This is a genomic window from Kitasatospora sp. NPDC023120, assembly GCF_055560835.1.
The window spans coordinates 1-109,905 of sequence record NZ_JBVHHY010000003.1 but is presented as its reverse complement, the minus strand read 5'-3'; the positions used below and the strand labels follow the sequence as shown (position 1 = coordinate 109,905).

Below are 109,905 nucleotides of genomic sequence, written 5' to 3'. Positions count from 1 at the left end.
ACAACGAGCCGATCAAGATGCCGGCCGAGCCCGAGAACGTGGACGTCGAGGGCATCCTCAAGGGTCTGCACAAGTACGCGCCGGGCACCGCCGGCCAGATCCCGGCCCAGATCCTCGCCTCCGGCGTGGCCGTGCCGTGGGCCCTGGAGGCCCAGCGCATCCTCGCCGAGGAGTGGAACGTCAAGGCCGACGTCTGGTCCGCGACCTCCTGGAACGAGCTGCGCCGCGACGCGGTGGAGTCCGAGGAGTTCAACCTGCTGCACCCCGAGGAGCAGCAGCGCGTGCCGTACGTCACCCAGAAGCTCCAGGGCGCCGAGGGCCCGTTCGTCGCGGTGTCCGACTGGATGCGCGCGGTGCCGGACCAGATCGCCCGCTGGGTGCCGGGCCAGTACCAGTCGCTGGGCGCCGACGGCTTCGGCTTCGCCGACACCCGTGGCGCGGCCCGTCGCTTCTTCCACATCGACGCGCAGTCGGTCGTCCTGGCGGTGCTCACCGAGCTCGCCAAGCAGGGCAAGATCGACCGCTCGGCGCTGAAGGACGCGATCGACCGCTACCAGCTGCTGGACGTGGCCGCGGCCGACCCGGGCTCCGCCGGCGGCGAGGCCTGATCACCGGCTAGGCACTACCAGGCGCTGCCGGGCGCTGCCAGGCACTGAAGGGCCGGACTCCCCTCGGGGGTCCGGCCCTTCGGCGTTCCGGTCGCGGGCCGCCCGCACCGAGGCGCGGACCGTCCCGCGGGCCGCCCGCACCCGCGCCCGATCCGCGCCCGATCCGCGCGCGAGACCACGACGGCCCCGGACTCCGCCGAGTCCGGGGCCGTGGCGTGCGGGCGCCGGCCTGGGTCAGATGTGCACGGCCGGGCCCGCGTCGGTGGCGCCGCGACGGGTCAGCAGGCCGAGCACGGCGGCGGCGAAGGCCACCACGGAGGCGACCGCGAAGGCCAGCGACATGCCGCTGACGAAGGACTCGTGGACGGCGCCGGCCATCGCGTCCACCGCCTGCTGCGGGGTGCCGGGCGGGGCCGGCGGGGCGATGCCGAGCTGGGCGGCCTGCTTGAGGCCCTCGGCGTCGGCGCCCTGGACCGGCGGCAGGCCGGCCTTCGCCCAGTTGCCGGGCAGCACGTCGCCGACCTTGGCGGCCATCAGCGCGCCCAGCACCGCGGTGCCGAGGCTGCCGCCGACCTGCATCGCGGACTGCTGCAGGCCGCCGGCCACGCCGGACAGCTCCAGCGGGGCGTTGCCGACGATCACCTCGGTGGCACCGACCATGACCGGGCTGATGCCGAGGCCCATCAGGACGAACCAGAGCGATATCACGCCGGTGCCGGAGCCGGTGTCCAGGGTAGACATGCCGAACATCGCGGTGGTGGTGATCAGCATGCCCGCCACGATCGGGATCCGCGGGCCGAGCTTGCCGATCGCGATGCCGGCGACCGGCGAGCCGACGATCATCATGCCGGTCATCGGCAGCAGGTGGACGCCCGCCTCGACCGGCTTCATCCCGTGCACGTTCTGCAGGTAGAAGGTCACGAAGAAGATCGCGCCGAAGAACGCGAAGGCCATCAGCACCATCAGCAGCACGCCCGCCGACAGCGGCACCGAGCGGAACAGGCTGAGCGGGATCAGCGGCTCGCGCGCCTTGCCCTGCCAGAGCGCGAAGAGCACCATCAGCACCACCGCGCCGCCCAGGAACAGCAGCGTCCGCGGGTCGCCCCAGCCCCACTCGGGGGCCTTGATGATGCCGAAGACCAGCGCGAACATCCCGGCCGACAGCAGCACGATGCCGGGCACGTCGAAGGACTTGGCGGCGTTCTCGGCCCGGACGTCCTTGAGGATCCACAGGCCGAGTGCCAGCGCGATCAGGCCCACCGGGATGTTGATGAAGAACACCGACTCCCAGCTGACGTGCTCGACCAGCAGGCCGCCGACGATCGGGCCGGCCGCGGTGGAGGCGCCGATCACGCCGCCCCAGATGCCGATCGCCATGTTGAGCTTCTCGGCCGGGAAGGCCCCGCGCAGCAGGCCGAGCGCGGCCGGCTGCAGCAGAGCGCCGAACAGGCCCTGCAGCACCCGGAAGGCGATCACGGTCTGGATGTTGCCCGCGAAGCCGATCGCGGCCGAGGTGGCGGCGAAGCCGACCGCGCCGACCAGGAAGGTGCTCTTGTGGCCGAACCGGTCGCCGATCTTGCCGGCGGTGATCAGGAAGACCGCCAGGGCGAGCAGGTAGCCGCTGGTGACCCATTGGATCTCGGAGGGCGCCGCGTTCAGCTTCTCCTGGATCACCGGGTTGGCGATGGCGACGATCGTGCCGTCCAGCGCGACCATCATGACGCCGACCGCGACGGTCAGCAGGGTCAGCCAGGGGTGCCCCTTGAGGCCTCCCCCGGACGGCGGGCCGAGCGGCGGCGGGGCGTCCGCCTCGGAGTTCTTGACGACGGACTGGCTCATCTGGGCCCTCCGGGGGCGTGGTTCGTTCGCAACGTGGCCGTGGCGCCCCGGCCCACCCGTCCCCACAGGTGCCCCGGCCCGACGGGCGCCACTCGCGGCAGATTATGTCAGGTGCTGACATTCGGCAAACAGTGACTTCTGGCCATTACTGACATTTGTCACAACGCTAAGGTTGAGCTCCCACCCGCCACACCCGCACTCCGGAAGGCCCCCGCCATGGCCGCTCACACCCCCCGCCCCGCCGGCACCCCGGAGGACCTCGGACGGACACCCGGGCTGCGTGAGCGCAAGAAGCAGCAGACCCGGTACGCCCTGGTCCAGGCCGCCCACATGCTCTTCCTCAGCCAGGGCTTCGCCCGGACCACCGTCGACGAGATCGCCTCCGCCGTCGACGTCTCCCAGCGCACCTTCTTCCGCTACTTCGCCAACAAGGACGAGGTCGCGCTCGCCGTGATGGCCGAGGCGGAGGACTACTTCATCGAGTGCCTGCGCCACCGCCCGGCCGAGGAGACCCCGCTCCAGGCCCTGCGCGCCTCGATCGTCAAGGCCTGGCGCGACCTCGGGAACGCCGACGCCTCCGGCCCCGGCTCGATCACCAGCGCGCTCGAGCTCATGCGGATGATCGAGGAGGCCCCCACCCTGCTTGCCGCCCACCTGCGCCGGGTCACCGAGCAGGAGCGGATCGTGGTCCGGGTGCTCGCCGAGCGCGAGGGGCTCGATCCGCGCGAGGACCTGCGCCCCACCGTGCTCGCCGCCGTCTTCGGCAGCGTGCTGCGCGCGGCCCACCTCTCCTGGACGGCCGACCGCGAACCCGAGGGACCGGAGGGCATGATCGCCCTGATCGAGCGCCACTTCGACCAGCTCGGCCCGGCCCTGACCGGCCACTGGCGCACCCCGGGCGGAACGGACAGCGCCTGAACGGCCGGGGCCGAACAGCCTGAACGCCCCGGCGTCATACCCGGGTACGACCCCTGATCCCGGCCCCGGGTCGGACGCCGGGCCGCCGCCGCGCCCCTAGTCTGGCCGGATGATCGACTCGTCCGCCCGGCCCGGCCCCCTCGGCACGGTACGCGCCCTGCTCGGCACGCTCGTCCGTCCGTCCGCCGACCACACCCCGCTGCTGGCCCAGTCCTCCCGCCCGTGGCTCCGCCACCTCCCGTACGTCCTCGCGGTGGCCGCGATCGCCTCGCTGCTGCCCAGCGGGATCAACGTGATGGCCGACGACTACGGGATCGGCGGGGGGCTCGCCGCCGCCCTCGCCGTCACGCAGACCGCGCCGCTGCTGCTCGCGGTGAGCCGGCCGCTGGCCGCCTGGTGGATGATCGGCGGCACCGACCTGCTGGCCGCGCTGCTGGCCATGACCACCGGGAGTGGGACCGGCGGCCCCTGGCCGTGGATACCCACCGGGCTGGTCGGCTACCTGTTCCTGATGGTCCCGCTCTCCCTCCGCGAGCCGAGGCGCACCCTGGTCGCGGTCTGGCTGGCCACCGCGGCTTCCGGGACCGCCCTGTCGCTCGCCGGGCTGGGCTCCCACTACACCGGGGACAACGCGATCCTCGCGACCGCCCTGACCGGCGCCGTCCTGGTGCTCGGCGGAGCCCTGCGGGAACGCGCCGAGGCGCGCCGGCTGCTCACCGAGCAGGAGCACATCAGCGAGGTCGAGCGCGAACGGCGCACGCTGCTGGAGGAACGCGCCCGGATCGCACGGGAGTTGCACGACGTGGTGGCCCACCACATGTCGGTGATCGCGGTGCAGGCCGCCAGCGCGCCGTACCGGATCCCCGACGTACCCGCCGACGCCGCCGAGGAGTTCGCCGCGATCGCCGGCACCGCGCGCGAGTCGCTCGCCGAGATGCGCCGGCTGCTGGGCGTGCTGCGCAGCGAGGAGTCCGGCGGGGAGAAGGCCCCGCAGCCCGGGGTCGACCAACTCGCCCAGCTGGTCGAGACGGTGGGGCGCGCCGGGGTGCCGGCCGAGCTGACGGTGGAGTCGGGGCTGGTGGAGGCGGTGCCGCAGGCCGTCGGCCTCTCCGCCTACCGGATCGTCCAGGAGGCGCTCGCCAACGTGGTGCGGCACGCCCCCGGCGCGCGGACCTGGGTCTCGCTCTCCTCGGACGGGCCGGAGCTGCGGGTGACCGTGGTCAACGCGCCCCCGGAGCAGCGCACCGAGTCGCTGGAGGCCTCGGTCGAGGGCACCGGGCAGGGCCTGGTCGGAATGCGCGAACGCGTCCGGCTGGTCGATGGCAGGCTGGACACCGGCCCGCTGCCGGACGGCGGCTTCAAGGTGGCCGCCGTCCTGCCCTTCGACACCCTCGACACCCTTCGGGAGCCCACCGCATGACCATCCGCGTGATCATCGTCGACGACCAGGCCATGGTGCGCGCGGGCTTCGCCGCCCTGCTCAACGCCCAGAGCGACATCGACGTGGTGGGGGACGCGGCGGACGGCGCCCAGGCCCTGGAGGTCGTCGGCCGCACCCACCCGGACGTGGTGCTGATGGACGTCCGGATGCCCGTGATGGACGGGCTGGAGGCGGCCCGGCGGCTGCTCGACCCCGCCGTGCCGGGCGCGCACCGGCCCAAGGTGCTGATGCTGACCACCTTCGACGTGGACGACTACGTGTACGAGGCGCTGCGCGCCGGGGCCAGCGGCTTCCTGCTCAAGGACGCCCCGCCCGCCGACCTGATCGCCGCGGTCCGGGTGGTCGCGGCGGGCGAGGCACTGCTCGCCCCCTCGGTGACCCGTCGGCTGATCGAGGACTTCGCCCGGACCCGCCCGCCCAGGCGCCACGACCCCAAGGTGCGGCTCAACGGCCTGACCCCGCGGGAGACCGAGGTGCTGGTGCTGATCGCCCGCGGCCTGTCCAACCAGGAGATAGCCACGCAGCTGGTGCTCGCCGAACAGACCGTCAAGACCCACATCGGGCGCATCCTCGCCAAGCTCGACCTGCGCGACCGCGCCCAGGCGGTGGTGCTCGCCTACGAGTCGGGTCTGGTGACCCCCGGCCGGTAGGGGGGTTGTCCCCACCCGGCCGGCCCCCGGCCCGGCAGCCGGAAATCCTCCTGATACCCCGGTAGCACAAGGGAGTTGGCCCCGCGGTGTGACGTCCGCGGGGCCGTCCTGTTCCTACCTTCCTCTTCGTCGCAAGCCGAACGGACGAGGAGAGCAGGGACATGCGCAGATTCCGGACCGGGCGGGCGCTCGCCGCCGCCGCGCTGGCACTGGCCGCGGTGCTCGGCGTGGGCGGCTGGGCCGCCGACACCCAGACCCCCGTCACCGGCCCGCCGCCCGGCAGCGCCGCCTGGACGGCCGACACCGCGCTCGGCCTGCGACTGCCCGACCCCGCCACCACCGACCCGGCCCGAGTCGCCGCGTTCTTCGCCGGGTTGACCGCGCCCCAGCAGGACGCGCTGGCCACCCGGCACCCGCTGGTGGTCGGCAACCTGGACGGCGCCCCGGTCGGGCTCCGCTACCGCGCCAACGCCCTGGCCCTCGCCGCCGAGCGCACCCGCGAACTCGCCCTGGTCGCCGACCCCGCCCGCACCCCGCAGGACCACGCGGCCGCCGCCGCCCGCGCCGAGCGCTACCGCACCCTGCTGGACGGCGGACGGCAGGTCCTCGCCTTCGACCCGCGGGGCCGCGGCCAGGTCGCCGAGGTGTACGGCGACCTCGCCGGCGCCGCCCGCACCGCCGTGGTCGTCCCCGGCTCGGACATCGACCTGCTCCGCTTCGACCGCGCGAGCGACCCGTACGGCACCCCCGCCGGCATGGCGCGCGCCCTCCACGAGGCCACCGGCCGGCAGACCGCCGTGATCGCCTGGGCCGGCTACACCACCCCGGTCGGCCTCGGCCTGGACGCCGCCACCGAGGACCTCGCCCGGGCCGGCGCCGCCCGCCTCACCCGGCTGCTCGACGGACTCGCCGCCACCACCCGCCCGCAGGCCCCGGCCACCGTGTTCTGCCACAGCTACGGCTCGGTGGTCTGCGGCCTGGCCCGCCCCACCCCGGCCCGGGCCTCCGGCGTGGTGGTGCTCGGCTCCCCCGGCATGGGCGTCGACTCGGCCGCCGACCTCGACCCGGGCGTCCCGCTCTGGGCCACCGCCCGCAACGGCTCCGACTGGATCGGCGACGTGCCCAACGTCCGGCTGCTCGGCCTCGGCCACGGCGCCGACCCGACCGCCCCCGGCTTCGGCGCCCGCCCGCTGCCCGCCACCGGATCCCACGGCCACACCGGCTACTTCGCCCCCGGCACCGCCTCCCTCGCCGCCTACGCCGCCATCGCCCTCGGCCGGGCCTGACCGCCCACACCGGAAGGAGCACCACCATGGCCCACCCCCTCGCCGCCCTGCGCCGCACCGCCCGGCAGGTCGACGCCAGGACCCCCGCCACCCGCGACCGCGCCCTGGACGGGCTGCGCGCCCTCGCCCTGCTCGCCGTCCCGGTCGGGCACTGGATGCTCGGCGGCTTCACCCGCGACCCCGACGGCTCGCTGCACAACGCCAGCCCGCTGTCCTCCCTCGGCTTCTTCGCCCCGATCAGCTGGGCGCTCCAGATGCTCGGGGTGTTCTTCCTGGTCGGCGGGCACTCCTCGGTCCGCTCGCTGGAACGCGCCCGCGCCCGGGGCGAGTCGGCCGGCGGCTGGCTGCGGGCCCGTACGGTCCGGCTGCTGCGCCCGGTGCTCGGGGTCACGGCCGTCTGGGCGCTGCTGCTGCCGCTGCTGCCCGCGCTCGGCGTCCCGTCGGACACCGTTCGCACCGGCGCGACGCTGGTGGTGCAGCCGCTCTGGTACATCGGGGTCTACCTGGGGCTGACCGCGCTCACCCCGCTCTGCGTGGCCGCCGGGCGCCGACTGGGCGGCTGGTCGGCGGGGCTGGCGGTGGTGTCGGTCGCGGCCGTCGACCTGCTGCGGTACGGGCCGTGGGCGCAGGCGGTGCCGTCCTGGATCGCGCTGCTGAACATCCTGCCGGGCTGGCTGTTCGGCTACCAGCTGGGGGTGCTCTGGGCCCAGGGCCGGCTCGGCCGTCCGACCGCCCGGGTGCTGCTGTCCGGCGGCGGCGCGCTGTTCGCCGTGCTGCTGCTGGTGTTCCACTACCCGGCCAGCATGGTCGGCGTGCCCGGGGCCGAGCGCACCAACTCGCACCCGCCGTCCCTGCTGGTGCTCGCCCTGGCGGCGTTCCAGTGCGGCGCCGCGGTGCTGCTGCGGGAGCGGCTGGGCCGGCTGCTGGCCCGCCGTCCGCTGCTGTGGCTGCCGGTGGTGGTGGTCAACCTGTCGGCGATGACGATCTTCTGCTGGCACCAGAGCGCGATGCTCGCGGTGGCGGTGCCCGGCGCGGCCGGGCTGGGCGCCGTCCCGGGGCTGACCACCGCGCCGGACTCGCTCGGCTGGGTGGCCGCCCGGCTGGCGCTGCTTCCGCTGTTCGGAGCCGCACTGGGGGCGATCGGGTGGTTCACCCGGCGCTTCGACGGGCCGTGGACGGCCTTCTCCCGGGCCGGGAAAGCGGCGGCGGGGGCCGCGGCGGCGCTGTTCGCGGCGTATGCGCTGGGCGTGGTGTGACGCTCCGCCGAGGGGAGCCGAGGGAAATACACCGGCATGCGAACCACCACGTGGCGTGATCTCCTGTCACCGTCGGCGACCACCGCAGGACCGCGCCCGCCCACGGCCCGTCCGTCCGCATTCGCCACCCCCTCCCTTCGCACACCCCGCTCCCGAGGAGACCCATGTCCCTGTCCCCACCACGCCCGCAGCCGCGTCGCCCGGCCCGCCGACGGCTGTCGGGCACCGCCGTGGTCCTCGCGGTGACCGCCGGCAGCCTGCTGGGCACCGCCGCCCCGGCCCTCGCCCACGGCCCCGGTCCGGACGACCTCACCCCGCACGTCGACTCCCCCCGGGTGATGGCCGAACTGCGGGAGGACGAGGTCGCGGCGCTCGGCCAGGAGCACGCCGAGGAGCACGCCCGGATGCGCGCCGCCATCCGCGGCATCGGCGACTACCCGCAGACCACCCGCACCAACCGGTACAACGCGCTGACGGCCTCCCAGGCCGATCACAACAAGGCCTTCGACCCGGCGGTCTTCGGCGCGTTCAAGGAGTACTTCCCCTCCCCCGACTTCGGCGACCACGTCGCGCTGCTGCCGACCGGCAAGGTGCTGCTGTTCTCCTTCGAGCGGATCGAGACCAACCCGGAGAAGGAGCCCGCCCCCACCCAGACCACCGGCAAGGAGAACGCCGGCCGGGCCTTCCTCTGGGATCCGGCCAAGGGCAACGGACCGGACGCGTTCAAGCAGGTCACGCCGCCGGTCGCGGACATGCCGGACGGCCTGGGCGAGCCCCGCCCGGTCCCGTTCTTCTGCTCGGGCCACTCCTTCCTGCCCAACGGCATGCTCGGCGTGTTCGGCGGCAACCTGGGCGGCAACGGCGGCACCGGCGCCAAGCTCTCGCTGATCTTCGACCCGTGGACCGAGACCTGGACCCGCAACCCCGACATGTCGGTCGGCCGCTGGTACCCCTCGGTGGTGACCGGCGCCGACGGCCGCCAGCTGATCATGTCCGGGCAGTCCGAACTCGGTTACGGCACGCCCACCCCGGTGGTCGAGCGTTTCCCCGCCAAGAAGTTCCCGGTGCCGGTGAGGAAGACCGACGTACCCGCCAACACCCCGCTGGAGCGGTTCAGGGCGGACGCCCCGTTCAGCACCGACTACCCGCACCTGTTCTCGCTCAACGACGGCAACGTCTACGGCTTCGGCCGCACGGCCGGCGAGCAGTGGAAGTTCGACCCCGTCGCCGAGACCCGCAGCGACCTCACCGCCCGTCCTGACGGCCGCAAGCGCAACTACGGCTCCGCCGTGATGCTGCCGAGCGGCGTCAACGGCCCGGACTCCGCGCTGATCCTCGGCGGCGACCGGGACAACCCGAGCACCCTGCGCTTCTCCAACGGCAGTTGGACCGCCGAGAAGTCCCGCGCCTTCGGCCGCACCCAGGACGACACCATCCTGCTGCCCGACGGCAAGCTGATGACCGTCAACGGCGCCTACGACATCCGCGACTACGGCAACGGCCCGTACAACCCCAACGCGGACCTCAAGTACCGCCAGATCGAGCTCCGCGACGACCAGGGCAACTGGAAGCTCGGCCCGGTCCAGCGGCTGCCGCGCGGCTACCACTCCAACGCGGTGGTGCTGCCCGACGGACGCGTCATGGTGACCGGCGACGAGCTCCAGCAGATGGCCAACAACACGGACATCAACGGCACGGTGGGCGGCATCCCCGGCACCACCGGCCCGACCACGATGAACGGCACCATCGAGATCTACGAGCCGTCGTACCTGCACCAGGGCGACCGGCCGGCGCTGGCCAACGCGCCCACCACGCCGGTCGGCTACGACAAGACCTTCACCGTCACCAGCACCACCCCGGGCCTGGCCGCCAAGGCCGTCCTGCTGTCCCCGACCACCTCCACCCACTCGGTCAACACCAGCCAGCGGCACATCGAGCTGAGGCTCGTCAGCCGGGCCGGCAACCGGATGCAGCTCCAGGCCCCGCCGGACGCCAAGGCCGCCCCGCCCGGCTGGTACATGCTCTTCCTGCTCAGCGACCAGGGCGTGCCCAGCGTCGCGCAGTGGGTCCAACTCGGTTCCTCGGCCTGATCCCGCAGCACGAAAGGACTTCCCACCCATGACCACGGAACTGAACCTCCGCGAAAGCGAGGAGATCCAGGGCGACATCCTCGCCGGGTTCAAGAAGGACAACGTCAGTGTCCTGTTCCTCAAGTTCGAGGACGCCGCCCGGGCCCGCGACTGGCTCCGCAAGCTGACCCCGCAGATCTCCACCACCCGCGAGGTCGCCGCGTTCAACGAGGCGTTCAGCGAGGCCAGGAAGGCCGCCGGCGGCGACGACCCCAAGTCGCTGACCGCCACCTGGCTCGGCGTCAGCTTCACCTACGAGGGCCTGCGGATGCTCTCCACGACCGACCCGTTCCCGACCGCGCCGCCGGTCGGCGGCGGCCTGGAGGCCTTCAAGGAGGGCTCGGCCAAGCGGGCCGGGGCCCTCGGCGACACCGGCGACAACTCCCCGGAGAACTGGCTGTTCGGCAACGGGAAGAACCAGCCCGTCCACGCCCTGCTGAAGATCTCCGCCGACACCGAGCGGGATCTGCAGTCGGCCGTCGACGCCCAGCGGATCGCCGCCGCCGAGTGCCGGGTCCTGGTGGTCTACCAGCAGAACGCCCAGACCCTGCTGGGCAGCCGCCGCGGCAAGGAGCACTTCGGCTTCAAGGACGGCATCAGCGAGCCCGGCATCAGGGGCTTCGACCGACCCGACCCGGCCAAGCCGGAGGAACAGGAGGGCCACCCGGGCACCCGGCTCATCCCGGCCGGCGAGTTCGTCTGCGGCCTGCCGAACGACCCGTTCAGCGGCCCACCGAGCCAGTACCCCGAGTGGGCCCGCAACGGCTCCTTCCAGGTGGTCCGCCGGCTCGCCCAGGACGTCCCCGGCTGGTGGTCGCAGGTCGCGATCAAGCTCAGGGAGCTCAAGCAGGCCAAGGCCGTCCCGGACACCGCCACCACCGAGTGGCTGGCCGCCCGGATGGTCGGCCGCTGGCGCTCCGGCGCCCCGGTCTGCAAGCACCAGTTCAACGACGTCCCGAACAACCCGGGCGCCGCCTCCGACAACGACTTCGACTTCCGGGACGACCTGGAGGGCCTGGTCACCCCGCTCTGGTCGCACCTGCGCAAGACCAGCCCGCGGGCCGGCCTGCAGGAGAGCCCGGACAAACCGGCGCTCGACGCCGGGGTCCTCGACGGCCGGCGGATCATGCGCCGCGGCACCCCGTACGGCGCCCCGTTCGACCCGGCCTCCGAGGGTCCGGGCGGCCCCGACGACCCGCGCGGCCTGCTGTTCATCTGTTACCAGGCCGACATCCAGCGGCAGTTCGAGTTCATCCAGGCCGACTGGATGGACCAGCCGAACTTCCCGCCGAACCGCGACAGCGGCGGGACCGTCCCGCCGGGGCACGCCAACCCCCGGCCGGTCCCCGGCAAGGACCCGGTCACCCAGGAGGCTCCGGACGTCGACTTCGAGAGCCGCGACGAGGGCGGCCTGATCAGGCACACCCCGGTGAGCTTCCAGCAGTTCGTCCAGACCACCGGCTCGGTGTACGCCTTCATGCCCTCGCTGAGCATCCTGCGGGGGCTCTGCGAGGGCCGGCTCACCCCGGTGGGCGGCACCACCACCCGGCCGGGCGGCGGCGGGCAGGGCACCACCACGGTGCCGGGCGGCGGCGGCACGACGCAGCCCAGGCCGCAGCCGGTGAAGGCGTACCCGTGCGACGAGTTCGTCGGCGTCCCGGACCAGTACCGCAAGGGCGGGCAGAGCCAGTACTGGGCGTTCCACGGCGACCGCTGCCGGCTGATCTCGATCGCCGACGGCTCCGCCCACACCGACCGCAAGGTCGAGGACGACACCTGGCTGACCGGCTGGTCCTGCCTGCAGGGCATCGGCCGGGTCGACTGCTTCCTGCCCGTACCGGACCAGCAGGACCCGGCCGGCAAGAGCTGGTACTGGTGCTTCCACAGCACCGGCGGCCGCCAGCAGTACCGGCTGGTCTCCGTCACCTGCAGCGGCGGCCGGTACACCACGGCCCTCGAACGCTCCGACCGCGACCTCACCTACTGGGGCTCGCTCAGCGGCATCGGCCAGGTGGACTGCTGGCTGCCCGTCCCGGACCAGCAGCGGGTCGGCGGCAAGAGCTGGTACTGGTGCTTCCACACCACCGGCGGCCGCCAGCAGTACCGGCTGATCTCGATCGCCGACGGCTCCTCGCACACCGACATCCGCGAGCGCACCGACCGCGAACTCTCCCAGTGGACCTCCCTGAACGGCCTGGGCCGGGTGGACTGCTTCCTGCCCGTCCCGGACTGCCAGCGGGTCGGCGGGAACAGCGAGTACTGGGTGTTCAGCGGCCAGAACTACCGCCGGATCTCGATCTCCGACGGCAGCGGCCACCCGGACCGGCTGGTCGCCGCCGACCGCTCCTGCGACGCCTGGTCCTCGCTGTCCTGACCGGGACCGCCTGACCGGGCCCCCGGACGGGCCACGCGCCCCCGGTGCGCCATCACGCGCGCCGGGGCCGCGTTGTCAGTGCCCTGCTCTAGCCTGCCGTCATGGCGATGACGTTCGACGAGTTCCGCACGATGGCGCTGGCCCTGCCGGAGGCCGCCCAGGAGCCGACCTGGGAGATCGAGACGCTGCGGGTCCGCGGCCGGATCTTCGCGATGGGCGCGCCCGACGGCGACCGGGTCACCGTCAAGGCCTCCCCCGAGGACCAGGCCGAACTGCTCGCCGCCGAGCCCGAGGTCTTCTCCTCCGCCCCCTACGTCGGGCGGCACGGCTGGGTGAGCGTCCGGCTGGACCTGGTGGACCGGGAGGAACTGCGCGACCTGGTCACCGAGGCCTGGCGGCGGACGGCACCGAAGCGGCTGGTACGGGAGTTCGACGCCTGAGCGAACGGCCGTACGGGCTGCCGCCGCACCTCCGGGAGACGCCGCGAGGACACCCCCCGGTTCATGTGATCCATCCCACAGTTTGGGCGTGTCCGCCATCCCTTCGGGCCCCCTAGGCTTGCGCAGGGAAGTCAGCAGTTCAGATCGCACCCTCCGGGCACCGCCCGAGAAACGGTGACGGGCCCCAAGGGAGTTGGTGCGGTGCGCAACCGTCGACGCTGGAAGCGGGTACTGGTCGGGGCGTTCGCGGGTTGCGCCGTACTCGCCGACGCCGGCGCCTCCGCGGCCGCGGCCGCTGTCTCCTCCGAGCAGCTGGCGATCTCCACGCCCCCGGCCGGCAGCTCCGCCTGGGTCCAGGACCACTCCTTCGGCCGACCGCTGCCCGACCCGGCCACCACCACCCCGGCCGCCGCCGCCGAGTTCTTCGCCTCGCTGGCGCCCACCGAGCTGGACCGGCTGATCCAGGCGTACCCGCTGGTCGTCGGCAACTACGACGGCGCCCCGCTGGACCTGCGCTACCGCGCCAACCGGATCGCCCTCGCCGTCGAGCGCGACAAGGCCAGGGCCCGCGCCGAGGACCGCGAGCTCGACTCCGACACCCGCGCACTGGCCGTCTCCCGCGCCAACGACACCGAGCACCTGCTCGCCCCCGGCCGGCAGGTCCTGGCCTTCGACCCGCGCGGCCGCGGCCTGGTCACCGAGGTGTGGGGCGACCTCGCCGACGCCGAGCGGATCTCCGTCCTGGTGCCCGGCTCGGACGCCGACCTCGGACACTTCGACCAGACCGCCGAGCCGCTGCGCTCCCCGGCCGGCATGGCCCGCGCCCTCTACGCCGAGCAGAAGCGCCAGGCCCCCGGCACCCGTACCGCCGTGGTCTCCTGGACCGGCTACGTCACCCCCTCCGGCCTCGGCCCGGACGCGGCCACCTCCCGGCTCGCCGACGTCGCCGCGCCCCGGCTGGAGCGGCTGCTCGCCGGACTCAAGGAGACCACCCGCCCGGACGCGCCCCCGTCGCTGCTCTGCCACTCGTACGGCTCGGTGGTCTGCGGGACCGCCGCCCCGAAGATCCCGCGCGCGGCCTCCTCGCCGTCCGACACCTCGGGCATCACCGACATGATGGTGTTCGGCAGCCCCGGCATGGGCGTGCAGAGCACCGCCGAACTGGGCGCCGGTGTGCACGTCTGGGCCGCCCGCAACCCCAGCGACTGGATCGGCAACGTCCCGTTCCTGGAGGTCGGCAAGCTCGGCCACGGCGCCGACCCGACCGGCGACGGCTTCGGCGCCGAGCAGATCTCCTCGGCCCGCGCGGTCGGCCACAACGGCTACTTCACCGACGGCACCGACAGCCTGCACAACTTCGCGGCGATCTCGCTCGGCCACTACCAGGGCGTGGTCCGGGCGACGCCCAACTCCTAGTCGCCACACGGCTAGGAAGGCTGGTCCTGGTAGAGCCGGAGGGCGTCCGCCGCCGCCCGGGCCAGCTCGCGCCGGGCGGCCGGCGGGGCCAGCACCTCGACGTCCGCCCCGAAGGCCAGCAGCGACCGGACCGCCGCCGGGGCCGGGAAGGCCATCGCCACCTCCACCCACTCCTCGGCCGGCCCGACGCCCGCCTCCGGCGGCGGCGCGGTGACCCGGCCGCCGTGGATGCGCAGGAACATGTCCAGCCGCCCGCGCCGGACCCGCACCCGTACCGGCAGCTCCACCGGCAGCCGCTCCACCTGCTCGCGCAGCACCGCCCAGACCTCGCCGAGCCCCAGGCCGGGCCTACGGCGCACCGCCTCCTCGGTGGTCCCGGCGGCCAGCACCCGGTCGGCCCGGAACAGCCGCGGCTCGCCGTGCAGATCGGCCACCAGGTACCAGACCGCGGCCTTGCTCACCAGCCCGTACGGGTCGACGGTGTACTCCACCGGCGCGGGCGTACCACTGTGCCGGTAGCGCAGCCGCAGCCGCCGGTCGGCGAAGACCGCGTACTGCAGCTCGCCCAGGTCCGGGCCCGGCGCGGCGGCGGGCGAGCCGCCGTGGTGCATCCAGCGGGCCGGGTCGACCAGGATCCGCTCGCTGATCCGCTCGGCGGCCGGGCGGTGCGGGGCCGGCAGCGCCGCCATCACCTTGCGCAGCGCCGAGCCGAGCGCGCCGTCCAGTCCGAGGTCGCTGTGCGCGCCCTGGGCGGAGAGCACGAACAGCGCCCGGGCCTCGTCCGCGGTCAGACCGGTGACGTCGGTCCGGTAGCCGGGCAGCAGACCGATGCCGCCGTGCCGCCCGCGTTCGGTGAACACCGGCACTCCGGCCGCGGAGAGCGACTCCACGTCGCGGTAGATGGTGCGCACGGACACCTCCAGCCGCTCGGCGAGTTCGGTGGCGGACACCCGGCCGCGGGTCTGGAGCAGCAGGAGGATCGAGAGCAGGCGGTCGGCCTTCATGGTCCAAGAATCCCAGTAATCCTGACGGCACTTGTCAGGTTTTACTGGGAGATTGCGTTCCGAGCCCGAAAGCCCGACCCACCACGGGGAGTTGACCGCACATGAACGCCGTCCAGGACGCCCGCCCGCAGTACCTGCTCGCCCTCGACCAGCTGGAGAAGCTGTTCGCCACGATCACCCCGGCGGACCTCGACCGGCCCACCCCGTGCAGCGAGTTCACGCTGCGGCAGCTGCTGAACCACGTGGTCGGCGGCGTCCACCGTCTGGCGTACATGGGCGAGGGCGGCCGCTTCGAGGACATCGTGGCCGCCATCGAGGACCCGTCGGACGACGGCTGGCCGGCCGCGCTGGGCCGGGCCCGCGCCCGGGCCGCCGCCGCCTGGGCGGACGACGCCAAGCTCGGCCGCCCGACCGTCGCGCCCTGGGGCGAGGTGCCCGGCGGCGCCGTGGTCGGCGGCTACGTGATGGAGGCGGTGACCCACACCTGGGACATCGCCACCAGCCTCGGCAACGGCTTCGCGCTGGACGAGACGCTGGCGCGGACCGCGCTGGGCATCGCCCAGGCCGTCCTGCCGCCCGAGGCCCGCGTCGAGGGTGTCCCGTTCGGCGCCGTCCGGCCGGTCGCCGAGGACGCCGACGTCCACGCCCGGCTGGCCGCCTGGCTGGGCCGCGAGGTCTGACGGAGAGCCCGGGGGGTCGCCGACTCCCCGGGCCCGCCCGGCTGTTCCGCTCCGGGCTACTCCCGTCCGACCGAGGTGAAGCTCATGTCCGCGTAGCGGTCCCCTGACACCCGGCCGGCCACCGGCTCCAGCAGCGCCAGCTCCTCCGCCGTGAGCCGCAGCGTCGCCGCCGCGGTGTTCTCGGCGAGGCGGCTGCGCTTGCGGGTGCCCGGGATCGGCACGACGGTCAGCCCGTGCACCTCGGACCGCTGGTGCACCCAGGCCAGCGCCACCTGGGCGAGCGTCACGCCGTGCGCCTGCGCGATCTCCCGCAGCGGAGCGAGCAGTTCGGCGTTGGCGGTCGCGTTGTCGCCGGTGTAGCGCGGGTGGGTGCGCCGGAAGTCGGTCTCGGAGAGCTTCCCGGCGTCCTGGAAGGCACCGGTCAGGAAGCCGCGCCCGAGCGGCGAGTACGGCACGAAGGCCACGCCCAGCTCGGCAGCGGCCGGCACCGCCGAACGCTCGACGTCGCGGGCGAACACCGACCACTCGGACTGCAGCGCGGCGATCGGATGGACGGCGTGCGCCTCGCGCAGCTCGGCCCCGGTCACCTCGGACAGGCCCAGGTGGCGCACCTTGCCCGCCGCGACCAGCTCGCCCATGGCGCCGACCGACTCGGCCAGCGGCACGGCCGGGTCGCGGCGGTGCATGTAGTAGAGGTCGATCTCGTCCACGCCGAGGCGGCGCAGCGAGGCGTCGACGGCGGCCTTGATGTACGCGGGGTCGTTGCGGATGGCGCGCCGGGTCGGGTCGTCCTCCGAGCGCTCGATGGCGAACTTGGTGGCGATCACCACCTTGTCCCGGTTGGCCCGGACGAAGGGGCCGACGAACTCCTCGTTGCGGCCGAAGCCGTACATGTCGGCGGTGTCGAACAGGGTGACGCCGGCCTCCAGCGCGGCGTCCAGGGTGGCGAGCGCCTCGTCGGTGTCGGTGGGTCCGTAGAACTCGCTCATGCCCATGCAGCCGAGGCCCTGGACACCCACCAGCGGGCCGCCGGTGCCGAGTTCGGCGGTGGGAAGGACGGGGTGGACGGGGTGAGTCATGCGCTCTGCTCTTCCTCTGCGCGGTCGTACTGGCATTGGGCCGGGGCGCCGGCGGTGTCGGCGACCTTCCCGGCGTAGAGATCGATCTTGTAGTCGAGGACGGCGAGGGTGGCCTGGAGGTCGACGATCTTCTGCCGGACCTCCTCGCGCTGGGCCTCCAGCAGCAGGCGCCGCCCCTCGTAGGTCTGCTCGCCCTGGCGGGCCATGTCCACGTACTTGAGCATGTCCGCCACGGACATGCCGGTCAGTCGCAGCCGGCCCAGGAAGGCCAGCCGGTGCAGGTCGGCGTCGCAGTAGCGGCGCTGGCCGCCGGCCGCGCGGTCGACCGGGTCCAGCAGGCCGATCCGCTCGTACCAGCGCAGGGTGTGGGCGGTGAGCCCGCTCGCCACGGCGACCTCGCTGATGGTGTGCCGCGGGGTCCGGTCCGGATCTCCGCCCGGGGCGCGGTTGTACACCTCGGAACAGCTGCGCAGGTCGATCTCGACCCGTGCGGGTGTGGCCATCGAACGTTCCCCCCTGTCCTGTGCGACGGGAAAGACGCTACCGAGTTGGAGTGCACTCCAAGCAAGCCCGCCCGGCCCCACAGCCGGGTGCCCCCGCCACCACGCTCCGGCCCCCGTTACAGTCGGTACCCATGGAGAGCTTGCGTTTGATCGACAACTGGCCGGTGCCCCACGCCGCGGCGGCGGTGGTCCGGGGGGCGGACGGCGCGGTGCTGGGGGCGCACGGGCCGCAGCAGCAGCTGTTCCCGCTGGCGTCGGTGACCAAGCTGCTCACCTCGTACGCGGCCCTGGTCGCGGTCGAGGAGGGCGTGTTCGAGCTGGACGACCCGGCCGGCCCGCCCGGCGCGACCGTCCGCCACCTGCTCGCGCACACCTCCGGCCTGGGCTTCGACGAGGACCGGGTGTTCGCCGAGCCCGGCAACCGCCGGCTCTACTCCAACGCGGGCTTCGACGCGCTGGCCCGGGCACTGTCCGAAGCCGCCGGGATCGAGTTCTCCCGCTACGTCGCCGAGGCGGTGTTCGAGCCGCTGGGCATGGCCGACACCCTGATCAACACCGCGCACAAGTCCCCGGCCGGCGCCGGCGGCCTGTCCACCATCGCCGACCTCGCCCGGTTCGCCGCCGAGCTGCAGGCGCCCAAGCTGCTGGACCCGTCCACCGTCCTGCGGGCCACCCGCGAGGTCGCCTTCCCCGGCACCGGCGGCGTGCTGCCCGGCTACGGCCACCGCCGTCCGAACGACTGGGGCCTCGGCTTCGAGATCCGCGACGGCAAGAGCCCGCACTGGACCGGCACCGCCAACTCCCCCGCCACCTTCGGCCACTTCGGCCAGTCCGGCACCTTCCTGTGGGTCGACCCGCAGGCGGGCGCGGCCTGCGTCGCGCTCACCGACCGGGACTTCGGCCCGTGGGCGGTCGAGGCCTGGCCCGCCTTCTCCGACGCCGTCCTCGAAGAACTCCGGTAAGCCTCAGCCGTACGAGACCGGCGAGTGCATCTCCCACAGCAGGAGCTGCGCGCCGGTCTCGCCCGCCGTCGGGGCGGCGAAGGCCTCGCCGGTGATCCGCACGCTGTCGCCCGGGACCATCGACCGTCCGCCGCCCTTGGGCCCCGGGATGGTCCGGTAGCCCAGCGAGCCGGCCGTGAGGTGGGCGTACCGCCAGGGGGCCGCGGGCAGTTCGGGCAGCGGCTGCCACGGACCGGCGGTCGCCAGCCAGAGCGCGGCGTCGCTGCGGCGCAGCCGCAGGGCGTCCGTCCCGGCGTCGCGCTCCAGACCGGAGGCGAGCAGCGTCAACCCGCCGTCCGCGGGTTCCACCTTGCGCAGCCCGTACGCCGGGGGCGCGTCGAACCGGTCCGGCTGGAGCCACATCTGGACGAAGCGGACCGGGACGGTGGCGCCGCCGGCGTTGCGCTCGGTGTGGGTGACTCCGGAGCCGGCGCTGAGGTGCTGGACCATCCCGGGGCGGACCACCCCGTCGTGGCCGTGGGAGTCCCGGTGGGCGAGCGCCCCCTCCAGCACCCAGGTGAGGATCTCGGTGTCCCGGTGCTTGTGCTCCTCGAACCCGGCTCCGGGGGCGAGGAGTTCCTCGTTGCACGCGAGCAGCGCGCCGAAGTGCGTGTTCTTCGGGTCGTAGTGGCCGGAGAAGGAGAACGCGTGGCGGGTCTCGATGCCCTCGGCCGGGGTGGAGCGGTAGCGCTCGGCGGTGCGGCGCAGGTCGGCGCGGGGGCGTTCAGGGGCGTCGGTCACGCCCCCCACAGTAGAGGCTGTGACTCTTGCCACCGCGCCGCTCCGCCGGGGGGTGTGCACGAGCAGTCACTCGCGTGAGGCAGTCTTGTCCTTGTGCCAGCCGCTTCCACGAACTCCAAGAGCGAACCCAGTCCCGTACCCGAACCGACCGGGAAGAGCCCGGCTCCCCGGTCGGGCCGCGACCGTCCCGGGCGCTCGGCGCCCCGGCTGACGGCGCAGGAGCGCAGAAACGCCGCCGAGCGCGCCGAGCGCCGGGCGGCGACGCTCAAGCGGCTGGAGAAGTCCTCGGGCAAGCTGGCCACCGCCGCGATCTCGCGGATGGACGACCAGCTCGGCTGGTACCGGCGGATGCCCCCGGAGCACCGGTCCTGGATCGGCCTGGTCGCCCAGGCCGGCATCGCCGCCTTCACCGAGTGGTACCGCCACCCCGACGCCGCCCAGGCGATCTCCACCGACGTCTTCGGCACCGCCCCGCGCGAGCTGACCAGGGCGATCACCCTGCGCCAGACCGTCGAGCTGATCCGCACCACGATCGAGGTGATGGAGGAGGCCATCGAGGAGGTGGCCGCCCCCGGCGACGAGGCGGACATGCGCGAGTCGGTGCTGGTCTACGCCCGGGAGATTGCCTTCGCCACCGCCCAGGTGTACGCCCAGGCGGCCGAGGCGCGCGGCGCCTGGGACGCCCGGCTGGAGGCCCTGGTGGTCAACTCGCTGCTGTCCGGCGACGCCGACGAGGGCGTGCTCTCCCGCGCCGCGGCGCTCGGCTGGGGCCAGCCCAGCCAGGTCCGGGTGGTGATGGGCAGCGCCCCGGACGGCGACAGTGAGCTGGTGGTCGAGGCGATCCGCCGGGCCGCCCGGTACGCCAAGCTGCACGTCCTGACCGGGGTGCTGGGCAAGCGCCTGGTGGTCGTGGTCGGCGGCGACAAGGAGCCGGTGCACGCCGCCCGGGCGCTGATCGGCCAGTTCGCGCCGGGCCCGGTGGTGGTCGGCCCGACCGTGCCCGACCTGCTCTCGGCGACCCGCTCGGCGCACGCCGCCGCGGCCGGTCTGCGGGCCTGCGCGGCCTGGCCGGACGCCCCCCGCCCGGTGCTGGCCGACGACCTGCTGCCCGAGCGGGCGCTGGCCGGCGACCAGGCGGCGCGCCGCCAGTTGGTGGAGGAGATCTACACACCGCTGGACGAGGCGGGCTCGGCGCTGTTGGAGACGCTGAGCGTCTACCTGGAGCAGGCCTCCTCACTGGAGGGCGCGGCCCGGATGCTCTTCGTCCACCCCAACACGGTGCGCTACCGGCTACGACGCGTGACCGACGTCACGGGGTACGCCCCCTCCGACGTACGTTCGGCGTTCACCCTGCGGATCGCACTGGCCCTCGGCCGGCTGACCGCGGCCGGAGAGCCTGGCTGAGCCGGAGTGTAGGGACCATACAATCCCGGATGGTTTTCTTCGTTACCGTCGCCTACCCGCCCCTGGGCGCCTGGCGAGAGAGGGTTGAACCGTGCTCGTAATCGTCGCCCCTGGACAGGGTGCCCAGTCCCCCGGTTTCCTCAGCCCCTGGCTGGAGCTCGACGGTGTCGCCGACCGCCTGCGTGGCTGGTCGGAGGTCGCCGGGCTCGACCTGGTGCACGTCGGCACCGAGGCGTCCGCCGAGGAGATCAAGGACACCGCCGTCGCCCAGCCGCTGCTGGTCGCCGCCGGTCTGGTGACCGCCCGGGAGCTGTTCCCGGACGAGGACGCCGCCCGCAAGCTGGTCGGCGCCGTGGCCGGCCACAGCGTCGGTGAGATCACCGCCGCCGCCGGCGCCGGGGTGCTCAGCGCCCACGACGCGCTGACCTTCGTCCGTGAGCGCGGCCGGGCCATGGCCGCGGCGGCCGCCGTCACCGAGACCGGCATGACCGCCGTGCTCGGCGGCGACCCGGAGGTCGTCGCCGCGAAGCTGGCCGAACACGGCCTGACGGCTGCCAACAACAACGGCGGCGGCCAGATCGTCGCCGCCGGCACGCTGGCCCAGCTGGAGGCGCTGAAGGCGGACCCGCCGGCCGGCGCCAAGCTGATCGCCCTGAAGGTGGCCGGCGCGTTCCACACCGAGCACATGGCCCCCGGCGTCGAGCGGCTGGCCGAGCTGGCCCCGACCCTGACCGCGGCCGACCCGCAGGTGCGCTACGTCTCCAACAAGGACGGCGGGGTCGTGGACTCCGGCACGGAGGTGCTCGCGCGCCTGGTGTCGCAGGTCTCCAACCCGGTCCGCTGGGACCTCTGCATGGAGACCCTCGGGCAGCTGGGCGCGACGGCCGTGATCGAGCTGTCCCCCGCGGGCACCCTCACCGCGCTGCTCAAGCGCAACCTCAAGGGTGTGGCCACGCTCGCCCTCAAGACCCCCGCCGACCTGGACAAGGCCCGTGAGCTCGTCGCCGAGCACGGCGGCCAGGAGCAGGAGATCACCGCATGACCAAGCCCCAGATCCGCCCGGCGAGCGGTGCGCAGTACTCGCGCATCCTCGGTGTCGGCGGCTACCGCCCGGTCCGGGTGATTCCCAACGCCGAGGTCCTGGAGTGGATCGACTCCTCCGACGAGTGGATCCGCACCCGCAGCGGCATCGCCGAGCGCCGCTGGGCCGGCCCGGACGAGTCCGTCGCCGAGATGTCGATCCAGGCCGCCGGCAAGGCCATCGCCCAGGCCGGGATCTCCCCCGAGCAGGTCGGCGGCGTGATCGTCGCGACCGTCTCGCACCTCAAGCAGACCCCCGCGATCGCCACCGAGATCGCCGAGCGGCTCGGCTGCGGCAAGGCCCCGGCCTTCGACATCTCGGCCGCCTGCGCCGGCTTCGGCTACGGCCTGGGCCTGGCCGACGGCATGATCCGCGGCGGCAACGCCGAGTACGTGCTGGTGATCGGCGTCGAGCGGCTCAGCGACCTGACCGACAAGTCGGACCGCTCGACCGCGTTCATCTTCGGCGACGGCGCCGGCGCCGCGATCGTCGGTCCGTCCGACACTCCCGGCATCGGCAAGCTGATCTGGGGCTCGGACGGCTCGCAGGCCGACGTCATCACCCAGACCCAGGCCTGGGACACCGCCTTCGCCAAGCCCGAGGCCGTCAACGGCCCGGGCGAGGAGACCACGTGGCCGTACCTTCGGATGGACGGCCAGCCGGTCTTCCGCTGGGCGGTCTGGGAGATGGCCAAGGTCGCCCAGCAGGCGCTGGACGCCGCCGGGGTGACCGCCGACCAGCTCGGCGCGTTCATCCCGCACCAGGCCAACATGCGGATCACCGACGCCATGATCAAGGCGCTCAAGCTGCCCGCGTCGGTGCCGGTCGCCCGTGACATCGCGGAGACCGGCAACACCTCCGCGGCCTCCATCCCGCTCGCGATGGAGCGCATGCTGGAGACCGGCGAGGCCCACAGCGGCGACCTGGCGCTGATCATCGGCTTCGGGGCGGGTCTCGTGTACGCCGCGGCAGTCGTTACGCTCCCCTAGGCGCGTTTCGCCCCACTGATTCACAAGCCTGTGTCCGGCCGCCGGTCGGACACGTTCAACACTGAAGAGGAGCAGCCAGTATGGCTACCAAGGACGAGGTCCTGGAAGGTCTCGCCGAGATCGTCAACGAGATCGCCGGTATCCCGACCGAGGATGTCGCGCTCGACAAGTCCTTCACCGATGACCTGGACGTCGACTCGCTGTCCATGGTCGAGGTCGTCGTGGCCGCCGAGGAGCGCTTCGACGTCAAGATCCCGGACGACGAGGTGAAGAACCTGAAGACCGTCGGCGACGCGGTGGACTACATCCTCACCAACGCCTGAGCGATCGACTCGTTCGACTCGGCCAGCCCGTCCGGCGGTTCACCCGCCTCCGACGGCTGACCTGTCGGCCCGGCTCACCGAGCCGGGCCGACCAGCCGGCCGGGACGCCCCACTCGGGGCGCCCGGCCGGGCCCATCCGCGGCTCCCGCCGACCCCCCGCACACGTGAGAGAAGAAGAAACCAGTGACCGCTGAAAACCGCACCGTGGTCGTCACGGGTATCGGCGCCTTCACGCCGCTGGGCGCCGACGCCGCCGGCACCTGGGAGAACCTGGTCGCCGGTAAGTCCGGTGTGGCGGCCCTGACCGAGGAGTGGGCCGAGGAGCTGCCGGTTCGGATCGCCGCGCGCACCGCCGTCGAGCCCGGCGAGATCCTGCCCCGCCCGCTGGCCCGCAAGCTGGACCGCTCGGCCCAGTTCGCCGTGATCGCCGCCCGCGAGGCCTGGGCCGACGCCGGCTACGAGACCCCCGCCACCGACGAGTCCTCCAAGCTCACCCCCGAGCGTCTGGGCACCGTCATCGCCTCCGGCATCGGCGGTGTGACCACCCTGCTCGACCAGTACGACATCCTGCGGGAGAAGGGCGCCCGCAAGGTCTCCCCGCACACCGTCCCGATGCTGATGCCCAACTCCCCGGCGGCCAACGTCGGCCTGGAGGTCGGCGCCCGCGCGGGTGTGCACACCCCCGTCTCCGCCTGCGCCTCCGGCGCCGAGGCGATCGGCTACGCGATCGAGATGATCCGCACCGGTCGCGCCGACGTCGTGGTGGCCGGCGGCACCGAGGCGGCGATCCACCCGCTGCCGATCGCCGCGTTCGCCAGCATGATGGCGATGTCCAAGAACAACGAGGACCCCGAGCGCGCCTCCCGTCCGTACGACAAGGCCCGCGACGGCTTCGTGCTGGGCGAGGGCGCCGGCGTGATCGTCCTGGAGTCGCTCGAGCACGCCGAGGCCCGCGGCGCCCGGATCTACTGCGAGGCGGTGGGCCAGGGCCTGTCCTCGGACGCCCACCACATCGCCCAGCCCGAGCCGACCGGCGCCGGCGTGGCCCGGGCGCTGGCCGACCTGTTCGAGCGCAACCAGCTGGACAAGGCCGAGATCGTGCACGTCAACGCGCACGCCACCTCGACCCCGCAGGGCGACACCGCCGAGCTGAAGGCGCTCCGCAAGGAGCTCGGCGACGACCTCGACCACATCGCCATCTCGGCCACCAAGTCGATGACCGGCCACCTGCTGGGCGGCGCCGGCGGTGTCGAGACCGTCGCCACCGTGCTGGCCCTGCACAACCGTCTCGCCCCGCCGACCATCAACGTCGACGACCTGGACGACGACGTGGACGCGGACATCGTGCGCGGCGAGGCCCGCAAGCTGCCCGAGGGCCGGATCGCGGCGCTGAACAACTCGTTCGGCTTCGGCGGCCACAACGTGGTGCTGGCCTTCCGCACCCGCTGACGCACACGACGGAAGGGGCCGGCGCTCGCGGAGAGCGCCGGCCCCTTCCGTCGTGCCGGGGCTGTCAGACCACCTGGTGCAGCCAGCGCACCGGCGCTCCCTCGCCCGCGTACCGGAACGGCTCCAGCTCGTCGTCCCAGGGCTTGCCGAGCAGCCGGGCGATCTCGGCCTCCAGGTCGGCCCCCTCGCTGCGGGCGCGCAGCAGGACGGCGCGCAGCCGGTCCTCGGGGATCAGGATGTCGCCGTGGATGCCCGTGACGGCGTGGAAGATGCCGAGCGAGGGCGTGCTGCTGTAGCGCTCCCCCTCCGCCGTGGCGCAGGGCTCGCTGGTCACCTCGTACCGCATCAGCTGCCAGCCGCGCAGCGCGGAGGCGAGCTTCGAGGCCGTACCGGGCTCCCCCTGCCAGGAGAGCTCGGCACGCCAATGCCCGGGTGCGGCCGGCTGGCGGATCCAGTCCAGGCTCACCCGCACACCGAGCACCCCCGCGACGGCCCACTCGACGTGCGGGCACAGCGCGCGGGGCGCGGAGTGGATGTAGAGAACTCCACGTGTCGTCACCGGGACCTCCAGGCTGTGGACGAGGGTCGCCTTCCCCAGCTGCCTCGTGCCTGCAGTTGATCCACAGTTACCCACGTTTGCCGACATTAAGTCACTAAATTGAGCAAAACGGACAGGCTTTCGCTCAATGCTAGTCGAATCCTCAACGAGGTCTACCCCTCGGCCGGATCTCTCCCCCGAACGGCCCCATCGCCAGGCGTGACCACCGTACCGCGCCGCCCCGCAGGATGGCTGACGCACTTTCGGATCCGACCGGAATACGGTAGTGCGGCCGGTCGCCCCGCGCCCGACTGCGAACCTTCCGCACAACGACCGCCCCGCGCGCCCGGTCGGGGCGGCGGGGCGGTCGGCGCGAAACGGCGCCCTGACGCGGCGTCCTGACGCGGTGTCCTGACTTCGCGTCAGCCGCCCAGGCGGACGACCATCTTGCCGGTGTTGACGCCGCGCAGCAGGTCGAGGAAGGCCTCGGCGGTGTTCTCGAAGCCGTCCACCACGGTCTCCTCGTGGCGCAGTTCGCCGGACGCCAGCCAGCCGGCCACCTCGGCGACGAACTGCGGGCGCAGCGCGCCGTGGTCGCCGACCAGCATGCCCTCCAGGCGCAGCCGCTTGCCGATGGCGAGCGCGAGGTTGCGCGGGGCGGCGGGCGCGGTGGTCTCGTTGTACTGGGCGATCGCGCCGCAGAGCACCGCGCGGCCGTGCACGTTCAGCGCGCCGATCGCGGCCTCCAGGTGGTCGCCGCCGACGTTGTCGAAGTAGAGGTCGATGCCGTCCGGGGCGGCGGCGGCGAGCTGCTCGCGGACCGGGGCGTCCTTGTAGTTGAAGGCGGCGTCGAAGCCGTACTCGTCCACCAGCTTGGCGACCTTCTCCGCCGAGCCGGCCGAACCGACCACCAGGGAGGCGCCCTTGAGCTTGGCGATCTGGCCGACCATGGAGCCGACCGCGCCGGCCGCGCCGGAGACGAAGACCTTGTCGCCCTCCTTGAGGCCGCCGACGGCGAGCAGTCCGGCGTAGGCGGTCAGGCCGGTCATGCCGAGCACGCCGAGGTAGGCGGAGAGCGGGGCCGCGGACGGGTCGACCTTGACCGCGTGCCCGGCGTCCAGGGTCGCGTACTCGCGCCAGCCGAGGCCGTGCAGCACCGCGTCGCCCGGGGCGAAGCCCTCGGCGCCGGAGGCCACCACGTAGCCGACCGCGCCGCCGTCCATCGGCTTGCCGAGCTGGAACGGCGGGACGTACGAGGGGACGTCGTTCATCCTGCCCCTCATGTACGGGTCGACCGAGAGGTAGGCGTTGCGGACCAGGATCTCACCCGGGCCCGGGGTCCGGACCGGGGCCTCGGCCAGGGCGAAGTCGGTCGGCACCGGCCAGCCCTGAGGACGGGCGGCGAGGTGCCATTCACGGGCGGTGGCGGGGGCGGCCTGCTCTGCCATGGGTGGGTGCTCCTTGCGGTTCAGGTACCTGAAAGGTTGAGAAACTGAAGTAACCATGGGCATAAAAGGTTCACCTTGTCAACTTTTCAGGTAGACTCTGGACCATGGACACTCAGCCGGCCCGGGACGCCACGCCGCAGCCCGACGAGATCACCCGCGAGGTCGTCGACCTGATGGCCAACCTGGTCGCGCTCTTCCACCGCGAGTACGAGGAGGCCGCCGCCGCCCGCTCGCTCACCGGCGCCCAGGCCAAGGTGCTCGCCCTGCTGCGGCGCGGGCCGATGCCGATGCGCCAGATCGCCCAGACGCTCAGCTGCGAGCCGTCCAACATCACCGGAATCGTCGACCGGCTGGAGTCCCGCGGCTTCGTGACCCGCGAGGCCGACCGGCAGGACCGCCGGGTCAAGCTGGTCGCCGCCACCGACACCGGCTCGGCCGCCTCCGCGGAGCTGCGCGAATCGCTGAACTTCGCCCGCGAGCCGCTGGCCGCGCTCGGCCCGGACGAGCGGACCGTCCTGCGCGACCTCCTCCGGCGGATGCTCACGGGCGCCTCCGGCCCCGGAGCGTGACCAGCATCACAGGCCCGGCGGGCGATCCGTTCGCCCATCGGGGGTAACCGAACCGCCCCCCGGAACGTCTAACGTTCGAATGTCGAACGCGAGACAACTGAGGAACGGGGGGCACGGAGGATGAGCAGCAGCACGCGCCGGCGCCGCTACCTGCGCACCGCCATCGGCCTGGCTGCCGTTCTGGTGCTGTCGGTCGTGGGTGCCGGAGCCTGGTTCTACCACCGGCTGGACAGCAACATCACCACCTTCGACGCGGGCGGTGTCGCCACCGAGCGCCCGCCGGCCCCCGTCCCGGCCAGCCCGGGCGCCTCCGTACCGGTCAACGTGCTGCTGCTCGGCTCGGACACCCGCGACGACGGCAACAACGCGCTGGGCGGCGGCGACGAGGGCGTCGGCCACTCGGACACCGCGATCGTGCTGCACATCTACGCCGACCACAAGCACGCCGTCGGCGTCTCCATCCCCCGCGACACCCTGGTCACCATCCCGTCCTGCCGACTGCCGAGCGGCAACTGGACGGCGCCCAAGCACGACCAGATGTTCAACTCCGCCTTCACCGTGGGCGACGCTCCCAAGGGCAACCCGGCCTGCACGCAGAACACCGTGGAGAAGCTCACCGGGCTGCGGATCGACCACACCGTCGTGGTCGACTTCAAGGGCGCGGCCGCGATGGCCGACGCCGTGGGCGGCGTGGAGGCCTGCGTGCCCAACGACGTCAACGAGTACGGCATCCACCTGAAGAAGGGCCTGCAGAAGCTCTCCGGGCAGTCCGCGGTGGACTACCTGCGGGCGCGCCACGGCATCGGCGACAACTCCGACGTGGGCCGGATGAAGCGCCAGCAGGCCTTCCTCTCCTCGATGATCAAGAAGGTCCAGAGCCAGGGCTTCTCGCTGCCCACCCTGCTCCCGCTGGCGGACGCTGCCACCAAGTCGCTCACCGTGGACGAGGGGCTGGGCACCGCGATGAAGCTGGTGGACTTCGCCCGCTCGGTGCAGGACATCAAGCTCTCCGACGTCACCTTCGTCACCGCCCCCTGGCGCTTCGCCGGCGACCGGATCCGGCTGGTCCAGCCCGACGCCGACACCCTGTGGAAGCTGCTGCGGGAGGACCGCACCCTGGACGGGCAGAGCACCGCCGGGACGGGCCAGGTGACCTCCTCCCCCAGCGCGACCACGTCGGCCGGCGCCGACGTCCCGCTCACCCCCGAGCAGGCCGCCGCGCCGATCACCGTGGTCAACGGGGTCGGCACCCCCGGCGTGGCGAGCTCCGGCGCGGAGGCGCTCAAGGGGCGGGGCTTCCGGAACGTCACGCTCGGCGCCAACTCCCCGGGGCACCAGACCACCCGGGTCGCGTACGACCCCGCGCTGAAGGCCACCGCCGACCAGGTGGCGGCGCTCTTCCCCGGCGCCCAGGCGGTCGAGGAGCCCGGTGCGGAGTCGGTCACCGTCACGATCGGCGCCGACTACCGGCCCGCGGGCACCCAGATCAACTCGCTGTCCTCCCCGAGCCCGAGCCCGACGCCCGGCACCACGCCCGGCACCGCGGCCGACGGCACGCCCGGTGCCGCGCCGAGCACCGCGGCCGGCACCGCGCCGACCGGCGGCGTCCCCACCGGCATAGCGGAGAACACCCGCAACGCCGACACCGACCCGTGCGCCAACCTGACCTTCGGCTGACGGACCGCTCCTCGGACCCCGACTACTCGGGATCGGGCAGCCCCGTGACCACGGCGGTGAGGCGGGTGCCCCGCGGGAAGGCGCCCGCCGCCGCCAGGTCGGCCAGCGCGGCGAGCAGCTTGGCGACGTAGCGGCGTTCCAGCGGGACGCCGTGGCGGCGCTCGAACCCCTCGGCGAAGGCCGCCAGCTCCGCCGGGACCTTGCCGTAGCCGCCACCGTGGTGCGCGTGGTCGATCCGCCAGTTGTCGAACCCGCGTCCGTACGCGGCCCGGTGGAGGCGGTCGACCTCCGTCTCCAGGTAACCCTCACCGCCGCGCAGCACGGCCACGCCGAGCGCCCGCGCGCCCGGCGGCAGTCCCGCCGCGATGCCGGCCAGGGTGCCGCCGGTGCCGACCGGGCAGCAGACCACGTCCCGCGCGCCCAGGTCGGGCAGTTCGGCCGGGATCGCCGCGGCCCCGACCGCGGCCAGGGCGTTGGAGCCGCCCTCCGGGAGCACCAGGCAGTGGCCCCAGCGGCGCTGCAGCTCGTCGTCCGTCCCGTCGTCGCCGCCCGCGCGGCCGGTGGCCTCCCGGTACGCGGCCCGGGTCAGGAACTCCAGCCGCATCCCGGCCGCCTCGGCGGCCCGCAGCGACCAGTTGCGCGGCCGGTCGGCCAGCTCCTCGCCGCGGACCAGCCCGACGCTCTCCAGCCCGAGCGCCCCGGCGGCGGCCGCGACCGCCCGCAGGTGGGTCGAGTACGCGCCGCCGAAGGTCAGCAGCCGGGTGTGGCCCCGCTCGACGGCGGCGGCCAGGTTGGGCGCGAGCTTGCGCCACTTGTTTCCGGGGACGGTCGGGTGCAACAGGTCGTCCCGCTTGAGCCGCAGCTCCACCCCGGCCCGGGCGAACGCCTCGTCGGTACAGTCCACCAGCGGGGTCGGCAGCAGCGCGGGTTCGAGCACCGTCCCAGGCTACCGAGGCGGCGTGGGGACCAGCAGTCCCAGGTTGTAGGCGGCGGCGACGGCGGACGCGCGGTCCTTGACGTCGAGCTTGGTGTAGATGTGGATCAGGTGGGTCTTCACGGTCGCCTCGCTGATGAACAGCCGGGCGGCGGCCTCCCGGTTGGTCGCGCCGGAGGCGACCAGCTCCAGCACCTCCACCTCGCGCGGGCTGAGCGCCTCCCGGACCGGCTCGCGGACCTGGCCGAGCAGCTTGGCGGCGACCGTCGGCGCGATCACCGAGGCGCCGCGGGCGGCCTCCCGGACGGCGTGGAAGAGCTCGCCGCGGGCCGCGTCCTTGAGCAGGTAGCCGGTGGCGCCGGCCCGGACGGCGGGCAGCACGTCCGCGTCGGTGTCGTACGTGGTGAGGACCAGCACCCGGCTGGTGAGGCCGCGTTCGGCCATCGTGCGGATCGTCGTGACGCCGTCCATCCGCGGCATCCGCAGGTCCATCAGCACGACGTCCGGGCGCAGCGCGGCGATCAGCGGCAGCGCCTCGGCGCCGTCGCCGGCCTCACCGACCACCTCGAAGCCGGGGGCTGCGGCGAACATCCCGCGCAGCCCGTCCCGGACCACCGGGTGGTCGTCGACCAGCAGCAGCCTGATCGGTGTCTCGTTCACGAAAGCCCCCTCATTCCTCGATGCCGATCGCCGGCAGGGTCGCGGTCACCGTGGTGCCGACGCCCGGTTCGGTCTCCAGGTCGAGCCGGCCGGCGAGGCGCTCGGCGCGGCGGCGCATCACCGCGAGACCGTAGCCCCCGCCGGTGGCCCGGGAGGCCGGTTCGGCGGCCGGGTCGAAGCCGGCGCCGTCGTCCCGGACGTCCAGGGTGACCAGGCCGGGCATGTACGAGAGGGTCAGTCCGACCCGGCTCGCCCGCGCGTACTTGGCGGCGTTGGCGAGCGACTCCTGGGCGATCCGCAGCAGCGTCACCTCGACCTCGGGGTGCAGCGGGCGGGCCTCGCCGGTGACGGTCAGCCCGGCGGTGGTGCCGTTGCGCTCCTGCCACTGCTCGGCGAGTTCGGCCAGCGCCTCCGGCAGAACGGCCCGCTCCAGCTCCAGCGGGCGCAGCGCGTGGACGGCCCGGCGGGCCTGGGTGAGGCTCTCGCGGGCGAGCCCGGCCGCGTTGTCGAGGTGGCGCTGCCACTGCTCGACCGGGGTGTCCTGCTCGCGGGCCTGGTCGGCGGCCTGGAGCTGGGTGACGATCCCGGCCAGGCCCTGGGCGACGGTGTCGTGCATCTCCTGGGCGAACCGGCGGCGCTCGTCGGCGGCCCCGGCCTCCCGGGCCTGGGCCAGGAGCTGGGCGTGCAGGCCGACGTTCTCGGCCAGCGTCTCCGTCAGCCGCCGGTTGGCCTCGGCGAGTTCGGCGTTGGCCTGCTTGCGGTGCCGGCTCATCCGGTCGGCCACCTCATTCAGCGCGACGAGCACCCCGACCACCACCAGGTTGAAGGCGAGGACGGTCAGGAACCCACCGGCCTGCCCGACGCTGCGCGGCAGGCTCCCGCCGGTCTGGGCGAGCGTGGTGGGGATGGCGGCCACCGCCGTCCCCACCACCCGGGCCCGCCCTTGCAGGTACAGGGCCGCGTGCAGGTAGGCGCTGAACGCGAAGAAGCCGTAGATCGGGTTGTCCAGCACCAGGACGGTGATCACCGCCAGCAGCCCGAGGAAGTGGGCGCCGGCGTAGCGGGGCCGGCCCTCCGGCCCGGGGCGGCGGTCCAGGGCCGAGCGCAGCAGCAGCCAGAGCAGTGCGACGCCCGCGGCCGGGAGGGTGGCCCGGACGGACCGCGCCGTCGGCACCGGGACCAGCAGGACGAGGGTGGTGGCGATCAGCAGCCCGACGTACCCGATCAGCCCGGCCGCCGAATCCAGCCGCCGTTGCCAGGCGCCGAGCACGCTCTCGTCCACCGGGTCGGCCTTGATCACTCCCACCGGAACAGCCTGGCAGCTGCGGCGCCCGAGAGCAGGGCGTACACCGCGAGTGTGAGCAGGCCCACGACGTGCGGGAACTGCCCGGCCCAGGCGTCCTGCAGGGCCTGCACGGCGGCCCCACTGGGAGTGAAGTCGCCGATCCGGTTGAGCAGCGCGGGCGAGAACTCGCGGGGCAGATAGATCCCGGAGAAGAACATCATCGGGAAGAAGGCCAGCGCGCCGACCGCGTTGCCCGCCTTCGCGGAGGGCACGACCGCGGCGAGCAGCAGGCCGATCGACAGCAGCGCGGCGGCGGCGAGCAGGAAGGCCAGCACGAAGCCCAGCGGCCGGCGCGGCAGCCCGACCCCGAGGACCGGCCCGACCGCCATCACCAGCAGCAGCGAGACGGTGGCGATGACCAGGTACAGCGGAAGCAGCGCCCCGAACAACAGCGCCGGCCTCACCGGGCTGGCGGACATCCGGCGCAGCACACCGCGTTCGCGGTAGGCGGCGAGCAGCGAGGGCAGTCCGTTCAGGCCGAGCATCATCAGGGTGAAGACGGCGAGGATCGGCGCGTACAGCTGGACGGTGCTCATGCCGTGCATGTCCGGGGAGGGCTTGCGCATCGACGGGATGGAGCCCAGGAGGCTCAGCAGGACGACCGGGAACGCCAGGCCGAAGAAGGCGGCCAGCGGATCGCGAAGGAACAGGCGGGCCTCGACGGCGGCCAGGCGGCGGACGGCGTTGACGGTGTGGTTCATGGCGGGTGGTCCTTTCCGGGGAGAGGCGCTCGGGGGGCTCAGGCGTCGTGGCGGGTGAGGGCCAGGTAGGCGTCGTCGAGGCTGTGCTCGCGGATCCGCAGGCCGGTGACAACGACGCCCTCGCGGGCGAGCAGGCCGGTGACCTCGTCGGCGAAGTCCCCGGTGCCGGTGACCTCGATCCGGCCGTCCCGCTCCTCGACGGCGGTGACCCCGGGCAGGGCGGCCAGCCGGGCGGTGTCCAGCGGGGCGGTGGGGCGGAAGCCGAGGGTGCCGCCGGTGCCGGAGCGGGCGACCAGCTCGGCCGGGGTGCCGGCGGCGACGATCCGCCCGCCGTCCAGCACGGCGGCCCGGTCGCAGAGCGCCTCGACCTCGTCCATGAAGTGCGAGACCAGCACCACCGTCACGCCGTTGTCGCGGATCCGGCGGACCAGTTCCCAGGTGTCCCGGCGGCCCTGCGGGTCGAGCGCGGTGGTCAGCTCGTCCAGGAACGCCACTTCCGGGTCGCCGATCAGGGCGAGGGCGATGAACAGCCGCTGGCGCTGGCCGCCGGAGAGCTTGTCGAAGGGCGTCCGGACCTCGCGGGCCAGCCCCCACTCGTCGAGCAGCTCGCGCGGGTCCCGCGGCTTCGGGTAGAGGGCGGCGTACAGCTCCAGTGCCTCGCCGACCCGCAACGCGCCCTGCAGCTGGGCCTGCTGGAGCTGGATGCCGATCCGGGGGCGCAGCTTGTGCGCGTCGCGGACCGGGTCCAGGCCGAGCACCCGGACGGTGCCGGAGTCGGCCACGCGCAGGCCCTCGCAGCACTCGACGGCGGTGGTCTTGCCGGCGCCGTTCGGACCGAGCAGGCCGAACACCTCGCCGCGCTCCACGGTGAAGGACACGTCCTCCAGCACCTGGCGCCGCCCGTACGCCTTCCGCAGGCCCGCCACCTCGATCACGGCCATCGTGCCGCTCCCTCCCGTTCGTCCCGGGCGCTCCCCGGCTCACAACGAGCTTCCCGCGCGGGGGCGTTGCGGCGAATCGACCAGCCGGTCGGACCGGTCGGCGGATGCGGTGGACCGCCGATCAACCGATCGGTGGATGGCGCGGGTCGACCGGAGCCGCCGTGGGACAGCCCGGCCCCGCGGACGGCACGAAGCCCGGCTGCCGTGGACGGCGGCCGGGCTCGGGGCTGGTCGAGCTCGGGGCTGGTCGGGCTCGGGGCGGGGCGGGCTCGCGGCGGGGCGGCCGGGTCAGGCCGCGCCGCCGCCGTCGGAGCGCGAGGCGTCGACGGCACGGCGCAGGGCGCGCGGCACCGGGCCGGCGGCCGGGGCGAGCTTGGCGATCCGGTCCCGGAACCCGCGGCGCTGGCGCCAGGTCAGGACCGAACCCAGCTGGGCCGCGTCGACCAGGGCGACCAGGGCGGCGTCCGCCGGGTCGACCCGGCTGAACGGGCCCTCCAGGGCCGAGAACACCGACGCCACGAGCGCCTTGCGCAGCCCGGGCTCCGCCAGGCCGACCCGGGCGGACGGGAACAGTCCGAGCACCCGGCGCTGCTCGATCCGGATCCGGCCGGCCGCCGCCAGGCCGTCCCGGACCACGCGCGCGGCGCGGGCGGTCGGGCCCCGGTTCCGGCCGATCCAGCTCTGCCAGCTGCGCCGCCGCTCCTGCCGGATCTGCTCCAGCAGCGCGGCGGTGAGCGGGTCGAGGCCGTCGACCCGCCCGCGGCCGACGGCGGCCGGGTGGCGGCCGTCCTCGCGGATCAGTCCGCGCCGCAGGAGTTCGACGAGCGCTCCCGCCCGTACCACCAGGTCGAGCCGGTCGGTGGCGGTGAGCCGCTCGTGCTCGGGGTGGTAGGCGAGCAGGTAGAGCTTCTCGGGGAGGGTGACGGGCAGGTCCATGTCGGTCTCCGAAAGGTCTTCACACGCCCGGCCGTCGGTCAGCTCTCCGCGGACTGCGCGGAACCGCCGTCGTCCGGGCTCTCCTTGGGCGGGCGTCCGCGCCGGGGAAGCCGGTTCGCACCGCTGGGCATCCGGCCCGCGTCCGTGAGGGCGCGGCGGAGCAGGAACTCGATCTGCGCGTTGGTGCTGCGCAGGTCGTCCGCAGCCCATCTGGCGAGTGCGTCGTGGACCGAGGGGTCCAGTCGCAGCAGGATCTTCTTCCGCTCCGTCGCCACCGCCGCGCCTTACTGGTAGAGGGAGCCCGTGTTCACGACGGGCTGGGTGCCGCGGTCACCGCAGAGCACCACCAGGAGGTTGCTCACCATGGCCGCCTTGCGCTCCTCGTCCAAGTCCACCACGTCACGCTCGGCGAGCCGGTCCAGCGCCTCCTCGACCATGCCGACGGCGCCCTCGACGATCAGCCTGCGCGCCGCGACCACGGCCCCGGCCTGCTGGCGCTGCAGCATCACCTGGGCGACCTCCGGCGCGTAGGCGAGCCTGGTGATCCGGGACTCGACCACGCGCACGCCCGCCGAGGAGACCCGTGCCGCGATCTCCGCGGAGAGCTTGCGGGCGATCTCGTCCGCCCCGTCGCGCAGCGACAACTGGCCCTCGCGGTGGGCGTCGTACGGGTAGCTGGTGGCGATGTGCCGGACGGCCGTCTCGGTCTGGATGGCGACGAAGTCGGTGTAGTCGTCCACCTCGAACACGGCCATCGCGGTGTCCTCGACCTGCCAGACCACCACGGCGGCGATCTCGATCGGGTTGCCGTCCGCGTCGTTGACCTTGGCGGTCTCGGTCTCGTGGTTGCGGATCCGCAGCGAGATGTGCCGACGGCTGGTGAACGGGTTCAGCCAGGTCAGCCCCTCGGCCCGGACGGTGCCCCGGTAGCGCCCGAGCAGCTGCACCACCCGCGCCTGACCGGGCGAGACCACCGTCAGCCCGCACAGCAGCACCAGCGAGGTCAGCACCAGCAGCGGCCCGACGACCAGCAGCGCGACGCCCGACCCCTTGCCGTCACCGGCCAGTTGGACCGCCCCGGCGACGATCGACCCGACCCCCGCGAGCAGGCCGAGCAGCGACCCGAAGAGCACCGGCAACCCGGCGGCTCCGGTGATGATCCGCTCGGTGATCCTGGGGACCGGAAGGTCCAGGGCAGGGCCGTCCTCGACGGCGATGTGCGGTGTGGCCATGAGACCGGCTCCTCCAGCGAGTGTCCGCATCCGATGGCAAAGTGATATCACTTTTTTGGCGGAGGACACCAGGGGTCGGCAGTGGGAGGGCAGCGGAACGGAAGCGGGGAGGCCGGGAACCGGGAGCGATCGGGGGACGCCGGGACCGATGCCAACAGGCGGGTGATTTCCGGCGCGCCACAACGGAAAGGGGATGGCCGCGCCCTAGACTCTGCGTCGTCGCAGGCCGCGGAGCTCCACGGCTCGGGGGCCTGCCCGCGGACGGTCCTGCGACCTCGTCACGCGTCGGAAAAGGTGGGGCGGGTGGGACTCGAACCCACGACCAAGGGATTATGAGTCGTCAGGCCACCCGCACCACCTTGCACTGCCTGGCACCGTCCTGGGCGTTTCCCCAGCCCAGGAAGGTGCTAGCAGTTTCATGCTGCACTGCCTTGCACGCGGCTGCACCGCCATGTCGTTCCCATGACGTTCCCATTCGGGCGGCCTCAGGGTGTGAATACCAGCCCATCACTCCACCACCAGCCGGTTGACGGGCCTTCGAACCCACGACCAAGGGAGAGCCTTTCCCAAGCAAAACGGCTCCGACCCCCAACTGGTCGGGGGCGGAGCCGCTTTCCTACGCCACTCTGGATGCTACCCGACCCGGTGGGGTTGCCGCCGGGCCCGCCAGCACGGTGACCCGCCAAGGGGAGTCCCGCATCCCGAGGCGGCAGAGCAGCAGGCTCCGCCTGGAGCGGTCAGATGATCACGAGCTGGTCGGCTGCGGGACGGCTGGGCTCTGGTCTGTGGACCTTGACGAGGTAGCCGCCACCCGGGGCGCCGCCCGACTCGTGCCACTTCTTGGCGTTGCCGGTCCAGACCTTGAGCGGCCCGCCCGTGTCCCACCAGCCGGGCGGGTAGACGGCGTCGCGGTGCGCTCGCCAGCGGGCGCCGTTCTTGCCGCTGGTGCCTCGGGGCATGGTGGGGAGCGTCCGCCAACCGGGGTGGGTGTGGTCGAGTGCGTCCTCCACCGCTTGGTTTCGGCTTCGACGGACGGGGCCTTCCCACGAGCAGGCCAGGCACGCGCCGCGGTATTCGTGGCTGGCGCGGAGGCTGCGGTCGAGGAAGGTCGCCGTGTGGCGCTCGGTTGAGGTGATGGGCTTGCGTCCGTTGAAGCCGGGTTCGGAGTACCCGATCTCCCAGGCAGCGATGATCGCGTCCCTGGGGATGGCCCGGGGCAGGGCCAGGTAGGTGTTCTGGCGGGCGACGGCGCCAGCAGCGGTGTGGGCGGCGATCCAGGCATTCGTGGCCGCTACGCAGGCGGCTGTGTCGGCTTCGAGGCCGAGGCCGCCGGGGCCGTTGTAGATCTGGAGGTAGGGGCCGAGGTCGTCGGGGTCGCAGAAGTGGATGGCGCCCCAGGGGTCGTGTTCGTCGGCGGGGTGGGCGATGTTGGCCTGGGCGTCGGGAGGTTGATGCGGATGGCGCGTCCGGCGGTGCTGATGTCGATGCTTGGGGTGACGCCGGCGGCTATCAGGCTGTCCCAGAGGTGATGGCCGGCCGCGGGTCGGTCGTTGGGGACGGGGCAGTCGGCGCGGTCGGTGATGAGCTCGCGGAGTTCGTCGAGGGCTGCGGGCGAGACGCTGCTGCGGGCCGTGCGGACGGCGAGCCATGAGGTGACGGCCTCGACGCAGGCGGCGGTGTCGGCGGCGTGCGGACGGTTGCGCCCCTCGTAGAGGACGACATAGCTGCCGGCTTGGTCGGTGGGGTCGTCGTAGTGGATGGCGTACCAGGCTTCGTGTTCCTCGGCGGGGTGGGTGATGTCGCCCTGCTCGCTGAGCATGACGGTGGTGCCGTCGCCGAGGTCGAGGACGATGGCAATCCCCGCGTTGTGGTCGAGGAGCGTGGGGGTAGCGCCGGCCCTCGACCACGGCCTGCCACGGAGCCGCCAGCTCGACGACCAGATCCGCCAAGTGGCCGCGAGACGCCGGTCAGCACCCGATGGCCGAGGACCGCACGGTTCACCATAACCATCACACCGTCAGATCATGCTGCCCACAACACCACTGGCCACATCGCCGCTGCAATCGCGCACCAGCTCGCAAGAAGGCTGATGAAGGTCTTGGTGATCTGTCAGATGGTGAGTCCGAGGTTGAGCAGCACGCGCTTATTCTCAAGCTGGAATCACGGGTCCGGCACGTCGTCCGGGTTGTCGTATAGTCCCGGTGCGTACTGTGCCAGTGCCGCACGGAGCCGGTTCGGATTTACCGTCGTCGCATTTCCCTTTGTGGGGCCGTAAATGACGTGCCCGCCGTCCGCCCGTAGCTTGATACCGTGTGTGGTCCGCCACTTCTCTGCGGGCATACGCGAGGAGCGGAACCGGGCAACGAGTGCGGCCTTCTCGCCATCTTGCTCCACCGCGATACCTTCGAGGGCGTCCCAATGGACCGTGAAGCCACCTCGTTTCACCGTGCCATCCGACAGTTGGACCAGGTTTCCTCCGGCTACAACGAGTTTCTCGCCATCCACCGCAATGCTGTCGGCGTCGATCAGGAAGAGCCCTAACAGGCCACCGAGAAACCCACCCACGAAAAATCCGATCATGGTGAGCCCGAGGACTTTCCCGAACGTAGGAGCGTTCTCTGCGATGCCAGGAAGGGTCATTTGATCCGTTACGCCGGTCACCGCGAGGACCACGCCAAGCGCGAGCAAGACCGCGCCGAGAACTGTGGAACCGGTGTCCGCTGCGGTCTTGGTCCGAAACCACCTGCTGTTGGTGATCGTCGTACCACCGCTGGGCGGGATTGCCGGCGGTGTGGCACCCCCCTCCCCCTCCTCCTTCCACTCCACCGAGACCGGAGCACTGGCCCGCGAGACAGCGGAGGAGACGGACAACGGCACCTGGGCCAGGCTATCGGCGGCTGCCGTCAGAACCTCCCGCACATGGGCAGCCGAAGCAGGTCTCCCGGCGGGATCCTTGGCCAGCAACTGCTCGATCAGGTCATCGAGTTCGGAAGAGACGTCCGAGCGCACCCCGCGGATTCGGGGCGGGGTGCTGTTGAGGTGCTGGTGTATCAGTGCGGCGACGGTCGGCCCAGGGAAAGGTGGCACACCGGACAGGAGGGTGTACAGGGTGACACCGAAGGCGTAGAGATCGGTGGCCGGGGTGAGCTGCGCGCCCAGCCACTGTTCGGGGGCCATGAACGCGGGGGTGCCGAGAACGCTGCCCGTCGCCGTGAGGTGGGTGGTGGCCTCTGCATAGCGGGCGATGCCGAAGTCACAGATCTTGACCCTGCCGCCAGGAAGAAGCATCAGGTTGGCGGGCTTCAGGTCGCGGTGCACCACGCCTCGGCTGTGCGCATGATCGAGCGCCTCGGCAACCTGGGCCATCAGGTCCACCACCATGGCGAGGGGCGCACCATCGGGGTGCTCGGTCAGCAGGGCGTCGAAGTTCTCGCCGTCGAGTAGTTCCATCACGAAAAAGGGGCGGCCGTCATGCTCGCCGATGTCATGCACTACGGCGATACCCGGGTGCTGGAGCGCGGCTGCGGTGCGCGCCTCGTGCCGCAGCCGGGTGATCAGGTCCGGGTCGGCGGCCAGATCGGCAAGAACGATCTTGATCGCGACCGAGCGCCCCAGCTCGCTGTCCTCGGCTACCCACACCTCGCCCATGCCTCCGCGGCCCAGGCGCCGCTCTAGCCGGTACCGCCCACTGACCACCGCACCCGATTCCACGTCGGCACGCCCCTTCTCCCCGCACACTGATGCTGTTGGGCCGACCACCGCACCCGCGGCACTACCCGGATGTGAGGGCCGTCACGCTATCGCGCGTCACGATGCTGGCAGGAAAGTGGCGGGCATCCAAGTCCGCTGCGGTCGTCTTGGACCTGGCCGACGTGGAGTCGCAGCCGAGGGGCGACGGGCAAGCCGCAGGCAGGGCGGCGGCATTGGCTTCGGCGCGTCTGGTGGGCTTGTGAGGTGTGGGTGCGCGCCTGGCCTGTGCGCCAAGTGCGCCTGGAGGGGGCCAGCGGTGACAGGCTGGTGATCGCCGGAGGGACGAGGCATCTCCCACCAGCTCTACGCCGACGACACGCAGCTTCTGCTTGCCGTCGGCGGGTTGTTCCATGGGCCGCCGGCGTCTGCGCAGGTCAGCATTCTAAAACGATCAGTTAGCCACCGGCCGCGAGCCACGATTGGGCAAAGGCGCACCGGTTCGGATCCCGCGGAGCCCACTGGACAGAGTAGGCGGAGATGTAGAAGCAGTCGCATGCTGGGCAGATGCCGTCCGAGCTACCCTCGATGTTGTCTGGAGTCATACGCCCACTGCACCCCGGGCATGGACACTTGCCTTGGGCGAACGACTCCAAGCAATGCGCAGTCCATTCCCGGGTCCCCACCCACGATGCGGGCCACTGGCTCATAGGACCATCCTCCGTCTTTCAGGAATTAGAGGACCCGGTTCCTGGTGATCGCGGTCAGTGCATCCTGCGGGCTCAGGAAGTCTTCCGTGCCCGCCTGCGGCTTGTCCACCAGGATCTCGGTGCCTTGCTGTACGCAGATCCACTTGGTGCCGGTCACGGGGACGTCACCGAACCAGGAGGTGCTCGGGGTGTAGACACCGGCCCGGTACTGGCCGGGGCGGACGTCGCTCGGAATCACCACGCCTACCACGGTGGTGCCGTCCATGGCCCAGAGCACCTCGGCGGGATTGTAGCGAGCGGGCATGAGGGTCAGTTGTCCTCGACGCCGAAACATCGGATACAACACCAGCCCTTCTGGATCGTGGGATGCTCAGGCAGGCTAACCGCAGTGGCCGGGGATCGGCAACGGGGCGTAAAGCAAGCCGAGTTGACGGGGCGCAAGTCTGACCGGCACATCTTTACGGTCCCATGCGCCGGTCGGGCAGGCCAGGATTCCCAGGTGCGTGGTTGCATCCGCCGGTGCCGCAGGCGCTTCACCGGAAGCAGGTGTCACCGCTTCACCGCGACGGCGGCGTAGGCGCTCACCTGGGCGTCGGTGATCTCCTGCTCGGCGCCGTCCGGCCGCCACCTGTGGGTGGGGCAGACCCTGGGGTCGAGGAGGTTCCAGCCGTCGAAGTGGCGCGGCCAGGCCGAGAACGTCCCGGCCAAACCGCGGGTCCGCCGTCGCTTTCAGGCCCTGACCCCGCTACTGCCCGAGGACGTCCGGCGTGACATACTCGCCCGCTGCCATGAAGGGCTTCACCCCCGACTCCCCGCAGCCCTTGAGACCGTCATCAACCAGCTGACGGTCCTGTGCGACGACGAGGACTTCGGCGAGGTGCCGCAGCCCTCGCCGACCCTCGCCGGACAACTCGCTGGGTGAGCCTGCCAGTACCGACCGCGCATGAATCTGGTTTGTGATCACCCGTTTGTGCCGTAGAGTCGGGGTCACCGACGCGGGGTGGAGCAGCTCGGTAGCTCGCTGGGCTCATAACCCAGAGGTCGCAGGTTCAAATCCTGTCCCCGCTACCACGTACGTCGAAGGGGCGGACACACGATGTGTGTCCGCCCCTTCGACGTCCCAACGCGTGAGTCGAAAAGCCGGCTAACGTAGCCAGTTGGTCCCGCAGAGCTCGCGACACTCACCCTGCCCTGCACTCCTACCCAGAGCGCGAAGACTTCGCTGTCGGGCAGCGGTGGTCGGTGTTGGTACGGGCGGTGATCAGCGCGCGCAGTTCGTCGAGGGGTTCGGTCGGGACGGCGCCTCGGGCCGTTCGGGCAGCGAGCCAGGAGGTGACAGCCTCGGCGCAGGCTGCAGTGTCGGCGGCGTGCGGACGGTTGCGCCCCTCGTAGAGGACGACGTAGCGGCCGGCCTGGTCGGTGGGGTCGTCGTAGTGGATGGCGTACCAGGCTTCGTGTTCCTCGGCGGGGTGGGTGATGTCGCCTTGCTCGCTGATCATGATGGTGGTGCCGTCGCCGAGGTCGAGGATGACGGCGATCCCCGCGTTGTGGTCGAGGAGCGTGGGGGTGGTGCCGGCGGCGATGAGGGTGTTCCACAGGAGTTGTCCGGCGGAGGGGGCTTGGCCGGGCGCGGGGGTGATGCCAGCCGCGGTGGTGAGGTGGTGGGCGTAGTCGGGGGCGGTCATGAGGTCCTCGCCGGGGTGAACAGTCGGGTCTGATCGGTGATGGGCTCGCAGGATGCCGGGCAGGGGATGTACTTCCAGGGGCTTCCGTGGGGGTAGCGGTGTTGTTCGAGGTGCCGGTCGGGGTCGTTGGGTGCGCAGCGGACGGGCAGTTGGCCTCGTGATCCGCAGTGCGGGCAGAGGTCGAGCGGGTCGGTGTTGTCGGTGGTGACTGGGTGGGGGTAGGGGCGCGCGGAGTGGTCGACTGACCTTCCGGTCGAGGGGTTGAACAGGAAGTACGGCGAACGTGGGTGGGTCGGGAGGGACCACCAGGGGTAGGTGGGGTCGCTGGTGAGGATGTAGCGGGCGTTGTGGAGGGCGTGGCCTTGGTGGTGGGCCCAGGCGATGAACGCCCAGGCGGTGCCGGTGCGGTGGTGGACGCGGGTGACGTTGCGGGTGAGGGCGCCGGGGATGGCGGGGGCGGCTTGTTCGAGTTCTCGGCGTGTGCGGGCGATGACCACGGCGACGAGGTCGAGGGGCAGGGCGGTGATGTCGATCTCCACGGTGGTGTCCTTGGCGTGGGGTGGGGCCGGGCAGTGTGTGCCTGCCCGGCCCCGTGGCGGTCAGGGGGTGTGTGTGTCGGGGTTCGGCTGGAGGCGCCGGCGGAGGGTGCCTTGGCTGGGGCCGATCAGCGCGGTGAGGTGGGGCCCGTCAGGGTCGCCGGTCCAGGTGATGGCCCGGCCGCGCTGGTCGGTCGTGATGGTGAAGGCGGTGTCGGGGAAGAGCGTGGTGAGGCGCTGGAGCAGTTCGGCGTCGGTGAGGCGGGGGTTGTAGGTGCCGGGGGTTCCGGTGCAGCCGACGTGGCGTCGGCCGTGGCCCCGGGTGGCACGCAGGTGGCTGTAGAAGAGGCGGCCGCTCCAGCTGCACCCGGTGCGGCCGCAGGTCAGCTCCCAGTGGACGTCGCTGCCGGGGTAGGGGTGGAGGGGGATGAACTCGAGTTCTTCCAGGCGGGCGAGTGCGCGGGTTGCGGAGTCGGTGTTGCGCCGGGTGGTGAGGTTGAGGGGCCTTCGGGCCGATTTTGACGGGTAGGGGCTGGCGGCGATCCACTCGGCGATGGCGTCCGCGCAGGCGTCGGTGTCGGCCTCGAAGTCGAGGTCGGACAGGTGGTACACCGTGGCCGGGAACTCGCGGGTCTCGTCGTCGCGGTGGTAGAAGTTGGCTACCCAGCCGGGGTGTTCGGTGAAGGGCTTCGTGATGTGTGAGTAGAGGTCGCTGGCCCAGATGGTCCCGCTCCCGAAGGGGATCGTGAGGACCCAGAAGTTGCCGCCGGTGTACTCGGGGATGGCGGTGATCCCTCGGGCCTGTAGGGCCGTGTAGAGGCGTCGGCCTGCGACGGGGGTCTCGTTGGCGGCGAGCACGCCGCGCAGGAGCCGGTCGATCTCGCTCATGGCTTCGACGTCTTGGTCACCGTCGTTGGCGGCGGGGGTGTGCTTGGGGCGGCGGATGGTCGGCGGGCTGGGCCAGTTGGTGACGTAGGTGGCGATGGCGTCGACCAGTTCCTCGACGGCCTTCGCGCAGTCGCTGCTGTCGTCAAGCGCGCGGTCGTAGACGTTGATCTCCTCTTCGGGGATACCTGCATGCGGGTCGCCGAGATGGTGGATTGCGGACAGGCCATCAATGTGGTTGACGGGGATGTTGATGCGGCCCTGGTGATCAGAGGCCCATATGACGGTGTCGTCGGGCAGCGTGACGGTGAGCCAGCCGTGCTGTCCGGTGAGGTCGTCACCGTCAGCGTGGGCGGTGACCCCACGCTCTTGGAGGCCGGTGCGGACGAGTTCAAGCAGGGTGGGGTCGTTCATGGGTTTCGGGTCCTTCGGTGTCGGGCGCCGGGGCGCTGTGCCGCCCCGGGGCCGGGTGGGTTCGGTCAGGCCGTGCTCTTCGTCGAGGCCTTCGATGTGCTGCTGGCCTTGGTGCTGGTGCGGGCCCGGTTGGGCTTGGCGTCCGTCGCCTTGGAGGTCGTCGTCTTGCGGGCGCGGGCCGGGGCGAGCTTGTTGGCCTGGGCCTTCGTGGCCTTGGCGCTGGTGGTGCGCTTGCGGGTGGGCTTGGCGTCCGGCTCGGCGGCGTCGGGCGCGGTGGTCGGGGTGGTACTGCCGGGGTTGCTGGCGGCGGGGCTCGGGGTGCCGGTGGCGGGGTACTGCTGGTCGGCGGTGTCGGATTCGGGGGCGGGGGTCTGCGGCGGCGTGGGGATGGGCTGGTCGACGTCGGCGTCGTCTTCGTCGAGGTCGAGCCAGGGGCGGTGGCCGACGGCGAGCGGCGGGTGGTCGAAGGCGGGGAAGAGGTCGACGGCGAAGGCGCCAGCGATGGCGGCGAGCGGTTCGGTGACGTCGGTCAGGTACAGGACGGCGTGGTAGTTCGCGCCGCGCTTGAGGGCGGAGCTGTCGCCGCCGGTGATCCAGAGCTGGAGGGTTTGGCCGTGGGTGCGGGTGCGGATTCCGGCTTGGCGTCCGTCAGGTCCCTGGAAGTAGGCGACGGCGTCGGCGGAGCGGTCGGTGTCGAGGCTCCAGTCGGCGCCGAGGAGTTCGGCGGTGGCGGTGGCAATGCGGGACATGTCCGCGGTGTGGATCTTCATCTCTTCTCCAAGAGGTCGGGGAGGGCCGGGGCTGGTGGGCAGACCAGCCCCTTTTGCCTTTTTTCTATGCGCATTTAGGGCATGGGTTCAGTGCCGTTGCTCAGGCGGCCACTTCCTCCCCCTCGGGCGCCGACATCCGGTCCAGGAGCGCGACCATGCGGGCAACGCCCAGGTAGCGGTCACGGTGCTCGATCACCTCGGCGCGCACTCGGGCCGCACGCTGGGCCCCGTCCGGTTCGGCGAGGGTGTCCCCGCACCAGACGAGGACATCGGGTCCCAGGCCCCACAGGGTGGCGTTCACCGCGCAGCAGGCCGCCGCGACCGGGTTGACGTCGTTCACCGACCAGTGGTGGTCGGCAGGGTCTGCGCCGCGTTCGCGCAGCGCCTGGGCGTAGCTGCGCAGCAGGCCGCCGCTGCCGCCCGCCGGGTCGGTGAAGGCCTGCCCCGGTTCGAGGCCGCCGTCCAGCAGCAGGATGCGCGCCATGAGGTCGGCCATCTCGGGAGGGGTGTGGAACTCCGCGTGGGCGTCGCGCTCGACGCGCGAACGGAAGTGGGCCAGCAGGGGGCCGAGGACATCGGCGGCGGAGGCGAGGTGCTGGTCGTCGCTGCCGGTGAGGTCCGCGAGCCGGTAGTCGAGGGCGGTGAGGAGTGCGGCGCGGATGGGCTCTGCGTACTTCTTGGTGACGGTCTCGTCGGTGAGCCATTCGTGGATGGGGCGGGCGACCTCGGCGAGGTCGGGCCGGAAGACCCACCAGCGGGCGAAGGACTCTCGCAGGGCGCCGGTGGTCTGCTCGGCAGTAAGTCCGCGCCACCAGTTGGCCACGATCGGAGCGACGGTGTCGCCCTTGAACGGCCACAGGGCGACGCCTGCGACCACGCCGATGGGGATCTCCATGCGGTGGTCGCCGCGGGCGCGGTACCAGGCGGCAGCGACGGCCTCCCCGAGTTCGTGGGCGGCCTCGTTCGGGCGGCTGGGCATCCGCAGCCGGCCCAGCGGGGCGGGGAACTCGGCGGCTGGCGCGGCGAAGGTGGGGCTCGGCGCCGGGGCGGGAACGGGCAGGGCCCGGGGGTGAAGCTTGAGCGTGGGCTTCGGCTCGGGGGCCTGGGCGAAGATGTCGAGCTGCACGGTCGGGTCTCCTCTTCGGGTCAGCGGTCGGCTTGGCTGACGGTGCGCGCGATGGCCGAGTGGGCGAGCAGGAGGGCGTCGGCGGCGGTGGCGGCGTTGACGGTGATGCTCTCCTGGCAGGCGAGAGCCAGTTCGGGGTCGTGACTGTCGGGGTCCGGCTCGATGGCGAGGATGTTCGGCAGGGGGGAGTCGAATGGCGGGTAGTAGACGGCTCGCCAAGGACGAAGGGGCGCTTCGGGGTCGGCGGCGGGCTCGTCAGCCCACAGGTAGTCGCCGCTGTTGATGAAGTGGCCGTCGCCGCGGTTGCGCAGCACCGTCAGGTGGGTGGTGTTGAGGAGGTAGACCCAGGGGTGGCGCGAGTCCGCCGTCTGCTCGGTGAAGGCGCGGCTTACTGGCTTGGCGCGGGTGTGGCAGTAGCAGGCGCCGGGCAGGCCGCGTTCGGGCAGCGTGAGCCAGCCGGCAGGGTGGTCGAGGATGTAGCGGTCGATGACGGCTGCGACGTCCTCGTGGTGCTGGTTGCGGACGAGGTCGAGCAGGAGGGGCACTCGGGCGGCGGGCTGGCCGAGGATGTCGATGGCGCAGCCGAGGAATCCGCTCGGAGTGGGAAGGGCGAGTATCGAGCCGGTGGGCATCTGGGGCCTCCAGGGGGTGGGCCGGGCCGCCGCGGGGCGGCCCGGCCGGGGCGGTCAGTTGATGAGGTCGGCCACGTGGACGGTGATGAGGTCCATGACCTTGCGGATGTAGCGGCGGTCGCCGTTGGCGGCGAGGGCCTGGCCGAGGGCGTACGGGTAGGCGGCGTACATGGCGAGTTCCTCGTACTGGCCCTGGGTGATGGTGAGCTGGTCGTCGGGGCGCAGGGCCCAGGCGGCGATGGTGGCGTTGGCGATGAGGCGCTGTGAGGCCAGGAGGGCGGGCCCGTGGGCGTGGGCGGCGAGGTTGGTGATGGCCGCGTGGTGGTGGGTGTTGGCGGGGCGGTTGAGGGTGGCCTGCATGGGTGCTCCTTGTGTCAGGGCGGATCACCTCGGCCTTACACCTTTATTTTATACGCATTACGGGTGGGGGTCCACTCGCCTGGCGAGAGATCCGTCCGGTCAACTACCTCCACCGCGAAGCCAGTTCGCCACGGAACTGGACGACGAGTGCCGTCGCATTGTCCACGGCTCCACCGTCTGCACCGGCACTCTCCACGGCATCGCCCACCAGGAGCCCGGCCGCCTCCTGCGGATTGAGCGGCAGGTCGAGGCGGTTCGCCACGCCCTGGCGCTCGGCGTTCTCCAGCGGGTGGTAGACGCCGTCCGAGCAGAGCAGCAGGCGCACGCCGGCGCGAGCCGGGGTCCGCATCCTCCCGATCGGCCCGTCCGCGATCCAGGACAGCGCCCGATTGTGGTCGTTCTCGTCCGGCATCTTTCCCGCGTCGATTCGCTGCTGGGCGACGTTGTGGTCCTTGGTGAGGAGGGTGACCACGCCGTCCGGACCCTGCCGGTAGGCGCGGGCGTCGCCGCACCAGGCGATATCGGTCTCTCCCCACCACGGGTGGTAGGTGGCGACGACGGCAACGGCGCTGGGTGCCCAGTCGGGGCTCCCGTACTCGTCGAGGGTCTGGGTCCGGATCAGGCGTAGGGCGGCCTCAGGGTCGCCGAACTCGGCGGCGGCACGGGCGAGGCGGGGAGCGAGGTCCCGTACGGCGTCGTTGACGGCGCGGTCGTCGCCGATACCGTCGAGGACGGCCCAGGCATGGACGCCGCTCTTGTGGTCGTGGTAGACGGCGAAGGCGTCGTTCTGCTGTCGGCGGGTGCCCTGCAGCTGTGTGGCGCTGATCTCGACGGGGCCGGGGTAGGCGGACGGCACGGTGTCGGCGGCGTCGAGGACGGCCAGGTGCTCGCGGTCCTGGATGAGGTGGATGGTGCCGTCTGGCCGAACGGGGCCCGTGACAATGACGAGGCCGCGCATCTGCGGCGGGTGGCTGCCTCCGGTGAGGTGCCGCCAGGCGGCCTCGGCGTAGCGGTTGACGCTCTGCCGGTAGGGCGAGCCGCTGACGAAGAACGTGGCCCGCTCCCCGAGGCGATGCACGGTGCGGTTCGGGCCGAGGTGGAAGTCGATGATCTCTCGGGGCTCGGTGCCGCCGGTGTAGTCGAGGTTGTCGCAGTCGCCGTCGACGTCGAGGTAGATGCCGAAGGTCTCGCGGATGTCGTCGTTCAAGTGCTGATGCTCCTCATGTCGAAGCGGAACTAGGCCGCCGTGTTGGTTCATCCGTACGGTGCTCGATGGCAGGTTCAGTGCGCGGGGAAGACCGCGAGAATCGCTCGGCGCTGCCCATCGGTCCAAGCCCCCTCGAACCGGGCGTGGTCCAGCTGGATGGCGTCGCTGGGCCATTCCTCCATGCGCGCGGCCTCCAAGCGCGGCTCCGCGCCATCGAGAGCGTCCGTGAAGGGGATCTCGGCCAGCGCCTTCAGCTCTTGGATGGCCCACCGGACGGGGTCCAGTCCGGCCGGGCAGCTGACCGCGCGCCACGTGAGCGGGACGCAGACCGTACGGCGCTCCGGATTGAAGTCGTCGGCCGGCATGAAGGTCTCGCTGCCTAGCTGGATCATGCAGAGGCCCCAGAAGGTCTCGCGGTTGTTGTCGTTCAAGTGGGCTTCCTTGGTCGGGTGTTCACAGTCCGCTGATCGCGTACTGGTGAGCGAGGACGCAGTCTTCGCAGCACAGGTCGTCGAAGATGTAGTCGGTGGGGTCTCCTGGTTCGATCGACATGCGGCACTGGGCGCAGGTCAGGTCGGTGAGGGCGGTCAGCATCCGGCACTCCCTGGGGAAGGGCGGCGGATCCACTCCGGGCCGGGCCGGCGGGAGCGGGGGCTAGTGCGCCACTGGTCGTCGAAGACCTGCGCGTAGGGGTGCAGGATCTGGACGGTTGCGCTGCTTTCGCACAGCAGCGCCATGGTGGCGAGTTCCTCGCCGATGACCCATGCGATGTCCTGGCGTGCGCGGCCTTCGGGCACTGCCACCGAGCCGCCCCAGGGGGAGTGTGCGCGGTAGGCGATCCAGTCGGCGGCCCCGCACTCGATGGACCAGGTGCAGGCCACCAGCACGGTGTCCTCGAACAGGTCGGTGGTACGCCGGGTGCGCCAGTGCCGGGGCCGGAGGTAGGCGGGGCCGCCTTCCTCCGCGGTGGCCGGCAGGCAGGAGTTGGCGTCGGAGATGCAGTAGGAGATGTTGCGCTCGACGGTGACGTCTCCGGAGCCTTCGGCTTCGACCCACCGGTCGACGCTGACCAGGAAGCGGGTGTCGAGGCGGACCATCACGCAGACGCCTCGGCCACCTGGCTGTTCGGTGGGCTGGGGTTCGTCACCTGGCGCAGGTGCCGCAGCAGGGCGAGGGCCGCGATGGCGAGGTCTTCCGGGAGGCTGCCGGGTCGGCGTCCGTTGTCGGGGGCGCCGAGGAGGATGACCGGCCCGTACAGGGTGGTGCCCGACGAGTGCCCCATCAGCTCGATGAGGGCGGTGGCGTACGCGTTGGGCGCGGGCGCGGTCGTGCAGACCACGGTGATCGCCCGTCCGTTGCACAGCTCGTAGGTGATAGTGGACGGTTCGCCGGGTCCGGTGTGCTCGCGTAGTGCGGTGACGAGGTCGTGGCCCGGGAGGGCCAGCAGGGCGGCTGTGCCGACCGGGTCGATGAGCAGGCCGTAGACCTGGGCGGGTTTCGGGTTCATGGGGTCGCCTGTCTGGGGTGGGGCGGGTGGCCGCCGCCGGGCGGCCACCCGCGGGGTCAGGAGGCCGGGGTCTCGGTGAAGTGCGCGATGTAGTTGGCGACCGAGCTGCGCAGCCGCGCGGGGGTGATGTCGCCCCCCATGGCCACGTCGTGGTGGTTGTAGGTGGTGACCTTGGAGTTCTCCGCCTCAGGGAGCGTGGCGTAGTGGCTGAACGGGAAGAAGTTGCGGCTGATCTCGCCTGCGGTCAGCGTCGTGACGACGACGAGGACGCCGTCGTAGACGTCGCGGCGAATGCTCTCGTGGAGGCGCACGGTGATGATCACCGGGCCGGTGCGGGCTATCTGGACGTGGCCTTCGACTGCACCGCCGTCCAGCAGGTCCAGGGCAGTGAGGATGTTGGCGTGATTGACGGGCATGGTGGCTCCCTCGATGGGTTCGGGGTGGGCGGGGCCGCCGGCTGGCGGCCCCCCAGGTGGGGCTAGCGGCGGTGAAGCTCGTGGGCGAGCTGGCCGAGGAGGATGAAGCCGAGCTTCTGTGCGCGCAGGGCGTCGTCGGGCTCGGTCTCGGCCTGGACGGTGATGTCGATGAGGCTTGAGAGGAAGGTGTCCGGCACCTGCTCCAGCCAGTAGTGGTAGCCGAAGCCGTTGCTGGTGGCCTTGCAGGCGGCGCGCGCCGTGCGATCGACCGTGCTGGCCACCCGGTGCGCGCCGTCGCGGTCGAGTCCGTAGGCCGCCTCCAGTGCCTCGCTGAACAGCGGGCCGCTGGCGATCAGGTCCGCCGGGCCGTAGGCGACGATCCAGCCGTCGCGGCGGCTGTAGCCGAGTTCCATCGGGTAGGTCAGCGGGTGCACGAGTTCCTCCTGTTCGGGGGCCTTTCCCCCTCCCTCATGTCTTAATTCTATACGCATTCAGCCCGGGGGTCCAGTTCGATTTCATGATCCTTTTCTCGTTTTCGCAGGTCATGGGCCTGCTGGTGCCGCCTCGGCCGGCTCGGGCCAGGCCACCCCGTCCAGGGCGCGCCGGTGCATCTGCGGCACCTGCACCACCGGCTGTCCCAGCCAGTCCCGCCCCATGTGCGCCATCACCGCCGCGTCCGCCTTGTCGTACCGCCCGGCCCCCTCGCACTCCAGGCCGTACCGGGTGGCCACCGCGTCACGCACCATCCCCTTCGCCACCAGCGAGCGGCCCTTGGCCGGGAAGTCCCGTGCCGGGTTCGCCCGCCCGCAGGCATAGACGATCCGGCAGGACGGCGGCACAACGGCGTACGGGATTGCGCGCTGCCACAGCGCCTGGGTGACGTGCCACCACAGGCCCGCCAGCTCGTGGTGGAACGCCTGCCCGCCGTGCCCGTGCGATGGCCCTTCGACCAGGACCAGGTCGGCCCGGCGCGTGCGCTCCTTGATCTCCCGCAGATGCCAGTCGATCCGGGCATGGCCGCGCAGGGCGGCCTTCGGACGAAGCGCGTCCGCCCAGTCGACACCGGCGATGCCCGTCGAGGTCAGGCTGAGGTCCAGGCCGATCACCAGGGGAATGGGGCCCGGGTCGGTCGGTATCCGTGCGGTGTTCATTGGTCCTTCCGGTTGTCGACTCCGTGCTGCGCCCGGCCCCATCCGGGGCGCAGCACGGGAAATTGGTCGAGGACAGCGGGCTTCACCGCTGTTTCACGCGCTCCAGGTGAGCACCGATGTCGGACATGCCGTACACGAGATCGCGGTGGCCGCCTTCCGCGCAGGGGCGGTGGAGTACGAACGCGTACTGTTCGTCGACACCGCTGAAGTGGAGGCGGTAGCCCGAGACGCCTGGGATGTCGGCGAACGCTGCATCGAGGCCGTCTTGGCCGGTGGGATCCGCCTTCCAGATCAGGTGCTTGGCTGCGGTGATCCCGAAGGCGCTTTGGGCGGCTTCGTCAGCGCGGGCCGCCGCGCGTTCGGCGTAGCTGGGGCTCGTCCGCTGTTCCTCCTTGTGCTTCTCGATGCGTTCGCGGCCGCGTATGGCGGCTTGCGCCTCGGGGCTGATCGGCCCCCGGGGCTTCGCCCGCTTCTCGACAAGCGCGCGGGTCGCGATCTCGGAGAAGGTCGGCTCGTTGGTCACTGTCTGGCTCCTGAAGGGTGGTTGGGGGTCGTGCCGGTTCAGTGGCCGGTGCGCAAGTCGTGGAGGTGCTCGCCGAGGTCGGCCAGGTCGCGGATCGGGTCTTCGTGATCTCCGAGCGGGCACGGGCGAATGAGCGAGAAGACGTTGTCCCCGGCACTCCAGAGCAGGTACCAGCCGGGGGTGTCAGGCAGGTCGGCATGCAGCGTGATACCTGCCCCGATGTCGCGGGTCAGGGTCCACGTAAGGAGTTCGGCGACCTCGGGGCCGAACCGGCTTCGGGTGGCCGTCGTGACGTCGGCGAGTACTCGCTTCAACTTCCGTTTGGCCTCCGTGGACTGGGCGGCGGCCCGTGCATTGAGTGCGGCGGTGGCGAGGTCGGTCAGGCTGTTCGGGGTGGGCATGTGATCGCTGCCTTTCGGTGTCAGGCGATGAGCTGAAGTTGGACGCTGCTGCCCTTGAGGTCGCGGCAGGGGGTGCAGTACTGCTCGCCGCGGGTGTAGTGGGTGTCGATGCCCTGCTGGGTGCCGCAGACATCGCGCGGTCTCAGCGCGCGCGGCAGCTCGCGGTCGTCGGCGTCGTCGAGGGTGGCGACGACTTCGCCGAGGTACCAGATGCGTCCGCCGCAGACGCCGTCGAACTTGCTCGGGCGGGGCCGGACTTGGTAGACGCAGCGGGCGCGGACTGGGCAGGGCCCGCACTTCGGCAGGACGGGCAGGCACAGCTTCACCAGCTCGGTGCGGTCGCTGTAGTCGCCCTCCTTCGGGGAGAAAACCGGGTTGCCGAAGCAGCCGGGGATGAACGACTCGGTGACCGGCAGCGCGGTGTAGACCATGGGGCGGGTCCTTTCGGGGCCTGGCCCGCCGGACGGCGGCGGGCCAGGCGGAAGTTCACGGGCGGGAGCGGCGGTCGAGCGGGCTGCGCCGCTCGGCGAGGAAGCGCGGGATGCGGGTCAGGCGGATCTGCCAGTCCGGCTCCCAGCACATGCAGGGGATCCATGCGTCCCAGTGCAGGCCGCCGAGCCATCCGCCGTCGCCGTGGCAGTGCCGGCAGTGCAGGTCGGGGGTGTCGGTGAGCACCCACGCGGGGACGGGGTCGTCGACCACCTGGAAGCGCAGGCGCAGCAGGAACGGCGTGCGGCGGGGGATGGCCGGGAACGTCATCACAGCACCTCCTGGAGCTGGGCGCCGATCCAGTGGGCGGCGTTGACCGAGACCGCGTTGCCGGCCTGCATGGTCTTCTCCGCGTCGGTGCCGAACATGATGTAGTCGCCGGGAAGGCGCTGGGCGCTGGCCTGTTCGCGCGGCTTGAGCATCCGGAAGTAGCAGTCGTCGATCTCCGGCGCGGCCTGCACGAGGGCAGCGGATGCCCGGGTGGTCATGGTGTGGAAGGGGTGCCCGGCGGTCTTCGCGGCAGCTTTCCGGTACGGGATGACCAGTGTGTTGCGGTGCGGGTCGACGCCGTTGCGGCCGTCGCTGATCAGGCCGTGGTGCCTGCCTTGGGCGGTGATGCCGGACAGCGGCGCGTTGATCGGGGCCGTGGTGGCGTGGTTGCGGAACTCGACGATGAACGGCTCGGGCACGGTGACGAGGGCTTCGCTCTCGCGGGTGGTGCGGGTGCGGAACGGGGCGCCGGGGTCGGCGGCGGTGGTGTTCCACGAGCCTCCGACCGGGACGAGGAGGGCTTCGCCCTGCTTGGTGGACCTGGTCGGCAGAGGCCGGGCGTACGGGTCGAAGCTGCGGGCCGTGCCGTCCTTGCCGTGGGTGAGGCTCAGGGCGCTCGGCTGGTGGGGGAAGCTGTCCAGTCCGGCCTGGATGCGCGCCATGGTGGTGTCCGCCAGCGGCTTGCGGCGGTCGCCGATCCGCGCGCCGAGGTCGCTCCAGTCGATGACCGCGGCCGCCGGGCGGACGTACGGCTCGACGATGGCGTGGCCGCAGCGGGTGTTCGGGCAGCGGTAGTCGTAGCTCGATCCGTACTTCCCTGCCAGCGCGCCCTTGATCCGCCAGCTCTGACGAGCCTTCACGTCGACCGCGCAGTGGAAGCAGAACGCCCACGGGCGAGGTGAGAGCTTTGGCTTGCGGGCGCCCTTGGGGGTGAAGATCACGTAGATCCGGTCGCGCCATTGAGGGGCAGGCAGGTTGGTGTCGTCGCCGATGTGCGCGGAGTTCGCCGACACGATCTGGTGCTGGTAGCCGAGGCTGGCCATCGCCTTGAGCCAGACCTTGAACAGGGCCCAGTCGGTCACGAACTCGGTGACGTTCTCAATCACGATCGCCTTGAACAAGTGCGTCTCGGCAGCGCGCACGACGCACCAGGCGGTGACGCGGGTGCGCTCGAACGCTTCCTTCGGCAGGGACTTGAAACCGTCCTCGTCCTCGGCGAACAGGGCGAGCTGGCTGTCGGGCTGCGGTTCACGGCGGCGCCCGCCGGCGGGGCTGATCTCGGTACAGATCGGCGACGCCCAGAGGATGTCGGCCTTGGGCAGGTACTTCATCCGGATGTCGGAGACGTCGCTGAGCAGGTGGTCGGCGGTGGGGTGGTTCGCGGCGTGGGTGCGCAGCGCGACGCTCCAGTGGTTGACTCCGAGCAACAGCTGTATGCCGGACTCGACGAGGCCGGTGGAGCTGCCGCCGGCGCCGCACAAGAAGTCGATGGCGGTCAGGGACATGTGACTCTTCTCCAAGAGGTCGATGGGGCGGACCGGCGCGCGGGGGCGCGGTTGGTGGTCCGCCGGGGCCCGGCCCCCGGGCGGTTGCCGGGGCCCGGGCGGGTTGCTACTTGCTGTGGCGGGGCCGGTGGCAGCGGGCGCAGAGGCCGTCCCGTCGTTCCCACCGGTAGTGGGCGACCGCGACACCGGCCCACGTGACGATCGCGGCGGCGTTCAGGGCCATGAGTCCGAGGAGGATCACGGCTGCTCCGTGCGCCGGGCCGGGCAGGAGCCGGCGGTGGTGAGCCGGGCGACGGCGAGCAGGATCCCCTGCTCGTCGCCGATGGACCGGGCATAGTCGAGGGCCTCGTTCAGCGTTTGGCGGTCCTCGTCGGTGACCGGGTGCGCGATGACGCAGTGGCAGCGGGCCTCATCCACGAGTGTGGTTCCGGTCCGAGGTGGTGAACTCGGCGTCGGCGACGCCGATTCGCAGGACCATGTCGGCGCGCAGCCAGGTACTGGTGGGCCACTGCTTGCTGGGGTGGGAGTAGATGCGGGCCCAGCCGTTCTCTGCGAGCTCGTCGTGTGCCTTGACGTACTCGGCGACGGCGAGCCGGCGGTCGACGAAGTCCCGGTCGTGCGGGGCGAGGGCGACTCCTTCCGTGGTCGTGGTCTGACGGCGCAGAACCGCGATCGGCTGGGTCGGGCGCCGCTGGGGCAGGAGGTCGCGGGCCCCGAGGTAGGCGTCGACAGCTACAAAGAGCGGAGAGAGCAGTTGGCGCTGCGCCCAGTCCGCGCCGGTGAGGGTGGAGTCGTAGACGACGTCGAAGATCGTGGGGTTGTCGTCGGAGTGGCGGCTGACGTTCCAGCCCTTGACGTCAAGCGGGTCGGTCGGCAGGGCCGTGTCGGTGCCGATCATCAGGACGGTGGTGTCGGGCAGTTCGGCGGTGATGAGCTTCTCGCCGCCGCACATCTCCATGTCGGTGATCAGCCCGCGTCGGCGCAGCGGGGTGACGACGTGGCTGTAGGCGTGGAACACGTGCTTCCATGCCGGGTCGGCGACGAGGTTGTGGTCGGGCAGGGGGGCCAGCTTCATCGACTTCTCCAAGAGGTTGATGGTGAGCATCATCTGGTTGAGTTACCACCTATCTCAGAAGTGAGGGTGGCGGTTCGGACCAGGTGGGTGACCCGGGGTCACCCACCTGGCTTATGTCTTAATTTTACGCGCACTCCTGTTAGTGATCAAGCGCAGGGCAATCCGTCATCGACTCGTTACCGGCCGACGCCCGCCCGTGCGCTTCCGCTTCTCCTGGCTCTGGCGCACCGCCGCCTTCGCAGCCTCCTGCGCCTTGCTGATCGCGTCGGCCCCCTGTTCCGCCTTGCGGCGACGCTCCCCCGCCTCCGCTCGCAGCTCCCGGTGGAACTGCTCGGCCTCCGCCTGGTCGGCCTGCCTGCGGGCGGCATCCCGCCGGGCGCGCTGCGCCCTGGGGCTCGTTCCGCAGGCCCGGCAGTTCGCCGCAGGCTTCTGGTGGCTGGGGCATCCGGCCGCCGGGGCGTCCGGATCCTTGCCGGGGTTGGCGGGGCGGGTCGCCCCTGCGGCGCCAGCCGCGGGGGTAGGGGGATTGAGGAAGGAGTCAGGAAGAACAGAGGAAGGACAGGGTTCCCCCTGCGAAACCTGCTGGGTTTCCCCGGCGGAACCCACTGGTTCCCCCGGGGGAACCTGCCCGTGGTGTTCCTCTGGGTTCCCCCCGGGGAACCCGTCGCCGGGGGCCTCCGCGCGGGCCTTTCGGTCCGCCACGTCGGCGGCCGTCCTGGCCGGCGCGGACGGACGGGCACGGCGCACGCCCGTCCGCGCCAGCGCAGGGTTCTTCGGCGCCGCGTCCTCCGCCGCGTGGCGGGCCCGCAGCTCTTCGGTCGACGGGATGCCCGGCGAGCCGTGGGGAAACACCCGGTACAGCGCGGCCCTCCCCGGGCGGCCCACCTCGACCCGCTCCACGAGCCCCTTCTCCACCAGCTGAGTGACGATGGTCGTGCACCGCTTCTCGCTGACGCCGACGAAGGCGCGCAGCCTGGTCATGCCAGGCCGCGACAGCCGCGTCTCGTCGTCCGCGCTGTCTGCGATCTTCTGCAGCGCGAGCTTCTGGGGCTGGTTGACGACGTCGGGCCCCAGGTAGCTGGCGACGATCATCAGGTGGATGGACACGCTGCGACTTCCCCTCGGCGGTGCTGAATCGTTTCCTCTCGTGCGGGGGCGGGCTACTCGCGGTAGGGGACGATCCGGATGGTCCGCGAGGTCTTCCGCTTGCTTTCGCGCATCGGCACCGGCAGGCCGGCGGCCTTGAGGAGCTTGACCATCTGGTCCTGGTCGGCCTTGAGCGGAACCACCAGCCCGGCCACGTCGAACTGCTCGATCATCGCCGGGAGGTCGGGTTCCTCGACCGTGTTCTCTCCTCCCCACTTGAGGACGTTCGGGCCGTAGCGACCTTCCGGGGAGGCGTCGACCATCTTCCGGACCAGCTTCTTGGTGCGGTCGGCCTGTGCCCACTGCTGGTGCGCGGCGATGTAGTCGATGAGGGCGACCTCGATGTCAGCGTCCGAGTGGATGAGGGTGGTCTGCGCGGGGCGCCCGGGGGCGGGGATGCCCCAGCAGGCGGTGGCGAACGGGCAGAAGTCGCAAACGGCGTCCAGGCCGGGCCCGTTGAAGTCTCGCCGGGCCTCCTCCGGGCTGCTGGTCTCGGCGACGCGCTCAAGCCACCAGCGGGCCTCCTCGGCGCGTGCCGGGTCGTAGTCGATCTCCTGGACGTGCTCGGCGCCGTTGTCGCGGTTGATGAACCGCAGGCGGATCCGCTCGACCGGTACGGGCCCGAGCCGGGCGATGACCCGCTGTCCCTTGCGGTCCTCGAACCCGGCGGTGCGCAGCAGGTCGGCGTAGAGGTGGACTTGGCGCAGTTCGGCGTCGGTGGCGCCGTAGCGCAGGACGTTGTCCCACAGCCATGTGGACTTGGTCTTGATGTCCTCCACCGTGACGGCTTCGGCCGGGATGAGCGGGCGAAGCCGGGAGGGGAGCTTTCGGGCGGTGGGGGCGTCGAGCTGGACGATGTCGATGCTGCCGCGCACCTGGGCGTCGGCGACCTTGCGTTCGACGAGCCAGTTGAACTCCTGCTTGGCGGCGGTGGTCAGCCCGGTGTGCGTGTAGGTGCCGAGGATCGCGGCCGGGCTGTGGACGTGGTCGGTGGGCGGGTGGCCGTGGTGCTTGTAGGCGGCGCGGCGTTCGCAGACGGTGTCGCTGGCGCCGAGTTGGGTCTGCTGGGAGCGTGGCCGGCGCGCGTCGGCCGCGTCAGCGGCGGTCCAGATGGACGGCACACCGGTAAGGGTGGTGACGGACATGGGGGTTCTCTTCTCCAAGAGGTCTGGTGCAGTTGGGCGATCGGCCCGGTCAGGCGGCGGCGAACTCAGCGTCGGCGGACTCCGCGTCCGCGGCGGCCTGTGCGGCGGCACGCAGTTTGTCGGCGTCGCTCTGCGGCTGGTCGTCGAGCTCGCGCGCGGGTTCGGCGAGTTTGGCGACGCGGCGGCGGATCGCGGCGGCCACGGTGTGGGCTTCCTGTTCGCTGAGCCCGGACTTGTCGGGGTGGACCTCGCGCCAGAGTTCCTGGAGTGTCTCCTTCTCCTTCGCGGCCTCGACCTTCGCAAGCCACGGCCGGGTGCGGTCGGCGGTGAGTTCAGGGATGTCCCGGGGCTGGGAGGCGATGGAGCAGCCCATCTTGTTGAAGATCAGGTCCTCGATCGTGAAGTCGGGGAGCTGGAGCGGCCGGCGGGGGTTGACCTGCATGCGCAGGGAGCGGATCTTGACCAGCTCGGGGTCTTCTCCGCGTCGCATCCGTACGCACACCGAGGCGTCGAAGACGAGGTCCTTGTGGCCGACCACCTTCCACTCCTTGCGGCCGGTGATCGGGTTGCCGTTCTCGTCGACCGAGCTGACCTGCTTGCCGCGGGCGAGGATGACGACGATGCCGGGGAAGGTCTTGAGCAGGTGGAGGACGGTGGTCCACCGTTCGACCGCGTCGTTCCACAGGTTCATGGTGATGTCGATGGCGGCATCCGGGTCTTCGGCGAGGATGCGCGAGTTCTTCTTGGTTCGCCGTGCCCGTTCGTGCGTCCACGCGGTGAGCATGCGCCATAGTGCGCTCACCGAGTCGATCGTCAGGACGACCGGCTTCTCCTTCGCGAGCGCAGCTCGCCGGGCCTCGTGGAAGACGGCCTCGATCTGTTCGTAGATGTCCCGGTAGGTGCCGTCGTGTTCGATGATCAGGTACCGAGCGTCTGGCAGGGCCGCGTACTCGTCGGCGGAGCCCTCGTCGAGGTCGATCCAGTACATCTGGCCGATCTTCTCGGAGCCGCTGAACAGGGCGGCTCCATAAGTTTTGCCCGCGCCCTCCTCGCCTTCGATGAGGACGAGCGGCCACGGGACGATGCCGGTGGGCTTCCTGCTTTTGATCTTGGGTGGCACGGGTCTCTCTCCAAGAGGTCGTGTCGGTGTCAGGCCGCGCGCAGGGCGCGCGTTTCGAACAGCGGCTCCCACTCGGGGTGCCGCTCCAGGAGCAGCCGCACGTAGCGGCTACGCCAGTTGTTGTTGAGGCGGAACTCGTCGCCGCGGGTGGCCTGGCCATAGCGGTAGCGCAGGAGCTCGAAGAGCATCCCGATGCTGATGCGCTTCCAGCCGTTGCCGACGCAGTCGGCGGTCCGACGTTCCAGCTCGCGCAGCACCCAGGGGTTGGAGGCATGGAAGGCCTCGAACCGGATCTGGATGGAGGTGTTCGGCTCGTGGTCCGGGTAGACCAGTTGCTCGATGTCCTCCAGTCCCGGCAGATGCGGCTGGGCAGCGTCGGACATGACCATCCCCCCTCAGAAGACAGAAACCTATCGTTAAGTTGCCCCCTATCTTTGCCCTAGGGTGCGCTTTCGATCAAGGCGTATCGCGACAGCCGAGCACAATGCGGCCCGCCGCCGCCGCCCGCGATCACATCCCGAAGGAAGCTTCCGCGACAGTGGGACGGCGGGCCGCGCTCGCCTCGGCCCGCTCGGCGACGAGCAGTTGGCACGACTCTCCATCCGGCGGGACCCTCTCGCCTTATGTCTTTATTCTATACGCTTCCTTACGGTGCGTCCAGCGTCCGTTACCCTTCGGTGATCTTCTTCGCAGCGCGCCCGCGGGGAAGGATCTTCGAGCCGGGACCGTCGTACGCGCCGTTGCGCAACGCCGCCACGACCTCCTCGTCGGGCTGCCAGGCGCGCTCCAGCGGCTTGTGTCGGGCCCGGGCAGCGTCGGCCGGCGCCCACGGCCGGGCGGTCAGGTCTTTGGCCATCAGCTCGGCGGCCTCGAGCACCGTGGACAGCAGCCACAAGTGCGAGCCGGATAGGTGCCAGTCGCCGGGCGGGAACGTGCCGCGCTCCTGGGCCTGCTGCACAAGCGTGCCGTGCTCCAGCCCGAAGATTGCCATGACTTCCTGCTGGCCGACGATCGGCGGCACGGCGGTGATGTCGGAGGCCCACGCCGCTGGCTGCTGCGCCTCAGCGATGGCCTGGAGGGCGCCCTCGTTAAGCACCCTCTTGCGGGTGGTGGTCTCGCCGTAGCCACGCACGAAGCTGAGCAGCCAGTACGGCGAACCGGAGACGATGAGCGCGTGCGCGTAGTCGAGGTTCTTGCGGGTGATCCACTCCGACACCCGCGCCGGGGTCGTGTCGTAGGCCATCCCGAACTCGGTCTTACCCGCCAGAAGCGGCTTCATCACGTCGTGCGCCTTCCCATCGACCTGCCTGATTACGGCTTGATTCTATGCGCGAGGGGAAAGTCTGGGCTCTTGGGCGACACCCTGATAGCCTGATGGCCTCCAAGAGGTCAGGCCCCCCACCGCAAGGTGGGGGGCCTTTCCCGTACCCGGACTGCGCCTGGGACCCCTTTCGGCTCGCCAGGGGAGGGTTACTCGTGGGCGGCGCAGCCCTCGCCCGGTCGGTCCGACGATCGCCAACTGGTCGCTGGCGCACGGCAGCACGGACAGATCGTGGCTACGACGGGAGCTGTGCCTTCGCCGGAGCGTACGCCGGCGGGCGGGCGTAGCCGAGTAGCCAGCCGAACTGCGGGCTGATGTGCTCCTCGGCGAGCCGGAAGATCGCGTAGTAGACGAATACCGCGATCGGCGTCAGGACCCCGGACAGTGCGCCCGCGTCGAGGTCCAGGCCCCAGGAGGAGGCGAGCGCGATGAGCCAGCCGACCAGCGCGGGCACGCCGGTGCGGATCGCGGAGACGTACAGGTTCACAGAACTCCTTGTAGCAGCAGAGGTGTTGGTCACGACCACAGGCGCTTCCACGTCTCGGGGCCGGGGTAGCCGTCGGCGCTGTTGCCGCTCCAGCCCTGCGCGCGCTGGAACGCGGCGCAGTTGCGGCGGTCCGCCTCGCCCCAGGTCGGGCCCGGGCCGACCGAGTACGCGTCGCCGAAGCCCTTGGCGACCAGGCGTTCGCCGAGCTGGCGGACGTAGTCGTTGCTCTGGCCGGGACCGAAGAACTCGGTGCCGGGGAACGGCGGCGGGCCGGACGGGTGGCCGAGCAGGCGGTGCAGCGAGTCCGGGCCGGGGACGCCGTCTGCGGCCGACCCGGTCAGGCCCAGACTGCGCTGGTAGTCGGCGTAGTTGAGGGTGTCCGCGTCGGTCCAGCGAGGCCCGGGCCCGGACTCGTAGTGGCTGGAGAACCCGTTCGCCACCAGGGCATCGCCGACCTGGGTGACCTGGTCGCCATAGGCCCCGTATCCGTAGGTCCGGCCGTCGATCGTGACCTGGTAGCGGGCGGGCTGGACCGCGGGCGGCTCGGGCGGGGGCGTCGCGGTGCCGCCCCCCGGACGGGGCGCGCCGGCCTGCACCCAGCGATACAAGGCATCGCCGGGGCACGAGGTGGCGTACCCGTCCCGGTGGCCCTTGATCTCGCCCCCGGCGCCGTGAGCCTGGAGCAGCTCGATGCCGTCGCGCAGAGCGTTCAGCATGGCGTCGTTCGGCTCGGTCAGACCCTCGCTGCCGACGAGGGCGCACACCGCGTAGTGCGCCCGGTTCAGCGGCTGGGAGCCGTTGGCGCCCGTCCGCTTGCCCAGGCCGCGGCCCTCGAAGAGGTAACCGTGGGGACAGGCGAGGTAGTTGTAGGCGACGTCCGAGTAGTTCTCGGCGGTGTTGCCAAGGTGGCTCGCCCGGATCGCCTTGACCTCCCGGACGCACTGGTTGTGGTCGGTGAGGAGGCCCGGGTCTACGTACGTGCCCTCGTAGTGGATCTTCACGCCCTGGGTCGATGCCTGGTCGGGCGCGGCGGACGCGGGCCAGCCGAGCTGGTCCCGGGTCACGAGCTGCATGCGCGTTCCTGCTTCTCCCCCGCGCCTGCATTGGTGGTGCTGTAGAGCGAGCTGCTGAGCTTGCCGCCTACGGGCTGGTGCCCTTGGACATCAGCCACAGCTGAAGTGCGGCGACGACGATCGGGGCGATGAACGCGCCGATCAGCCACCGCCGGGCGGTCACTGCCTCGGCCTCCGCCGCTTCCCTGGCGCGCACCTCGGAAGCGAGGTCTCGTTCCAGCACGCCGAGCCGCTGGTCCGTCAGCCGCTGGTCTGCAAGGTAGACGTCCTTGGTCACAGCCTGCTCGATCCGGCCGGCCAGGACCTGGAGGTCAGCACGCAGATCGTCCCGGAGCCCGGCGATGCCGTCGCGCTGGTCCTCCCGCATCTGGAGAAGTGCGCGCTGGAGCTCCCAGAGGGTGGGCTCGGAAGTCGGCGGGGTACTCACGGCGTGCTCCAACGTGGCGCCCCCGCGCCGGGAACCATCGTACGGCCTACCACACGGGAGCAGGAATCCGCTGAGGAACCGCCATAACATCGCCCGTACGCATGAAGAGCCGACCGGCAGCCGATGCAGTCCTACTAACGTCGGCGCCATGCAGATCACCGACCAGCTCACGCGCCCCGCCTGGACCACATACAGGGCTTCCGGCTCGGGCAAGACCAGTGCACGGCTGTCGGTTCTGCGTCGGTTCGATGTGAACGACTGGGCGAAGGTGGTCCGCCTCGAAGCGACCGTCCGCTACCGCCGCGTACTTGCCGAGGCGGTCTGGCTCCGTCCGATCGTCCGTTACCGCCGCGCGGTTGCCGAGGCGGAGCGGGCGGCGCAAGAGGTCCTCACCCGAATCGTGCCTGGGATGTGGCTGCGCTGCTCCGCTTGCGGCACGGCACGCGTGGCACGCTCGTGCAAGGTCCGACTCGTGCCCGACATGTGGCTGCACTGCTCCGCTTCCGGCATGGTTCTTATGGCGCGCTCGCGCAAGGCCCGCCTCGGCTCCGGAAGTTCCGCCGGTCCAGCACGGTCCTGCTCGCCGCTGGTCCTGCCGCTGGCGACGACCTGCTGCCCGCAGCGCCGCAGTACCTTCGCCCCCTCTCGGCCCCTACGGCCTGGCCTACCAGGCCCGTGCGGGGTTGCCAGGTATCGATTGGCCGCATAGCGGCTTCTCGCACGGGTCTCCAAACCGACGAACGATTGGAGATCCAAATTGATTCACTTTTTCATCGCCCTTCTCTGCGACGCTCTCACCAGCACCGTCGGCCATATCGCTGCGGAGGCCGTCGGCCAGCGATTGGTGCGTCGTCGAGGCACGTCTCCGCAGACGGTTCTGGTTGTACGGCAACGCTCCCAGCGCGTCTCGCACCTGCACCGTGTGGCCATCCGACGTCAGGCTGCACTCCGGGTCCAGCTGCGTGTTCCGTCAGATGATCGAAGCGCGGAGCAGGATGTTCGCGTGCTCCGTCGGCGCCGGATCGTGAACCGGCGACGTCCTGGCGGGCGTCGCGCATAAGCGGAACCGGTGGGCCCGGCACCTGAGGGTGTCGGGCCCGAACGACCCCGTCGGGTTCCAGACTTCCGAGTTGCTGAACGCTGGGCGGGAGGGAACACAGCCCGCGGTTAGGTCAATCGGTGAACCAGCGGGTGTGCCCGAAGCTGATCCAGCCCCCCAGACCGCCGGTGGCGTTCTTGATCTGGACGCGGCCGTCGGGGTTGATGAACACGTTCGCCCGGGCTGTGGACTCGTTGTCGGCTCGGAACACCTCAATGACGCTCGGACGACAATCCGCATCGTCGATCGTGCCGATCGTCCCACCGTTCGGGAAGTTCCCGGGGATGGCGGCAAGGCCGCGGAGAACGCAGGTGCCGTCCGGCATCTTCCGGTACTGCACGGGCCGCCACCCGAAGTTACCCACCCCGGTGGCGAACGTCAGGTCCTGCCAGTCTCCGACTGACAGCTCACGATCTCCGAAGTCGAAGCTCTGCTGGCGGGTGCCGTCCGCCGACTTCACGTTGATGCTGACGCCGTCGAACAGCTCGGACATGAGCACGGACATCCGTGGTGTGCGCAGAGAGATGTCGTTCTGGTCGGAGGCCGAGCCGATCGTGATCGCAGACGGCGACCCCGAGCCGAACTTCGGTGGCTTGATCACCAGGCTGCCGAGGGTGTTGAGGATGAGCCCGCCGGGTTCGGTCTCGTTCCCAAGTCCTGCGTACATCAACACCGTTGGCCTGTTGCCGAACAGGCCGGGTGCGGGGCTGATCTTGACGCGGGCACCGCTGCGCGCGGTCTGGACGGTGGTCCCGGTGATCTCCATCCCGTCGATCGCACCGGCGCTCAGGGCCGTAGCGGTAACGGCACCGGCGGCGAGCTGTCCGGCCGTGATGGAGTTGACGGCGATCTTGTCGGCGGTGATGGACTGCGCCCGGATCTCCCGCCCTGTGACGGCCCCGGCCGCGATCGTCCCGGCCGTCACCGCGTCCGCAGCCAGCTTGCCTGCGGCAACGGCCGCCGCTGCGAGCTTGTCCGTGGTCACGGCACCGGCCGCGAGCTGTCCCGCGGTCACAGCACCCGCGGTCAGGGCAGCGGTGGTGACCGAACCGGCTGCCAGCTCGGAGGCGGTGACCGATCCGGCGGCGATCTCCCGCGCGGTGATGGCGTCGACGGCGACAGTACCGGTGGTGACCGCGTCCTGAGCGATCTTCCCCGCGGTGACGGCGGCCTGGCCGATCTTGGTTGCGGTGATCGCGGCGTCGGCGATCGCGCGGCCGTCGATCGCGGCCGTAGCGACCTTCGCGGCGGTCACGGCACCGGCCGCGAGCTGGAGTTCACCGACGATCCCGGCGAGGACCTCCTGCGCGACGACCGGCGCGGGCCCTGAGGACACCGTCGCGGACGGTCCCGATGCCTTCCCAGAGGTGGTGCGCGCCACCAGGGCGACCCACACCGGGACGCTGGTGGCGACGGTGACCGTGCCGCCCTGCGGGGTGTCGATGGTGGTGACCAGGGTGGCGGGCGACGGGACGAAGCCGCTGCTGGTTGCGGCGTGTACCTCGATGCGGGCGAGGTCGAGCGGGCTCGGCACACCGGCGACGAACTTCCCGTCCCAGGTGACGCGGACGCCGCCGAGGGTCGGCGTTGCGGTCGGCGCGGACGGGGTGGGCGGGATGGGCCCGTTGACGGCGGTGATGCCGGTGGTGCCGTCGGGCTGCTGCCCGATGATGGCGCGCAGTTTGCCGCCGGAGGTGACGGTCAGCGCGCCGTCGTCGATGCTGCTGTGGGAGAGCCGGGAGGCGCGGGACAGTTCGGGCAGCGCCACCTCCAGGGCGGCTATGCGGGTGGCGAGTTCGTCGAGCGGGTTGGGCATGGTCAGGCTCCGGTGGTGTAGGGGCGGTCGAGGCGCAGCGTGGCGGTTTCGGGCTTGTCGCCTTCGGCGGGGTGCAGCGTCCACGCGGTGATGCGGCACCAGCCATCGAAGTCGGCCCACTGGTCGTGGATGGAGACCTGGACGTCGTCGCCCACCTGCCAGGAGCCGATCGGTGCGGCGGGGTGGTCGACGACGGTGATCTCGTCGACGGTGGCGGGCTGTTGGCGGCGGGCTCGCTCGGTGCGGGCGATCTGGGCGAGGGTGGCGGGGTCGGTGACGGAGGGCCGGTCGAGGACGTGTTCCAGGCGCAGCCGTCCGTCCCGGACCGCGTCGGTGGCGCGGACCTTCGCCGAGCCGTCGCCGGCGCCGAGGGCGATGACGACCTGCGCGTAGTCGTCGGCGCTGCTGGTGACCGGCGTCGGTTCCGCGATGTTGACGCCGGAGGCGAAGTAGAGGTCTTCGCGGCGGGTGCCCAGGCGCGGCCAGGCGACGACGATGCGCCGGCCGGGCCGTTCCCCCTCCCAGGCGACGGCCTCGGTCCACTCCGGGCCGCCGTCCAGCGCGGTGGCGTCCCGGATCACCCCGGAGATCGCAGGCGCCTCCCACTCCTTGGTGGTGTACGGGTGCTCAGCGTTGCCGAGGCGGGCCGGGCAGCCGCCGGGCGGCAGGTCGACGTGCACGCCGAGGTCGCCGTCAGGCTGCTCTTGCAGGTACGCCCACGCGTCGGCGATCACCTTGCACGGGTCGACGCCGGGGTAGGGGCCGCGGCCGCCGAGGTTGCCGTGCAGGTCGAACCGCTTGGTCGGGTAGGAGCTGAACCCTGCTGCCTCGATCGGGAGCTGGTCGCCTTCGGGCTTGGAGTGCCAGATCAGGCCGCCCCACATGAGGCGCTGGTCGCGCTCGGCCCACAGCAGCACCGTGCCAGCTTCGGCCTGGCTGGGCGCGAGGTGCGCCCACCGTGGTTCGAGGACTCCGCGCAGCTGGCCGGGTCCGTTGCGCTCGGGGCCGTAGGAGACGCCGGACAGCGGCAGGTCATGGGCCAGGACCTCGCCGGTGAGGGCGTCGGTGGTGAAGTAGCGGTACGCCGGGGCCATCAGTAGACGCCTTCGACGAAGTCGACGTCGGTGTGCATGGTGGTGTTGCCGTTGACGTCGATGTTGCCGTTCGGCGGGGCGTACCAGCCGGCCTGCACGGTGAGGGTCTGGGTGGTGCCGCGCTGCTCCGCCTTCCACCAGAACGTGTCGACCATGGAGATGTCGACGCGGGACCAGCCGGACACGGCGTCGGTGTCCATCTGCGCTTCGTTGCCGATGACCTCGGCGATGACCTGCCGGAAGCCGGCGAAGATCGCCCCGGAGATGCGTAGGCCGTGGAGGCTGGTGACGACGGAGGCCTGGGTGGCCCAGGTGGGCACGTCGAAGGAGACCCGGGCGCCGGACGGCCAGTTGTCCTGCCACACGCCGACCTGGCCGCCGATCGGCGCGTACCCGAAGCCGCCGATGGTGCGGATGCGGCGCTCTCGCCTGGGGTTGGCGACCTGTCGCAGGTCGGTGATCATCGCGTCGGTGACCGTCTGGCAGTTGGGCGGCAGGGTGATGCGGGCCAGCGGGATCGCGGTCATGCCGGGTGGCGGCGCGCTCTGGTTCGCCGGTATGCCGGGGATGACGTGGAAGTACCCGATGTCCTCCGTCGCCGGATTGCGGGAGCCCTCGTACTCCGGGTCCTCAACGCGCAGGCACACGAGGTCGGTTCGGCCTGTGCCGCCGGTCGGCGCGATCGGCACCAGGTGGTCGCCGCTGTTGTACTGGGTGTAGGAGCCCTGGCCCCAGGTGCCTCCTCGGATGATCGCGGAGCCGTTGCCGACCCGCACTCCGGGGCCGGGGGTCGCGGTGGCGCGGACCTTGAGGTCTCCGCCCTCGGTGATCCCCTGGGAGCCGCGGGAGAGGTCCCGCACCATCATGCGCAGGGCGCGGGCGGGGTGGGTTCCGCCGGTGACCATCAGGGGCGGCTGGATGAGCGTCATCGTGTCGTGCTTCCTTGCGTATGGTCGGGCCGGGTCAGAGGGAGGAGGATGCGTCGCGCCAGGTGAGGGCCAGGCGGGAGGTGCCGGTGGCGTCCTGCGCCGTCCACCGGACTTCGGAGCGGCCGGGCGGGATCTGGAACTGGTCGAGGCGGCTCGCGCGGGTGAGGGTGCCGGCGGCGGAGCCCTGGCCGTTGCGGATCACGGTGCGGGTGCCGGGCCGGGTCTCGATGTCGAGGGTCTCGCCGTCGCCGAGGACGACGGCGAGGTCCAGTACGGCGTCGGGGAATCCGTCGATCCACATGCGCGGGTTGACGACGGGGCCGGTGATGCGCACCGTTGGCCAGGTCGGCCGGTTGCCGGTGTTGATGGCCCAGCCGGGCCGGGACTTCGGGTCGGCGGCGCCGGTGGTCATCGGGGCGCGCAGCGGCGCCGTGAAGCCTCCTCCGCGCTGCGCCGACACGTCCAGTCCCAGGTTCAGGCCGGACGGGGTGTCGGCGTACCACGCCGGATCCAGGCCCAGGTAGGTGATGTGGATCGGGATCCAGCCGTGGACGGCGCGGGCGAGGCTGACGGCTTGGACGCTGAGCAGCCGCCCGTACTGGCGTCGCACCGGCTGGCCGGGCCTGCGGATGCGCAGCACGTCGGTGGCACCCGGGGTGAGGCGCACCTGCGTGTCCGCCGCTCGTTCCAGGGCGGCGAGCTGGTCGAACGCCGCAGCCGGGTCGCCGGGGGTGCGGATGCCGGCCGTGATGCGCACGGTTCGCGGCGCGAGGGTGTCCCGGCCGGGGTAGTTGCCGTCCTCCCCGGGGATCGGCCGGTCCCCGGTGCGCTTGTCCGGGGTGCCGATGCCCTCGATGTCGTCGATGAGCACCGTGGTGCCGTGCCCGATCAGGACGTCGCCGAGGTCGATCTGCCAGTCGGCCAGCAGGGTGGTGTCGGTGGCCATCAGGCGCGCCCTCCCCGCTGGATGTGGCGCAGGCGGCGCATCACGGCGTCGGCGACCTGCTCGCCCGTGACGCCGCTGCCGGTGACGGTGATGGGCATCGAGCCGACCAGCGGCGCCGGGGCTGCGGCGTCGCGCACGATCACGGTCGTGGCGCCATTGCGGGCGGGGACGAGTTTCGCGGGGGCCGGTCGGGCCGGTGCCGTGCTGCGGGTTGTGGCGACGATCCCGCCGTCAGCGAGGTGGAGCCTTCCCGCGTCGCCGTACAAGACGGTCCCGCCGAAGCGCCGCGCGGTCTCCTCCAGGATCGCCTTGCTGCGGGCGCGCTTGGCCGGGGCGAGGGGGATGTAGCTCTCGCCCAAAGTCTCCGGCTCACCGAAAACGCGCCAGGTGCCGGCGGGGACGATCTCCGCGATGTGGTTCTCCGGGCCGCGCGGCGCCCGCAGGCGGCCATCCCGGATGCCGCCGTTGGCGTAGAACTCCATGATTCCGCCGTTCGCCTTGGGCGCGGCGAAAGGCGAATCCCAGGCGCCGCCGTTGAAGCCGGCCGCGCCCTTCGGGGTGAGGATCACGGGCACGTCGATGCGGGACGGCGCGTTGACGGACACGTTGATCGTCTTCGACCCGGGGATGTTCTTCACCGACACGCCGATGCTGTTCAGCTGCGCCTCGACGGCCGCCATGTCGCCGGACAGCAGCGCCTTGGTGAGGGCCTGCGCAGCGGCGGCACCCTTGGTCTGGCTGACCTGCGCGATCAGCGTCAGCATCGCCGACCACTCGGCGTTCGCCGACGACCCGGCGTTCTTGAACGCGCCGATGACCGCGGTCAGGTCCGGCGCGTCGATCGGCTGTTTGCTGCCCCAGATGCTCTTGATGATGTCCATGGCCTGGTTGATGTCCCCGGCGAGCAGGGCGGCGGAGAACGCCTTCGCCGAGTCGAGGCCCTTGGCCTGGGCAATCTGCGTCACCAGGTCGAGGCCGGACGACAGCTCCTTGCCGGAGGCCTCCGCACCTGCCTTCGCCGCCTTGGACATGTCGGTGACGGCCATCTGCTGCATGAGGCGGCCGAACGCAGCGACGTCGTCGGTCTCGGCGGCTGACGCCCACGCCCGGGCGGTGTCGGCACCGTACTTCGCGGCGATCTGCGGGACCTGCTCCAGGCCAGCCCGGTAGGCGTTGGTCGAGCGGGCGGTGCCCTCGGAGACGATCTTCTCCAGCTCGTCGGCGACCTGCGTCTGCCCGCCCTTGAGCTGGCCGACCAGCTCGGCAAGCATCCCCGAGCTGGAGATGCCCAGCTTGGTGAAGTGGTCGGCCAGGTCCAGCCGCCCCTGCACCGCGAGCTCGGACAGGTTCTTCTGGAAGTCCCTCTGGGACTGGAGCTGGCGGCGCATCTCCGCCATGTAGTCGTTGAGCCCGGCCTTGGTGACCTGCGTGAGAGCGGCCAACTCCTGTGCTGCGCCGGTCTTCCCCGCGCGCAGGTTCCCCACAAGCTGATGAACCATCTGGGCGCTGGCGTCTCCGAGCTTCCCGAAGTGCTCGGCGAGCGGGCCGTACCCGCGAGCGGTGAGCTCGTTCAGGTCGGCCTGGAAGCCTCGCTGCTCCTGGGCCTGGTCCTTGAGGGCCTTGATGTAGCCGGACAGGGAGGTCTTGGCGAGGTCGAGCTGCAGCGCGCCGGCGCGGGTCGAGGACGCGACCCGGTCCTGGGCTGCCTTCCAGGCGTCGGCGGGCTCGACGATGGCGGCCATGGCCTTGGCCATGTTCTTCATCTCGTCGGTCCACTTCGGGTTGCCGTTCTTGTCGACCGGCAGCGACATCGACGGCGACCACGCCTCCAGGTTCGCCTGCACGGCGCCCTTGACCTTGGCGTTGACGATGTCCATCGCGGTGGCGCGTTCGGCGTCTGCCTTGATCGCGTCGTTCCACGACTTGGCGCGCTCGGAGAGGATCTTCTTCGTCTCGTCGAAGCTCGCGTCGAAGCCCCCGAGCTCGGGGTTCCAGGACTTGGCCTTGGCGAGGTCGATCTTGTCGTTGAGGGCGGCAAGCTTGTCGCCGCCGCTGATGAGGCCGTCGATGACCTCGCTGAGTTCCAGGCCTGCGTCCTTGAACTTCTTCATGTCGTCCGAGCCGACGAGAGACTCGGCCAGCGCGCGCATGCCCGCGCCGACGTCGTGCTGCTCGCGTTCCTGCCGCAGCGCCTGGGTGAGGTCGTTGGTGACGGCAGCGGCCTTGGCCTTCGACGCCGAGTAGGCGGCGTAGCCGAGGACGCCGAGGGCGAGGACGCCGGTGAGGCCGGTGACGGCCAGGCTGGTGCCGCTCAGGAGCGCAGGCATGAGGGCTCCGCCGGCCCGGAATTCGGTGACGGCGGTGCGGAACGCAGTGAACTGCGTGCTGAGTTGGGCGACTCCTGCGCGGGTGACCATCGCGACGGCGGACAGCGCCAGGAGGACGCCGATCACCTCCTTCACGCCTGGTGGGAGACTGCCGATGGTGTTCACCAGGATCGACGCGTCCTGGGAGAGTTCCTGGAGGACTGGCAGGAGAACGCGGGCGATGTCCATGCCGAGCGCCGACGCCCTGTTCTTGAACAGGTCCCACTGGCCGGACACGGTGTCCATCTGAAGCGCGTACGCCTTCTGCGTCGCGTCCGCCCGGTTCACGGCGATGGCGATCGCCTCGTAGCTGTCCGCGTAGTTGCGACCGTCAGCGGCGGCCAGAGCCAACGCCGCTCTGGAAGCCCTGATGTCCTTGAACAGCGTGACCGTTGCCTCCGCCTGCCCGTGCGTCACCGCGTTCACCTTGGACATGACGGTGTAGAGGCCGTCCTGCGCAACCGCCGACGCCGACGACTCGTAGCCCATATCCCGGAACAGCTGGGCGAGTTCCTTCGTGGGCCGCATGAGCCGAGTCATCAGCATGTTCAGCGCAGTCGCGGACTCGGCCGCGGGGATGCCCGCGAGCGTGATCGCGGCGAGGGCAGACGACATGTCCTCGAAGCTGATGCCTGCGGCTGCGGCCATGGGCACGACGTCGCCCAGCTGCTGGGCCAGTTCCGAGAAGCTAATGACGCCCTTGTTGACCGTCTGGAACATGATGTCCATGACGGACGCGGCCTGGCTGGCGGGCATGCCGTAGGCCTTGAGCACGCCCAACAGAGCCGTCGCCGACGTCTCGGTGGTCGTCAGGCCGGCCGAGGCGCCCTTCGCGGCCACCTCCAAGATGCCCATGGCCTCGGCGCCATCGAAGCCCGTGCTGACGATCTGGTAGAGACCCTGCGCCAACTGCGTTGCGGTCTGAGGCAGTTCAGTGCTGAGGCGAACGATCTGGTCGGTGAACGCCGCGACGTTCCGGCCGTCGATCTGCTCGGAGATGGTCAAGACATTGGCCATCTCTTTCTCCAGCCGGATGGCCCCGACTGCGCCGGCGGCCAGCACCGCGCCGAGCGCGAGCCCGCCGGTGACCCACCCGGAGATCCGGGCGGCGGTCGCAGCCTGCGACGCGGCGGCCGCCTCGGCCTGTGCCCGGCTAACCTCGGCGGCGGCGGTCGCCGCCCGCCGCGCGGCCTGCTCCTCGGTGGAGGCGAGCGCGGTACGGGCCTGCGCGGCGGCGGCCCCGGCCTGCGCGGCGGTGGCGCTGGTCCGCTCCGCCAGCCCGGCCGCGCGCGCGGCGGCTTCCTGCGCGGTGGCTGCCCGGGCCGCCTGCACTGCCTGGGCCTCGGCCGCTCGGTCAGCGGAGGCGGAAGCTGCTTCGGCGGTGCGCTGCGCGGCGACGGCGCCCGCGCCGGTGGTGGCCTGCGCTCGGGCGGCCATAGTCTGGGCGACTTCCTGGGCGCGGGTCGCCCGGGTGCTCGCCTCGATCGCCGCCGCGTGCTCCGCCTCCGCCCTGGCGGCGGCCTGGGACGCCACCACCTGGGCGCGGCCGGCACGCTCGGCGGCCGCGGTCGCGGTCTGCTGCGCGGCGGCGGAGCGTTCGGTGGCCTCCCGGACAGCCACTTGGGAGACCGCGGCCTGCTCCGCGGCGACGACCTGGGCACGGCCAAGACGGGCAGCGGCCTCCTCGACGCGTTCCAGCTCGCCGCGGGTTGCGGCGAGCTGGCCGTCGAACTGCCGCAGTTGCTGCGCGCCGCCGCGCAGCCCGGCGGTGAGCTGGGGGAACGAGGCCTGTAGCTGGACGTACAGGGTGTAGGCGCCGGACACCCGGCTGCTCCTAACTGGACTGCTTGATCAGCCCGATGCGCACCCCGCGCCCCTCGGCCCCCTCGGGGACCTGCTCCGACTCCATCTCGATCAGCTCGCAGCCGATGCAACGGCTGGTCTGCGCCACGTAGGCGTACCGGTCGCCGCCCTGCTGCTCGTCCCACTCCTGTGGCCGAGTGCCGCACCCGTCACACACGGCCGCCTTCCACGCGGCCCACGCCATCGCCTTCGCCCGGTCCAGTGCGGTCCACCGGCCGCCTGCACTCGCGCCCATCAGCTGCGAGTGCGGGATCCGGTAGGTCTCGCACAGATCCATCTCCGCGCGAAGCTGCGGGTCGGCCTCTAGCCTTTTCCCAGGTCAACCCGCAGGGTCTGGTTGATGGCCAGCGCCGCGGTGAACAGCACCTTGGCGTCGCCGTCCGACCACTCGTCCAGCAGGGACTGGGCGTCCTCAACGGTCATGCCCTCGACCTCGGCGCCGGTGTCATCCCGCTCGACGTGGGACGCGGCGATCAACGAGGCGGGGAACGTCTCGATGTTGTACTCCATGCCGCGGTCGGCCTGCTCCTCCGTCGGCGCGTGCTCGCGAAGCAGCGCCTCCCAGGCCGGGCGGGGCAGCGCCCGGAACGTCAGCTGCACGGTGGCGTCGGCGAGGGCCTGTTGAGCCGTTGCGAGGACCGAGCGGGCGATGACGACCTGGGGGTGCGCCTCCGTGAAAGCGTCCACCTCGGTGTCGTCGACGCCCTGCCCCGCGGCAGCGGTGCGCGCCGCCGCGCGGGCCCGCGCCAACTGCATCTGCGCGTCCGACACGGCCGCCGTCGCCGCATCGTCGTCGCAGACGGACACGGTTCGCTCCGGCAGCGAACGTGCCCGGAGCCGGGCCATCTTGGCCCGCCAGTGCGCGTCCTTGGCGACTGCCTGCGCCGGCGGTTCGACCGTTGTGGTCGTGGTGGTCGTCATCGCCTGCCCCCTCAGCCTGCGGCGGCGGCCGGGACCGGCGCGTCCAGGGTCGGCAGGTCGGAGATGCTGAACGAGACCTTGAACTTCGCCGGTTCGGCGCCGGTGCTGTAGCTCGGCGCGCGGGAGCCGACCCGCACCGGGAAGATGTCGAGGGACTTCGAAGCCGGGACGTCGCCCTTGCGGAGGATGCAGACGTAGCCGACGGTGTCCTTCGAAAGCAGGGTCTCGATGGCGTCGCTGGTCAGGTCCTCGTAGAAGGTGAGGCTGGAGTTCGCGGCCTTATCCTCGCCGGGGATGCTCGTGCTGAACTTGGCGCCCAGGTCCGGGGTTTCGATCGGCGAGTTTTCGAGGCTCCAGCCTTCGATGTCGGATACCTGGCGCGACAGGTCGGTGCCGGCGGTCAGCTCCTGCCGGGTCGGGATGTTCGTTGCCGCCGCGATCGTCTTCAGGAAGATGATCCGGGTGATGCCGCGGCGCATGTACCGCTGCTGCGTGCTTGCCACGCTGACTCGCATTTCCGGGGCGTGATCACCCGGAGCAGTAGCGCCACCGGAGACCCGTCCCCTGGTCACGCCACCCACGGTCGGGTAGCGGAAGGGAGTCGGCCCGTGCCGGTGGCCGGGCGTCCGTGCTGGGTCTCCACGGTGAGCTCGCCGCCGAAGTCGGCGGCGGGGCGGATCAGCTGTCAGGTGTGCTGACGTGCAGGATGAACCGCGATACGTAACTGTATACGCCGTTGGCGACGACCTGGCCGTCTTCCTTGTCGATCTCCCGGGCGATGACGGTGTGCCCGGCCGGGGTGATCGGCGTCGCGAAGCCGCCCTTCGGGCCGGTGCCGACGATCGCGCTGCGCACCTTGTCGGCCATCCACTCTGCCTGTTCGCCGGTCGAGGCCACCGACGTGACCTGGTACAGCAGGCGGCCGTCACCAGCCTGGTCACCGAACGGAGGCCCGGAAGCGGTCCCGCCCAGCGGATACAACACCGTGTACGGGATTGTGTTTCCGGTGGGCTTGTCCGCCGCGACCGGCGGCGCCTCGTACCCGCAGCTACGGCCGGTCGCTGCGGCGAGCGCGTCCCGAAGGGCCGTCGACACGACGCGTCCCTGCACCGGCATCTACTCGTCCTCCTCGTCCTCTTCGGCTTCGGCTTCTTCGATCCGGTTCGCTGTGATCTGCCCCGCCAAGTCGAGATCGCAGTACCGCAGCATCCCCGCCCGGTCCCACACCGGCATCTCGGGCGGGGAGACCTCCATGAACAGGCCCAGTTCCCCGGTGTCTTCGTCCACGACCTCGAGTACGAGTACGGCCCTCGACAGCAGCCCGGCACCGTGTGCCCGGAGCACGCCGCCAATCGCCTGGTGGATGTCGTCGATGAGCTGGCTCACTCGGACACCACCGCCTCGGCGACGCGGGCGATCGCGGCGACGAACAGCGGCTCGATCCGCTGCACGGCTGGGCTGACGTGCGGGAACGGGGGCTGGTGGTAGACCCGGCCGAGGCTGTCCGGCCCGACGAACCCGTACTCCAAGCGCGGGCCCTGCGGGCGGCCGGTGCCGACTACCGCCTCGACGCCGGTAGCTGTGGCGCGGACCTCTGTGGTCCAAGACCGCCGGTACTCACCGGTCTGAACGTTCGGCCCCGGCCGCCCGGACGCAGCCGCCTTGATCGCGGTCTCAAGCAGCATCGCGTGATGGCGCACCACCGCCGTCGCGGCCGGCACTGCGACAGCGGCCCGCGCTTCCAGCCGCGCCGCCAGGACTGCGGCGTTGCTCGTGACGTTCGCCATCAGCCGTCCACAGCGTCGTGCTCGGCGGGCTGGCGGACGCCGAGCGCCCACTCGGACAGCTGGGCAAGCAGCGCCCGGGTGAACTCGTGCGGACCACCGTCGAGAAGGTCGTGCCTGGCGAGGACCGCGCGTTCGATCTCGCCCGGGTCGAGGGCGGCCAGGAACGCCGCAGCGGCCGGGCCGGGGTCGGGGGCCGCGCCGACCACGACCCGGGCGACGCCCTCCCACTGGGGATCGGCGTTCGGACGCAATAGCAGCTGCAGCTCCGGCAGCTGCCCGGCAGCGTGCCGCAGCTCGTAGGAACTGACCTGGTCGGCGATGTCGTGGCCGTCGATCTCCAGTCGCGCGGTGGGGCCAGTCGCCTGGACGCGGACGTGCCGCAGCTCAAGGGGCTTGGTGGGGGTCATGGTCACGAGCGTAGGAGCCGCGACGGACACCCTGCTACGGGCCCTGGCCTATGGCGTTGATCTGCCTGACCGCCTCAGATGCGGCCGCCGCAGCTCTTCTCAGGCGAGGGCTTCCGGGCCCAAGTCGCAAGGGCCTCCCCTAACCTCAGCATGAACGGGCGGCCAAGTCCCAACTAGCAGAAAGAAGGTGCCCAGGCTCTGCCGTCGAAGCTCCAACCAATGAGGGCGGCAGTCACCTTATACGGCCGCCCCCCAACGGGCAACGTCGCTTCTTAAGCGGCTTGTGAGAGGTCGTCAGGCTGTGCTCTCCATTCGAGGAGCATGAGGTTGATGGTGTAGGTGGCTCGGCTGGTGGGTGGTTCGCCGGGGCGGAGGGTGCGGTAGCCGGAGCCGGAGCGTTTGGTGGCACGGGGTGCGGTGCGTCCGCGTCCGGGTCAGCAGCCCCATCCGGACCCGCTCCGGGAAGCTGTCCCCGGCTATGTGATCACGTGCCACAAGGACGAGACCCTACGCCATCAAGATCAGCCAACAGAAGCGACGTTGGGCGTCGGGTCGGCTCGCACGACATACTCAAAAACCCGTGAAAAACGGCCGCCAGCACGGAATGCTGGCGGCCGTTTCTGTCTAGCTCGGGTTCTGCGGATCCCAGTTGCACTGGTGCAGCGCGAAGAAGACGCGAGACAGTGCGTTGCTGGTCCCTACGTCGGCGCGCCAGGACTCCACATCCCAGCTGTCGCCCGTGCTCCACCCCGAGGAATTGAGCGGATCCGGGAAGACGAAATTCGCATGGCAGATGAACTGCTCATACTCCGAGTTGTACTTCGACTGGACGGACAGCTGCTGCGGGGGCGGCGCCATCGTCCACAGCTGGTCCCAGGCGCCGCCGAGATCACCGACCGCGTTGCGGAATCCTGCGTCCGTCGGATAGGCGCGGATGACCACCTCGTTCGGGAAAGCGGCGGGGATCTCGACGCGCACCTGTTTGAACCAGTCCGTGGCGGCTTCGCTCAGATAGCCCGTGCATTCTCCCGAACATCCCTCCTCCCGGTGTCCGGAACTCCAGAACAGCGTGCTCTGCCGGTTGGAGAAATTCTGGTACGTCTGGTTCGTCGCAGTGTCGGTTTTCTCGTCCGAGGTGGGATATCCGAACGACCCGCCCTCCCAGCCGTAATCCCCCCACAGCTTCCCGATCTTCCCCCATACGGGGTGCGCGCCGTAGGCGGACGCCCAGTAGACGGAGCCGCCTTCGAACTCCTGACGGCGGCCGAATCCGTCGGGGTTCGCCAGCTCGTCCGACGTGGGGTACCCAAGCGGACCGGACTCCCAGTTCTTGTCCGCCCACTTCGCGCCGATGGCGCCCCCAACGGGATGGGCGCCCGTAGCGGGCTTCCAGTAGACGGTTCCCCCGGTGAATTCCTGCCTGCGGCCGACGCCGTCCGGGTTGACCAGCTCGGTCGTCTTCGGGCAGCCGAGAAATCCCCGGTCGTAGTTGTAGTCCTTGTACTTGGCGAGGATCGCTCCGCCGACGGGGATCCCGCAGAAGACGGGGTCGTCCGCCTGGGCGGACGGGGATGACCCCAGCAGGGCGGTCACAGCCAGGGATGTGGACGCAAGCATCGTCATGATGCGGCGAGCAGGCACGGAAATCCTTCCGGAAAGCAGTCGATTGTGCTGTTTTCTACGGGGGAAGAGGCCTCTCCTCGAAGGTTCCTTCCCGGAAACAGACGGCACTTAACTCAGCCACCTCAACGGCCGGCGGCGCGGCGAGCGCCTCACGGTCCGCGTCATCGAGTACACCGTCACCACCACCCACACCCGCGCGGACGGCGAAGAGGAACAGACCTCGGAGCTGTTCTGCCTGATCACCACCCTGCTCGGGCCCGAGACGGCCCCGGCCCTGGAACTGGCGGAGTTGTATGCGTGCCGCTGGACCAGCGAAACGATCTACAGGCACATCAAGATCGAACAGCGCGGCGGGCGCACCGCCATCCTGCGCTCCAACAGCCCTGCCATGGTCGAGCAGGAACTGTGGGCCATGCTCTGCGTCTACCAGGCTCTGCGTGAACTCGTCTGCGACACCGCGCGTGAACACGGCCTTCCGCCCGACCACATCAGCTTCAAACAGGTCCTCAACGGCGCCCGGCGATCCGTCGGCACGGCCTTTTCCCCCCGGACAGCTCCGGCGCAAAATCCGTGACGTCCAGGCCGACCTGGCCCGCGAGGTCATCCGCCCCCGCAGCGGCCGATCAGCACCCCGCGCCACCAAGCGGAGCACTCCCGGCTACCGCACCCTTCGCCCCGACGAGCCACCCACCAGCCGCGTCACCCACGACATCCACATCCACCGCCTCGACCCCGAGGAGGAGATCAACACCGAGCTACAAAAAGCCGCTTAGGAAGCGACGTTGCCCCAACGGGTGACATCCATTGCGATTGATCCGCTGTCAGTGAAGCCAGTTCCGGTAAACGAAATCTTCGTGATCTTCGCCTGAATGAGTAGGTTCTGATCCGTCACAAGGCAGATTGAGTTTCCGACAACGATGCCAGCCTCTTCGAGGTATCCCCTGTTCCCATAGTGAACCCTTGCTTGCGTGAAACCTCCACTTCGAGCTGCCGCCAAGCAGGATTCTTTCGTAACCTCCTGATCTTTTGCCAGCACCCCGGCAGTGCGATTGGAGCCAGAGTTCAGCTCGATCGTTCCCCAGACGGGGTTGGTGTGCAGGAGGTCAGCCTTGGCTTTTCGACTACTTGGGGAGTTATCCCAGTCCCTGCTATCGATGCGCTGCGAAACTCCGGAGGCGGAATCGAAGTCGATGACCTGGTAGATCGATAGGTCTTCATTGCCGATTACCAGCGGGAATGGGCCCTTGGGCAGACTCGGAGTACTGGACGCTGGGGTCGGGGCCGCCGCAGGAGCGGTCGCCATGCTCGACGCAGTAGTGGCCAGTACGCCCGGGGATGCCGGAGATGACGGTAATGCCACCTGCGATTGCGAAGCACCCCCATTGCGGCGCGACGCACTCTCCTCGCCCTTCTTCGAATCCGCTCCGATTTCCGATGCCACCAGACTGATGCCGATTACAAGTCCGACCACGACGACTACGGCGACCTGCCAATTTTTCCGACCGCGTTCCCAAAGGGCCGGTAGAAGCTCGACCGTACGCCCCTTCCAGCGAGAGTCGATCTCGCGGGAAACCTGCTCCTGCCCTAGTCCAGCACTATCCGCCTCAAGCTTCTGACCCTTTTCACCAGGGCCATGATAGTGAAAGTGCTGGTCTCCCCCTGCGATGTACGTCTGGCCGTCGTCCGCAGTAACTGTGAAATCCGGCCTACGCGCAGGGTCTTCTCTCGGCGGCTTCACCGCTCAGTGAAGTGCTGGTCGCGGCCAGCCTGGTATACGCGCGCGTTCCCGGATGCAGTGACGTTGAAAACCGGCCCCGCGCTGAAGTTTTCCGGCCCATCCGAAGGGAGTGCTGGCGAAAGGGTCTCAGTCAGTAGTTTCTGGATCTCACGCGCGAGATCCGGATCGCTGACGAGGAGGCGTCGGAACTTGGTCTGCCAGTCGTCGACGAGCCTGGCCTGCGCATCGGCATTGTCGCCCTCACATGCGGCCAGAGCTTCAATGCGCGTGTCATCCAGGTCAGCTTCGATCCCCGCAACCCTATCTGGGTGCACTCGGCGCCAAAGCGCGCTGACCGCCTTCTTAGCCAGCTCCCACGAGTCAGTAGCCAGGACCTGCACCAGCGCCGTGCTCGCAGTAGTCACCAGCTGCAGCTGCTCTGCTTCCATGAGTCCCCCATCATTACGTCGGGGCGACACATGATAGAGCATCAACTACCTTGCTGCAGAGCATCTGAGGAGTCGCGGGGCCGGGTCCACCCAGTCCCGACCCTTGCCGGACGTCAGGCGAGAACCACCTCGTCGAGGCGCGTGATCCGGGCGACTTCCACGGTGCTGGCCTCGCCCGGATCGAGTGCTTGCCAGGTCCGGCCGATCGTGCCGGCCGTCGCGGACGAAGCAGCAATCACGCTCACCAGGTCTCCGCGCTGCGGAATCGGTGCGGCCAGCGGGGTGACGAGTCCGTACCAGGAGGCGTTGTCGTCGAGCCAACGGCCGCCGACCAAATGCTCGGTCGCAGCCAGTCCGTGGGCAGAGAGCAGCGCGCCGGGGCCCTCCCAGACGACGACGGCTGGGACGGGCCCGACCAACCCGGTTTCGACGTCCAGTTGGGGGGTGCCGGTCGGCCTGCTGATGCGCACCCGGTCGACCATCACAGTGGCTTCGAGGTTGCGGCGCACCGCATCGAGGTCGACAGGGGTAGAGGGCGTGCTCATGCTCCGCCCCCCGCCTTCTCGATCCGCATCCACGTCGTCCGCACCACCGCCATGGCACCGGTCTCGCCCGGGTCGAGAACCTTGAACGTGCGACCGACCGCGGCCGGGTCCTTGCTCTTGACGATCGTGACCTGGTTGCCCTCGGCCGCGACCAATGAGGCCAGCGGGGTGAAGAGGATGTACCTGCCGTCGCCGTCGTCCTTGTACGGCTGTCCCTCCAGCCGAAGCACGATCCCGGGGCCGCCGGAGGCCCGGTGCAGTCCGGGGCCTTCGTACTTCACGACGGCGGGGCCGGGCACGTACTGGCCGGTGGCCGGGTCGAGGACTTGGGGCCCGGGCTCGCTGATCCTCACGGTCTCGTCGGAGAGCAGCATGCGTTCGACGATCGCGACGATCCCGGTGGGCGCAGGCGCGCCGGTGCTGGGTTCGGTGGTGGGGGTGGTCATGATCCGAGCGTAAGAAGCCGGAACGACAGGCCGCCGCGTCCGATGAGCTGTCCTGAGGTGGCCATATACCTACTGTGGCGGTTACGGCCGACCGCCGACTCCTGCCCGCCAGGGGCCCGGGTCAGGGCGTGCCTCGACCGTTCAGGGTCGCGTTGGCGTACATCAGGACGGACAGAGCCGCTCCGGACAGCAGGAGACGGCCGTCCATCGCGGCGGTGACGGCGTCGGCCAGGGGCCACCATTCGAGCGTCATTCCGGCTTCGGAGCTGGTCAGTTGCTGCTCTCCGATCGTCAGCTCGTGTGCCGCGTAGAGGTGCAGATGGGCGGTGCAGCGGGTCATCAGGGCGGCCTCGCCGAGGCGGGTCCAGCGGGCAGCGGTGATGCCGGCTTCCTCCCGCAGTTCGCGTTGGGCGGCTTGTAGCGGGTCTTCGCCGGGTGCGAGCGAACCGCCGGGCGGGGTGAGGAGCTCGCCGTGCAGGTAGCTGGAGTAGCGGACCAGCGCGATGCGGCCCTTGTTGTCCTCGGCGACGGTGACTGCGCCGTCCCCGGCGGACTCGTGGAACTCGAAGTCGCCTTCGGTGCCATCGGGTTGGGATACCCGGTCGCGGTGGATCCGGAAGGCGGGTGAGTCCAGCAGGGTCGTGCGTGAGTGACGCGTCCAGGCGGCCGGGGTGGTGGCCGCCGGACGGGAGTTCCCGGGTAGGGGCACGAGGGCTTGTCCTTCCGAAGGTTCGAATGCCGGGGCGGTGGAGTCTGCCGTGCCGCCGGGGCGGCGCTGATGCTGACCTCCGACTGTGGCTCGCTCCACCGCCTCGTGGTGCTGGCGTCGTTATGCGTGCTGGAGGACGGCTTCGACGGTGGCGAGCTGGCGAGAGAGGCGGAACGGGTCGAGGCGGGTCAGGCAGTCGGCCAGGAGTTCGGCGCGCGTGTCGGCGCTGGCCCTGGTCAGGCGGTCGATGGTCTCGCTGACCTGGCGGCCGTCTGCGGCCAGGAGCGGGGCGGGGATGATGGTGTCGGCGGTGCGGATGCCGGCCGGGGTGATGGGTAGGCATCCGGCCAGGACGGATTCCCCGAGGCGCTGGGTGATGTAGCCGACCGCGGCGTAGCGGGGCGGCAGGAGGAGCACGGTGACCAGGGCCTCGCGGTAGAGGTTCTGGCCTTCGAGGTAGCCGGCGCGGCCGGTGAAGTTCACGTGGGGCCATGCGGTGGTGTCGGTCCACTTCCCGGCGACGCGGTGGCGGTGCTGCTGGGCGGCCGGGGCGAAGTAGCGGGTGAACTCGTCGTCGCGGCCGTACTGGTTGCCGACGTACACCAGGGGCCAGGGCCGCTCGGCGCGGGCGAGGGCGAGCGGGTCGGCGGTGTCGATCGCCTGGTCCGGGACGGGGCTGCGCAGGGTGATCGCGCCGGGGTTGGGGTAGGCGACCGGCTCGCAGACCGTGACGGCCGGGTGGCGGCGGATCGGGTCGTCGGGGTCGAGCACGCGGTCGAGGTCCCACACGATCGTGGGCAGGCCCAGGCCGTGGGTGTAGTGGTCGAGGAGGTCCTGCTGGCGGTGCAGGTCGCAGGTGTGTCCGGGGGTTCCGCAGGGGGTGGTGTTGCGGCCGGGCAGGGGCCAGCGCCACTCCAGGAACAGGGCGTCCAGTTCGGGCAGTTCGGTGTTCCAGGTGTACTGGCCGGTGAGGTCGTCTCCGGCCTCGTTCAGGTCGCGGTTGTCCTGGAGCAGGACGAGCTGGTGGCGCGCGGCGAGGGCGTCGAGCAGGGGTCGGCGGAAGAAGCGGCCGCCGTCAGGGGTGTCGGTGATGCCGGGGCCGATGAAGCCCCAGAAGCTGTAGCCGATCCTCATGCCGCTTCGCCTTCCTGCTTGACGGGGTCGCACGCCTGCACCAGGGCGCGCAGGTGCTCGATGCTGCTGGTGCCGGGGATCGGGGCGACGTGCTCTCCGAGGCCGAGCAGCCAGTTGAGGGGCTGTCCGATGCCGTTGCGGGCGAGGTGTCCGGCGTTGAGCGGCCGGTAGGGCACGTACGGGATGCCGTGAGCGGCGCAGTGCGCGAGGGCGGGGTCGTCGGGCTCGTCCTGGTTGAGGCAGTTCTGCACGGCCGCGATCGGGGTGATCGTGGAGGCTTCCTTGATCTGCTTGGGGGTGACCTTGGAGAGTCCGATGGCGCCGATCTTTCCCTCGGCCTGGAGTTCGGCGAGCGCGCCGACCTGGTCGGCGAGCGGTAGGGCGGGGTCGACGCGGTGGAGGTAGCACAGGTCGATGTGGTCGGTGGCCAGGCGGCGCAGGGACGATTCGACGGCGGCGCGCAGGTAGTCGGGCCGACCCAGGGGCTTCCAGGTGTTGGGGGCGGGCCGGATCATGCCGACTTTGGTGGCCAGGAGCAGTTCGGGCGGGTAGGGGTGCAGGGCCCAGCGGATGAGGTCTTCGACGGTGTGGGGGCCGTAGGCGTCGGCGGTGTCGATGTGGGTGATGCCGAGGTGCCGCACGGCGGTGCGCAGAAGGCCGAGGGCGGTGGTGGTGTCGGCGGGGTTGCCCCAGGTGCCGGGGCCGGTCAGGCGCATGGTGCCCAGGCCCAGGCGGGCGACGGTCTTGCCGGCGATGGTGATGGTGCCGCCCGGGGCGGTGGTGGGGGTCATGCGGTCACCGTCGCGTTCAGGACGGCGTTGACGGCGGCGCGCACGGCGGTGGCGTGGGCGTGACTGGGGACCGGCTGGTGGGTGATGCCGCTCTCGGCGAGGAGGTGGTGGAGGTGCTGGTCGACCGAGAAGCGGAAGTCGGCGTCCGTCCAGTCGGGGTCCTTGCCGGGGCGGGCCACGAGCTCGATGGCCGGGTCGAGGACGGTGGCGAGGTAGATCGCGGGACGGGGGGTGTGCAGGTGGGCCAGGGCGGTGAGGCGGGTGAGTTCGGGGCCGGGGATCGGCTCTTCGCGGTGCAGGTGGGCGGCGCGGAGATAGGCGAGGGCGTCGTGGGCGGTCCGGTCGATGATGACGACCTCGGCGTTCAGCTCGGCTTCCCGGACGGCGGCCGCCCCGGCGGCGATGATCCAGTCGGTGGAGGCGGTGGTGTGGCGGGTCATCTTCGGGAAGCCGAGTTCGGCGGCGCGCTTGGCCAGGCCGCTGATGCGGGTGACGGTCAGGCCGGTTGCCCTCAGTTCCATCTCGATGCGGCGGGCGAGGGTGGACTTGCCGGTGGAGTGGGTGCCGGCGATGCCGATGTACTGCGGGGTCACCATAGGGTCTGATCCTCGTGGTCGGGGGTTGGAGCGCCGGGCATCCCGGGCGGGACGGCGGCGGCGGTGAGTGCCTCCCACGTCGGGTAGTGGGCGGCGAGGTCGAGCAGGAGCAGCGCGGTGGCGTGGGCGTCGTATCCGGCGCGGTGGCGCTGTCCGGGGACGGTCGTCAGGTCGATGCCGGTGTGGGCGATGAGGGCGTCCAGGCCGTGGCGGGGCGCGCTGGGGTAGGTGGCGCGGGACAGGCGCAGGGTGTCGATCACGCCTGTGGGTTCCCAGGTGGGCAGGTGGCGCTTGAGGACGCCGTAGTCGACGGAGGCGTTGTGCGCGGCGATCCAGCAGCCGGTCAGGTCTGCCTGCACCGCGTCGGCGATCTGGGGCCAGGCCGGGGCGTTCTGTACGTCCTGGTTGGTGATGTGGTGGACGCGGGTGGCGAACGGGGTGATCGGGTGCGGTGGCCGGATGAGGGTGGACCGGGTGGGGTCCGGCACCGGCCGGCCGTGCTCGATGGGGATGGCGGCGAGTTCGACCAGGTCGGGCGGGGTCTGCCCGTTGCCTTCCACATCGATGACGAGCAGGCGCGGCCAGGTGCCGAAGTCCATCAGCTTCTCCTAGGCGGCGGGCCAGCCGATGTCGGCGCGGCCGTGCCGCCGGTAGTGGTGGGGCTTGGTGCGGTCGTGGACCTGGTAGCCGAAGCCGTGCTGCATGAAGTAGGGCGGGGGTTCGTTCAGGCCCTGGACGATGATGGCGCGTTCGGTGACCTCGACGTCGCCGATTGCGCCGAGTTCACGCGCCATGGTGGTGGCTTCCTCGAGGTCGGGAGCGCGCCAGGCGTCGGCGCACAGCTTGAGCTGGGCCAGTGGGCAGATGTCGCACAGCTCGCGCACGCCGTAGTGGCCGTTGTAGTCGGCTTCCCCGTGGGCGTAGGCGACGCCGCAGCTGGTCTTGCGGAACAGCGGCCCCCACGGCTCGTGGGAGTCGGCCGGGCGGTGGAAGGCGGCGAGGATGCGCTGTTCGGAGGTCTCCGGCATGATCTTGCGCCGGGCGGTGTCCTCGTAGGGCATGGGCAGGCCGTGCTCCTCGTAGTATGCGGCGATCTCGTCGCGGAAGAACAGGCCGGTGAAGACGGTCGCGTGCGCGTGGTGGGACAGCTCCAGGGCGCGCTGGATGTGCTCGTCGCTGTCGTTGAGGCCGGGGACGATCGGCCGCCAGTACAGGATCGTCCGGTACCGCTCGGCGTTCTGATGCAGGGTCTTGAGGCTGGCGGCGGCGATGGCGGAGTCCACGGGTTCGATGCCTGGGTGGTCGATGCCGGAGTGGGTGACCAGGATGGTCAGCTTGATGTTGCGGAAGCTGTTCAGCACCTCGCAGTCCTGCTCGGTGACGCGCCAGCGGGTGATGACCAGGACGTGGTTGGTCAGGCCCTGCTCGTCCAGCAGCCGCAGGACGTTGAAGGTGTGGGGCTTAACGACGGGCAGCATCGGGTCGGTGGCCCGGTTGAACAGCTGGATCGGGGTCTTGTGCGCCCGGAAGTACCGGTGGCCGGTGAGCAGGGCGACGGCTTCCTCGTCGCTCATCAGCGCGCGCGGGGTCTTGAGGTCGAAGTTGTCGAAGAGGTGGCGCACGCAGTACCCGCAGTCGAGCGGGCAGCCGACGATGTGATTGAGGGACAGGCCGGACTTGCGGTACTCGATGACCTCGGCGAGCTCCGGCTTGAGCGAGGCGATCTGAGGCCTAGTCAGGATCGGCAGCGGGCGCCGCGGCTTGGAGGTGGCGGTCATGTCGAAGGTCTCCTGCGTCGTGCCGGCCATGGCGGCCGGCGGGGTCGAAGGACAGGCGCCGTGCGGGTCAGGAGGGACGGCGCAGCAGGTGGTGTTGGTCGGCTCCGAACCAGGTCTTGAAGTCGCGGTGGGCCGCGGTGGGGTCGTCGGAGGTGTGGACGAGGTTCTCGACCAGGCGGCACTCGGCACGGGCCGCCTCATGGCTGTCGGTGCCGAGGTCGGCGCGGATGGTGCCGGGGGTGGCCTGGGCGGGGTCGAAGTGGCCGAGCAGGTCGCGCAGACGCTTGGGGGTGCCGTGCGGGCCGTGGGCGAGCGCGAGAACGACCGGCTGGCCGAGGTAGGCGCCGCGCAGGCTGGCCGGCACGTCCAGGTCGAAGTGGTCGCGGTCGAGCAGGAGGTCCCAGTAGTGGACGAAGATCTGCCAGTCCTGGGCGGTGGTCTGCTGCTGGTGGACGATCTCGGCGATGGTGGAGATGCGCTGGAGCACGGTCTCGGTGAGGTTCCTGCGCACGCAGTCCGGCTTGAGGAGGACCACGCTCCACCGGGACCAGTCGACGTCGCCGGGCGCGGCCGGGTGCCGGTTCACCTGGCCGCGCTCTCGGAGGGGATCCGGGCGGGCCAGCGGTGCTCCAGCTGCCAGCGCGTTCCCGGTTCCAGGGCGTTCAGGATGTCCGACTCAACCGGGTCGGCCGCGCAGTGGGTGAGCTGGCGGTGGGCCTCGAACAGCACGAGCGCCTGCTGCCAGTACCGGGGCAGGTCCAGGCGGGCGATGTCGCTCGCGCTGTACTGGGCCTGGTTGGTCCGCAGGAGCTGCTCGTGGTCCAGCACCGTGCGGATCTGCGCCCAGGTGGTGTTGGCGGGCATCGGCGGCACGGTGAAGCGCGGGTGGCCGTCCGGGGCGGCGTCCGCCTCGGCCAGGACCCGCCCGACGCGGGGCAGGCCGCGGGTGCCCAGGTGCATGGACCCGGTGTGGTGGGTGTAGGTGCCCAGCTCCAGGCCGAGGAGCGCCGCGGTGAACTCCTGGATCAGGGTGAAGGAGTACACGTCGGCGATCAGGCCGCGGTCGGCGTCGTTGGCCCGCATGTAGGCGACCTGGTGCAGGCGCCCTTCGCGGACCAGCAGGTGCAGGCCGAGCAGGCACGGCACGTCCGGGCTGGCCGGGTCGTCCAGTTCGCCGGGCCTGAACACGGGCAGGTATGCGCGCTTGCTGTCCTTCTCGGAGCGCAGCAGCGCGAGGGCCTGGTCGAACGGCGATGGTCCGTCGGCCGTGGCGGGGGCGAAGATCCGCGCGCCGTAGGAGGAGCCGTCGATGGTGGTGCCGTTGCGGGAGTCCGCGCGCCGGCTCGGCGCGTAGTGGGTGATCATGGCGAGGTCGCGGAGTCCGCCGAGGTACCAGAGCGCCTCGGCGAGGTGGTAGACGGGGTTGACGGGCCGCGCGGTGAGGAACAGGGTCCGCTGCCGGGGGTCGGTGAGCTGGAAACTGGTGCCGATGCACTCCCGGCTGTCGTTGCCACGGGGGGCGTTGGCGTACTGGTGGTTGTCGCTGACGTGCCGCAGGACCGCGGTGTACGCGTGCTCGAACGAGGGGAACGCGGGCGGGGCGATCAACATGGCCTCCTTCGGGAGGTAGGGCTCTGTCGGGGGTCAGGTGCCGGCGGGGCGGGCGGTGTAGAGGCCCCGGAGCAGCAGTCGCGGGCGGGCGGGCGTGTCGGTGAACGCGGTCCGGCCGTGGGAAAGCCGGTCGTTGGCGAGAATCAGGGCCTGACCGGCATGCAGGGTGAGGGTGCAGGAGTAGCCGGCCTCGGGTGCGGCGGCGTCCGCCATGAACTGCAGGGCCCGGTCGAGGTGGTGCTGGCTGGCGGGCTCGCTGGGGTGGTAGGTGTCGGTGCTGGTCAGGCTGAACCGGCTGATCAGTCCGCCGGAGCTGTCCCAGCCGAATGCCGGGCCGGACGTGGACCTCGAACCGCTGACGCCGGCCAGGTCCGAGGTGCGCAGCAGGGCCGCCGGGTGGAGCAGCTGGGCGGCGGCGTCCGGGTCGTGCTCGCGCAGCGCGGTGAACGCGCCGACCGCGTTGAACAGCAGGGTGTGGCCGCCCGCGCGGGCGGGGCGCACACACATCATCACGGTCGTGGCGATCTGCCCCAGGGGTTGCAGGGTGCCGTCGCTGTGGAGGTGCTGGCCGGCACGGTCCTGGAAGGGGTGGGCCGGGTCGTCGGTCGCCGTCAGGCGGCTGACCCCGCTGTGGGTGTGCGGGCTCTGCCGGTAGTGGCCGGGGGTGTAGGCCGCGCCGAGGTGCAGCGCGGTGGCGAGCGCGGCGAGGTCGTCGGTGTCCGGTGTGGAGCCGGGGACCTCGACGACCGCGTAGCCGCGGGTGCGGTAGGCGCCGGCGACGCGCCCGACTGCCGTCGTGTCGTCGACAGCCCATGAGCCGAGGTCGATGGGTGCGGCCGGGGTGGGACGGAATCCGGGCAGCGGGCCGGCGGGGCGCCCGGTGCTGGTCTGAGGGGCGAAGGCGGGCACGGCGGCTCCTCACGAGGGTGGTGTCAAGGGTTGGTTGGCGACGGTGATGACCGTGCGCAGGGTGCGGCCCGACCGGGCGGGCCGGGCCGGGCCGCTGGGGCGGGTTACCGGTCGCCTGCGGCGATGTGGGCGCGCACCGCGTTCCAGGTGCCCAGGTCCGCGAACGGACCGGTGTCGAAGGCCGGTGCTCCCAGCAGCGGTCCCAGCGCCGCCCGGTCGATGTCCTCGCCGAGCGTTGCGCGGTGCAGCACGTCCAGCACCGCCGCCCCGGCCGACGCGGCGAATCCGTAGCCGAACCACACGGCGTTGAAGGCACGCTCCTCGGCCGTCGCCGGGCCGGGCTTGTCGGCGAAGTCCGCCACCCGCCGGGCGCCTCGCGGGGCCTGTTCCAGGCGCAGCGCCCCGTCGACGGCCAGCCGCTCGGGATCGGCCTCGTCGGCGGTCAGGAACGCGACCGGGTGTCCGCTGCGGATGGCGTCCAGGAGTTCGCCGACGACGCCGGGCGCCGGGCGGGAGAGGACCTGGTCGGCCAGCAGCACCGCGTTCGCCCGGCCCCACCAGGCGTCGGCGCTCAGGACCGCGCCGGTGGACTCCGGCATCTCCGGGTTCTGCCCGCACAGGGCGAGCGGCAGCCCGAGGCTGTGGCACCGACTGCTCAGGTACCGGGCGGTGGCCTCACGGCCGTCGCCAAGGACGGCGACCAGGCGCAGCCGGTCGGCGTGCGGGGTGAGCAGGTCGAGCGTGTGGTCGAGCGCGACCCGGCCGTCTCCGAGCGGTACGAGCTCTTTGGCGATCGGCAGTCCCAGACGGCTGCCCATGCCGGCCAGCGGCAGCACCACGGTGTCCCGCACGCTCCTCACCGCCCGGTCTCGGTCTGGCCTGCGGCATCGGCGACGACCGCCGCACCCGACAGGGCGTCGTCCTCGGTGATGACCAGCGGCGGGGCGATGGTGAGAACCGAGCCGAAGGCCCGCACGAGAACACCGGCCTCCTGCGCGGCGGCGGCCACCGACCGCGCCGCGTCCATGGACACCATCTCGACGCCGATCAGCAGGCCCCGGCCGCGAACGTCCCGCACCTTCGGCGCATCGGCGAGCCGCTCGCGCAGGTAGCGCAGCACGCTCGTCCCGACCGTGCGGGCGCGGGCAGGCAGGTCCTCGGCCTCCACGATGTCCAGCACCGCGAGGGCGGCCGCGCACGCGGTGGCATGGCCGCCGGTGGTGTGGCCGTGGCGCAGCCCGCCCAGGTGCGGGTCGTCGGCGAACGCCTCGTAGATGCCTTCGCGCACCGTGACGGCGGCCAGCGGCGCGTATCCCCCGGTCAGGCCCTTGGAGGTGACCACGATGTCCGGGCCGCTGCCGTGGCCGACGTCGTGCTGGAAGCCGAGGAGATGCCCGGTTCGGCCGATCCCGGTGGCGACCTCGTCCGCGATCAGCAGGATGCCGTGCCGGTCGCACAGCGCCCGCAGCTCGGCCAGGGTGCCGTCCGGCGGGACGATGACCCCGCCGACGCTCAGCACCGGTTCGACCAGGATCGCCGCCACCCGGTGCGCGCCGACGACGGCGAGCTGCGCTTCCCACTCCTCGACGCCGGGGATCCGGCACTCGTGTCCGGGCACGCCGGCTGCGCACCCGGCACACCGAGGTGTGGCCAGGTGAAGGAAGCCGTCGTCCGGCAGTGGTCCCGCGCCGTCGCGGCGGAACTCTGCCGCGGTGGCGGCGATCCCGGCGGTGGTGGCGCCGTGGTAGCCGTCGGCCCAGGACGCGACGACCATCCGATCCGTGTCGCCGTTGATCCAGTGGAACATCCGGGCGATCTTGAAGGCGGCTTCGATGCCCTCGGACCCGGAGTTGCAGAACAGGGTGCGGGACAGGCCCGGCGGGCACAGCGCGGCGATCCGCTCGGCGAGCAGCGCGGCCGGCTGCGTGGTCACCTCCGCCAGGTCCCACGTCATCAGCTGCCCGGCCTGGCGGGTGATCGCGTCGACGACGCGCTGCTCGCCGTAGCCGACGATGGCGTTCAGCGTGCCAGCGCGCAGGTCGAGGTAGGTTCGGCCGTGGTCGTCGGTGACCTGACAGCCTTCACCGCCGGTGAGGACCAGGCGAGGCGCGTCGGTGCGAATCGGGCTCCACGGGTGCCACAGGTGGCCGGTGTCGGCGCGGCGCACCGGATCCGGCAGGGAGACGGGCATAGCGGTTCTCCTCTGGGTGAGGTCGTGCAGGCGGTAGGTGACACGCCGGTCAGCGCGCAGGGCGACGGGGAACGGCGGAAGCGAACGTGCGATGTCCCCGCCGCATCCGGCGCGTCGGCCGCTACACGGATGCCGGGGAAGCCCCGTTGCCCGTGGTGGACTCGTCGGCCGCCTGGAGGCGGGCAATCCACGGGGCCGGGTCTTCGACGTCGGCGTCGGTCGGATACAGGTCCTCCCGCGTCAGGACGGTGCGAAGCAGCGGGAACCCGCCTTCGGCGACGACTGCTGTGACGAGCTGCTCGCCGAGGTCGAAGTTCGGGCTGTTGGTCGGGGCCTGAGGATGGCGCCGCAGCTCCGTGTACAGGGCGCTGGGTTCCGGCTCGCCGGGCAGGGCACCGATGACGTCCTGTCCGCACAGCGCCCTGGAGACGAGGCGCTCGACGTACTGGGCGTACCCGAAGGTGAGGGCCGCGGGGTTGCTGTGCTGCTCGGGCGGCAGACCTGCAGCGGAGTCCCGGAGCTTGCACTTGAGCGGCGCGTACGCCAGCTCGGGGCGCAGGGCGTACTGGGAGAGGTGGGTGAGCTGGTGCGCGAAGATCGTGGTCAGCTGCCGGTCGGTGGGGTGGAGGTGCTCGTCGTACACCTGCGGCATGAAGGTGAGCTCTGCGGCTCCGTCCTCACGCCACATAACCGCCACCCGGGAGGTCGGGTAGAGCTGGGAGACCATCTGCTCGGTGTACGTACGCGTCTGCGCGTTCATGGCGGTGACCGCGTCGTCGGGGAACATGCCGTCCGGCAGGGCGCCGATGGCGAGGGCGAACATCAGCCCGGAGTGCTCGACCTGCCGCTCGACGAACTGCTTCGGGGTGACCGGGCAGGCGATGACGTGCCCAGGCAGGGTCAGGCCGGACAGGTCAGCCACCAGCGGGGCCGCCCCTTCGATGATGCCGCAGTAGCGGGCGTACGCCGCGGGGTCGAGATCGGCGTCGTTGCGGAACGTGAAATTGGTCACGGAAGGTCCAAATCAACTAAGGGATAACGGTGTTGTGCTGCCAGACCGCTGGCACGGGCGTCCGGGTCGGCCGGTGAACAGGGTGTCCGCGCCGATCAGCCGCAAGGCCGGGAGGCGGCTTCGGCCGTTCTGGTCGGGGGTGAGCTGGAGCAGGGTCCAGCCGTTCCAAACCGCGGCACGGGCGAGAAGGCCGCCGTGGCGCACCTCGACGACGCGAGTCATCTCCACAGGGGTGGAGAGGTAGGCGCTGGTGATCCTGGACCCGCCGGGCAGGGCCTGGCGGACGAGCTGGACCGGGTTCAGCCCGCCGGGAGTGTGGACCTCGGTACGGACGCCGTCCTCGTACAGCGCCGTGGTGGAGGTGTAGCGGCGTGGGTCGCCTTCGGTGCTGGCGGTCAGAGTCGGCAGGTCGAGCTGGTCGACGAGCAGCAGGACGGGAATGCCGGTACGGGCGACGAGGGCGGCCGCGCGGTCGCCGGGCACGGCCGGCGGGTTGCCCCTCACGCTGCAGGCTCCGACTGCGTGGCCTGGGCGGCGTTGGCGGCCCAGGCCCAGGGGAACGGCGGGAGCGGGTCGATGAGGAGGGTGGCCAAGCGCCGGCCCACCTCGGGCCGCAACTCGGGCTCGGCCTGGGCGTATTCGGCCCAGTTGAGCCAGGCGTTGAGCGCGAACTCGGGGGTCAGCACCTCGCGATAGATGCGGCCACCGTCCAGGGCTGTCACGTCGTCGCCGTAGGCCTCAGCGAACTCGTCGTACTCCTGGGGGTCTTGGCCGAAGACGTCGCGCCGCCAGGCGGCGGCCGCCTGGTCCCGCCACCGGTGCCCGATCGCAGTTCGCTCGAAGTCGATCAGCGCCGGCCCCTTGCCGGTGAGGATGCTGTTTCCCGGGCCGACGTCGCCGTGTGTGACGCACCGCTCGGGCCACCGCGCCGTCCTCCAGGCCGCTCGGGCATCGGCCAGCAACGCCCGGACGCGTGATAGTTGCTGAGGAGACAGGGTGCCGTCCGGAAGGTCTCCGATCCGGCGGGCCAGCGCGGGGAACGGGTTGAACACCGGCAGACCGAGCTGCTTCGGGACCTCCAGATCGTGCAACCGTCGCAGTGTCACGCCGAGTTGGGCGAGCGTGGGGCGCCGTTCGCCGAGGTCTTCGGCGAAGGTCACCTGCCACACATGGCGGCCCACGTGCTCCACGGGGTAGGCGTCCCGGCCGACCGGCCGTGCGGCCGGGATTCCGTTGCGCAGCAGCCACAGGGCGATGCGGCTCGCCCGCAGGGCGTCCTCGAAGCTGGTCCCAGGGCGCCAGATCTTGCCGACCGCGCCAGACTTGGGAAGACGCCAGGTGTGGTGGGGGCCGCTCTGCAGTAGGACGGCGCCGCGCGGGTCAAGGCCCTGGCGCCACGCTGTCGTGAAGATGATCTCGCGGCTCTCGTCAGGAGTCACAGTCGATCCCCAGACGCTCCGCCGCGGTGGCGATGTCCTCCAGGTCGGCCTGGCTGCCCGTGCACAGGCCGCGGGCACGCCGGAGCAGGTCGGCGGCAGTGTCCGTGTTGCCTTGGTCGCCCTCGCTCTCAGCCACCCAGAGCAGGACTCGGCCCTGCCACGAGGGGGCGTGCTGGGCGATGAAGAGGTTCAGGGAGGCGGCGAGCGCCTCGGCGGCGGGGCCGTGCTCACCGCGCTGGGCGAGGATCCGTCCCTTCCACGCGAGGGCCCGGCCGGTGTTCAGCCCGTCGCCGGCGGCGCGCAGCTCGTCGAAGGCTTCGCGCAGGTTGGCCAGGGCGGCGTCGGTGTCGCCGACCTCGTGCTGTGCGACGGCGAGCGCCACGCGGGTGACCCCGGTGTCGCGGCCGTTCCCCAGTTCGGCGCGTCGGCGCAGCGCCTCGGTCAGGTAGACGCGTGCGAGACCGGGGTTGCCCGCCGCGAGGGTTGCGCGGCCGAGGCCCTGGAGGTGCTGCGCCTGGCCTTCGCTGTCCTTGTCTTCGGTGGCGATGGCGAGGGCGGCGCCGCGGTCCTGGATGGCGCCGCTGTGGTTGCCGGTGGAGCGGCGCACGTTGGAGCGGGCGCCGAGCAGGTCGGCCAATAAGAATCGGCTGCCGGGGCTGGAAACGGCCTTGGCGAGGCGCTCGGCGGCGGGGACGGCGAGGTCGTAGGCCCACTGCCACAGTGGGTAGTTGCGGTCACGAAGGAGCCAGGGCCAGAAGGCGTGGGCGAGGTGTGCGGTGATGTCGTCGAGGCCGTGGGCGTCGGCGGTCTCCATCGCGGTGCGCAAGTAGGGCCCGTGGGTGCGCAGCCAGGTGAGTCCCTGCTCTGGGGTGGTGAGGGCGGCGCGGTGCGGGGGCGGGTAGAGCAGGTGCGGTTCGGCGTGGCGCCGGAAGGGGTGGGCGGCACGAGCGGCAGCGAGGGCTTCGGCGAGCAGCCAGTCCAGGGCTCGGCGGCGGGCGGCGGCGGTCTGCTCGGCGCTGTCGGTCCGGCTGGCCAGCGTGACCGCGTGCAGGCGGCCGTCTGCGAGCGCGAACCGGTAGAAGCCCTGGGTGTTGTCGACCTCGAGAAGGAGCCCGCGCTTCATGAGGGTGACGATGTGCTCGACGGTGGTGGCAGGGTCGAGACGGGAGACGGCACCAGCCATGGCGGCGTCGACCGTCGCCCCAGGCAACGGTTGCGCTCCGAGGCCCCGGTAGAAACGGGCAACTGATTCGTCCAGGGCCCCGTAGGCCTGATCCAGGGCATGGGTCACGAGATCGTCCAGCGGTAGGTCGGCCGCGCGGGCCGTGGGGATAGTGGTATGACTGGTGGCAAGGCGGGCGCCGGCCAGGGTGAGGGAGTTGTTGATCACAGCTGTCCCCGCCGAGGGAGGTCTCCAGCTGCTGCCCGTTCCAGCAGCTCGACGCTCGTGTCCGGTGGCAGCGCCCGCTCCAGCGCCATCCCCGCTCGGTGGTGCGCGCCTTCCTGGTACGTCACGTCGAACAGGCCCCAGGACGCGGTCACGGCGTGCTCGCCGGTGCGCAGGACGGCGATGTCGTGGGTGGCGAGGTACTCGTCGTTGAACGGCAGCACGGCCGCCCTCAGGGCGGTGGTGCGGGCCAGGTCGGAGAGGTGGCGCATCTGCTCGGCGTGGACGCGGGGCCCGCCGAAGCGGCGGTCCAGCACGCTCCAGGCGAGGATCACCGTGGTCGCCGGTGCCCCCGGACGCCGCAGGCGCTCCTCGAACGCGGCGGCCTGCTCGTTGCCCACCCCCAGCTGCCAGGCGCTGGCGGCATCCGAGTGCACCAGCAGGTCCGCCCGGTATATCCGGCACAAGGAGCACCCGGCCTCCAGGACGGGCGCTACCCCGCGTCGCGGTACATCGCCGGGGACCCGTAGCTCGGGGGCGTCCAGTGACGCGGCCACGGCGTAGGCGGGGGTGCGCAGCGCAGCGGGGACCAGGACGGAGCCGAGGAGCAGCAAGGTCTCGGCGCTCTGTTCCATGATCTGGTACCGGTGCAGGCGACCGGGTCCGCGGTCGATGGAGTAACCCGGCCTCGCCTGTTCGGCATCGGCCAGGAGCTGGTGGATGTCGGCGGTGGCGACCGCGCCCGCCCCGTAAGCGTGGAGGTAGGCGCCGAGCTCGCCCCGGTGGGCTGCCTCGCGCAGCGCCGTGCCGGTTCCGGCTTCCAGGTCGGCGATGGTGTCGGCGTCCGTACGGGAGGCCGTGGACAGGCGGTCGGCGATCTGGGCCCATGACAGGTCCTGGCATTCGCGCAGGTGCCGTAAGTGCGCACCGAGGACGGCGTCGCCCAGGCGCGGGCCCGCCCACGGCACGTCGGGTACCGGCCAGCCGGGCTCCGACGTAGAGAAGATGGCGGATCGCGGCAGCACGACGGGCTCCACGGCACGTAAGCGGGGCCGTCCCGGGAGACTGGATGCCTGCGCAGGGCCGATCGCCCTGGCGGATCGCCCGCCGTCTGCCGGGGCGCGGCTGGCGATCACGTCCAGGCAGAGCATCATCACACACACCCGGCGAACGCGGCCCACCGCGTCCGCATGTTCACCCTCTTCCAACTCTGCCTCGGCGTCACGGAGTTCGTCGGCCAGCAGGTCCAGCAGCGCGGCCCGCGGGTCGATGTCGTCGGCGCGCCGAAGGCGTACGGCGGTGCGCGTCACGGCGGCGGCAAGCAGGTCCAGCGGCGGGCTGGTCAGCGCGGGACCGCCCAGCCGGGGCAGCTCGGCCGCGATGGCGTCGGCCGCCTCATCCAGGGGCAGCAGCGGCGCGCCGTCCTCGAAGAGCGTGCCCGGTCGCAGCTTCGGCGTGGCCAACCTCTGCAAGGTCTCGTAGGCGGCGGTGCCGTCGACCATCACTGGCTCTCCTGGGTTCGTCATCGTGCAGGCGGGGAGAAGGCGCGCCAAACCGTGCCGCCGGGTCGGCAGGGCACAGCTGGCGAAGTGGTCCCACTGCGGACCGCGCTCGGGGGCAGCGGTCGGCAGCGGGAGGTATCAAGGGTTGAACCGGTAGCCGGCGGCCAGGAGTGCGTTGCGGGCGACGTCTACGGCTCCGGCGAGGCGGTACGGGTCGGTGAGGACCGCGGAGCAGCCGGGCAGCGCCCGAGGCGGGCACAACCAATCCCGTCCGTCTGCCCGGCGGCCGGGCGGCGGCACCTTGACCATTCGCGTCGAGATCCGGCTTCCGTCGATCAGCTCGGCGTCCGGGCCCTGCCACACGGCCGGGGCAATGGGCACGAGGATCTCGACGACATCCTCCGAGTGGTTGACGAGCGCCGGGCCGACGAGACTGGGGGCGCTCCCGAGCAGCGCGCGAACGGCGGCTCGGCCCAGCGGCTCCGGGAGCCGGACCACAGCGAAGCCTCGGCCGGCCGGCACGGGCACCGCCCGCCCCTTCGACCAGGCCCTCCAGGTCGCGTCCGGGTCGCGGGTGTACGCGCCGAGCCAGCGCATGCCCCCGACCACCTGGCGCGTGAGCGCAGTCGAAACGATCGTGGTCATCTTGCCCTCCGTGCCGTTCGGCTGGGGTCGGTCTCCGGCCTGCGTGCCTGGGATGAGCTGTTCAGAGCGGAGCGGGCCCGGCGCAGTGCAACCGCGAGGTCCGCGTGGCGGGTCAGCGTCCCGCTGCCGTCCGGCTGGACCAGCCACTCCAGAGCCCCGACTCGACCGACTCCAGGTGCCGGCATGGCGACCAGCGGTGGTTCGCGGCCGTCCGCCGGTGCGGTCAGCAGCACGGTGAACGGCATCTGCCAGGCCGCGCCGGGCCGAACTGGCACCAGCCAGGAGCTGGTCTCGGCGCTGTGGTCGTACAGGACCGGCCCGATCACCTGGCCGCTGTCGCGCAACTCGGCCAGGACCGTCCGTGTCAGGGCCTCGCCGACGACCATGACGACGTCGAAGCGGCAGCTCACCTGAACCGGAGCGGGCCGCCCGCACCGCCACTGCCCCTGGATCTGGGTAGGCCTGCTGGTGACACCGGCGAGCCAGCGGCCGCCGAGCACGTGGGGTGGAACCCTGGCGAGCGTGCGCATCGTGCCTCTCTCGTCTGGATGTTGGAGGGCATGGCCCGGCCGCCCCCGGCTGGGGGGCGCAGTGGGGCGGCCGGGCGGCCCGGCGCCTTCCCGCGCTGCGGGTTTTTGGGGGAAGGCACCGGGGCGGGAGTGGAGGCCGAGCGCCTTGACCGGCCTCGCTGCGCGGCTCACTACGAGCGGAGCCACAGACCCGCTTCGGATTGGACTGTGTCGCCTACGCGGCGCGACGCTCCCTGCCTCGCCGGAACGGCCGACCCAAGGCGAGCTGCCGCCTGCGGGTGAAGGCGAACGTCTTCAAGGTGCGCAGCCTCGGCAACGCCGAAACCGGACCCTCCGGCTGCACTTCCGCATCAGCGGTGGCCTGACCGAAGATCGGCGGCAGTTCCTGCACGTCCAGCTCGAACCATACGGACCAGCCAACCTGAGCCTCGCCGTCGAGGTACGGGCTCCACCCGATGTCCTCTGCGTAGCCGGCCACGACCACGAGGCCCCGGCCGCCGGTCGCGCCCAGGTCGTCACAGCCGAGCATCTTCGGCACGGTCACACCGGGGTCTGTGACCGTGATACGCAGTCGTTTGCGTTCGTGGTCGACATCGCCTTCGATCAACAACTCGGCTCCCGAACAGGCATGTTCAGCGCCGCTGTACTTAATTGCGTTGTCGATGAGCTCGGACGAGCCGAGCCGGAGCGCGTACGCCCGGTCCTTGTCGAGGATGATGCCGGCCTGGACGATTTGGGCGGCGAGCAGATTGCGGATGACACCCACGGACGCGGTTTCGAGCGAAGCGTGAAGCTGTAAGACGCGGTGCATGGCAGTCCCCTCCGGGGCCGGTACGGCGGCTTGAAGGTGTTTCCGAGGGCCTTTCGGCCGCCCGCGGGGTGATTGAGAGCCCCCCGCTCTGGATCTAGACATGCTCAACTGCGCGATCACCGGTCACCGCCCGGAGGCGATGCCATGCGATCCGTGACACAGAGGATGGCAGCTGATGGGCAGTCAGTACAAGTCGTTCTGCAAACTTTGAGAATTCTCATTGGCGGCGAGCGGGCTCGCATGGCAGGCCTGGACATGGCTGGCGAGCGCCACGACGCAGCAGGCAGACTGGCCACTTGATGGTTCAGATCTGAGAAAGGGGTACTGCCGATGGCGGCAGCCACGGTTCGGCAACGCCAACTCGGCAACCAGCTGCGGGCGCTGCGCGAGAAGCGAGGCCTTACCCTGGAGGCCGTCGAACAACTTACGGGCATCACCATGGCCAAGCTGTCACGGCTGGAGCTGGCCAAGACGCCGGCGAAGCACGCCGACGTCGACAAGATCGCCCGCGCGTACGACTGCGACGACGAACTCCGCGAATCACTGGTGGCGGTCGCCCGTGAAGGCAACAAGCGCGGCTGGTGGTTCAACTACCAGGAGGTGCTGCCGCCATGGTTGGCTGACCAGATCAGCTTGGAGTCCTCGGCGACTTCGTTCCGCACCTGCCAAGTGCAACTCATCCCAGGACTCTTCCAGACCGCCGACTACGCACGCGCAGCCATCAGTGGTCTGGCAATAGGCGCGTCACCTGAGGACGTCGAGGCACGAGTACGCGTCCGCCGTGAACGGCAGGCCGTACTCACCCAGCCGAAGCCGCTGGAGATGTGGGCCATCGTCCATGAAGCTGCCCTCCGCAGCCTGGTAGGCGGACCACACGTCATGCGCGGGCAGTTGGAGAAGTTGCTGGAACTCGCTGTCCTCCCGAACATCACCATCCAGGTGATGCCCTCAGAGACCGGGGTCCACCAGGGCATGAACGGGCCGTTCTCCATCCTCGGATTCCCTGGCAGTGACCTCGACGTCGTACTACTTGAAGGACTGCTGACCAGTGAGTGGGTTGAAGATCCACAGCGGGTGAGTGTCTTCGATCGGGCGTTCCGTGAGGTCGCTGCCGAAGCGTGGCCCGTCAGCCAGTCCCTCAACTTCATCGCTGAGCAGAAAGACCGGTTGAAGTGAGCATCGTGCCGAACTCCACGACGTTGCAGGTCACGTGGAGGAAGTCCAGCTACAGCGGCGGCAATGGAGACTGCGTTGAAGTCGCCGCTGCCAACTCAATGATGTACATCCGGGACTCGAAGGACCCCGAAGGGCCGGCACTGGCCCTCTCTCCGGAAACCTATGCACTTCTTCTCCGCAGGGTGGCAGCCGGCGACTTCGACCTCGGTGTCCTTTGAGGGTTCCCTGAACACAACTACGGCCCGGCGTCTCTATGGTGCGCCGGGCCTGCTGACCGGGCAGGGAGCGGCGGGCGACCGCTCTTCCATCGGTTCCTCTTGGTCCATGCACTGGTTCCTTATCCCTGCCGAACCAAGGAGACCGTTGTCGGCCTCGACCGTAGCCGCAGGGCAAGCGGTGGCCGGGGCGAGCAGTTGTTCACCATGTCGGGCTGCCCTCTCACAGGAGGCCGGGGAAGGCGTGGGGTGGGAACGAGCCGAGCCAGAACGCAGCGGTGGAGGACTGGCCGAGGTCGACGGTGGAGCCGTCGTGCGGGAGGAGTTCAGTCGGCGCGAGGTAGGCGTCGCCAGGTTCGAGGCGCAGGCGTATGCAGGTCGGGTTGCCGCCGTTGGCGAGGTAGCGACGGATGTCATCGGTGTGCGGCCATCGAGTGGCGAAGTCGATGGGGTGCACGGCGCGGGCGATGTGTTGGGCGTCATGGTGTCCGAGGAGAAGGTAGCGGGAGCCGGGGCCGAGGTTGACACACAAGCGGCGCCGGGAGTGGTGCCGTTGCGGGTACGGGAGGCGGTCCCAGTTGTCGAGGTGGATGCCGAGCAGGCGCCCGCTGTGGTGGTTGATTGTGGTGGTGGCCTGGCCGGGTGGGCTGGTGACTGTCCCGAGGTAGTGGGCCGGTCCATCGGCGAAGCCGGGGAGGTCGGTGGGTGCGCCGGTGGTTGTGGCCAGTGCCCGCTCCAGGTTGAAGGACGGGGGCAAGCTGACCAGTTGGGTGAGCAGGTTCGCGGGGGTGCCCGGTTCGGCGGCCAGGCGACGGGCGGCTGTCGCGGTGATGGACATCCAAGGGCCGGTGGGGACCGCGGCTCCGGGTTCGAAGGCGGGGTCGAGGCTGTCGGTGCGGATGGTTGCGACGTCGCAGCGGGCGGTCAGGGCGGCAAGGTCACGGTAGGCGATGGCGATGGGCAACGGGCGCTCCTCGTCAGTGCTGTTCCAGCGGCCGGATCGTGGTGTCGAGTTCGACCATCAGCGCATTCGTGAGCTGGGCGGGCTGCGCGGGGTCGAGGAGGATGCCGGAGAGGTTGGCGGCACCGCTGATGGTGCTCAGGTCGTTGCCTCGCAGGTCGGTGTCCTTGTAGCGGCCGGGGCCAAAGACGGTCTTGTCCAGGACGCAGTCCCGGAACACGACGCCGCGCAGGTCGCAGCCGGTGAAGGTGGCTTCCGTGAGGTTGCAGCGGTCGAAGACCACGGTGCCGCCCGCGCGGACGTTGTCGAACGTGGCGTAGTTGAGTCGGCAGCCCTCAAAGAGCGTGTCACTGAGGGTGACGGCGGTGATCGCGGCTCCCATGAGGCGATTGTCGGCCAGGCGGGTCTGGGTGGTGCGGCTTCCGGACCAGGTCAAGGTGGCGATCGTGCTGTCGGTGATTTCCAGGGAGGACAGCCGGACACCTTCGAACGTGGCGCGCTGGGCCGAGAGGTTGCGGATGCGGCCTGCCAGGAGCGCGGTGTCGGTGAGGTCGAGGTCGCGCAGGTCGGCGTCGGCATAGACGAAGTCGCGGATGCTGTCGCCGGCGAGGTGGGTGACCGGTTGCAGGTGCTTGTTATCCGGGTCGAGGCCGGGCAGGGTGACGCTGACGGTGCCGTAGGTGCGGGTGCTCATGGTGCTGGTGCTCCGGGGCGGTGAGGGCGGGGCCGGGCCCGCCGTTGGGTGCGGGCCCGGCTGGTGGCGCTGATTGTGGCAGGGCTACTGGCGGCTATCGGTTGTTCGGGAAGTCCGCCCAGGCCGGGCCGTTGTGCCAGTCGTTCCACGGGTTGACGGGGGTGTTGTCCCAGGTGGGCTGGTTGTCCCACGGCGAGCCGGGGTTGTTGCTCCAGGTCGGCTGGTTGTTCCAGCCGTCGTCGAGGGTCGCGGGGGTGCGGGTGGTCTGCTGGAGGAGGTGCTCGATCTGCGGGGAGGTGGCGGTGGCGAGTTCGGCGAGAGCGTTCACGCGGCGGTGTCCTTTCTGATGCTGTTGCTGGCGGCGAGGATGAGGGCTTGTTCGGTGGAGCGGCAGTAGGCGGTTTCCGTGGCAGTGAAAGAGCCGTGCTCGAAGTAGCGGTTGCCGGCCTGGGAGCCGCGGCAGAAGTCGAAGAACTCGCAGTGGGTTTGGCAGTTGTCCAGACCGGTCAGGAACTCTCGGACGTAGCGGAGTCGGTGTGCGCGGGCGAGGATGGCGGCCAGCGGCAGTTCCAGGATGTTGCCGGCGCGGAAGTCGTCGTAGCCGGGTGCGGGAGTGTCTGCGAGCTCAGGACTGAGGAGCACGACGTCTCCGTTGGCGGCGACGGTGGGAATCGGATCGTGGCGGCCTGTCTCCCACCAGGACCGGCTGCCTTCGCGGGTCATCCGCAGGTAGCCGCCGAGCCGGTCGAGCTCGCGGATCGACGGAGCGTCGGGGTTGTTTTGACTCCAGGCGATCACGCGTTCCCAGAAGCCAACGGTGTCGGTGAGGTCGGGTGTCGTCCGGCCGGTGTTAGCTCCTTCGTACTCCTCGATGTTCAGGCCGATGGAACGGCACCCCAAGGAGGCAAGGAAGTCGAGCAGCGCCTCGGGGTCGTGGACGCTCTCGCGGCTGACGACGGAGATCACCGAGAACGGCAGGCCGCGTTCGTGCAGCCTGCCGATGCCGCGCAGGATGCGGTCGAAGGCAGGGCGGCCGGACCGGTCTACACGGCGCTCATTGAGAGCGCGTGGGCCGTCGATGCTGACTCCGATGCGCACACCGTAGGCGGCGAGGAGGTCGCACCAGCGGTCGTTGATGAGAGTGGCGTTGGTCTGGACGGCATGCTGGAGGCGACCGGTTGCGCGCAGCGGTTCGAACGGGTCGAGGAGCTGTGTGAACCGGCCGGTGCCGAGCGCCAGCGGCTCCCCCGCGTGCCAGATGATCCGCAGCGGCGGACCGTCCGGCGTAATCAGGTCGGCAACCGAGCCGGCGACGGCGTTCGCGACCGCGACGGGCATCGGGTTCTTCGAGTCGCGCTTGGGCAGGTAACAGTAACCGCAGTTGAGATTGCAGAAGGTTGTGGGTTGCAGGACGATCTGCTGGGGCCGGGCGGTGATCCGGCTCAGGTATCGGCCCCTGAGGCCGGATTCCTGCGGGCGGGCCGTCGAACGCTCCAGTGCTGGTCGCATCGTGGCTGCCTCTCCGTGAAGTGGCGTTGCGCAGACGCTACGCAGTACCCGTTCCGGAGAGCCATGATCTTGCGAGTTCTTGCGCAAGCTACTTGCGGTGGTCGATGAATGCCGCGATCAGCGACCGGGCCTCCGCCCCGAACTTGGCCATCTGGGACAGCTCGGCGAATGTGCGGGCGTACATCTCCATCTCGTGCGGCTGTGTCAGCCGTAGGTGCCCGCTGACCAGTTCGACGGAGGTCTGGGCGTCGTCGAACATGTAGAAGTCTTCCGCTGGCGACCTGGTTCGGCCCGTGGCCAACGGGATGACGCCCAGGCTCACCTGCGGCAGGGTGCTCACCGTGATGAGGTGGCCGAGCTGGCCGTCCATCGCGTCCGCGTCGCACACTGCTCCGCGAAGTACCGCCTCCTCGACCAAGAGAGCGAACGTGGCGCCGCTGGCGAAGACCATCGCCTGCCGGGCCATCCGGGACTCCACCGCAGCCTCCACATCGTCCACGATCGCCCGGGTCCGCTGCACGGCCCGAAGAACAGCCGTGGTGTAGGCGCGGGTCTGGACCATGCCTGGCACGGTCCGGCTGGCGTAGACGCGGAAGCGCCGGGTGCGCCGGTAGAGGTCGAGCACGGAGTCCTGTGCCTGGCGCAGCCCTGTCTTCTCCATGCGGCGCCACTCGACGTACATCGACTCGACCGCGCGAGAGGTGGTGACCAGCTCCTGGGCCTGGTCTTCGGCGCCGCACGCCCGGCACCAGGCGCGGATGTCGGCGTCGGACGGGGCGGCTTTGCCGCCCTGGAGACGGGAGGTCTTGGCAGGGTCCCAGCCGCACCGGGCCGACAGCTCGTCGCCGGTAATCCCCGCGTCCCTCCGCAGGTCCCGGAGCCGCTCGGCGAGGGCCTTGCGGGCCGCGACGACGCTGGAGGACGGGGTGTACGCCATGATGCTGTCGGTCCGGTGTGCTCGTGGGTGCGCCGGTCAGATCTTGTACTGGTCGTGCGGGATTGCTCGCTCCCACACCTTTTCGAAGGCATCGGCGCAAAGCCGCACCGCGACCGGATCCTCGGTGAGTTCACCGCCGAGGGCATCACCGTCCCCGGAGAAGTGGCCCCACCTCACCAGGTGCCTGTCGAAGAGCCAGAAGTCGTTGCCAGGCAGCGCCAGGTCGCTGGCGTTGCGCCGAGGCAGCCAACGGACCTGCTCTCCGGCCTCGACGTTGGGGAACGTCACATCGTACTCGTAGCGGATGTACTCGCTGACCGGCTCTGAGACGATCCGCGCTCTGCGGATCTCCACACCGCGGCTGACGGTTTCGGCGATGACGTCCAGCCACGGCCGCCACCACGATGCCCTATCGGTGGGGTCCAGGCGGTGCCCGGCCCGCCACGCGTGCAGTGCGGGGTCGTCCTGCATGTAGCCGTCGCGCATCTCCAGGTGGAGCGCGGAGTGGATGGTGCTCCTCAGCAGTTCGTCAATCTTCACCGCGGCGCTCTGCGACATCCAAAGCCTCCCTGATCGCCTGCGCGAGCCGCGCCGGCACACGGACGACTGCCTCGTGATCGGGGATGCGACCAGTGGCCAGGCACTCGGCTTCCGTTGCCGAGTCGATCTTCCATCCCTGGATCACCAGGTCCCTCGTCTCCTCATCGACCCAGACCGTCGGCGATTCACCGTCGGGGCTGTTCGGGTCCTTTGCGATGAACAGTAGCGACATGACGTCCCTCTGCACTCGTTGGTTGCGAGATCTTGCGCTATCGCTCCATGCTGCTCCTGCCCAGGCGCCTGCAGCAGAGCGATTCGGGCCAACTCTGTTTGTCTCCGGTGGTCTTCCCCCAAGCCCGTGCGCCGGGGCACGCCAGCGGCGAGGATGGTCCGGGTGACCACCATCTCGCCTGCCCAGTCGGCGGCAGCAGACCTTTGGTACCACTACGGCCGCACCTGCACCGATACCGACCGGTCCGTCCCCGGCTCCTTCTCCTGGGTCTGGGCCCAGGACGGTGGGCCGGGGGCCGAGGTGCTGGGTGACCTTACCGGCCTGACCGTGGCCGACCTCGGCGCGGGTGCCGCCCGGCACGCCGCCCACCTCGTCACCCGCTCGGCGCCCGCCCGGGTCGACGCCGTGGACGCCTCCCCCGCCCAGCACGCGCTGGCCTGCGACCTCTACGGCCATCTCGCGCCATACCTGCGCCCGGTGCATGCCGACGTGGTCGAGCACCTGGAGGAGCACCCGGCCGAGTACGACGTCGTCTACTCGGTTTTCGGCGCCGTCGACTTCACCGACCCCCGCCTGCTGCTGCCGGCCGCTGCCCGCGCCCTGCGCCCCGGCGGCCTGTTCGCCGCCTCCACGCTCGGCCACTACATCGGCGGCGCGCCCGCCGAGCCGGACGTCCAGCACGCCGACATCCCGGCCCGCACCCCGGACGGCGCCCCGACGACGATGCCGCGCTGGGTCCTCCAGGAGCACGTCTGGACGAAGCTGCTGGACGAAGCCGGGTTCACGGCGATCAGCATCAACCGGCTCCCCGCGGCGACGCCGGGCCCGCGCTCTGCCGACACCCTGCTGCTCCGGGCCCACCGGCCACGGTGAGGACAACTTCGCAGTTGGCGCATCCGGCGTAACGGCACTTGCCAGCTAGTCTGCTTCTTTCTGATCATCAGTTAGATGTCCAGCTCCTGCCTTGACCGACCAGCAGTGAGCACAGGAACCGATAGGTGACTGACAAGTGCTTCCCAGCTGAGGAAGCCGTCTCCGGCTCCTCGGTTCTGCTGAAGTGAGGACCGGCTCGGAGGTTCTCGGGCATGATGCTGCTGCAGGTAGACAAGGGGGCTCGTGGTGGCGGTTGTTGAGGTGACGATCCTGGCCGAAACTGGCAGGTTCGACTCTGGGGATGCACGGTGGCAGGACCAGGTCGCGGCGTTGCACACCGCGTTGCGTGAGGAGGCCGGGACGGTCTTCTCCCGCGGCGTGCCCGAGCCAGGGTGGAAGGGTGCCGTCGACACGGTGATACTGGCGGTGGGCTCCTCCGGCGCGCTGACCGCCGCGGTGGCGTGCTTTCGTGCCTGGCTGGCCCGGGACAAGACGAGGACGCTCACCGTCACCTGGACCGACGAGACTGGAGGCGAACGGTCGCTCCAGATCAGTGGCGACAACGTCGACCAGGCATCGTTCCATGCGCTGGCAGAGGCGATCCGCAGCCGTCTGGGAGACGGTTGATGGCGGGAGGGGGCCGCTATCGAGGCCTTCTGATCGGCAACACGAGCTTTCCTCGCGACCCACACGCCCTTCTCGACCTGGACGGGCCCCGAGTCGACGTCCAGCAGCTGAAGCAGGCGCTGACGGACGAGCAGATCGGGCTGTTTCGAGGCGAAGACGTCCGGCAGTTGGTTGACAACGGGATCCAGGACATCAGGGAGCAGGTCGACGAGTTCTTCACCTCGGCCACCCGTGATGACGTGCTGTTGCTGTACTACAGCGGCCACGGCCAGACCGACGAGCGTGGAACGCTCTACCTGTGTGCCAAGGACACCAGTACCAACCGCCTACGGGCCACCGCGCTAAGCGCGATCGAGATCAACAACATGATCGACGGCTCGCCGGCGGGCACCACCATCGTCATCCTCGACTGCTGCTATAGCGGCGCCTTCAAGGGCGCCGCCAAGGCCCCGGCCTCGGGCAGAGGCAGGTTCGTGCTCACCAGCAGCAGATCGACCCAGCTCACTAAGGCGGCCACAACCCCAGGCCGGCCCAGCCCATTCACCGGTGCGCTCGTGCGCGCTCTGCGGCAGACCGGGCCCACAGGACACCTGACGATCGTCGAGCTGTACCGGCAGGTGCACCGGTGGATGACCGCAGGCTCTGTGATTACCCCGCAGCTGAGGATCGCTGGGGAAGGCGACGTGCCTATCGCCCGGCGCGCAGCCCCGCTCTTGTACTACACCCTGCCGCCGTTCGACCTGCTGGAGCGTGGTGCCCCTGGCACGGCTCGGTCCGAGTTCAACGACGAGGCAGTAGCCCAGCTGCAAGGCGTGTTTACAGGGTTCAAGGTGGACGCCAGGGTCACCGCCTTCACCCGGAGCCCGACGGTCACTCGCTATGAGGTCGAGCTCGGGCCCACTGGGAGCGCCGGGGAGATCGTCGCGCTGGCCAAAAACATCGCCTACGCGGTCGGCACCTCCGATGTCCGGATCGTCTCACCGATCCCCGGCAAGGCCGCGGTCGGTGTGGAGATCCGCAACCCGAACCGGGAGATAGTCGCCCTCGGCGACCTGCTGCGCTCGCGCACCGCCGCCGAGGACGACCATCCAATGCTGGTCGGCATGGGCAAGGACGTCGAGTGCCGCACCGTGATGGCCAACCTGGCACAGATGCCGCACCTGCTGGTTGCTGGTGCCTCTGGAGCGGGCAAGTCGTCCTTCATCGACTGCCTGATCACCTCCGTGCTGGTACGCACCACCCCCGACGATGTCCGGATGGTGCTGATCGACCCGAAACGGGTTGAACTGGCGGCTTACGAGGGCATCCCGCACCTGATCACCCCGGTCATCACCACCCCTCAGAAGGCCGTTCAGGCGCTCCAGTGGGTGGAGCGCGAGATGGACCTGCGCTACGAAGACTTCGCGGCCTATGGTTTCCGGCATATGGACGACTTCAACGCCGCTGTGCGGGCCGGCACTGTCAAGGCCCCACCCGGAAGCGACCGAGAAGTGACGCCCTACCCGTATCTGCTGGTGGTCATCGACGAGCTGGCCGATCTGATGATGGTCGCCCGCCAAGATACCGAGGACTTGGTGGTCCGGATCACCCACCACGCTCCCGCCGCTGGCATCCACCTGGTGCTCGCCACACGGCACCCCTCCACGGACGTGGTCACCGGCCCGATCAAGGCCAACGTGCCGTCCCGGCTGGCCTTCGCTACCTCGACGATGGCCGACTCCCAGACCATCCTCGACCAGCGTGGCGCGGAGAAGCTGATCGGCGAGGGCGACGCCTTGTTCCTGCCGATGGGCGCCGCCAAGCCGAGCCGCATACAGGGCGCCTTCGTCACCGAGGCTGAGATCGCCAAAGTGGTCCAGCACTGCAAGGACCAGCTGACGGCCTAGGTGAACAGCGGCGGGCCATAGGGGATCTTGTTTGGATCGAAGGAGGCAGTGCGGGTGGGCACTACGGTCGATCTTAATGACACGGGCCGTGGGAAGGACGGTGCAGGTGGGTTGCGTCGAGGTAATGATCAGCTGGGAGCCCTGACCGGCGAGTTCCAAGAGTGCGTCGGCGATCCAGCGTTGCGCTGGGATGCAAGTCTGCTACCACCAGCGTCGACGGGTGCTGGCGGTAACGTAACGGCAACTGTATGGCGCCCCCGTCTGGTCTGTCCCGACTGGTGCTCCGAGAACCTGAACGAACGACTAAACGCTCACTGTGCTGGGGCCACCGTTGCGACGGCGGCCCCAGACGGCGCGGTGGAGAGCGGCCCAACTACTCCGTGACTCCTAGGTGGAGCGTGCCGCCGTCAGGAAGACTGTGGATTTGCTGGGCGATCGGGCCCCTGATTCGCATCGCTTCGCCTGCCTCGCGCACCACTACGTTCTCAAAGCTGTAGTCACCGCCGGCAACGAAGAACTGGAGCGGCACAAGTCGCTGTTCGGGGGTGAGGGCGCCGTTCTGCTGCTGGAACTCGTAGGCGAAGGATGCGGCGGCGTTCACATCCGGGTCACTCAGCAGCCAGGCGGCCCAGTCGTTCAGGCTGCTTCCGAGATCTTCTGTCTCTGCGGTCTCGGGGTCGAAGGTGACAACGCGTTCGCCGCCGACGATCGCGAATTGGGTGCCGAAGAGGTCTTGGCCGAAGCAGAGGACGTGGTCGGCCAAGCCGCCGTACGTGCTCTTCCACAGCTCGTCGGAGTTCCAGGAGAGGAGGTCGGGTCCCAGCCCTTCTTCCCCGGCCCGGAAGACCTGGATGCCGGCGTTGAAGGCGAAGAAGCCGTTCATCTGGCCGAGTAGGACTCCGAGCTCGTGAAGCGGTCCGGTCTCGTGGCCGAAGTCGATTTCGATCGCGGGGCCCATCGGGCCGCGGGCGCGGCCGATCAACTGGTCCAGGGGGCTGTCGGGCATCCGTTTCACTCCGCTGCTTGTGCTTCTGGGCCGATCGGCCTGGTGAGGTAATGGTCGCGCACCTTGTCGGTGACTACCAAACGAAGGGTCGGCTGGAGAACGGGCGCATCGGGGATGGCGTCCCACTTGGCAAAGGGCCACCATCGGTTGTGCGCGGCCAGCAGCATCCGCTCACCATGCTCGACGTCGCTCTGGGTCGCATACCATCCCGCCATCCACAGGCAGATGGAGTACTGCTCGGGCGTCTCCCCCGTGTCGGTGAGCAGGTGGTGCGCCCTTTCGAAGTCGTTGGTCTCAGACAGCGCCTCCCAGACCAACCGGCGTTGCTTCCTGTCGAGCTCCTGGTAGTTGCGGTCGACGAGCCCCGCGCCGATGACGCCGTCCAGCGGACGAACCGCCCCGCCCCACTCGTTGTGGCAAGGCAGGAGAGGCTCAATGCCCTGTCGAGGCAGTTCCTGGGAGAGCCACTCAAGGTCTCTCCGTAGGTAGCGACCGTCCGGGATGCTCTCGACGCAGGCAGCGAGCCGGGCTGCAGCTGGCTCACTCGCATAGAGCTGGCCTGCAAGAAGCGCCGACCGGAAGGGGACGGACTGATCACACAGCTCACCGCCGAGCGGGCCATCACGCTCGATCAAACCCTGGGTCAGATCGGCGGCCTGTGCAAACTCCCCCGTCCAGAAGAGGATCTGCACCGCTGCGGCTGCGGCCTCCCATACCGGTCCCCGGGGCCCGCCCTTCCTGGACGCGATCTCCAGCAGATCCGGAAGAGCGGCGAGGAAGTTGCCTTTCCTCGCATCGGAAATAATCTTCTCACTCTTATTCATAGACACTCGCAATCCCCATCTATATCACTTTTATCCTCACCCGTGTTCCGTCTTTAAGCAATTCTAGCGCATTCCCCATTGTCGATCCAGATCCGCCATTATCAGGCCCGGATATGTGTTTTACGCTAGCCCCAGTCCCGCCCTCTTTGAACATGGCCGGAGGATACTCATCGCGTTGAGTGCCACGGTTGGTTCGAATCCCTCGCAGTGAATCCTTGCGATTTTGCTTAGCGCCACCCCGATCAATGGTCAGGACAGAAGGGAGCGGACTACCTGGGCTATGCGAATGACCGCGCCAGATCATGCCCTTTTGAGCTTCCGCGATGTGCTTCGCGGACTCCGGATACTTGCCACTGTCGATCTGGTACTCAACGTCGAAGTCGCCCTTCACGCCGACTGCCGAGGCGAGCTTGGTCCTCGCATCATGCTGGGCCGCGATCCGCGCCTGTGAGCCCTCACCACCCTTGCCCGGGTGGGCGGCTATCTTCTCTGCCAGCTCTAGGATTTTGCGTTTGTGCGCCTCATCGGCTGCGGCCACATTCTTTGCCACCTGCTTGGTGCCATGGGCCGCATGGTGGTACATGTCGCTGACTGCGGCCGCAGCCTCTTTGCTGATTGTGGTGCCAATCTTCTTGGCGGCGTCTTCCAGTGCCTTGGTGATCGGGTGGCGGCTCAAGCGAAGCTCACCGCCGCGGTCGCTGTCGTAAAGTCCTTGGCGTGGCCGCGGACGGCATCTCCGTGACCTGTCATTTTGTCGGCCAGCGCGAGTAGCCCAAGAGGGTTGATGGCGAAGCCTTCGCCGGTGTCCGTGACCAGATCCCCATCTACACCGGCCAGAGCCTTCTTTACGCCCGCGAAGACCATGCCCTTGACGGCCTTCTCCACCTCCTTCTGGAGCGGCTCTGTAGCCTTGGTGATGAGGATTGCGATGATCTCCTCCTCGGCCGCCTTGATCATTTTGCTGACGACCCGTCGGGTTGCGGCCACCGCGGCAGCGTCAAGGGCCGAGGCAAGGCCGAGCGTCGCTACAGCGGCTATCGCCCCGCCCACGGCCTCGGCGGCGAGCACGCCGAGTTCGGCGATCACTGCCAGCTTCATCGCAACGATGGCATCCGCAGCAACATCAAGGGCAGTCGCCGATCCGTTGCACACCGCGACCAGTTCATGTAGGTGGTCGTTGGTCATCTTCGACCAGCGGGCCACCATCTGTTCATACGACTTAGCCTGGTAGTGGTGCGCCATCTCCTGAAGGGTGGCTGTCGCCGCAGCATGCGTGTGATCGATGTTGGAAGCAAACCTCCGGACATGGCCGGCATACTCCCGCACCTTGTCCTCGTTGACATTGGGCCACGGTAGTCCCAGCAGGTCCATGACCCATACCAGCTCGCCTGGCAACTCGATAGCCATACGCCCCCCTGAACGCGACACTCACACAGAATCATGTCACGCTCACATTGCGCGCTTGGCATACTGTGGTCTGCCCGCCGCATGACCTGAGGATCAATCGGCGCCAACAAGGCCGTGGAGACGGGTGGTTCTCAGCTCGATGGCGAGCACGACCAGGACGGGAGCCACTCAACGGGCCGCCAAACCCCTGTTGCGTTCATCAACGGCCCCTGAACCGCCCCGGGTTCGGTAGAGATCTCAGGTTGTGGTTGTGACCTGCGGTTTTGTGGTGGCAAGGTAGTAGTCGGTTTCGTACTCGACTGGCG

The 109,905-nt window shown here is 70.8% G+C and carries 122 protein-coding genes, 1 tRNA gene and 1 pseudogene (1 of these 124 only partly in view); 26 read left to right on the top strand and 98 right to left on the bottom strand.

Annotated features, from left to right (window positions below):
* On the top strand, positions 1-608 hold the 3' portion of the coding sequence (aceE, locus tag ACZ3TI_RS05350; RefSeq protein WP_465723598.1) for a pyruvate dehydrogenase (acetyl-transferring), homodimeric type. It extends 2,143 nt beyond the left edge of the window; the window shows 608 of its 2,751 coding nt (coding positions 2,144-2,751); the start codon falls outside the window, past its left edge; the stop codon is at positions 606-608.
* Between the two features lie 234 nt (positions 609-842).
* Here aceE and ACZ3TI_RS05345 read toward each other — a convergent pair whose 3' ends face one another.
* Positions 843-2,447, bottom strand: coding sequence for an MFS transporter (locus ACZ3TI_RS05345; RefSeq protein WP_465723596.1), 1,605 nt, complete (start codon positions 2,445-2,447; stop codon positions 843-845).
* A 216-nt stretch (positions 2,448-2,663) separates the two neighbouring features.
* Here ACZ3TI_RS05345 and ACZ3TI_RS05340 point away from each other — a divergent pair, with 216 nt between their 5' ends.
* The 9 genes from ACZ3TI_RS05340 to ACZ3TI_RS05300 all read left to right on the top strand — a co-directional run bounded on the left by ACZ3TI_RS05340 (position 2,664) and on the right by ACZ3TI_RS05300 (position 14,357).
* Positions 2,664-3,365 (top strand): TetR/AcrR family transcriptional regulator, encoded by a 702-nt coding sequence (locus ACZ3TI_RS05340; protein ID WP_465723594.1) that lies wholly within the window; start codon positions 2,664-2,666, stop codon positions 3,363-3,365.
* A 109-nt stretch (positions 3,366-3,474) separates the two neighbouring features.
* Positions 3,475-4,785 (top strand): sensor histidine kinase, encoded by a 1,311-nt coding sequence (locus ACZ3TI_RS05335; protein ID WP_465723592.1) that lies wholly within the window; start codon positions 3,475-3,477, stop codon positions 4,783-4,785.
* The gene (locus tag ACZ3TI_RS05330) at positions 4,782-5,456 is read left to right on the top strand and encodes a response regulator (protein ID WP_465723590.1); all 675 of its coding nucleotides are present in this window, start codon (positions 4,782-4,784) and stop codon (positions 5,454-5,456) included. Before ACZ3TI_RS05335 ends, ACZ3TI_RS05330 begins: the two co-directional genes overlap by 4 nt.
* Positions 5,457-5,617: 161 nt before the next feature.
* Positions 5,618-6,742, top strand: a complete 1,125-nt coding sequence (locus ACZ3TI_RS05325; RefSeq protein ID WP_465723588.1) for an alpha/beta hydrolase — start codon at positions 5,618-5,620, stop codon at positions 6,740-6,742.
* 26 nt (positions 6,743-6,768) lie between these two features.
* Positions 6,769-7,998, top strand: coding sequence for an acyltransferase family protein (locus ACZ3TI_RS05320; protein WP_465723586.1), 1,230 nt, complete (start codon positions 6,769-6,771; stop codon positions 7,996-7,998).
* 164 nt (positions 7,999-8,162) lie between these two features.
* The gene (locus ACZ3TI_RS05315) at positions 8,163-10,088 is read left to right on the top strand and encodes a galactose oxidase-like domain-containing protein (RefSeq protein ID WP_465723584.1); all 1,926 of its coding nucleotides are present in this window, start codon (positions 8,163-8,165) and stop codon (positions 10,086-10,088) included.
* Between the two features lie 28 nt (positions 10,089-10,116).
* On the top strand, positions 10,117-12,501 hold the full coding sequence (locus ACZ3TI_RS05310) for a Dyp-type peroxidase (protein ID WP_465723582.1): 2,385 nt from the start codon (positions 10,117-10,119) through the stop codon (positions 12,499-12,501).
* Positions 12,502-12,602: 101 nt separating this feature from the next.
* On the top strand, positions 12,603-12,941 hold the full coding sequence (locus ACZ3TI_RS05305; RefSeq protein WP_465723580.1) for an MmcQ/YjbR family DNA-binding protein: 339 nt from the start codon (positions 12,603-12,605) through the stop codon (positions 12,939-12,941).
* A gap of 201 nt (positions 12,942-13,142) precedes the next feature.
* Positions 13,143-14,357, top strand: a complete 1,215-nt coding sequence (locus ACZ3TI_RS05300; protein WP_465723578.1) for an alpha/beta hydrolase — start codon at positions 13,143-13,145, stop codon at positions 14,355-14,357.
* An 11-nt stretch (positions 14,358-14,368) separates the two neighbouring features.
* Here ACZ3TI_RS05300 and ACZ3TI_RS05295 read toward each other — a convergent pair whose 3' ends face one another.
* Complete coding sequence (locus tag ACZ3TI_RS05295) at positions 14,369-15,361, bottom strand: helix-turn-helix transcriptional regulator (RefSeq protein WP_465723576.1); 993 nt, start codon at positions 15,359-15,361, stop codon at positions 14,369-14,371.
* Between the two features lie 101 nt (positions 15,362-15,462).
* Here ACZ3TI_RS05295 and ACZ3TI_RS05290 point away from each other — a divergent pair, with 101 nt between their 5' ends.
* A complete protein-coding gene (locus tag ACZ3TI_RS05290; RefSeq protein WP_465723574.1) occupies positions 15,463-16,041 on the top strand; it encodes a TIGR03086 family metal-binding protein in 579 nt (192 codons plus the stop codon).
* Positions 16,042-16,097: 56 nt separating this feature from the next.
* Here ACZ3TI_RS05290 and ACZ3TI_RS05285 read toward each other — a convergent pair whose 3' ends face one another.
* Positions 16,098-17,120 (bottom strand): aldo/keto reductase, encoded by a 1,023-nt coding sequence (locus tag ACZ3TI_RS05285; RefSeq protein ID WP_465723572.1) that lies wholly within the window; start codon positions 17,118-17,120, stop codon positions 16,098-16,100.
* Positions 17,117-17,623, bottom strand: coding sequence for a MerR family transcriptional regulator (locus ACZ3TI_RS05280; protein ID WP_465723570.1), 507 nt, complete (start codon positions 17,621-17,623; stop codon positions 17,117-17,119). The genes ACZ3TI_RS05285 and ACZ3TI_RS05280 overlap by 4 nt, the downstream gene beginning before the upstream one ends.
* 131 nt (positions 17,624-17,754) lie before the next feature.
* Between ACZ3TI_RS05280 and ACZ3TI_RS05275 the strand changes: the two genes are divergently transcribed.
* On the top strand, positions 17,755-18,585 hold the full coding sequence (locus ACZ3TI_RS05275) for a serine hydrolase domain-containing protein (RefSeq protein ID WP_465723568.1): 831 nt from the start codon (positions 17,755-17,757) through the stop codon (positions 18,583-18,585).
* A 3-nt stretch (positions 18,586-18,588) separates the two neighbouring features.
* Here ACZ3TI_RS05275 and ACZ3TI_RS05270 read toward each other — a convergent pair whose 3' ends face one another.
* On the bottom strand, positions 18,589-19,365 hold the full coding sequence (locus ACZ3TI_RS05270; RefSeq protein ID WP_465723566.1) for a pirin family protein: 777 nt from the start codon (positions 19,363-19,365) through the stop codon (positions 18,589-18,591).
* A gap of 207 nt (positions 19,366-19,572) precedes the next feature.
* Here ACZ3TI_RS05270 and ACZ3TI_RS05265 point away from each other — a divergent pair, with 207 nt between their 5' ends.
* The 5 genes from ACZ3TI_RS05265 (at position 19,573) to fabF (ending at position 24,611) form a co-directional block, all read left to right on the top strand.
* Positions 19,573-20,769: a PucR family transcriptional regulator gene (locus tag ACZ3TI_RS05265; protein WP_465724223.1), complete on the top strand. Its 1,197-nt coding sequence runs from the start codon at positions 19,573-19,575 to the stop codon at positions 20,767-20,769.
* Between the two features lie 91 nt (positions 20,770-20,860).
* A complete protein-coding gene (locus ACZ3TI_RS05260) occupies positions 20,861-21,811 on the top strand; it encodes an ACP S-malonyltransferase (protein WP_465723564.1) in 951 nt (316 codons plus the stop codon).
* Entirely contained in the window at positions 21,808-22,839 is a 1,032-nt protein-coding gene (locus tag ACZ3TI_RS05255; RefSeq protein ID WP_465723562.1) for a beta-ketoacyl-ACP synthase III, read from the top strand. The genes ACZ3TI_RS05260 and ACZ3TI_RS05255 overlap by 4 nt, the downstream gene beginning before the upstream one ends.
* An 80-nt stretch (positions 22,840-22,919) precedes the next feature.
* Complete coding sequence (locus ACZ3TI_RS05250) at positions 22,920-23,162, top strand: acyl carrier protein (protein ID WP_189918130.1); 243 nt, start codon at positions 22,920-22,922, stop codon at positions 23,160-23,162.
* Positions 23,163-23,345: 183 nt separating this feature from the next.
* Positions 23,346-24,611, top strand: coding sequence for a beta-ketoacyl-ACP synthase II (fabF, locus tag ACZ3TI_RS05245; RefSeq protein WP_465723560.1), 1,266 nt, complete (start codon positions 23,346-23,348; stop codon positions 24,609-24,611).
* 64 nt (positions 24,612-24,675) lie between these two features.
* On the opposite strand, the gene ACZ3TI_RS05240 is transcribed toward fabF, so the two are convergent.
* Positions 24,676-25,170 (bottom strand): DUF3145 domain-containing protein, encoded by a 495-nt coding sequence (locus ACZ3TI_RS05240; RefSeq protein WP_188296478.1) that lies wholly within the window; start codon positions 25,168-25,170, stop codon positions 24,676-24,678.
* Between the two features lie 401 nt (positions 25,171-25,571).
* On the bottom strand, positions 25,572-26,597 hold the full coding sequence (locus tag ACZ3TI_RS05235) for an NADP-dependent oxidoreductase (protein WP_465723558.1): 1,026 nt from the start codon (positions 26,595-26,597) through the stop codon (positions 25,572-25,574).
* Between the two features lie 104 nt (positions 26,598-26,701).
* Between ACZ3TI_RS05235 and ACZ3TI_RS05230 the strand changes: the two genes are divergently transcribed.
* Both ACZ3TI_RS05230 and ACZ3TI_RS05225 read left to right on the top strand, forming a co-directional pair.
* Positions 26,702-27,166: a MarR family winged helix-turn-helix transcriptional regulator gene (locus ACZ3TI_RS05230; RefSeq protein WP_465723556.1), complete on the top strand. Its 465-nt coding sequence runs from the start codon at positions 26,702-26,704 to the stop codon at positions 27,164-27,166.
* 120 nt (positions 27,167-27,286) lie between these two features.
* Positions 27,287-28,843 (top strand): LCP family protein, encoded by a 1,557-nt coding sequence (locus tag ACZ3TI_RS05225; RefSeq protein WP_465723554.1) that lies wholly within the window; start codon positions 27,287-27,289, stop codon positions 28,841-28,843.
* Between the two features lie 22 nt (positions 28,844-28,865).
* On the opposite strand, the gene ACZ3TI_RS05220 is transcribed toward ACZ3TI_RS05225, so the two are convergent.
* The 13 genes from ACZ3TI_RS05220 to ACZ3TI_RS05160 all read right to left on the bottom strand — a co-directional run bounded on the left by ACZ3TI_RS05220 (position 28,866) and on the right by ACZ3TI_RS05160 (position 40,697).
* Positions 28,866-29,780, bottom strand: a complete 915-nt coding sequence (locus tag ACZ3TI_RS05220) for a 1-aminocyclopropane-1-carboxylate deaminase/D-cysteine desulfhydrase (RefSeq protein WP_465723552.1) — start codon at positions 29,778-29,780, stop codon at positions 28,866-28,868.
* A 9-nt stretch (positions 29,781-29,789) separates the two neighbouring features.
* Positions 29,790-30,437 (bottom strand): response regulator, encoded by a 648-nt coding sequence (locus ACZ3TI_RS05215; RefSeq protein WP_465723550.1) that lies wholly within the window; start codon positions 30,435-30,437, stop codon positions 29,790-29,792.
* A gap of 10 nt (positions 30,438-30,447) precedes the next feature.
* Positions 30,448-31,743 carry a sensor histidine kinase gene (locus ACZ3TI_RS05210; RefSeq protein WP_465723548.1) on the bottom strand — a complete coding sequence of 432 codons (1,296 nt, stop codon included), beginning with the start codon at positions 31,741-31,743 and terminating at the stop codon, positions 30,448-30,450.
* On the bottom strand, positions 31,734-32,483 hold the full coding sequence (locus tag ACZ3TI_RS05205) for an ABC transporter permease (RefSeq protein WP_465723546.1): 750 nt from the start codon (positions 32,481-32,483) through the stop codon (positions 31,734-31,736). The genes ACZ3TI_RS05210 and ACZ3TI_RS05205 overlap by 10 nt, the downstream gene beginning before the upstream one ends.
* Positions 32,484-32,521: 38 nt before the next feature.
* Positions 32,522-33,424 carry an ABC transporter ATP-binding protein gene (locus ACZ3TI_RS05200; RefSeq protein WP_465723544.1) on the bottom strand — a complete coding sequence of 301 codons (903 nt, stop codon included), beginning with the start codon at positions 33,422-33,424 and terminating at the stop codon, positions 32,522-32,524.
* Positions 33,425-33,712: 288 nt separating this feature from the next.
* Entirely contained in the window at positions 33,713-34,360 is a 648-nt protein-coding gene (locus tag ACZ3TI_RS05195) for a GOLPH3/VPS74 family protein (RefSeq protein ID WP_465723542.1), read from the bottom strand.
* 38 nt (positions 34,361-34,398) lie between these two features.
* The gene (locus ACZ3TI_RS05190) at positions 34,399-34,635 is read right to left on the bottom strand and encodes a type II toxin-antitoxin system antitoxin (protein WP_465723540.1); all 237 of its coding nucleotides are present in this window, start codon (positions 34,633-34,635) and stop codon (positions 34,399-34,401) included.
* Between the two features lie 9 nt (positions 34,636-34,644).
* Positions 34,645-35,592 carry an SPFH domain-containing protein gene (locus ACZ3TI_RS05185; RefSeq protein ID WP_465723538.1) on the bottom strand — a complete coding sequence of 316 codons (948 nt, stop codon included), beginning with the start codon at positions 35,590-35,592 and terminating at the stop codon, positions 34,645-34,647.
* Between the two features lie 737 nt (positions 35,593-36,329).
* On the bottom strand, positions 36,330-36,866 hold the full coding sequence (locus ACZ3TI_RS05180; protein WP_465724221.1) for a DUF6349 family protein: 537 nt from the start codon (positions 36,864-36,866) through the stop codon (positions 36,330-36,332).
* Positions 36,867-36,883: 17 nt separating this feature from the next.
* Positions 36,884-37,411 carry a hypothetical protein gene (locus ACZ3TI_RS05175; protein WP_465724245.1) on the bottom strand — a complete coding sequence of 176 codons (528 nt, stop codon included), beginning with the start codon at positions 37,409-37,411 and terminating at the stop codon, positions 36,884-36,886.
* A gap of 341 nt (positions 37,412-37,752) precedes the next feature.
* Entirely contained in the window at positions 37,753-39,288 is a 1,536-nt protein-coding gene (locus ACZ3TI_RS05170) for a serine/threonine-protein kinase (RefSeq protein WP_465724219.1), read from the bottom strand.
* A 726-nt stretch (positions 39,289-40,014) separates the two neighbouring features.
* Positions 40,015-40,293, bottom strand: a complete 279-nt coding sequence (locus ACZ3TI_RS05165; RefSeq protein WP_465723536.1) for a hypothetical protein — start codon at positions 40,291-40,293, stop codon at positions 40,015-40,017.
* A 245-nt stretch (positions 40,294-40,538) separates the two neighbouring features.
* Entirely contained in the window at positions 40,539-40,697 is a 159-nt protein-coding gene (locus ACZ3TI_RS05160; RefSeq protein WP_465723534.1) for an SAM-dependent methyltransferase, read from the bottom strand.
* Between the two features lie 286 nt (positions 40,698-40,983).
* On the opposite strand from ACZ3TI_RS05160, the gene ACZ3TI_RS05155 reads away from it, so the two are divergent.
* A tRNA-Met gene (locus ACZ3TI_RS05155) sits at positions 40,984-41,060 on the top strand.
* A gap of 128 nt (positions 41,061-41,188) precedes the next feature.
* Here ACZ3TI_RS05155 and ACZ3TI_RS05150 read toward each other — a convergent pair.
* The 44 genes from ACZ3TI_RS05150 to ACZ3TI_RS04935 form a co-directional block, all read right to left on the bottom strand.
* On the bottom strand, positions 41,189-41,674 hold the full coding sequence (locus ACZ3TI_RS05150) for a hypothetical protein (RefSeq protein ID WP_465723532.1): 486 nt from the start codon (positions 41,672-41,674) through the stop codon (positions 41,189-41,191).
* The gene (locus tag ACZ3TI_RS05145) at positions 41,671-42,213 is read right to left on the bottom strand and encodes a hypothetical protein (protein ID WP_465723530.1); all 543 of its coding nucleotides are present in this window, start codon (positions 42,211-42,213) and stop codon (positions 41,671-41,673) included. The genes ACZ3TI_RS05150 and ACZ3TI_RS05145 overlap by 4 nt, the downstream gene beginning before the upstream one ends.
* A 60-nt stretch (positions 42,214-42,273) precedes the next feature.
* On the bottom strand, positions 42,274-43,509 hold the full coding sequence (locus ACZ3TI_RS05140) for a hypothetical protein (protein ID WP_465723528.1): 1,236 nt from the start codon (positions 43,507-43,509) through the stop codon (positions 42,274-42,276).
* Positions 43,510-43,574: 65 nt separating this feature from the next.
* Entirely contained in the window at positions 43,575-44,279 is a 705-nt protein-coding gene (locus ACZ3TI_RS05135; protein ID WP_465723526.1) for a hypothetical protein, read from the bottom strand.
* A 100-nt stretch (positions 44,280-44,379) separates the two neighbouring features.
* Entirely contained in the window at positions 44,380-45,405 is a 1,026-nt protein-coding gene (locus tag ACZ3TI_RS05130; RefSeq protein WP_465723524.1) for an N-6 DNA methylase, read from the bottom strand.
* A gap of 20 nt (positions 45,406-45,425) precedes the next feature.
* A complete protein-coding gene (locus ACZ3TI_RS05125; protein WP_465723522.1) occupies positions 45,426-46,037 on the bottom strand; it encodes a hypothetical protein in 612 nt (203 codons plus the stop codon).
* Between the two features lie 54 nt (positions 46,038-46,091).
* Entirely contained in the window at positions 46,092-46,397 is a 306-nt protein-coding gene (locus ACZ3TI_RS05120) for a hypothetical protein (protein ID WP_465723520.1), read from the bottom strand.
* A 103-nt stretch (positions 46,398-46,500) separates the two neighbouring features.
* Complete coding sequence (locus tag ACZ3TI_RS05115) at positions 46,501-47,604, bottom strand: PP2C family protein-serine/threonine phosphatase (RefSeq protein ID WP_465723518.1); 1,104 nt, start codon at positions 47,602-47,604, stop codon at positions 46,501-46,503.
* Positions 47,605-47,678: 74 nt separating this feature from the next.
* On the bottom strand, positions 47,679-48,035 hold the full coding sequence (locus ACZ3TI_RS05110) for a hypothetical protein (protein WP_465723516.1): 357 nt from the start codon (positions 48,033-48,035) through the stop codon (positions 47,679-47,681).
* A gap of 22 nt (positions 48,036-48,057) precedes the next feature.
* Entirely contained in the window at positions 48,058-48,198 is a 141-nt protein-coding gene (locus ACZ3TI_RS05105) for a hypothetical protein (protein ID WP_465723514.1), read from the bottom strand.
* Positions 48,192-48,701 carry a hypothetical protein gene (locus ACZ3TI_RS05100; protein ID WP_465723512.1) on the bottom strand — a complete coding sequence of 170 codons (510 nt, stop codon included), beginning with the start codon at positions 48,699-48,701 and terminating at the stop codon, positions 48,192-48,194. Before ACZ3TI_RS05100 ends, ACZ3TI_RS05105 begins: the two co-directional genes overlap by 7 nt.
* A complete protein-coding gene (locus tag ACZ3TI_RS05095) occupies positions 48,701-49,111 on the bottom strand; it encodes a hypothetical protein (protein ID WP_465723510.1) in 411 nt (136 codons plus the stop codon). Before ACZ3TI_RS05095 ends, ACZ3TI_RS05100 begins: the two co-directional genes overlap by 1 nt.
* A 56-nt stretch (positions 49,112-49,167) precedes the next feature.
* Entirely contained in the window at positions 49,168-49,527 is a 360-nt protein-coding gene (locus ACZ3TI_RS05090; protein WP_465723508.1) for a hypothetical protein, read from the bottom strand.
* 62 nt (positions 49,528-49,589) lie between these two features.
* Positions 49,590-49,961 carry a hypothetical protein gene (locus ACZ3TI_RS05085; protein ID WP_465723506.1) on the bottom strand — a complete coding sequence of 124 codons (372 nt, stop codon included), beginning with the start codon at positions 49,959-49,961 and terminating at the stop codon, positions 49,590-49,592.
* Between the two features lie 108 nt (positions 49,962-50,069).
* Positions 50,070-50,678 (bottom strand): hypothetical protein, encoded by a 609-nt coding sequence (locus ACZ3TI_RS05080; RefSeq protein WP_465723504.1) that lies wholly within the window; start codon positions 50,676-50,678, stop codon positions 50,070-50,072.
* An 82-nt stretch (positions 50,679-50,760) separates the two neighbouring features.
* Entirely contained in the window at positions 50,761-51,201 is a 441-nt protein-coding gene (locus tag ACZ3TI_RS05075) for a hypothetical protein (RefSeq protein WP_465723503.1), read from the bottom strand.
* 38 nt (positions 51,202-51,239) lie between these two features.
* A complete protein-coding gene (locus tag ACZ3TI_RS05070) occupies positions 51,240-51,602 on the bottom strand; it encodes a hypothetical protein (RefSeq protein WP_465723501.1) in 363 nt (120 codons plus the stop codon).
* A gap of 20 nt (positions 51,603-51,622) precedes the next feature.
* The gene (locus ACZ3TI_RS05065) at positions 51,623-52,033 is read right to left on the bottom strand and encodes a hypothetical protein (RefSeq protein WP_465723499.1); all 411 of its coding nucleotides are present in this window, start codon (positions 52,031-52,033) and stop codon (positions 51,623-51,625) included.
* Between the two features lie 55 nt (positions 52,034-52,088).
* A complete protein-coding gene (locus ACZ3TI_RS05060; protein ID WP_465723497.1) occupies positions 52,089-52,361 on the bottom strand; it encodes a hypothetical protein in 273 nt (90 codons plus the stop codon).
* A complete protein-coding gene (locus ACZ3TI_RS05055) occupies positions 52,361-53,866 on the bottom strand; it encodes a DNA cytosine methyltransferase (RefSeq protein WP_465723495.1) in 1,506 nt (501 codons plus the stop codon). Before ACZ3TI_RS05055 ends, ACZ3TI_RS05060 begins: the two co-directional genes overlap by 1 nt.
* A 106-nt stretch (positions 53,867-53,972) precedes the next feature.
* The gene (locus ACZ3TI_RS05050; protein ID WP_465723493.1) at positions 53,973-54,107 is read right to left on the bottom strand and encodes a hypothetical protein; all 135 of its coding nucleotides are present in this window, start codon (positions 54,105-54,107) and stop codon (positions 53,973-53,975) included.
* On the bottom strand, positions 54,104-54,283 hold the full coding sequence (locus tag ACZ3TI_RS05045; RefSeq protein ID WP_465723491.1) for a hypothetical protein: 180 nt from the start codon (positions 54,281-54,283) through the stop codon (positions 54,104-54,106). Before ACZ3TI_RS05045 ends, ACZ3TI_RS05050 begins: the two co-directional genes overlap by 4 nt.
* Positions 54,276-54,974: a hypothetical protein gene (locus ACZ3TI_RS05040; RefSeq protein WP_465723489.1), complete on the bottom strand. Its 699-nt coding sequence runs from the start codon at positions 54,972-54,974 to the stop codon at positions 54,276-54,278. Before ACZ3TI_RS05040 ends, ACZ3TI_RS05045 begins: the two co-directional genes overlap by 8 nt.
* Positions 54,975-55,106: 132 nt before the next feature.
* Positions 55,107-56,048, bottom strand: coding sequence for a hypothetical protein (locus ACZ3TI_RS05035; protein WP_465723487.1), 942 nt, complete (start codon positions 56,046-56,048; stop codon positions 55,107-55,109).
* Between the two features lie 53 nt (positions 56,049-56,101).
* Positions 56,102-57,232, bottom strand: a complete 1,131-nt coding sequence (locus ACZ3TI_RS05030) for a PD-(D/E)XK nuclease family protein (RefSeq protein ID WP_465723485.1) — start codon at positions 57,230-57,232, stop codon at positions 56,102-56,104.
* Positions 57,233-57,281: 49 nt separating this feature from the next.
* Positions 57,282-58,352, bottom strand: a complete 1,071-nt coding sequence (locus ACZ3TI_RS05025; RefSeq protein WP_465723483.1) for an AAA family ATPase — start codon at positions 58,350-58,352, stop codon at positions 57,282-57,284.
* Positions 58,353-58,381: 29 nt separating this feature from the next.
* Positions 58,382-58,735 carry a hypothetical protein gene (locus tag ACZ3TI_RS05020; RefSeq protein WP_465723481.1) on the bottom strand — a complete coding sequence of 118 codons (354 nt, stop codon included), beginning with the start codon at positions 58,733-58,735 and terminating at the stop codon, positions 58,382-58,384.
* Positions 58,736-59,019: 284 nt separating this feature from the next.
* Positions 59,020-59,631, bottom strand: coding sequence for a hypothetical protein (locus tag ACZ3TI_RS05015; RefSeq protein ID WP_465723479.1), 612 nt, complete (start codon positions 59,629-59,631; stop codon positions 59,020-59,022).
* A gap of 277 nt (positions 59,632-59,908) precedes the next feature.
* The gene (locus ACZ3TI_RS05010; RefSeq protein WP_362563770.1) at positions 59,909-60,160 is read right to left on the bottom strand and encodes a hypothetical protein; all 252 of its coding nucleotides are present in this window, start codon (positions 60,158-60,160) and stop codon (positions 59,909-59,911) included.
* A gap of 29 nt (positions 60,161-60,189) precedes the next feature.
* Entirely contained in the window at positions 60,190-61,233 is a 1,044-nt protein-coding gene (locus ACZ3TI_RS05005; RefSeq protein WP_465723477.1) for a peptidoglycan-binding protein, read from the bottom strand.
* Positions 61,234-61,300: 67 nt separating this feature from the next.
* Positions 61,301-61,660: a hypothetical protein gene (locus tag ACZ3TI_RS05000; RefSeq protein WP_465723475.1), complete on the bottom strand. Its 360-nt coding sequence runs from the start codon at positions 61,658-61,660 to the stop codon at positions 61,301-61,303.
* Between the two features lie 1,172 nt (positions 61,661-62,832).
* A complete protein-coding gene (locus tag ACZ3TI_RS04995; protein WP_465723473.1) occupies positions 62,833-64,575 on the bottom strand; it encodes a hypothetical protein in 1,743 nt (580 codons plus the stop codon).
* Positions 64,576-64,577: 2 nt separating this feature from the next.
* On the bottom strand, positions 64,578-65,669 hold the full coding sequence (locus tag ACZ3TI_RS04990; protein ID WP_465723471.1) for a hypothetical protein: 1,092 nt from the start codon (positions 65,667-65,669) through the stop codon (positions 64,578-64,580).
* Complete coding sequence (locus ACZ3TI_RS04985; protein WP_465723469.1) at positions 65,669-66,598, bottom strand: hypothetical protein; 930 nt, start codon at positions 66,596-66,598, stop codon at positions 65,669-65,671. The genes ACZ3TI_RS04990 and ACZ3TI_RS04985 overlap by 1 nt, the downstream gene beginning before the upstream one ends.
* Positions 66,599-66,632: 34 nt before the next feature.
* Positions 66,633-67,544: a phage tail family protein gene (locus ACZ3TI_RS04980; RefSeq protein WP_465723467.1), complete on the bottom strand. Its 912-nt coding sequence runs from the start codon at positions 67,542-67,544 to the stop codon at positions 66,633-66,635.
* On the bottom strand, positions 67,544-71,734 hold the full coding sequence (locus ACZ3TI_RS04975; protein WP_465723465.1) for a phage tail tape measure protein: 4,191 nt from the start codon (positions 71,732-71,734) through the stop codon (positions 67,544-67,546). The genes ACZ3TI_RS04980 and ACZ3TI_RS04975 overlap by 1 nt, the downstream gene beginning before the upstream one ends.
* A gap of 10 nt (positions 71,735-71,744) precedes the next feature.
* Positions 71,745-72,050 carry a hypothetical protein gene (locus ACZ3TI_RS04970; protein ID WP_465723463.1) on the bottom strand — a complete coding sequence of 102 codons (306 nt, stop codon included), beginning with the start codon at positions 72,048-72,050 and terminating at the stop codon, positions 71,745-71,747.
* Between the two features lie 26 nt (positions 72,051-72,076).
* Positions 72,077-72,694 carry a hypothetical protein gene (locus tag ACZ3TI_RS04965; RefSeq protein ID WP_465723461.1) on the bottom strand — a complete coding sequence of 206 codons (618 nt, stop codon included), beginning with the start codon at positions 72,692-72,694 and terminating at the stop codon, positions 72,077-72,079.
* An 11-nt stretch (positions 72,695-72,705) separates the two neighbouring features.
* Positions 72,706-73,275, bottom strand: coding sequence for a phage tail tube protein (locus tag ACZ3TI_RS04960; protein ID WP_465723459.1), 570 nt, complete (start codon positions 73,273-73,275; stop codon positions 72,706-72,708).
* A gap of 97 nt (positions 73,276-73,372) precedes the next feature.
* Complete coding sequence (locus ACZ3TI_RS04955; RefSeq protein WP_465723457.1) at positions 73,373-73,810, bottom strand: hypothetical protein; 438 nt, start codon at positions 73,808-73,810, stop codon at positions 73,373-73,375.
* Positions 73,811-74,080, bottom strand: a complete 270-nt coding sequence (locus tag ACZ3TI_RS04950) for a hypothetical protein (protein WP_465723455.1) — start codon at positions 74,078-74,080, stop codon at positions 73,811-73,813.
* Positions 74,077-74,481 carry a hypothetical protein gene (locus tag ACZ3TI_RS04945; RefSeq protein WP_465723453.1) on the bottom strand — a complete coding sequence of 135 codons (405 nt, stop codon included), beginning with the start codon at positions 74,479-74,481 and terminating at the stop codon, positions 74,077-74,079. The genes ACZ3TI_RS04950 and ACZ3TI_RS04945 overlap by 4 nt, the downstream gene beginning before the upstream one ends.
* Entirely contained in the window at positions 74,481-74,888 is a 408-nt protein-coding gene (locus tag ACZ3TI_RS04940; protein WP_465723451.1) for a hypothetical protein, read from the bottom strand. The genes ACZ3TI_RS04945 and ACZ3TI_RS04940 overlap by 1 nt, the downstream gene beginning before the upstream one ends.
* Positions 74,889-75,512: 624 nt before the next feature.
* Positions 75,513-76,481, bottom strand: coding sequence for a DUF2599 domain-containing protein (locus ACZ3TI_RS04935; protein ID WP_177329953.1), 969 nt, complete (start codon positions 76,479-76,481; stop codon positions 75,513-75,515).
* Positions 76,482-76,674: 193 nt separating this feature from the next.
* On the opposite strand from ACZ3TI_RS04935, the gene ACZ3TI_RS04930 reads away from it, so the two are divergent.
* Positions 76,675-77,085, top strand: a complete 411-nt coding sequence (locus ACZ3TI_RS04930) for a transposase (protein ID WP_465724217.1) — start codon at positions 76,675-76,677, stop codon at positions 77,083-77,085.
* A gap of 195 nt (positions 77,086-77,280) precedes the next feature.
* Here ACZ3TI_RS04930 and ACZ3TI_RS04925 read toward each other — a convergent pair whose 3' ends face one another.
* From ACZ3TI_RS04925 to ACZ3TI_RS04815, 23 genes are all read right to left on the bottom strand, one after another.
* Complete coding sequence (locus ACZ3TI_RS04925) at positions 77,281-77,982, bottom strand: hypothetical protein (protein ID WP_465723449.1); 702 nt, start codon at positions 77,980-77,982, stop codon at positions 77,281-77,283.
* Between the two features lie 263 nt (positions 77,983-78,245).
* Positions 78,246-78,677: a hypothetical protein gene (locus ACZ3TI_RS04920; protein ID WP_465723447.1), complete on the bottom strand. Its 432-nt coding sequence runs from the start codon at positions 78,675-78,677 to the stop codon at positions 78,246-78,248.
* Positions 78,678-78,790: 113 nt separating this feature from the next.
* Positions 78,791-79,222, bottom strand: a complete 432-nt coding sequence (locus ACZ3TI_RS04915) for a DUF6093 family protein (protein ID WP_465723446.1) — start codon at positions 79,220-79,222, stop codon at positions 78,791-78,793.
* Entirely contained in the window at positions 79,219-79,668 is a 450-nt protein-coding gene (locus ACZ3TI_RS04910) for a DUF6093 family protein (protein WP_465723444.1), read from the bottom strand. Before ACZ3TI_RS04910 ends, ACZ3TI_RS04915 begins: the two co-directional genes overlap by 4 nt.
* 121 nt (positions 79,669-79,789) lie before the next feature.
* The gene (locus ACZ3TI_RS04905; RefSeq protein WP_465723442.1) at positions 79,790-80,377 is read right to left on the bottom strand and encodes an NUDIX domain-containing protein; all 588 of its coding nucleotides are present in this window, start codon (positions 80,375-80,377) and stop codon (positions 79,790-79,792) included.
* Positions 80,378-80,497: 120 nt separating this feature from the next.
* Positions 80,498-81,511 carry a hypothetical protein gene (locus tag ACZ3TI_RS04900; RefSeq protein ID WP_465723440.1) on the bottom strand — a complete coding sequence of 338 codons (1,014 nt, stop codon included), beginning with the start codon at positions 81,509-81,511 and terminating at the stop codon, positions 80,498-80,500.
* The gene (locus tag ACZ3TI_RS04895) at positions 81,508-82,302 is read right to left on the bottom strand and encodes an aldo/keto reductase (protein ID WP_465723437.1); all 795 of its coding nucleotides are present in this window, start codon (positions 82,300-82,302) and stop codon (positions 81,508-81,510) included. The genes ACZ3TI_RS04900 and ACZ3TI_RS04895 overlap by 4 nt, the downstream gene beginning before the upstream one ends.
* Entirely contained in the window at positions 82,299-82,898 is a 600-nt protein-coding gene (locus tag ACZ3TI_RS04890) for an AAA family ATPase (protein WP_465723436.1), read from the bottom strand. Before ACZ3TI_RS04890 ends, ACZ3TI_RS04895 begins: the two co-directional genes overlap by 4 nt.
* Complete coding sequence (locus tag ACZ3TI_RS04885; protein ID WP_465723434.1) at positions 82,892-83,497, bottom strand: 3'-5' exonuclease; 606 nt, start codon at positions 83,495-83,497, stop codon at positions 82,892-82,894. Before ACZ3TI_RS04885 ends, ACZ3TI_RS04890 begins: the two co-directional genes overlap by 7 nt.
* Before the next feature lie 9 nt (positions 83,498-83,506).
* Positions 83,507-84,706, bottom strand: a complete 1,200-nt coding sequence (locus ACZ3TI_RS04880; RefSeq protein ID WP_465723432.1) for a radical SAM protein — start codon at positions 84,704-84,706, stop codon at positions 83,507-83,509.
* 37 nt (positions 84,707-84,743) lie between these two features.
* Positions 84,744-85,262: a nucleoside-diphosphate kinase gene (locus ACZ3TI_RS04875; RefSeq protein WP_465723430.1), complete on the bottom strand. Its 519-nt coding sequence runs from the start codon at positions 85,260-85,262 to the stop codon at positions 84,744-84,746.
* Positions 85,259-86,287 carry a thymidylate synthase gene (locus ACZ3TI_RS04870; protein ID WP_465723428.1) on the bottom strand — a complete coding sequence of 343 codons (1,029 nt, stop codon included), beginning with the start codon at positions 86,285-86,287 and terminating at the stop codon, positions 85,259-85,261. The genes ACZ3TI_RS04875 and ACZ3TI_RS04870 overlap by 4 nt, the downstream gene beginning before the upstream one ends.
* A 33-nt stretch (positions 86,288-86,320) precedes the next feature.
* Positions 86,321-87,196, bottom strand: coding sequence for a TauD/TfdA family dioxygenase (locus ACZ3TI_RS04865; RefSeq protein ID WP_465723425.1), 876 nt, complete (start codon positions 87,194-87,196; stop codon positions 86,321-86,323).
* Between the two features lie 104 nt (positions 87,197-87,300).
* The gene (locus ACZ3TI_RS04860) at positions 87,301-88,047 is read right to left on the bottom strand and encodes a hypothetical protein (RefSeq protein WP_465723421.1); all 747 of its coding nucleotides are present in this window, start codon (positions 88,045-88,047) and stop codon (positions 87,301-87,303) included.
* Positions 88,048-88,052: 5 nt separating this feature from the next.
* The gene (locus ACZ3TI_RS04855; RefSeq protein WP_465723419.1) at positions 88,053-89,387 is read right to left on the bottom strand and encodes an aminotransferase family protein; all 1,335 of its coding nucleotides are present in this window, start codon (positions 89,385-89,387) and stop codon (positions 88,053-88,055) included.
* Positions 89,388-89,508: 121 nt separating this feature from the next.
* A complete protein-coding gene (locus ACZ3TI_RS04850; protein ID WP_465723418.1) occupies positions 89,509-90,399 on the bottom strand; it encodes a hypothetical protein in 891 nt (296 codons plus the stop codon).
* Positions 90,400-90,411: 12 nt separating this feature from the next.
* The gene (locus tag ACZ3TI_RS04845; RefSeq protein WP_465723416.1) at positions 90,412-90,903 is read right to left on the bottom strand and encodes a hypothetical protein; all 492 of its coding nucleotides are present in this window, start codon (positions 90,901-90,903) and stop codon (positions 90,412-90,414) included.
* Complete coding sequence (locus tag ACZ3TI_RS04840; protein WP_465723414.1) at positions 90,900-91,838, bottom strand: phosphotransferase family protein; 939 nt, start codon at positions 91,836-91,838, stop codon at positions 90,900-90,902. Before ACZ3TI_RS04840 ends, ACZ3TI_RS04845 begins: the two co-directional genes overlap by 4 nt.
* Positions 91,828-93,021 (bottom strand): hypothetical protein, encoded by a 1,194-nt coding sequence (locus tag ACZ3TI_RS04835; protein WP_465723412.1) that lies wholly within the window; start codon positions 93,019-93,021, stop codon positions 91,828-91,830. Before ACZ3TI_RS04835 ends, ACZ3TI_RS04840 begins: the two co-directional genes overlap by 11 nt.
* A gap of 203 nt (positions 93,022-93,224) precedes the next feature.
* A complete protein-coding gene (locus tag ACZ3TI_RS04830) occupies positions 93,225-94,727 on the bottom strand; it encodes a Scr1 family TA system antitoxin-like transcriptional regulator (RefSeq protein WP_465723407.1) in 1,503 nt (500 codons plus the stop codon).
* A gap of 138 nt (positions 94,728-94,865) precedes the next feature.
* The gene (locus ACZ3TI_RS04825; RefSeq protein ID WP_465723405.1) at positions 94,866-95,372 is read right to left on the bottom strand and encodes a hypothetical protein; all 507 of its coding nucleotides are present in this window, start codon (positions 95,370-95,372) and stop codon (positions 94,866-94,868) included.
* Positions 95,369-95,902 carry a hypothetical protein gene (locus ACZ3TI_RS04820; protein WP_465723403.1) on the bottom strand — a complete coding sequence of 178 codons (534 nt, stop codon included), beginning with the start codon at positions 95,900-95,902 and terminating at the stop codon, positions 95,369-95,371. The genes ACZ3TI_RS04825 and ACZ3TI_RS04820 overlap by 4 nt, the downstream gene beginning before the upstream one ends.
* 214 nt (positions 95,903-96,116) lie before the next feature.
* Positions 96,117-96,713: an ATP-binding protein gene (locus tag ACZ3TI_RS04815; RefSeq protein WP_465723401.1), complete on the bottom strand. Its 597-nt coding sequence runs from the start codon at positions 96,711-96,713 to the stop codon at positions 96,117-96,119.
* 330 nt (positions 96,714-97,043) lie between these two features.
* On the opposite strand from ACZ3TI_RS04815, the gene ACZ3TI_RS04810 reads away from it, so the two are divergent.
* Together ACZ3TI_RS04810 and ACZ3TI_RS04805 are read left to right on the top strand one after the other, a co-directional pair.
* Positions 97,044-97,889 carry a helix-turn-helix domain-containing protein gene (locus ACZ3TI_RS04810; protein ID WP_465723399.1) on the top strand — a complete coding sequence of 282 codons (846 nt, stop codon included), beginning with the start codon at positions 97,044-97,046 and terminating at the stop codon, positions 97,887-97,889.
* Positions 97,886-98,107, top strand: coding sequence for a DUF397 domain-containing protein (locus ACZ3TI_RS04805; RefSeq protein WP_465723397.1), 222 nt, complete (start codon positions 97,886-97,888; stop codon positions 98,105-98,107). The genes ACZ3TI_RS04810 and ACZ3TI_RS04805 overlap by 4 nt, the downstream gene beginning before the upstream one ends.
* A 220-nt stretch (positions 98,108-98,327) precedes the next feature.
* Here the strand turns inward: ACZ3TI_RS04805 and ACZ3TI_RS04800 are convergent, their stop codons facing one another.
* The 7 genes from ACZ3TI_RS04800 to ACZ3TI_RS04770 form a co-directional block, all read right to left on the bottom strand.
* Positions 98,328-99,068, bottom strand: a complete 741-nt coding sequence (locus ACZ3TI_RS04800) for a hypothetical protein (RefSeq protein ID WP_465723395.1) — start codon at positions 99,066-99,068, stop codon at positions 98,328-98,330.
* A 13-nt stretch (positions 99,069-99,081) separates the two neighbouring features.
* Positions 99,082-99,759, bottom strand: a complete 678-nt coding sequence (locus tag ACZ3TI_RS04795) for a pentapeptide repeat-containing protein (RefSeq protein ID WP_465723393.1) — start codon at positions 99,757-99,759, stop codon at positions 99,082-99,084.
* A gap of 94 nt (positions 99,760-99,853) precedes the next feature.
* The gene (gene amcA, locus ACZ3TI_RS04790) at positions 99,854-100,087 is read right to left on the bottom strand and encodes a multiple cyclophane-containing RiPP AmcA (protein ID WP_465723391.1); all 234 of its coding nucleotides are present in this window, start codon (positions 100,085-100,087) and stop codon (positions 99,854-99,856) included.
* A complete protein-coding gene (gene amcB / locus ACZ3TI_RS04785; RefSeq protein ID WP_465723389.1) occupies positions 100,084-101,268 on the bottom strand; it encodes a cyclophane-forming radical SAM peptide maturase AmcB in 1,185 nt (394 codons plus the stop codon). The genes amcA and amcB overlap by 4 nt, the downstream gene beginning before the upstream one ends.
* Before the next feature lie 88 nt (positions 101,269-101,356).
* Positions 101,357-102,205, bottom strand: a complete 849-nt coding sequence (locus ACZ3TI_RS04780; RefSeq protein ID WP_465723387.1) for a helix-turn-helix domain-containing protein — start codon at positions 102,203-102,205, stop codon at positions 101,357-101,359.
* Between the two features lie 36 nt (positions 102,206-102,241).
* The gene (locus ACZ3TI_RS04775; RefSeq protein ID WP_465723385.1) at positions 102,242-102,763 is read right to left on the bottom strand and encodes a DUF6879 family protein; all 522 of its coding nucleotides are present in this window, start codon (positions 102,761-102,763) and stop codon (positions 102,242-102,244) included.
* A complete protein-coding gene (locus ACZ3TI_RS04770) occupies positions 102,735-102,977 on the bottom strand; it encodes a hypothetical protein (protein WP_465723383.1) in 243 nt (80 codons plus the stop codon). Before ACZ3TI_RS04770 ends, ACZ3TI_RS04775 begins: the two co-directional genes overlap by 29 nt.
* A gap of 153 nt (positions 102,978-103,130) precedes the next feature.
* Between ACZ3TI_RS04770 and ACZ3TI_RS04765 the strand changes: the two genes are divergently transcribed.
* The 3 genes and pseudogenes from ACZ3TI_RS04765 to ACZ3TI_RS04755 all read left to right on the top strand — a co-directional run.
* Positions 103,131-103,850: a class I SAM-dependent methyltransferase gene (locus tag ACZ3TI_RS04765; protein WP_465723381.1), complete on the top strand. Its 720-nt coding sequence runs from the start codon at positions 103,131-103,133 to the stop codon at positions 103,848-103,850.
* A 246-nt stretch (positions 103,851-104,096) separates the two neighbouring features.
* Positions 104,097-104,477: an effector-associated constant component EACC1 gene (locus ACZ3TI_RS04760; RefSeq protein WP_465723379.1), complete on the top strand. Its 381-nt coding sequence runs from the start codon at positions 104,097-104,099 to the stop codon at positions 104,475-104,477.
* Positions 104,477-106,354 (top strand): annotated as a pseudogene (locus ACZ3TI_RS04755) (caspase, EACC1-associated type); the annotation flags it as partial. The gene ACZ3TI_RS04760 and the pseudogene ACZ3TI_RS04755, both read left to right, overlap by 1 nt.
* A gap of 382 nt (positions 106,355-106,736) precedes the next feature.
* Here ACZ3TI_RS04755 and ACZ3TI_RS04750 read toward each other — a convergent pair.
* From ACZ3TI_RS04750 to ACZ3TI_RS04735, 4 genes are read right to left on the bottom strand one after another with little or no spacing between them, the layout of a single operon-like run.
* A complete protein-coding gene (locus ACZ3TI_RS04750; protein ID WP_465723377.1) occupies positions 106,737-107,369 on the bottom strand; it encodes an SMI1/KNR4 family protein in 633 nt (210 codons plus the stop codon).
* Positions 107,370-107,374: 5 nt separating this feature from the next.
* Complete coding sequence (locus ACZ3TI_RS04745; protein WP_465723375.1) at positions 107,375-108,193, bottom strand: hypothetical protein; 819 nt, start codon at positions 108,191-108,193, stop codon at positions 107,375-107,377.
* 19 nt (positions 108,194-108,212) lie between these two features.
* A complete protein-coding gene (locus tag ACZ3TI_RS04740) occupies positions 108,213-108,869 on the bottom strand; it encodes a NucA/NucB deoxyribonuclease domain-containing protein (RefSeq protein ID WP_465723373.1) in 657 nt (218 codons plus the stop codon).
* Positions 108,866-109,600 carry a WXG100-like domain-containing protein gene (locus ACZ3TI_RS04735; protein WP_465723371.1) on the bottom strand — a complete coding sequence of 245 codons (735 nt, stop codon included), beginning with the start codon at positions 109,598-109,600 and terminating at the stop codon, positions 108,866-108,868. Before ACZ3TI_RS04735 ends, ACZ3TI_RS04740 begins: the two co-directional genes overlap by 4 nt.
* Between the last annotated feature and the right edge of the window lie 305 nt (positions 109,601-109,905).

Bases quoted from the DNA above. Each gene is read 5' to 3' on its own strand.
- ACZ3TI_RS05315 (WP_465723584.1), top strand. From the start codon at position 8,163: ATGTCCCTGTCCCCACCACGCCCGCAGCCGCGTCGCCCGGCCCGCCGA.
- ACZ3TI_RS05235 (WP_465723558.1), bottom strand. From the start codon at position 26,597: ATGGCAGAGCAGGCCGCCCCCGCCACCGCCCGTGAATGGCACCTCGCC.
- ACZ3TI_RS05250 (WP_189918130.1), top strand. From the start codon at position 22,920: ATGGCTACCAAGGACGAGGTCCTGGAAGGTCTCGCCGAGATCGTCAAC.
- ACZ3TI_RS05285 (WP_465723572.1), bottom strand. From the start codon at position 17,120: ATGACTCACCCCGTCCACCCCGTCCTTCCCACCGCCGAACTCGGCACC.
- ACZ3TI_RS05345 (WP_465723596.1), bottom strand. From the start codon at position 2,447: ATGAGCCAGTCCGTCGTCAAGAACTCCGAGGCGGACGCCCCGCCGCCG.
- ACZ3TI_RS05275 (WP_465723568.1), top strand. From the start codon at position 17,755: ATGGAGAGCTTGCGTTTGATCGACAACTGGCCGGTGCCCCACGCCGCG.
- ACZ3TI_RS05310 (WP_465723582.1), top strand. From the start codon at position 10,117: ATGACCACGGAACTGAACCTCCGCGAAAGCGAGGAGATCCAGGGCGAC.
- amcB (WP_465723389.1), bottom strand. From the start codon at position 101,268: ATGCGACCAGCACTGGAGCGTTCGACGGCCCGCCCGCAGGAATCCGGC.
- ACZ3TI_RS05070 (WP_465723501.1), bottom strand. From the start codon at position 51,602: ATGCCCACCCCGAACAGCCTGACCGACCTCGCCACCGCCGCACTCAAT.
- ACZ3TI_RS05305 (WP_465723580.1), top strand. From the start codon at position 12,603: ATGGCGATGACGTTCGACGAGTTCCGCACGATGGCGCTGGCCCTGCCG.
- ACZ3TI_RS04940 (WP_465723451.1), bottom strand. From the start codon at position 74,888: ATGACCCCCACCAAGCCCCTTGAGCTGCGGCACGTCCGCGTCCAGGCG.
- ACZ3TI_RS05100 (WP_465723512.1), bottom strand. From the start codon at position 48,701: ATGGTCCGCCTCGACACCCGCTTCCTGGTCAGCGTCGACCGGTGGGTC.
- ACZ3TI_RS04835 (WP_465723412.1), bottom strand. From the start codon at position 93,021: ATGGCTGGTGCCGTCTCCCGTCTCGACCCTGCCACCACCGTCGAGCAC.
- ACZ3TI_RS05090 (WP_465723508.1), bottom strand. From the start codon at position 49,527: ATGCCCGTCAATCACGCCAACATCCTCACTGCCCTGGACCTGCTGGAC.
- ACZ3TI_RS05125 (WP_465723522.1), bottom strand. From the start codon at position 46,037: ATGCCCACCGGCTCGATACTCGCCCTTCCCACTCCGAGCGGATTCCTC.
- ACZ3TI_RS04825 (WP_465723405.1), bottom strand. From the start codon at position 95,372: ATGACCACGATCGTTTCGACTGCGCTCACGCGCCAGGTGGTCGGGGGC.
- ACZ3TI_RS05150 (WP_465723532.1), bottom strand. From the start codon at position 41,674: ATGACCGCCCCCGACTACGCCCACCACCTCACCACCGCGGCTGGCATC.
- ACZ3TI_RS05290 (WP_465723574.1), top strand. From the start codon at position 15,463: ATGAACGCCGTCCAGGACGCCCGCCCGCAGTACCTGCTCGCCCTCGAC.
- ACZ3TI_RS04970 (WP_465723463.1), bottom strand. From the start codon at position 72,050: ATGGATCTGTGCGAGACCTACCGGATCCCGCACTCGCAGCTGATGGGC.
- ACZ3TI_RS04885 (WP_465723434.1), bottom strand. From the start codon at position 83,497: ATGGACTTCGGCACCTGGCCGCGCCTGCTCGTCATCGATGTGGAAGGC.
- ACZ3TI_RS05020 (WP_465723481.1), bottom strand. From the start codon at position 58,735: ATGTCCGACGCTGCCCAGCCGCATCTGCCGGGACTGGAGGACATCGAG.
- ACZ3TI_RS05030 (WP_465723485.1), bottom strand. From the start codon at position 57,232: ATGTCCGTCACCACCCTTACCGGTGTGCCGTCCATCTGGACCGCCGCT.
- ACZ3TI_RS04955 (WP_465723457.1), bottom strand. From the start codon at position 73,810: ATGCCGGTGCAGGGACGCGTCGTGTCGACGGCCCTTCGGGACGCGCTC.
- ACZ3TI_RS05205 (WP_465723546.1), bottom strand. From the start codon at position 32,483: ATGAACCACACCGTCAACGCCGTCCGCCGCCTGGCCGCCGTCGAGGCC.
- ACZ3TI_RS05325 (WP_465723588.1), top strand. From the start codon at position 5,618: ATGCGCAGATTCCGGACCGGGCGGGCGCTCGCCGCCGCCGCGCTGGCA.
- ACZ3TI_RS05175 (WP_465724245.1), bottom strand. From the start codon at position 37,411: ATGCTCAGCGAGCAGGGCGACATCACCCACCCCGCCGAGGAACACGAA.
- ACZ3TI_RS05330 (WP_465723590.1), top strand. From the start codon at position 4,782: ATGACCATCCGCGTGATCATCGTCGACGACCAGGCCATGGTGCGCGCG.
- ACZ3TI_RS05120 (WP_465723520.1), bottom strand. From the start codon at position 46,397: ATGCAGGCCACCCTCAACCGCCCCGCCAACACCCACCACCACGCGGCC.
- ACZ3TI_RS04770 (WP_465723383.1), bottom strand. From the start codon at position 102,977: ATGTCGCTACTGTTCATCGCAAAGGACCCGAACAGCCCCGACGGTGAA.
- ACZ3TI_RS04915 (WP_465723446.1), bottom strand. From the start codon at position 79,222: ATGAGCACGCCCTCTACCCCTGTCGACCTCGATGCGGTGCGCCGCAAC.
- ACZ3TI_RS04830 (WP_465723407.1), bottom strand. From the start codon at position 94,727: ATGGTCGACGGCACCGCCGCCTACGAGACCTTGCAGAGGTTGGCCACG.
- ACZ3TI_RS05195 (WP_465723542.1), bottom strand. From the start codon at position 34,360: ATGGACCTGCCCGTCACCCTCCCCGAGAAGCTCTACCTGCTCGCCTAC.
- ACZ3TI_RS05140 (WP_465723528.1), bottom strand. From the start codon at position 43,509: ATGAACGACCCCACCCTGCTTGAACTCGTCCGCACCGGCCTCCAAGAG.
- ACZ3TI_RS04870 (WP_465723428.1), bottom strand. From the start codon at position 86,287: ATGTTGATCGCCCCGCCCGCGTTCCCCTCGTTCGAGCACGCGTACACC.
- ACZ3TI_RS04795 (WP_465723393.1), bottom strand. From the start codon at position 99,759: ATGAGCACCCGCACCTACGGCACCGTCAGCGTCACCCTGCCCGGCCTC.
- ACZ3TI_RS04820 (WP_465723403.1), bottom strand. From the start codon at position 95,902: ATGCGCACGCTCGCCAGGGTTCCACCCCACGTGCTCGGCGGCCGCTGG.
- ACZ3TI_RS04995 (WP_465723473.1), bottom strand. From the start codon at position 64,575: ATGCCCAACCCGCTCGACGAACTCGCCACCCGCATAGCCGCCCTGGAG.
- ACZ3TI_RS04855 (WP_465723419.1), bottom strand. From the start codon at position 89,387: ATGCCCGTCTCCCTGCCGGATCCGGTGCGCCGCGCCGACACCGGCCAC.
- ACZ3TI_RS04920 (WP_465723447.1), bottom strand. From the start codon at position 78,677: ATGGAAGCAGAGCAGCTGCAGCTGGTGACTACTGCGAGCACGGCGCTG.
- ACZ3TI_RS05165 (WP_465723536.1), bottom strand. From the start codon at position 40,293: ATGCCCGCTCGCTACAATCCCGCCGAGGTGCTCTGGGCCATGGACGGC.
- ACZ3TI_RS05280 (WP_465723570.1), bottom strand. From the start codon at position 17,623: ATGGCCACACCCGCACGGGTCGAGATCGACCTGCGCAGCTGTTCCGAG.
- ACZ3TI_RS04775 (WP_465723385.1), bottom strand. From the start codon at position 102,763: ATGTCGCAGAGCGCCGCGGTGAAGATTGACGAACTGCTGAGGAGCACC.
- ACZ3TI_RS05055 (WP_465723495.1), bottom strand. From the start codon at position 53,866: ATGTCCCTGACCGCCATCGACTTCTTGTGCGGCGCCGGCGGCAGCTCC.
- ACZ3TI_RS05005 (WP_465723477.1), bottom strand. From the start codon at position 61,233: ATGCAGCTCGTGACCCGGGACCAGCTCGGCTGGCCCGCGTCCGCCGCG.
- ACZ3TI_RS04895 (WP_465723437.1), bottom strand. From the start codon at position 82,302: ATGACCCCCACCACCGCCCCGGGCGGCACCATCACCATCGCCGGCAAG.
- ACZ3TI_RS04880 (WP_465723432.1), bottom strand. From the start codon at position 84,706: ATGGCCGGCACGACGCAGGAGACCTTCGACATGACCGCCACCTCCAAG.
- ACZ3TI_RS05080 (WP_465723504.1), bottom strand. From the start codon at position 50,678: ATGAACACCGCACGGATACCGACCGACCCGGGCCCCATTCCCCTGGTG.
- ACZ3TI_RS05095 (WP_465723510.1), bottom strand. From the start codon at position 49,111: ATGAACCCGAAACCCGCCCAGGTCTACGGCCTGCTCATCGACCCGGTC.
- ACZ3TI_RS05060 (WP_465723497.1), bottom strand. From the start codon at position 52,361: ATGACGTTCCCGGCCATCCCCCGCCGCACGCCGTTCCTGCTGCGCCTG.
- ACZ3TI_RS05135 (WP_465723526.1), bottom strand. From the start codon at position 44,279: ATGAAGATCCACACCGCGGACATGTCCCGCATTGCCACCGCCACCGCC.
- ACZ3TI_RS04780 (WP_465723387.1), bottom strand. From the start codon at position 102,205: ATGGCGTACACCCCGTCCTCCAGCGTCGTCGCGGCCCGCAAGGCCCTC.
- ACZ3TI_RS04765 (WP_465723381.1), top strand. From the start codon at position 103,131: ATGGTCCGGGTGACCACCATCTCGCCTGCCCAGTCGGCGGCAGCAGAC.
- ACZ3TI_RS04910 (WP_465723444.1), bottom strand. From the start codon at position 79,668: ATGACCACCCCCACCACCGAACCCAGCACCGGCGCGCCTGCGCCCACC.
- ACZ3TI_RS05335 (WP_465723592.1), top strand. From the start codon at position 3,475: ATGATCGACTCGTCCGCCCGGCCCGGCCCCCTCGGCACGGTACGCGCC.
- ACZ3TI_RS05185 (WP_465723538.1), bottom strand. From the start codon at position 35,592: ATGGCCACACCGCACATCGCCGTCGAGGACGGCCCTGCCCTGGACCTT.
- ACZ3TI_RS05340 (WP_465723594.1), top strand. From the start codon at position 2,664: ATGGCCGCTCACACCCCCCGCCCCGCCGGCACCCCGGAGGACCTCGGA.
- ACZ3TI_RS05105 (WP_465723514.1), bottom strand. From the start codon at position 48,198: ATGCTGACCGCCCTCACCGACCTGACCTGCGCCCAGTGCCGCATGTCG.
- ACZ3TI_RS05320 (WP_465723586.1), top strand. From the start codon at position 6,769: ATGGCCCACCCCCTCGCCGCCCTGCGCCGCACCGCCCGGCAGGTCGAC.
- ACZ3TI_RS04815 (WP_465723401.1), bottom strand. From the start codon at position 96,713: ATGCACCGCGTCTTACAGCTTCACGCTTCGCTCGAAACCGCGTCCGTG.
- ACZ3TI_RS04980 (WP_465723467.1), bottom strand. From the start codon at position 67,544: ATGGCCACCGACACCACCCTGCTGGCCGACTGGCAGATCGACCTCGGC.
- ACZ3TI_RS04900 (WP_465723440.1), bottom strand. From the start codon at position 81,511: ATGAGGATCGGCTACAGCTTCTGGGGCTTCATCGGCCCCGGCATCACC.
- ACZ3TI_RS05230 (WP_465723556.1), top strand. From the start codon at position 26,702: ATGGACACTCAGCCGGCCCGGGACGCCACGCCGCAGCCCGACGAGATC.
- ACZ3TI_RS04750 (WP_465723377.1), bottom strand. From the start codon at position 107,369: ATGCCCGACAGCCCCCTGGACCAGTTGATCGGCCGCGCCCGCGGCCCG.
- ACZ3TI_RS04810 (WP_465723399.1), top strand. From the start codon at position 97,044: ATGGCGGCAGCCACGGTTCGGCAACGCCAACTCGGCAACCAGCTGCGG.
- ACZ3TI_RS05040 (WP_465723489.1), bottom strand. From the start codon at position 54,974: ATGATGCTCACCATCAACCTCTTGGAGAAGTCGATGAAGCTGGCCCCC.
- ACZ3TI_RS05225 (WP_465723554.1), top strand. From the start codon at position 27,287: ATGAGCAGCAGCACGCGCCGGCGCCGCTACCTGCGCACCGCCATCGGC.
- ACZ3TI_RS04745 (WP_465723375.1), bottom strand. From the start codon at position 108,193: ATGAATAAGAGTGAGAAGATTATTTCCGATGCGAGGAAAGGCAACTTC.
- ACZ3TI_RS05200 (WP_465723544.1), bottom strand. From the start codon at position 33,424: ATGGCCGTGATCGAGGTGGCGGGCCTGCGGAAGGCGTACGGGCGGCGC.
- ACZ3TI_RS04945 (WP_465723453.1), bottom strand. From the start codon at position 74,481: ATGGCGAACGTCACGAGCAACGCCGCAGTCCTGGCGGCGCGGCTGGAA.
- ACZ3TI_RS05255 (WP_465723562.1), top strand. From the start codon at position 21,808: ATGACCAAGCCCCAGATCCGCCCGGCGAGCGGTGCGCAGTACTCGCGC.
- ACZ3TI_RS04965 (WP_465723461.1), bottom strand. From the start codon at position 72,694: ATGACGACCACCACGACCACAACGGTCGAACCGCCGGCGCAGGCAGTC.
- ACZ3TI_RS04985 (WP_465723469.1), bottom strand. From the start codon at position 66,598: ATGACGCTCATCCAGCCGCCCCTGATGGTCACCGGCGGAACCCACCCC.
- ACZ3TI_RS05015 (WP_465723479.1), bottom strand. From the start codon at position 59,631: ATGAAGCCGCTTCTGGCGGGTAAGACCGAGTTCGGGATGGCCTACGAC.
- ACZ3TI_RS04990 (WP_465723471.1), bottom strand. From the start codon at position 65,669: ATGGCCCCGGCGTACCGCTACTTCACCACCGACGCCCTCACCGGCGAG.
- ACZ3TI_RS04735 (WP_465723371.1), bottom strand. From the start codon at position 109,600: ATGGCTATCGAGTTGCCAGGCGAGCTGGTATGGGTCATGGACCTGCTG.
- ACZ3TI_RS05065 (WP_465723499.1), bottom strand. From the start codon at position 52,033: ATGGTCTACACCGCGCTGCCGGTCACCGAGTCGTTCATCCCCGGCTGC.
- ACZ3TI_RS04890 (WP_465723436.1), bottom strand. From the start codon at position 82,898: ATGGTGACCCCGCAGTACATCGGCATCGCCGGCACCCACTCCACCGGC.
- ACZ3TI_RS05295 (WP_465723576.1), bottom strand. From the start codon at position 15,361: ATGAAGGCCGACCGCCTGCTCTCGATCCTCCTGCTGCTCCAGACCCGC.